This is a genomic window from Roseateles sp. P5_E4 (assembly GCF_054049255.1).
Genome location: NZ_JBFUMS010000002.1, coordinates 1 through 114,717, shown reverse-complemented (window position 1 = coordinate 114,717; position 114,717 = coordinate 1). Strand labels below are relative to the sequence as shown.

At 68.9% G+C, this 114,717-nt stretch carries 94 protein-coding genes, 1 pseudogene and 1 riboswitch (1 of these 96 only partly in view); of the genes and pseudogenes, 56 read left to right on the top strand and 39 right to left on the bottom strand.

Going from position 1 to position 114,717, the window contains the following annotated elements; genetic code table 11:
• From ACXJLH_RS03295 to ACXJLH_RS03240, 12 genes are all read left to right on the top strand, one after another.
• A protein-coding gene (locus ACXJLH_RS03295; RefSeq protein ID WP_457442488.1) for an ABC transporter ATP-binding protein crosses the window boundary here: on the top strand, positions 1-1,307 show its 3' portion. The gene continues 226 nt to the left of window position 1, outside the view; the window shows 1,307 of its 1,533 coding nt (coding positions 227-1,533); the start codon falls outside the window, past its left edge; its stop codon occupies positions 1,305-1,307.
• Positions 1,304-1,978 (top strand): cysteine hydrolase family protein, encoded by a 675-nt coding sequence (locus tag ACXJLH_RS03290; protein ID WP_056205655.1) that lies wholly within the window; start codon positions 1,304-1,306, stop codon positions 1,976-1,978. Before ACXJLH_RS03295 ends, ACXJLH_RS03290 begins: the two co-directional genes overlap by 4 nt.
• On the top strand, positions 1,975-3,777 hold the full coding sequence (gene atzF / locus ACXJLH_RS03285; RefSeq protein ID WP_457442487.1) for an allophanate hydrolase: 1,803 nt from the start codon (positions 1,975-1,977) through the stop codon (positions 3,775-3,777). The genes ACXJLH_RS03290 and atzF overlap by 4 nt, the downstream gene beginning before the upstream one ends.
• Positions 3,774-4,214, top strand: coding sequence for an oxalurate catabolism protein HpxZ (gene hpxZ, locus ACXJLH_RS03280; protein WP_457442486.1), 441 nt, complete (start codon positions 3,774-3,776; stop codon positions 4,212-4,214). The genes atzF and hpxZ overlap by 4 nt, the downstream gene beginning before the upstream one ends.
• Positions 4,211-4,903: a GntR family transcriptional regulator gene (locus tag ACXJLH_RS03275; protein WP_056205664.1), complete on the top strand. Its 693-nt coding sequence runs from the start codon at positions 4,211-4,213 to the stop codon at positions 4,901-4,903. Before hpxZ ends, ACXJLH_RS03275 begins: the two co-directional genes overlap by 4 nt.
• Positions 4,904-5,041: 138 nt before the next feature.
• Positions 5,042-5,896, top strand: coding sequence for a hypothetical protein (locus ACXJLH_RS03270; RefSeq protein WP_056205666.1), 855 nt, complete (start codon positions 5,042-5,044; stop codon positions 5,894-5,896).
• 19 nt (positions 5,897-5,915) lie between these two features.
• Positions 5,916-7,439 carry an ABC transporter ATP-binding protein gene (locus ACXJLH_RS03265; protein ID WP_457442485.1) on the top strand — a complete coding sequence of 508 codons (1,524 nt, stop codon included), beginning with the start codon at positions 5,916-5,918 and terminating at the stop codon, positions 7,437-7,439.
• Positions 7,426-8,505 (top strand): ABC transporter permease, encoded by a 1,080-nt coding sequence (locus ACXJLH_RS03260; RefSeq protein WP_457442484.1) that lies wholly within the window; start codon positions 7,426-7,428, stop codon positions 8,503-8,505. The genes ACXJLH_RS03265 and ACXJLH_RS03260 overlap by 14 nt, the downstream gene beginning before the upstream one ends.
• Positions 8,506-8,578: 73 nt before the next feature.
• Positions 8,579-9,499 (top strand): ABC transporter permease, encoded by a 921-nt coding sequence (locus tag ACXJLH_RS03255; RefSeq protein ID WP_457442483.1) that lies wholly within the window; start codon positions 8,579-8,581, stop codon positions 9,497-9,499.
• Between the two features lie 35 nt (positions 9,500-9,534).
• Entirely contained in the window at positions 9,535-10,671 is a 1,137-nt protein-coding gene (locus ACXJLH_RS03250; RefSeq protein WP_457442482.1) for a BMP family ABC transporter substrate-binding protein, read from the top strand.
• A gap of 135 nt (positions 10,672-10,806) precedes the next feature.
• Complete coding sequence (locus ACXJLH_RS03245) at positions 10,807-11,862, top strand: adenosine deaminase (RefSeq protein WP_457389356.1); 1,056 nt, start codon at positions 10,807-10,809, stop codon at positions 11,860-11,862.
• A gap of 87 nt (positions 11,863-11,949) precedes the next feature.
• The gene (locus ACXJLH_RS03240) at positions 11,950-13,539 is read left to right on the top strand and encodes a DUF4139 domain-containing protein (protein ID WP_457442481.1); all 1,590 of its coding nucleotides are present in this window, start codon (positions 11,950-11,952) and stop codon (positions 13,537-13,539) included.
• A 936-nt stretch (positions 13,540-14,475) separates the two neighbouring features.
• Here the strand turns inward: ACXJLH_RS03240 and ACXJLH_RS03235 are convergent.
• From ACXJLH_RS03235 to ACXJLH_RS03210, 6 genes are all read right to left on the bottom strand, one after another.
• On the bottom strand, positions 14,476-15,735 hold the full coding sequence (locus ACXJLH_RS03235) for a glutamate-5-semialdehyde dehydrogenase (protein WP_056199759.1): 1,260 nt from the start codon (positions 15,733-15,735) through the stop codon (positions 14,476-14,478).
• 20 nt (positions 15,736-15,755) lie between these two features.
• The gene (locus tag ACXJLH_RS03230) at positions 15,756-17,561 is read right to left on the bottom strand and encodes a hypothetical protein (RefSeq protein WP_457442480.1); all 1,806 of its coding nucleotides are present in this window, start codon (positions 17,559-17,561) and stop codon (positions 15,756-15,758) included.
• A gap of 73 nt (positions 17,562-17,634) precedes the next feature.
• Positions 17,635-20,472, bottom strand: a complete 2,838-nt coding sequence (locus ACXJLH_RS03225) for a M16 family metallopeptidase (protein WP_457442479.1) — start codon at positions 20,470-20,472, stop codon at positions 17,635-17,637.
• A gap of 80 nt (positions 20,473-20,552) precedes the next feature.
• Positions 20,553-21,536, bottom strand: coding sequence for an AEC family transporter (locus tag ACXJLH_RS03220; RefSeq protein ID WP_457389350.1), 984 nt, complete (start codon positions 21,534-21,536; stop codon positions 20,553-20,555).
• Between the two features lie 158 nt (positions 21,537-21,694).
• On the bottom strand, positions 21,695-23,557 hold the full coding sequence (locus tag ACXJLH_RS03215) for an ATP-binding protein (RefSeq protein ID WP_457442478.1): 1,863 nt from the start codon (positions 23,555-23,557) through the stop codon (positions 21,695-21,697).
• 76 nt (positions 23,558-23,633) lie between these two features.
• A complete protein-coding gene (locus ACXJLH_RS03210; RefSeq protein ID WP_457442477.1) occupies positions 23,634-26,225 on the bottom strand; it encodes a DNA topoisomerase III in 2,592 nt (863 codons plus the stop codon).
• Between the two features lie 233 nt (positions 26,226-26,458).
• On the opposite strand from ACXJLH_RS03210, the gene ACXJLH_RS03205 reads away from it, so the two are divergent.
• Genes ACXJLH_RS03205 through ACXJLH_RS03195 form a run of 3 tightly spaced genes read left to right on the top strand, consistent with a single transcriptional unit; the run spans position 26,459 to position 28,354 of the window.
• Positions 26,459-26,947 carry an SET domain-containing protein gene (locus ACXJLH_RS03205; protein ID WP_056199773.1) on the top strand — a complete coding sequence of 163 codons (489 nt, stop codon included), beginning with the start codon at positions 26,459-26,461 and terminating at the stop codon, positions 26,945-26,947.
• A 4-nt stretch (positions 26,948-26,951) separates the two neighbouring features.
• The gene (locus ACXJLH_RS03200; protein ID WP_457442476.1) at positions 26,952-27,683 is read left to right on the top strand and encodes a biotin--[acetyl-CoA-carboxylase] ligase; all 732 of its coding nucleotides are present in this window, start codon (positions 26,952-26,954) and stop codon (positions 27,681-27,683) included.
• A complete protein-coding gene (locus ACXJLH_RS03195) occupies positions 27,683-28,354 on the top strand; it encodes a hypothetical protein (protein WP_056199777.1) in 672 nt (223 codons plus the stop codon). Before ACXJLH_RS03200 ends, ACXJLH_RS03195 begins: the two co-directional genes overlap by 1 nt.
• Here ACXJLH_RS03195 and ACXJLH_RS03190 read toward each other — a convergent pair.
• From ACXJLH_RS03190 to tkt, 5 genes are all read right to left on the bottom strand, one after another.
• The gene (locus tag ACXJLH_RS03190) at positions 28,337-30,382 is read right to left on the bottom strand and encodes a S8 family peptidase (RefSeq protein ID WP_457442475.1); all 2,046 of its coding nucleotides are present in this window, start codon (positions 30,380-30,382) and stop codon (positions 28,337-28,339) included. The two genes, ACXJLH_RS03195 and ACXJLH_RS03190, sit on opposite strands and share 18 nt — an antisense overlap.
• 170 nt (positions 30,383-30,552) lie before the next feature.
• The gene (gap, locus tag ACXJLH_RS03185; protein ID WP_457442474.1) at positions 30,553-31,551 is read right to left on the bottom strand and encodes a type I glyceraldehyde-3-phosphate dehydrogenase; all 999 of its coding nucleotides are present in this window, start codon (positions 31,549-31,551) and stop codon (positions 30,553-30,555) included.
• A 70-nt stretch (positions 31,552-31,621) separates the two neighbouring features.
• Positions 31,622-32,632, bottom strand: coding sequence for a hypothetical protein (locus tag ACXJLH_RS03180; protein ID WP_457442473.1), 1,011 nt, complete (start codon positions 32,630-32,632; stop codon positions 31,622-31,624).
• Positions 32,633-32,933: 301 nt separating this feature from the next.
• Positions 32,934-37,457: a response regulator gene (locus ACXJLH_RS03175; protein WP_457442472.1), complete on the bottom strand. Its 4,524-nt coding sequence runs from the start codon at positions 37,455-37,457 to the stop codon at positions 32,934-32,936.
• A gap of 243 nt (positions 37,458-37,700) precedes the next feature.
• The gene (gene tkt, locus ACXJLH_RS03170; protein WP_457442471.1) at positions 37,701-39,728 is read right to left on the bottom strand and encodes a transketolase; all 2,028 of its coding nucleotides are present in this window, start codon (positions 39,726-39,728) and stop codon (positions 37,701-37,703) included.
• Between the two features lie 112 nt (positions 39,729-39,840).
• On the opposite strand from tkt, the gene ACXJLH_RS03165 reads away from it, so the two are divergent.
• Entirely contained in the window at positions 39,841-40,458 is a 618-nt protein-coding gene (locus tag ACXJLH_RS03165; RefSeq protein ID WP_457442470.1) for a hemerythrin domain-containing protein, read from the top strand.
• On the opposite strand, the gene ACXJLH_RS03160 is transcribed toward ACXJLH_RS03165, so the two are convergent.
• The 3 genes from ACXJLH_RS03160 to ACXJLH_RS03150 form a co-directional block, all read right to left on the bottom strand.
• Positions 40,443-43,493: a P-loop NTPase fold protein gene (locus ACXJLH_RS03160; protein WP_457442469.1), complete on the bottom strand. Its 3,051-nt coding sequence runs from the start codon at positions 43,491-43,493 to the stop codon at positions 40,443-40,445. The genes ACXJLH_RS03165 and ACXJLH_RS03160 overlap by 16 nt on opposite strands.
• Positions 43,494-43,524: 31 nt before the next feature.
• Positions 43,525-46,665: a diguanylate cyclase gene (locus ACXJLH_RS03155; RefSeq protein WP_457442468.1), complete on the bottom strand. Its 3,141-nt coding sequence runs from the start codon at positions 46,663-46,665 to the stop codon at positions 43,525-43,527.
• Between the two features lie 65 nt (positions 46,666-46,730).
• Entirely contained in the window at positions 46,731-47,711 is a 981-nt protein-coding gene (locus tag ACXJLH_RS03150) for a potassium channel beta subunit family protein (protein ID WP_457442467.1), read from the bottom strand.
• A 159-nt stretch (positions 47,712-47,870) separates the two neighbouring features.
• On the opposite strand from ACXJLH_RS03150, the gene ACXJLH_RS03145 reads away from it, so the two are divergent.
• From ACXJLH_RS03145 to ACXJLH_RS03130, 4 genes are all read left to right on the top strand, one after another.
• Entirely contained in the window at positions 47,871-49,052 is a 1,182-nt protein-coding gene (locus tag ACXJLH_RS03145) for an FAD-dependent monooxygenase (protein WP_457442466.1), read from the top strand.
• Positions 49,053-49,131: 79 nt separating this feature from the next.
• On the top strand, positions 49,132-49,449 hold the full coding sequence (locus tag ACXJLH_RS03140; protein WP_327082887.1) for a GNAT family N-acetyltransferase: 318 nt from the start codon (positions 49,132-49,134) through the stop codon (positions 49,447-49,449).
• Positions 49,450-49,457: 8 nt separating this feature from the next.
• On the top strand, positions 49,458-50,072 hold the full coding sequence (locus ACXJLH_RS03135; RefSeq protein ID WP_056199805.1) for a hypothetical protein: 615 nt from the start codon (positions 49,458-49,460) through the stop codon (positions 50,070-50,072).
• 140 nt (positions 50,073-50,212) lie between these two features.
• Positions 50,213-50,767, top strand: a complete 555-nt coding sequence (locus tag ACXJLH_RS03130) for a hypothetical protein (RefSeq protein WP_056199808.1) — start codon at positions 50,213-50,215, stop codon at positions 50,765-50,767.
• Here the strand turns inward: ACXJLH_RS03130 and ACXJLH_RS03125 are convergent.
• The 5 genes from ACXJLH_RS03125 to ACXJLH_RS03105 all read right to left on the bottom strand — a co-directional run bounded on the left by ACXJLH_RS03125 (position 50,751) and on the right by ACXJLH_RS03105 (position 55,408).
• On the bottom strand, positions 50,751-52,004 hold the full coding sequence (locus tag ACXJLH_RS03125) for an MFS transporter (RefSeq protein ID WP_457350721.1): 1,254 nt from the start codon (positions 52,002-52,004) through the stop codon (positions 50,751-50,753). The two genes, ACXJLH_RS03130 and ACXJLH_RS03125, sit on opposite strands and share 17 nt — an antisense overlap.
• A 69-nt stretch (positions 52,005-52,073) precedes the next feature.
• Positions 52,074-52,868: a carbon-nitrogen hydrolase family protein gene (locus ACXJLH_RS03120; RefSeq protein ID WP_457442465.1), complete on the bottom strand. Its 795-nt coding sequence runs from the start codon at positions 52,866-52,868 to the stop codon at positions 52,074-52,076.
• Positions 52,869-52,944: 76 nt separating this feature from the next.
• On the bottom strand, positions 52,945-54,024 hold the full coding sequence (locus tag ACXJLH_RS03115; protein ID WP_457442464.1) for an aminotransferase class V-fold PLP-dependent enzyme: 1,080 nt from the start codon (positions 54,022-54,024) through the stop codon (positions 52,945-52,947).
• A complete protein-coding gene (locus ACXJLH_RS03110) occupies positions 54,021-54,461 on the bottom strand; it encodes a RidA family protein (protein ID WP_056199819.1) in 441 nt (146 codons plus the stop codon). The genes ACXJLH_RS03115 and ACXJLH_RS03110 overlap by 4 nt, the downstream gene beginning before the upstream one ends.
• The gene (locus ACXJLH_RS03105; protein ID WP_457442463.1) at positions 54,458-55,408 is read right to left on the bottom strand and encodes a quinone oxidoreductase family protein; all 951 of its coding nucleotides are present in this window, start codon (positions 55,406-55,408) and stop codon (positions 54,458-54,460) included. The genes ACXJLH_RS03110 and ACXJLH_RS03105 overlap by 4 nt, the downstream gene beginning before the upstream one ends.
• Here ACXJLH_RS03105 and ACXJLH_RS03100 point away from each other — a divergent pair.
• The 3 genes from ACXJLH_RS03100 to ACXJLH_RS03090 are packed head-to-tail and all read left to right on the top strand — an operon-like array spanning position 55,407 to position 57,893.
• Entirely contained in the window at positions 55,407-56,399 is a 993-nt protein-coding gene (locus ACXJLH_RS03100) for a LysR family transcriptional regulator (RefSeq protein ID WP_457442462.1), read from the top strand. The two genes, ACXJLH_RS03105 and ACXJLH_RS03100, sit on opposite strands and share 2 nt — an antisense overlap.
• A 10-nt stretch (positions 56,400-56,409) precedes the next feature.
• Entirely contained in the window at positions 56,410-57,015 is a 606-nt protein-coding gene (locus tag ACXJLH_RS03095) for an alpha-ketoglutarate-dependent dioxygenase AlkB (RefSeq protein ID WP_056199829.1), read from the top strand.
• Between the two features lie 35 nt (positions 57,016-57,050).
• The gene (locus tag ACXJLH_RS03090; protein WP_056199831.1) at positions 57,051-57,893 is read left to right on the top strand and encodes a substrate-binding periplasmic protein; all 843 of its coding nucleotides are present in this window, start codon (positions 57,051-57,053) and stop codon (positions 57,891-57,893) included.
• Here the strand turns inward: ACXJLH_RS03090 and ACXJLH_RS03085 are convergent.
• A complete protein-coding gene (locus ACXJLH_RS03085) occupies positions 57,890-61,957 on the bottom strand; it encodes a YhdP family protein (protein WP_457442461.1) in 4,068 nt (1,355 codons plus the stop codon). The two genes, ACXJLH_RS03090 and ACXJLH_RS03085, sit on opposite strands and share 4 nt — an antisense overlap.
• 55 nt (positions 61,958-62,012) lie before the next feature.
• On the opposite strand from ACXJLH_RS03085, the gene glnE reads away from it, so the two are divergent.
• The 3 genes from glnE to ACXJLH_RS03070 are packed head-to-tail and all read left to right on the top strand — an operon-like array spanning position 62,013 to position 65,933.
• Entirely contained in the window at positions 62,013-64,733 is a 2,721-nt protein-coding gene (gene glnE / locus ACXJLH_RS03080) for a bifunctional [glutamate--ammonia ligase]-adenylyl-L-tyrosine phosphorylase/[glutamate--ammonia-ligase] adenylyltransferase (RefSeq protein ID WP_457442460.1), read from the top strand.
• On the top strand, positions 64,712-65,275 hold the full coding sequence (rrtA, locus tag ACXJLH_RS03075) for a rhombosortase (protein WP_457442459.1): 564 nt from the start codon (positions 64,712-64,714) through the stop codon (positions 65,273-65,275). The genes glnE and rrtA overlap by 22 nt, the downstream gene beginning before the upstream one ends.
• Before the next feature lie 16 nt (positions 65,276-65,291).
• Complete coding sequence (locus ACXJLH_RS03070) at positions 65,292-65,933, top strand: hypothetical protein (protein WP_457442458.1); 642 nt, start codon at positions 65,292-65,294, stop codon at positions 65,931-65,933.
• A gap of 7 nt (positions 65,934-65,940) precedes the next feature.
• On the opposite strand, the gene ACXJLH_RS03065 is transcribed toward ACXJLH_RS03070, so the two are convergent.
• Positions 65,941-67,098, bottom strand: coding sequence for an NAD(P)/FAD-dependent oxidoreductase (locus ACXJLH_RS03065; protein ID WP_056199846.1), 1,158 nt, complete (start codon positions 67,096-67,098; stop codon positions 65,941-65,943).
• A gap of 18 nt (positions 67,099-67,116) precedes the next feature.
• Here ACXJLH_RS03065 and ACXJLH_RS03060 point away from each other — a divergent pair, with 18 nt between their 5' ends.
• The 5 genes from ACXJLH_RS03060 to ACXJLH_RS03040 all read left to right on the top strand — a co-directional run bounded on the left by ACXJLH_RS03060 (position 67,117) and on the right by ACXJLH_RS03040 (position 70,874).
• Positions 67,117-68,013 carry a DMT family transporter gene (locus ACXJLH_RS03060; protein WP_056199848.1) on the top strand — a complete coding sequence of 299 codons (897 nt, stop codon included), beginning with the start codon at positions 67,117-67,119 and terminating at the stop codon, positions 68,011-68,013.
• A gap of 232 nt (positions 68,014-68,245) precedes the next feature.
• Complete coding sequence (locus tag ACXJLH_RS03055; protein ID WP_457442457.1) at positions 68,246-68,908, top strand: glutathione S-transferase; 663 nt, start codon at positions 68,246-68,248, stop codon at positions 68,906-68,908.
• 13 nt (positions 68,909-68,921) lie between these two features.
• On the top strand, positions 68,922-70,400 hold the full coding sequence (locus ACXJLH_RS03050) for a CYTH and CHAD domain-containing protein (protein ID WP_457442456.1): 1,479 nt from the start codon (positions 68,922-68,924) through the stop codon (positions 70,398-70,400).
• Positions 70,401-70,503: 103 nt separating this feature from the next.
• On the top strand, positions 70,504-70,653 hold the full coding sequence (locus tag ACXJLH_RS03045) for a hypothetical protein (protein WP_157256336.1): 150 nt from the start codon (positions 70,504-70,506) through the stop codon (positions 70,651-70,653).
• 14 nt (positions 70,654-70,667) lie between these two features.
• Positions 70,668-70,874, top strand: a complete 207-nt coding sequence (locus ACXJLH_RS03040) for a hypothetical protein (RefSeq protein WP_056199857.1) — start codon at positions 70,668-70,670, stop codon at positions 70,872-70,874.
• A 263-nt stretch (positions 70,875-71,137) separates the two neighbouring features.
• Here ACXJLH_RS03040 and metH read toward each other — a convergent pair whose 3' ends face one another.
• A complete protein-coding gene (gene metH, locus ACXJLH_RS03035; protein WP_457442455.1) occupies positions 71,138-73,840 on the bottom strand; it encodes a methionine synthase in 2,703 nt (900 codons plus the stop codon).
• A gap of 19 nt (positions 73,841-73,859) precedes the next feature.
• Positions 73,860-73,931: riboswitch (S-adenosyl-L-homocysteine riboswitch) on the bottom strand.
• Between the two features lie 83 nt (positions 73,932-74,014).
• Here metH and ACXJLH_RS03030 point away from each other — a divergent pair.
• The 6 genes from ACXJLH_RS03030 (at position 74,015) to ACXJLH_RS03005 (ending at position 80,312) form a co-directional block, all read left to right on the top strand.
• Positions 74,015-75,217: an HD-GYP domain-containing protein gene (locus ACXJLH_RS03030; RefSeq protein ID WP_457320153.1), complete on the top strand. Its 1,203-nt coding sequence runs from the start codon at positions 74,015-74,017 to the stop codon at positions 75,215-75,217.
• Between the two features lie 100 nt (positions 75,218-75,317).
• Positions 75,318-75,704, top strand: a complete 387-nt coding sequence (locus ACXJLH_RS03025) for a GntR family transcriptional regulator (RefSeq protein ID WP_457320152.1) — start codon at positions 75,318-75,320, stop codon at positions 75,702-75,704.
• A complete protein-coding gene (locus ACXJLH_RS03020; protein WP_457442454.1) occupies positions 75,701-76,597 on the top strand; it encodes an ABC transporter ATP-binding protein in 897 nt (298 codons plus the stop codon). The genes ACXJLH_RS03025 and ACXJLH_RS03020 overlap by 4 nt, the downstream gene beginning before the upstream one ends.
• Positions 76,594-77,262, top strand: coding sequence for a hypothetical protein (locus ACXJLH_RS03015; protein ID WP_457442453.1), 669 nt, complete (start codon positions 76,594-76,596; stop codon positions 77,260-77,262). The genes ACXJLH_RS03020 and ACXJLH_RS03015 overlap by 4 nt, the downstream gene beginning before the upstream one ends.
• A 171-nt stretch (positions 77,263-77,433) precedes the next feature.
• The gene (locus ACXJLH_RS03010) at positions 77,434-79,527 is read left to right on the top strand and encodes an ATP-binding cassette domain-containing protein (RefSeq protein WP_457442452.1); all 2,094 of its coding nucleotides are present in this window, start codon (positions 77,434-77,436) and stop codon (positions 79,525-79,527) included.
• Positions 79,524-80,312 (top strand): ABC transporter permease, encoded by a 789-nt coding sequence (locus tag ACXJLH_RS03005; protein WP_457442451.1) that lies wholly within the window; start codon positions 79,524-79,526, stop codon positions 80,310-80,312. The genes ACXJLH_RS03010 and ACXJLH_RS03005 overlap by 4 nt, the downstream gene beginning before the upstream one ends.
• Before the next feature lie 52 nt (positions 80,313-80,364).
• Here ACXJLH_RS03005 and ACXJLH_RS03000 read toward each other — a convergent pair whose 3' ends face one another.
• Both ACXJLH_RS03000 and ACXJLH_RS02995 read right to left on the bottom strand, forming a co-directional pair.
• Positions 80,365-81,162 (bottom strand): hypothetical protein, encoded by a 798-nt coding sequence (locus tag ACXJLH_RS03000; RefSeq protein WP_457442450.1) that lies wholly within the window; start codon positions 81,160-81,162, stop codon positions 80,365-80,367.
• 109 nt (positions 81,163-81,271) lie between these two features.
• A complete protein-coding gene (locus ACXJLH_RS02995) occupies positions 81,272-82,564 on the bottom strand; it encodes a S8 family serine peptidase (protein ID WP_457442449.1) in 1,293 nt (430 codons plus the stop codon).
• 78 nt (positions 82,565-82,642) lie between these two features.
• On the opposite strand from ACXJLH_RS02995, the gene ACXJLH_RS02990 reads away from it, so the two are divergent.
• The 3 genes from ACXJLH_RS02990 (at position 82,643) to ACXJLH_RS02980 (ending at position 85,670) form a co-directional block, all read left to right on the top strand.
• The gene (locus ACXJLH_RS02990; RefSeq protein WP_457320476.1) at positions 82,643-83,140 is read left to right on the top strand and encodes an RNA polymerase sigma factor; all 498 of its coding nucleotides are present in this window, start codon (positions 82,643-82,645) and stop codon (positions 83,138-83,140) included.
• On the top strand, positions 83,137-83,736 hold the full coding sequence (locus ACXJLH_RS02985) for a hypothetical protein (RefSeq protein WP_457442448.1): 600 nt from the start codon (positions 83,137-83,139) through the stop codon (positions 83,734-83,736). Before ACXJLH_RS02990 ends, ACXJLH_RS02985 begins: the two co-directional genes overlap by 4 nt.
• A 74-nt stretch (positions 83,737-83,810) precedes the next feature.
• Positions 83,811-85,670, top strand: coding sequence for a diguanylate cyclase domain-containing protein (locus ACXJLH_RS02980; protein ID WP_457442447.1), 1,860 nt, complete (start codon positions 83,811-83,813; stop codon positions 85,668-85,670).
• Positions 85,671-85,711: 41 nt separating this feature from the next.
• Here ACXJLH_RS02980 and ACXJLH_RS02975 read toward each other — a convergent pair whose 3' ends face one another.
• Both ACXJLH_RS02975 and ACXJLH_RS02970 read right to left on the bottom strand, forming a co-directional pair.
• The gene (locus tag ACXJLH_RS02975) at positions 85,712-86,152 is read right to left on the bottom strand and encodes a nuclear transport factor 2 family protein (protein WP_457442446.1); all 441 of its coding nucleotides are present in this window, start codon (positions 86,150-86,152) and stop codon (positions 85,712-85,714) included.
• Positions 86,149-86,784 (bottom strand): TetR family transcriptional regulator C-terminal domain-containing protein, encoded by a 636-nt coding sequence (locus ACXJLH_RS02970; RefSeq protein ID WP_457442445.1) that lies wholly within the window; start codon positions 86,782-86,784, stop codon positions 86,149-86,151. Before ACXJLH_RS02970 ends, ACXJLH_RS02975 begins: the two co-directional genes overlap by 4 nt.
• Positions 86,785-86,889: 105 nt before the next feature.
• Here ACXJLH_RS02970 and ACXJLH_RS02965 point away from each other — a divergent pair, with 105 nt between their 5' ends.
• The 9 genes and pseudogenes from ACXJLH_RS02965 to ACXJLH_RS02925 form a co-directional block, all read left to right on the top strand.
• Positions 86,890-88,263 (top strand): NAD(P)-dependent oxidoreductase, encoded by a 1,374-nt coding sequence (locus ACXJLH_RS02965; RefSeq protein ID WP_457320466.1) that lies wholly within the window; start codon positions 86,890-86,892, stop codon positions 88,261-88,263.
• The gene (gene preA / locus ACXJLH_RS02960; RefSeq protein WP_457320464.1) at positions 88,256-89,563 is read left to right on the top strand and encodes an NAD-dependent dihydropyrimidine dehydrogenase subunit PreA; all 1,308 of its coding nucleotides are present in this window, start codon (positions 88,256-88,258) and stop codon (positions 89,561-89,563) included. Before ACXJLH_RS02965 ends, preA begins: the two co-directional genes overlap by 8 nt.
• Positions 89,564-89,573: 10 nt before the next feature.
• Positions 89,574-91,073: a CoA-acylating methylmalonate-semialdehyde dehydrogenase gene (locus ACXJLH_RS02955; protein ID WP_457350964.1), complete on the top strand. Its 1,500-nt coding sequence runs from the start codon at positions 89,574-89,576 to the stop codon at positions 91,071-91,073.
• An 18-nt stretch (positions 91,074-91,091) separates the two neighbouring features.
• Positions 91,092-92,561 carry an NCS1 family nucleobase:cation symporter-1 gene (locus tag ACXJLH_RS02950; RefSeq protein WP_457442444.1) on the top strand — a complete coding sequence of 490 codons (1,470 nt, stop codon included), beginning with the start codon at positions 91,092-91,094 and terminating at the stop codon, positions 92,559-92,561.
• Positions 92,558-94,009: a dihydropyrimidinase gene (hydA, locus tag ACXJLH_RS02945; RefSeq protein WP_457442443.1), complete on the top strand. Its 1,452-nt coding sequence runs from the start codon at positions 92,558-92,560 to the stop codon at positions 94,007-94,009. Before ACXJLH_RS02950 ends, hydA begins: the two co-directional genes overlap by 4 nt.
• Positions 94,006-94,365, top strand: a complete 360-nt coding sequence (locus tag ACXJLH_RS02940; protein WP_457320458.1) for a bleomycin resistance protein — start codon at positions 94,006-94,008, stop codon at positions 94,363-94,365. Before hydA ends, ACXJLH_RS02940 begins: the two co-directional genes overlap by 4 nt.
• A 9-nt stretch (positions 94,366-94,374) precedes the next feature.
• The gene (locus ACXJLH_RS02935) at positions 94,375-95,631 is read left to right on the top strand and encodes a Zn-dependent hydrolase (protein ID WP_457442442.1); all 1,257 of its coding nucleotides are present in this window, start codon (positions 94,375-94,377) and stop codon (positions 95,629-95,631) included.
• Between the two features lie 5 nt (positions 95,632-95,636).
• On the top strand, positions 95,637-96,722 hold the full coding sequence (locus ACXJLH_RS02930; protein WP_457442441.1) for a hypothetical protein: 1,086 nt from the start codon (positions 95,637-95,639) through the stop codon (positions 96,720-96,722).
• Positions 96,723-96,874 (top strand): annotated as a pseudogene (locus ACXJLH_RS02925) (Zn-dependent hydrolase); the annotation flags it as partial.
• Between the two features lie 264 nt (positions 96,875-97,138).
• Here the strand turns inward: ACXJLH_RS02925 and ACXJLH_RS02920 are convergent.
• From ACXJLH_RS02920 to ACXJLH_RS02910, 3 genes are read right to left on the bottom strand one after another with little or no spacing between them, the layout of a single operon-like run.
• The gene (locus ACXJLH_RS02920) at positions 97,139-97,525 is read right to left on the bottom strand and encodes a type II toxin-antitoxin system VapC family toxin (RefSeq protein ID WP_457442440.1); all 387 of its coding nucleotides are present in this window, start codon (positions 97,523-97,525) and stop codon (positions 97,139-97,141) included.
• The gene (locus ACXJLH_RS02915) at positions 97,522-97,764 is read right to left on the bottom strand and encodes a type II toxin-antitoxin system Phd/YefM family antitoxin (protein ID WP_457442439.1); all 243 of its coding nucleotides are present in this window, start codon (positions 97,762-97,764) and stop codon (positions 97,522-97,524) included. Before ACXJLH_RS02915 ends, ACXJLH_RS02920 begins: the two co-directional genes overlap by 4 nt.
• A 35-nt stretch (positions 97,765-97,799) precedes the next feature.
• Positions 97,800-98,237 carry a hypothetical protein gene (locus ACXJLH_RS02910; RefSeq protein WP_457442438.1) on the bottom strand — a complete coding sequence of 146 codons (438 nt, stop codon included), beginning with the start codon at positions 98,235-98,237 and terminating at the stop codon, positions 97,800-97,802.
• 76 nt (positions 98,238-98,313) lie between these two features.
• On the opposite strand from ACXJLH_RS02910, the gene ACXJLH_RS02905 reads away from it, so the two are divergent.
• Complete coding sequence (locus tag ACXJLH_RS02905) at positions 98,314-98,688, top strand: MerR family transcriptional regulator (RefSeq protein ID WP_457442437.1); 375 nt, start codon at positions 98,314-98,316, stop codon at positions 98,686-98,688.
• Positions 98,689-98,692: 4 nt separating this feature from the next.
• Here ACXJLH_RS02905 and ACXJLH_RS02900 read toward each other — a convergent pair whose 3' ends face one another.
• The 4 genes from ACXJLH_RS02900 to ACXJLH_RS02885 form a co-directional block, all read right to left on the bottom strand.
• The gene (locus ACXJLH_RS02900) at positions 98,693-99,376 is read right to left on the bottom strand and encodes a methyl-accepting chemotaxis protein (RefSeq protein WP_457350982.1); all 684 of its coding nucleotides are present in this window, start codon (positions 99,374-99,376) and stop codon (positions 98,693-98,695) included.
• Positions 99,377-99,483: 107 nt separating this feature from the next.
• Positions 99,484-100,635 (bottom strand): methionine aminotransferase, encoded by a 1,152-nt coding sequence (locus ACXJLH_RS02895; RefSeq protein WP_457442436.1) that lies wholly within the window; start codon positions 100,633-100,635, stop codon positions 99,484-99,486.
• Between the two features lie 26 nt (positions 100,636-100,661).
• Positions 100,662-101,123: a hypothetical protein gene (locus ACXJLH_RS02890; RefSeq protein WP_162247730.1), complete on the bottom strand. Its 462-nt coding sequence runs from the start codon at positions 101,121-101,123 to the stop codon at positions 100,662-100,664.
• Positions 101,120-101,533, bottom strand: coding sequence for a VOC family protein (locus tag ACXJLH_RS02885; protein WP_457442435.1), 414 nt, complete (start codon positions 101,531-101,533; stop codon positions 101,120-101,122). Before ACXJLH_RS02885 ends, ACXJLH_RS02890 begins: the two co-directional genes overlap by 4 nt.
• A gap of 139 nt (positions 101,534-101,672) precedes the next feature.
• Between ACXJLH_RS02885 and ACXJLH_RS02880 the strand changes: the two genes are divergently transcribed.
• Genes ACXJLH_RS02880 through ACXJLH_RS02870 form a run of 3 tightly spaced genes read left to right on the top strand, consistent with a single transcriptional unit; the run spans position 101,673 to position 103,958 of the window.
• Complete coding sequence (locus ACXJLH_RS02880; RefSeq protein ID WP_082532377.1) at positions 101,673-102,284, top strand: RNA polymerase sigma factor; 612 nt, start codon at positions 101,673-101,675, stop codon at positions 102,282-102,284.
• Positions 102,281-102,790, top strand: coding sequence for a hypothetical protein (locus ACXJLH_RS02875; protein WP_056192094.1), 510 nt, complete (start codon positions 102,281-102,283; stop codon positions 102,788-102,790). Before ACXJLH_RS02880 ends, ACXJLH_RS02875 begins: the two co-directional genes overlap by 4 nt.
• 19 nt (positions 102,791-102,809) lie before the next feature.
• Positions 102,810-103,958, top strand: a complete 1,149-nt coding sequence (locus tag ACXJLH_RS02870) for a hypothetical protein (protein WP_457442434.1) — start codon at positions 102,810-102,812, stop codon at positions 103,956-103,958.
• A 3-nt stretch (positions 103,959-103,961) separates the two neighbouring features.
• Here the strand turns inward: ACXJLH_RS02870 and ACXJLH_RS02865 are convergent, their stop codons facing one another.
• From ACXJLH_RS02865 to ACXJLH_RS02855, 3 genes are all read right to left on the bottom strand, one after another.
• A complete protein-coding gene (locus ACXJLH_RS02865) occupies positions 103,962-105,026 on the bottom strand; it encodes a homocysteine S-methyltransferase family protein (protein WP_457350996.1) in 1,065 nt (354 codons plus the stop codon).
• A gap of 130 nt (positions 105,027-105,156) precedes the next feature.
• On the bottom strand, positions 105,157-106,044 hold the full coding sequence (locus ACXJLH_RS02860; protein ID WP_457442433.1) for an alpha/beta fold hydrolase: 888 nt from the start codon (positions 106,042-106,044) through the stop codon (positions 105,157-105,159).
• Positions 106,045-106,342: 298 nt separating this feature from the next.
• Positions 106,343-109,336, bottom strand: a complete 2,994-nt coding sequence (locus ACXJLH_RS02855; RefSeq protein WP_457442432.1) for a hypothetical protein — start codon at positions 109,334-109,336, stop codon at positions 106,343-106,345.
• Between the two features lie 491 nt (positions 109,337-109,827).
• Between ACXJLH_RS02855 and ACXJLH_RS02850 the strand changes: the two genes are divergently transcribed.
• From ACXJLH_RS02850 to ACXJLH_RS02840, 3 genes are read left to right on the top strand one after another with little or no spacing between them, the layout of a single operon-like run.
• Complete coding sequence (locus ACXJLH_RS02850) at positions 109,828-111,411, top strand: ABC transporter substrate-binding protein (protein WP_457442431.1); 1,584 nt, start codon at positions 109,828-109,830, stop codon at positions 111,409-111,411.
• On the top strand, positions 111,408-112,307 hold the full coding sequence (locus tag ACXJLH_RS02845) for a LysR family transcriptional regulator (protein ID WP_056192080.1): 900 nt from the start codon (positions 111,408-111,410) through the stop codon (positions 112,305-112,307). Before ACXJLH_RS02850 ends, ACXJLH_RS02845 begins: the two co-directional genes overlap by 4 nt.
• On the top strand, positions 112,304-112,909 hold the full coding sequence (locus ACXJLH_RS02840) for a M15 family metallopeptidase (protein WP_457442430.1): 606 nt from the start codon (positions 112,304-112,306) through the stop codon (positions 112,907-112,909). The genes ACXJLH_RS02845 and ACXJLH_RS02840 overlap by 4 nt, the downstream gene beginning before the upstream one ends.
• Here the strand turns inward: ACXJLH_RS02840 and ACXJLH_RS02835 are convergent.
• The 3 genes from ACXJLH_RS02835 to ACXJLH_RS02825 form a co-directional block, all read right to left on the bottom strand.
• Positions 112,881-113,363: a GNAT family N-acetyltransferase gene (locus tag ACXJLH_RS02835; protein ID WP_457351008.1), complete on the bottom strand. Its 483-nt coding sequence runs from the start codon at positions 113,361-113,363 to the stop codon at positions 112,881-112,883. The genes ACXJLH_RS02840 and ACXJLH_RS02835 overlap by 29 nt on opposite strands.
• Before the next feature lie 76 nt (positions 113,364-113,439).
• Positions 113,440-113,724 (bottom strand): hypothetical protein, encoded by a 285-nt coding sequence (locus tag ACXJLH_RS02830; RefSeq protein ID WP_457442429.1) that lies wholly within the window; start codon positions 113,722-113,724, stop codon positions 113,440-113,442.
• Between the two features lie 106 nt (positions 113,725-113,830).
• A complete protein-coding gene (locus ACXJLH_RS02825; RefSeq protein ID WP_457442428.1) occupies positions 113,831-114,448 on the bottom strand; it encodes a hypothetical protein in 618 nt (205 codons plus the stop codon).
• Positions 114,449-114,717: the final 269 nt, after the last annotated feature.

Here is a 114,717-nt window from a genome sequence, read left to right as displayed (position 1 = left end):
CGCCCGTCGTGGCCCGCGACCTCGGCCTGGGCATGGTCTACCAGCACTTCACCGTCGTGCCCGGCATGAGCGTCGCCGAGAACCTGCTGCTGGCGCGCGGCCACCTGCCCATGGTCGTGGACTGGAAGGCTGCCCGCGCCGAGCTGCAGGCCTTCATGGACACGGCACCTTTTCGCCTGCCGCTGGACGCCTGGCCCGGCGAGCTGTCGGCCGGCGAGAGGCAGAAGCTCGAGATCCTCAAGCAGCTGTTCCTCAAGCCGCGCCTGCTCATCCTCGACGAGCCCACCTCGGTGCTGACGCCGCAGGAGGCCGACGAGGTGCTGGGCGCGCTGCGCGAGCAGGCGCACGCCATGGCCTGCTCGGTGCTGATGATCACGCACAAGTTCCGCGAGGTGATGGCCTATGCCGACGACGTGAGCGTGCTGCGCAAGGGCGCGCTGGCGGCCACCGGCGCCGTGGCCGACTGCACGCCCGACAGCCTGGCCACTGCGATGGTGGGCGAGGGCCGCAGCGCGGTCATGCGCCCGACGTGGGTGCGCGAAACGCGTCCGCCCGGTGAAGTCAAGCTCGCCATCGAGGCCCTGGACGTGATGGGCGACCGCGGCGAGCCCGCCGTGCGTGCCCTGAGCCTGGACGTGCGGCGCGGCGAGATCGTCGGCATTGCCGGCGTCAGCGGCAACGGCCAGCGCGAGCTGATGCAGGCCCTGGTGGGCCAGCGCGCCCGCCTCGCCGGCCGGGTGATGGTGGACGACCAGCCCTTCCTGGCGCGGCGCGCCGAGAACCGCGCCCGCAAGGTGCGCAGCCTGCCCGAGGAGCCGCTGGCCAATGCCTGCGTCGGCCCCTTGAGCGTGGCGCAGAACATGGCGCTGCGCAGCTTCGACGAGGCACCCTGGGCGCGCGGCGGCCTGGTGCGCTGGGGCGCGCTGCGCCAGCGTGCGCGCGAATGGATCGCCGAGTACGGCGTCAAGACCCAGGGCGAGCGCGCCGCCATCCGCACGCTGTCGGGCGGCAACGTGCAGCGCGCCGTGCTGGCCCGCGAACTGGCCGGCGAGTCCGAGCTGCTGCTGGTCAGCAACCCCGTCTTCGGGCTGGACTTCGCCGCCGTCGCCGAGATCCACGGCCGCCTGACGGCCGCACGCAACCGGGGTGCGGCCGTGCTGCTCGTCAGCGAGGACCTGGACGAGCTGCTGGCGCTGGCCGACCGCATCGTCGTCATGAGCGAAGGCCGCATCGTGCATGACGTGCCCGCTGCGGAAGCCACGCGCCAGTCGCTCGGCGAATTCATGGGCGGAAAGGGGCACGCATGAACACGCTGCTCACGCTGGCAACCGCGCAACCCTTTCCCTACACCTTCAACCCGGCGCACACGGCGCTGGTCGTCATCGACATGCAGCGCGACTTCATCGAGCCCGGCGGCTTCGGCGCCAGCCTCGGCAACGACGTGACGCGGCTGCAGGCCATCGTGCCGGCCGTGCGCCGCATGCTCGACGCCTGGCGTGCCATCGAAGCTGTGGTGCTGCACACCCGCGAGGCCCACCGCCCCGACCTCAGCGACTGCCCGCCGGCCAAGCGGCTGCGCGGCCAGCCGTCGCTGCGCATCGGCGACGTCGGGCCCATGGGCCGCGTCCTGATTGCCGGCGAGCCCGGCGCCGAGATCATTCCCGAGCTGGCGCCGCTGCCGGGCGAACTGGTGGTGGACAAGCCCGGCAAGGGCATGTTCTACGCCACGCCGGTGGACGCGCTGCTGAAGGAGCGCGGCATCACCCACCTGCTGTTCATGGGCGTGACCACCGAGGTCTGCGTGCAGACGTCGATGCGCGAAGCCAACGATCGCGGCTACGAGTGCCTGCTGATCGAAGACGGCTCCGCCAGCTACTTCCCCGAATTCAAGGCCGCCGCGCTGGCCATGCTGACGGCCCAGGGCGCCATCGTCGGCTGGGCAGCGCCGTCGAGCGCAGTCATCGAAGCGATCACATGACCGAAACCCTGCACACCGTCGCCGACTGGCAGGCCGCCTACGCCGCTGGCGCAGGCCCCTACATCCTGCTGACCGACCTGCTGGCCCGGCTGCAACCCACCGACCCTGCGTGGATCCACGTCTGCACGCCCGAGCAGCTCGTCGCCCAGCTCGCCGCGCTGCCACCGCGCGGCCCCGCCACGCCGCTGTGGGGCGTGCCGCTGGCCGTGAAGGACAACATCGACGTCGCCGGCATGCCCACCACGGCCGCCTGCCCGGCCTTCGCCCACCAGCCCGAGCACTCGGCCACCTGCGTGCAGCGCCTGCAAGCGGCCGGCGCCATCGTCGTCGGCAAGACCAACCTCGACCAGTTCGCCACCGGCCTCGTCGGCACCCGCTCGCCGTACGGCGAAGTGCCCAACAGCTTCGCGCCGGAATACGTGAGCGGCGGCTCCAGCTCGGGCTCGGCCTCGGTGGTGGCGCGGGGCCTGGTACCGCTGGCCCTGGGCACCGACACCGCCGGCTCGGGCCGCGTGCCGGCCGGCTTCAACCACCTCGTCGGCCTCAAGCCCACGCCGGGCAGCGTGCCCATGCGCGGCGTGCTGCCGGCCTGCCGCACGCTGGACGTGGTGAGCGTGTTCGCGCTGACCGTGGCCGACGCGGCGCTGGCGTTCTCGTTGTTCGAGGGCGCCGAAGGCGACGAGGCGCGCTTCCACGTCGCCGCGCCGCGCCCGCCCTGGCTGGGTGGCGCCCGCGCGGCGCTGCGCCTGGGTGTGCCGCTGGAGCCTGGCTGCGACGCCGCCCTGGGCTGGCCGGCCGCCTTCGAGGCCGCGCAGGCCCGTGCCCGCGCGCTGGGCGCCGAGCTGGTGGTGCTGGACTTCGAGCCGCTTTTCGAAGTCGCCAAGCTGCTGTACGAAGGCCCCTGGGTGGCCGAGCGGCTGAGCGTTGTCGACACCCTGCTCGCCGCCGAACCCGAGGCCTTCGACCCCACCGTGGCCCACGTCATCACGCAAGGCCGCAACCACGACGCAGTGGCCGCCTTCCGTGGCCGCTACGAACTGGAGACTCTGCGCGCCGAGCTGCAAAGCCTGTGGCAGCAGGTCGATGCGCTGCTCGTGCCCACCGCACCCACCTGCCCCACGCGCGCCGCCGTGGCCGCCGAGCCGGTGCTGCGCAACAGCGAGCTGGGCCGCTACACCAACTTCGTCAACCTGCTGGGCTGGTCGGCGCTGGCCCTGCCTTGCCAGCTGCCCGATGACAAATCCCCGCTGCCCTTCGGCATCACGCTGATCGCCCCGGGCGGCGCCGACGCGGCGCTGGTCGACTTCGGGCTGCGCTGGGAGGCAGCCGGCCCCGCGTCGCTGGGCGCGCGCCTGCGCGAGGCCCGCCCGGCCGACCGCCGCGTGCAAGCCCGGCCGCTGAGCGAGCCGACGCTGCTGCTGGCTGTCGTCGGTGCCCATCTGCAGGGCCTGCCGCTGCATGGCCAGCTGCAGGAGCGCGGCGCGCGGCTGCAGGCCCGCACGCAAACGGCGCCGCGCTACCGCCTGCACGCACTGCCAGGCACCGTACCGCCCAAGCCCGGCCTGGCCCGTGTGCCTGAAGGCGAGGCCGGCCACGCCATCGAGGTGGAGGTCTACGAACTGCCGGTGGCCAGCGTCGGCTCGCTGCTGGCGCTGATCCCGCCGCCGCTGGGTCTCGGCAATCTGGAGCTGGCCGACGGCCGCTGGGTCAAGGGCTTCATCTGCGAAGGCGCCGCGCTGCTGGGTGCACCCGACATCAGCCATCACGGCGGCTGGCGCGCCTTCCTGGCTTCGTCATGATGGACGCCGCTCGCTTCGACGACCCCGCCGTGCTGGCCGAGCTCGGCGCCGTGTTCGACGCCTACGAGCAGGCGCTGATGGGCAATGACGTGGCCGCGCTCAACGCCTTCTTCTGGCAGGACGCGCGCGTCACGCGCTACGGCATCGCCGACCGGCAATGGGGCATCGCCGAGCTGGAGGCCTACCGCGCCGCCACGCCCGCGCCGGCCTTCACGCGGCGGCTGGAGCACCTGCGCCTGCACGCCTTCGGGCCCGACATGGCGGTGGCGCAGGTCGAGTTCGTGCGCAGCGACACGCCGCTGCGCGGCTTCCAGACGCAGACCTGGGTGCGGCTGCCCGAGGGCTGGCGCATCGTGGCGGCCCACGTCAGCATGATTCCCTTCGCCTGCGGCACGCCAACAATCGTGGAGCCCGAGACTCCCGCGACCTTGCCGTGACCCAGCCCGCCCCCACCCCGCCCGCCGAAGCCCCGAGCCTGGCCGACCAGGCCTACGTGCGGCTCAAGCAGATGATCTTTGACTTTGCGCTGATGCCCGGAGACCGCGTCTCCGAGACCGAGTTGGCGCAGCGCGTCGTCGTCAGCCGCACGCCGCTGCGCGCCGCCCTGCAGCGGCTGGAGCGCGAGGGCTTCCTGCAACTGCTGCCGCGCCTGGGCTGGCAGGTGGCGCCGCTGGACTTCGACGTGATGGACGAGCTCTACGACCTGCGCACCCTCATCGAGTGCGAGGCCGCACGCCACCTCTGCGAGCACGAGCAACGGCCCGAGCTGCAGCAACTGGCCGACATCTGGATGGTGCCGCCTGCCGAGCGCCTGGCCGACGCGGCAGAGGTAGGGGCGCTGGACGAGCGCTTCCATGCGCTGCTGGTGCAGGGCAGTGGCAATCGCGAGATGGTCCGCGTGCACAGGGAAATCACCGAACGCATCCGCATCATCCGGCGGCTGGACTTCACCAAACCCGCGCGCGTGGATGCAACCTACGACGAGCATGCCCGCATCCTGCGCACCATCACGCGGCGGCGCACCGACGAAGCCCAGCGCCTGCTGCGCGCCCACATCCAGCAGAGCAAGCTCGAAGTGCGGCACATCACGCTCGACATGCTTTACCGCGCCAGGCGGAGCAGCTGATGCCGTGCGGCTCCTGGGCATGCGAATGGCACATGAATTGCATGAGCCCACGATGCCGGTTCGTGCGAGCGGCCATGGCGATGCCGGCCGCCAAGAGTCAATTCACGCGTTCTTCATCCACCCCCTAGGAGCTTTGCCTTGAAACCCACCGCACGCCTGCTTTGCACCGCCCTCGCCGCCTTCGCCGCCGGCGCCACCCAGGCCGCCGACTGGGCCGACACCTCCATCGGCTACCGCTACGGCACCAAGTTCGCCGAGCCCTTCGGCACGAACGACATCCACAAGAACATCCTCGACCTCAACCATGCCAGCGGCTACGCCTACGGCACCAACTTCTTCAACGTCGACCTGCTGCTGTCCGACAAGAAGGACCCGTCCAGCCCCAACTCCGGCAGCGGCGCCAGCGAGGTTTACATCGTCTATCGCCACACGCTGGACTTCGGCAAGATCACCGGCAGCCCCATCGCCTTCGGCCCCGTCCGTGGCGTGGGCCTCACCGCCGGTTTCGATGCCAATGTGAAGGTGGATGCCGGCTACAACTCGCGCAAGCAGATGCTCGTGCTCGGCCCCACGTTGATGATGGATGTGCCTGGCTTCCTCAACGTCAGCCTGCTGCTGCTGAAGGAAAGCAACGCGCCGTACAACAAGTTCAGCGGCACGGCGACGCCGCGCTACGACTACAAGAGCCATGTGATGCTGACGGCGGCCTGGAGCATCCCGCTGGGTAAGCTGCCCCTGGCCTTCGAAGGCTTTGCCAACTACATCGCCAGCAAGGGCACGGACGAGTTCGGCGGCGCAACAGGCCCCGAGACCAACTTCGACGGCCAGATCATGTACGACGTGGGCGCCGCCACCGGCGCGACGCCGAACAAGTTCAAGGTGGGGCTGGAGTACCAGTACTGGCGCAACAAGTTCGGCAACCCGTACAAGGGTCCGGCCGGCAGCGGCGCATTCGCAAAGACGCCGATGATCCGCGCGGAATACCACTTCTGAAGTTCCCGCGACGTCCGGCATGTCTCGCCTTGAATTGATCGGCATCACGAAACAGTACCCAGGAGTGCGCGCCAACGATGGCGTGCACCTCAAGGTCGCGCCGGGCCAGATCCACGCCGTGCTCGGCGAGAACGGTGCCGGCAAGTCGACGCTGATGAAGATCATCTACGGCGCCACGAAGCCGGACGCCGGGCAGATCGCCTGGAACGGCCGCGAGGTCGAAGTGGCCAGCCCGGCGCAGGCCCGCGCGCTGGGCATCAGCATGGTCTACCAGCACTTCTCGCTGTTCGACACGCTGACCGCCGCCGAGAACATCTGGCTGGGGCTGGACAAGTCGGGCTCGCTGGCCGAGGTGGCCGAGCAGACGCGGGTGGTGTCGGCGCAGTACGGCCTGCATGTGGACCCGGCCCGCCCGGTGCACACGCTCAGCGTCGGCGAGCGCCAGCGCGTCGAGATCGTGCGTGCGCTGCTGACGCGGCCGCAGCTGCTGATCCTGGACGAGCCCACCTCGGTGCTGACGCCGCAGGCCGTCGAAAGCCTGTTCGTGACGCTACGCAAGCTGAGCGGCGAGGGCTGCTCCATCCTCTACATCAGCCACAAGCTGCATGAGATCCGCTCGCTGTGCGACCACTGCACGGTGCTGCGCGGCGGCCGCGTGGTGGGCGAGGTCGACCCGCGCCAGGAAACCAACGCCAGCCTGTCGCGGCTGATGATCGGCGCCGATGCGCCGGTGCTCACCGCCCGCGAAGGCCAGCGCGGCGCACACGTGCTGCGCGTGGCTGAACTTGGCCTTGAGCAGCTCGACCCTTTCGGCGTCACGCTCAAGGACATCGCCTTCGACGTCTGCGCCGGCGAGATCGTCGGCGTGGCGGGCGTGTCGGGCAACGGCCAGCAGGAGCTGCTCGCGGCGCTGTCGGGCGAGGACCCGCGCGCGGCGGCAGGGACCATCCAGCTCTTCGATCAGGACATCGCCCGCGCCACGCCGGGCCGGCGCCGCGCCGCCGGGCTGCACTTCGTGCCCGAGGAGCGCCTGGGCCGCGGCGCGGTACCGACGCTGTCGCTGGCCATGAACACGCTGCTGACGCGCACCGAGGCGGTGGGCCGGGGTGGCTGGATACGCATCGCCCAGGCGCGCCGGCTGGCGGCCAGGCTGATCGACAACTTCCGCGTCAAGGCCTCGGGCCCCGACGCGACGGCCCGCACGCTGTCGGGCGGCAACCTGCAGAAGTTCATCGTCGGCCGCGAGATCGACGCGCAGCCGAAGCTGCTGATCATTGCCCAGCCGACCTGGGGCGTGGACGTGGGCGCCGCCGCGCAGATCCGCGGCGAGCTGCTGCGGCTGCGCAACCAGGGCTGCGCGCTGCTGGTGTTCAGCGAGGAGCTGGACGAGTTGTTCGAGATCTGCGACCGGCTGCACGTCATCGCCGACGGCCGGCTGTCGCCGTCGGTGCCCACGCCCCAGGCCACGCGCGAGCAGGTCGGCGAATGGATGTCGGGGCTGTGGCCCGCGACTGCGGAGGAGCCGGTCCATGCTCAGGCTTGAGCCGCGCACGCAAACCTCCATGCTGCTGGCCGTGGCCGCGCCGCTGCTGGCGCTGGCGCTCACCGTGGCCATCGGCGTGCTGCTGTTCACGGCCCTGGGCAAGGACCCGCTGCAGGCGTTGCGGCTGTTCTTCGTCGAGCCGCTGAAGAATGGCCGGGCACTCTCGGAACTCAGCGTCAAGGCCGTGCCGCTGGCACTGATCGCGCTGGGCCTGGCGGTGTGCTTTCGCGCCAACATCTGGAACATCGGCGCCGAGGGCCAGTTCGTGCTTGGCGCTCTGGGCGCCGGCTGGGTGGCCATGCAGGCCGGGCCCGGCACCTCCGCCTGGTTCGTCGTGCCGGTGCTGCTCGGCGGTGTCGCGGGCGGCATGTTGTGGGCCGGGGTCGTGGCGCTGCTGCGCGACCGCTTCAACACCAACGAGATCCTGGTCAGCCTGATGCTGGTCTATGTGGCCACGCTGCTGCTGAACTACCTGGTCTACGGGCCCTGGAAGGACCCGGATGGCTACAACTTCCCGCAGACCGTGCTGTTCGCGGCCTCGACGCGGCTGCCGCGCCTGGTGAACGGGTTGCGCATGAACGTGGGCGTGATCATCGCGCTGCTGGCCGTGGCGGCCTTCGCGGTGTTCCAGTTCCGCACCTACCGCGGCTATGCGTTGACGGTCGGCGGCATCGCCCCGGCCGCCGCGCGCTATGCCGGCTTCTCGTCGCGCAGCGCGCTGTGGACGGCACTGCTGCTGTCGGGCGGCATGGCGGGGCTGGCAGGCGCCTTCGAGGTGGCCGGGCCGCTGGGGCAGCTGACGCCCTATGTGCCGGTGGGCTATGGCTTCGCGGCCATCATCGTGGCCTTCGTCGGCCGGCTGCATCCGGTGGGCATCGTCTTCTCGTCGGTGCTGATGAGCATGTTCTACATCGGCGGCGAGCTGGCCCAAAGCCGCATGGGCCTGCCCAAGGCGTTGACCAGCGTCTTCCAGGGCGTATTGCTATTCACGCTGCTGGCCTGCGACCACGGACTGCAATACCGCATGCGCTGGGTGGCGGCGGTCAAGGCGAGGGCGGCGGCATGAGCGCCGCGCCGGGCCGCCCCAAGCAAGCTCGCTCCCGCTTGGCGGGACAGGCCGAAGGCCGAAGGGTGCATCAATGAACGAGATTGCCTTGCTCATTGCCGCCACGCTGAGCGCCGGCACCGTGCTGGCCATCGCCGGCCTGGGCCTGCTGATCAATGAGCGGGCCGGCATCGTCAACCTGGGCACCGAGGGGCTGATGCTGGTGGCGGCCATCGCCGGCTTTGCCACCGCGGTACACAGCGGCTCCGACCTGCTGGGCTTCATCGCCGGCATGGCGGCGGGCGTCGTGCTGTCGCTGTTCTTCGGGCTGCTGGTGATCTGGCTCAACACCAACCCATACGCCACCGGGCTGGCGCTGAGCCTGTTCGGCGCCGGCTTCTCGGCCTTCGTGGGCATCGAGTACACGCAGCAACGGCTGGCCGAGCGGGCGCACTGGGCCCTACCCGGCCTGGCCGATTTGCCGGTGCTGGGCAAGGCGCTGTTCGAGCACCACCCGGTCGTCTACCTGGCCATGGCGCTGGCGGTGGCGCTGCACTTCTTCCTGTACCGCACGCGGGCGGGGCTGGTGCTGCGCGCGGTGGGCGAGTCGCCTGAGTCGGCCCATGCGCTGGGCTACCCGGTGCGGCGCATCCGCCTCGCCGCCGTGGCCGCCGGCGGCGCGCTGTGCGGCCTGGCCGGCGCCTACCTGTCCCTCATCTACACGCCGCTGTGGGTGGAGGGCATGGTGGCCGGCAAGGGCTGGATCGCACTGGCGCTGACCACCTTCGCCACCTGGCGGCCGGCCCGCGTGCTGCTCGGGGCCTACCTGTTCGGCGGCGTGACGATGCTGCAGTTCCACCTGCAAAGCGAAGGCATCGCCATCTCCAGCCACTGGCTGAGCATGCTGCCCTACCTCGCCACCATCGCCGTGCTGGTGCTGATCTCGCGCAACCCGGCCTGGATCAAGGCCAACATGCCGGCGTCGCTTGGCAAGCCTTTCAAACCCGGCCATTGAATTCCTTGTCTCAACCGCTCACCCAGGAGAAACGCATGACATCCCTTGCCACCCGCCGGACCTTCGCGCTTGCCGCACTGGCCGCCGCCGCACTCGCGGGCTGCTCCAAGAAGGAAGAGCCCCCCGCCGCCGCGCTGCCCGCGTCCGCCGCCGTCGCCAAACCCGAGCCGCTGAAGATCGCCTTCGCCTACGTCGGCCCGGTGGGTGACGGCGGCTGGACGTTTGCGCACGACAACGCCCGCAAGGCGTTGGAGAAGGAGTTCGGCGACAAGATCGCCACCAGCTTCGTCGAGAAAGTGCCCGAGGCCGCCGACGCCGAACGCGTCTTCAACGACCTGGTGGGCCAGGGCAACAAGCTGGTGTTCGGCACCACCTTCGGCTACATGGAGCCCATGCTCAAGGTCGCGGCCGAGCACAAGGACGTGAAGTTCGAGCATGCCACCGGCTACAAGACGGCCGAGAACCTGCGCACCTACGACAGCCGCACCTACGAGGGCGCCTACCTGGCCGGCGTCATCGCCGGGTCCATGACCAAGACCAACACCCTCGGCGTGGTCGGCTCCATCCCCATCCCCGAGGTCATCCGCAACATCAACAGCTTCACGCTGGGCGCGCAGAGCGTGAACCCCAAGGTCAAGACCAAGGTGGTCTGGGTCAACGAGTGGTTCGACCCGCCGAAGGAAACCGAGGCCGCCACCGCGCTGATCAACGGCGGCGCCGACGTGCTGATGCAGAACACCGACTCCGCCGCGGTGCTCAAGACCGCCGAGGAAAAGGGCAAGCGCGCCTTCGGCTGGGACTCCGACATGAAGGCCTACGGCCCCAAGGCCCACCTGGCTTCGGCCGTCATCAACTGGGCACCGTACTACATCAAGGCCACGCGTGACGCGCTGGACGGCAAGTGGGCCACCGGCAAGGCCTGGTGGGGCGTGAAGGAAGGCGCCATCGACATCGTCTCCCTCGCCGACGACGTGCCGGCCGAGGCCAAGGCCAAGGTCGAGCAGGTCAAGGCCGGCCTCAAGGACGGCAGCTTCTCGATCTGGAAGGGCCCGCTGGTCGACAACACCGGCAAGGAAGTGCTGGCCAAGGATGCCGTGGCGGACGATGCCTTCCTGGGCGGCATCAAGTTCTTCGTCAAAGGTGTCGAGGGCAAAGTCCCTGGCGCGAAATGAAGCCCCTCGGCCAAGGAGTACCTTGGCCGGTCCCCCGAGGGGACGGCGATGCTTGCGGCATTGAGCCGCAAGCACATCGCCAGACGGGCCGGCTTGGGAACGGCCCGGCGCTCGGCCCACAAAGACACTACGGCCATGAGTACTGAAATCGACTTCGACCGCATCCCGCGCTCAGCCCTTTCCGGCCTGCTGGCACGCAGCCCCAAGGCCGAGCTGCACATCCACATCGAGGGCTCGCTGGAGCCCGAGCTGATCTTTGCGCTGGCGGCACGCAATGGCGTGGCCCTGCCCTATGCCAGCGTGGAGGCGCTGCGCGCGGCCTATGCCTTCACCGACCTGCAGAGCTTCCTGGACATCTACTACGCCGGGGCCAGCGTGCTGCTGCACGAGCAGGACTTCTACGACATGGCCTGGGCCTACTTCGAGAAGGCCGCACGCGACCACGTCGTCCATGCCGAGCTGTTCTTCGACCCGCAGACGCACACGGCGCGCGGTGTGCCCATGGGCACGATCATCCAGGGCCTGTCGCGCGCCTGCACCGATGCGCGCGAAAAGCTGGGGGTCAGCGCCGCGCTCATCCTGTGCTTCCTGCGCCATCTGAGCGAGGCTGACGCCTTCGCCACGCTGGAACAAGCCCTGCCCTACCGCGCGCATTTCATCGGCGTCGGGCTGGACAGCTCGGAGCGCGGCAACCCGCCAAGCAAGTTCACGCGCGTGTTCGTGCGCTGCGCCGAGCTGGGCCTGCACCGCGTTGCCCATGCCGGCGAGGAGGGGCCACCGACCTACATCGAAGAGGCCCTCGACCTGCTGCGCGTGGAGCGCATCGACCACGGCGTGCGGGCCATAGAGAGCCCGGCGCTGATGCACCGCCTTGCGCTTGAGCGCATGCCGCTGACGGTCTGCCCGCTGTCCAACGTCAAGCTCTGCGTCGTGCCCGACCTGGCCATGCACCCGCTGCCACAGCTGCTGGCCGCCGGCCTGGCCGTGACCATCAACTCCGACGATCCGGCCTACTTCGGCGGCTACCTCAACAAGAACCTGTCGGCGCTGTTCGACGCTCTGCCTCAATGGGGCGCGCGCGAGGCTTATCAGCTGCTGCGCAACAGCCTCGAAGCGAGCTTCCTGCCACCGCCGGCCCGCGCCCCCTGGGTGGCGGCGCTGAACGCCGAGTTCGCGCGGGCGGTGGTCTAGGAGCCGCCCACTGCGGTTCGCCGCGGCCCGCCTCACCAGGTGGTAACTTCCGCGCCGCGTGGGCGCCTTCGCCTGGGGAGCAACAACATGAAATCGACCGTTTTCAGCCTGGCCACCGCCCTGGGAGCTGGCAGCGTACTGGCAGCCGCACCGGCATCACACATCGACGAAGTCCTCGTCTACCCGGGCGGCGCCCAGGTCACGCGGCTGGCCACCGTCGCGGCCGGCGCGCGCGAGCTGGTGCTGAACTGCCTGTCGGCCCGCTTCGACCCTGACTCGCTGCAGATCGAGGCGCCCGCCAGCGTCAACCTCGGGCCGGTGCAACTGGAAACGCTGCCGCGCGAACGCGTGCCCGAGTGCGCGAACAGCCCGCTGGATGAGCAGGTCCGCAAGCTGGAGGGCCAGCGCGACACGCTGACCGCCGAGTCAAGCGCACTGGACACCGGCCTCGGCTACCTCAAGGCCCTGGGCGCTGGCGAGGCACGGGCCACACCGGCCACAGGCATCGGCGCGACGGCAGACACGATCCGCAAGACCGCGTTGGAGGGCCTGCTGCGCCAAGCCGCCATCCGCCGCCAGCTGGAAGACCTGGACAAGCAGCTCGCCCCGCTCAAGGCCGAGCGCGACCACGTGGCCGCAGCCAACCCGCAATGGCGCAGCCTGCGCCTGCGGCTGTCGACCGCTCGCGAGGCCGAGCTGAAGCTGAACTACCGGGTGACGCAGGCCGGCTGGGCGCCGAGCTACCGCGCACTGCTGGACACCACCTCGGGCGCGCTGAACCTGGAGCGCCTGGCCCAGGTGTCGCAGCAAAGCGGCGAGGACTGGAAGAACGTGAAGCTGCGGCTGACAACGGCGCAGGTGGCTCAGAAGGTCGGGCCCGGCTCTCCCCGGCCCTGGCAGCTCGACCTGGCGACCGCCCGCGTGCCGGCACCCGCGATGTCAGTTGCCGATTCGGTGGTCGTGACAGGCCAACGGGCCAACCTCGTCAGCCGGACCGCCGCCGAAGAGGCGGCAGGCAAGCTGGAGCGCTTCGACCTCGGGGTGTTCGAGGGCAGTTACGCGACCGAGTTCGTGCTGCCGCTGCGCGTCACCGTCGACAGCGGCACCCAGCGCGCCAGCCTGACGCTCGGCAGCGAGAAGCTGCAGGCCAAGGTGCTGGCACGCGTGCAGCCGCAAAGCGAGACTGCCGCCTATCTCGTGGCCGACGCCGCCAAACCCGCCGGCGCCTGGCCACGCGGCGCCGTGCAACTGGTGCGCGACGGCGCGMTGGTGGGCAGCACCCTGTTCAATATCGCCAGCGGCGACGAGCGCCTGGAGCTGCCCTTCGGCCGCGACGACGCGCTGCGCGTGCTGGTTGAGCCCGAGCAGCGCAATGCCGGCAACACCGGCTTCATCAGCACGCGAGCAGAGCACCGCTATGGCCGCGCCTACGTCGTCGAGAACCGCCACACGGCGGGCACGGTGACCCTGCAGCTCATCGAGGCCGCGCCCGTGTCGCAACACGAGGACATCAAGGTGCAGTCTCAGTTCAGCCCGGTGCCGACGACTCAGGCGTGGCGCAAGCAGGCAGGGCTGGTGATGTGGGAACTGCCGCTGGCGGCGGGAGCCAGCCAGCGGTTCATGGCGGACTATGTGATCAGTGCGCCGAAGGAGGCGCAGGTGACGGGGTTGCGTTGAGCGGTTCGGGGTAGGCAAAAAGCTCTCCCCTGCAGCCGCAACAGTCAAACCCGAAAGCAGGCCGCCACCGGGCTGTTCAATCACCCCCCCTTTGAGCCCGCCGAGCAGCGCAGGGCCTTGAGGGCGTGCGCGCAGCGCACTTCAAGAACTGACTCCGCGCAACTGTTTGAGCAGAGCGTAGCGGCGCGAGTTTTGCGCGGGCCCTCAAGGGCTGAGCAGCGCAGGGAACCCCTCAGCGCAGCGGWGGGGCGGGCGGATCGGGGGCGACTTTTTGCCTTCTTTTTGGTCGCTCAAAAAGAAGGTCGCCCGCCGGGGCGAACTCCCGGCATGGGCCTCTCGCAGAAGCCAACCGTCGGAAAGTCAGAGCGATGGCGGGCCTGGACCCGCCAGGCTACCGAGCTATCGACCCTCAACAGACGATGTCTTGCAGACTGTCCCACCACCAGACTTGCTCCGGCAACTATGTCCGGCGGCGCAATCCGAGTCCCCATGGCAAGCCATGTTCAATGCCGGCGAAGCGTTTCTATCAATCTTGTTCGCCTGGATAGCACATAGCGCTGCAGAACTAGTGAGTAGTTGGTCTCGCACCTCAGGTCGATTTCGCGAGGGGAAGGAATCGACTGCGGCTGCTGCCAAGAGCAACTCCGCGTCATCTGGAGTCTGTCTGCCCCACTCGTTCGTTTTTCTCACTTTGTCGAGAGTGGACCTCAGAAGGCGGTCACGCAACTCTTTGTTATCTGAAAAGGCTTCGTCCGCCTTCACCACCATCCGGACTGCTTGTCCGCATCGTGCCGCTGCATCTAGTTCCGATTGAAGACGAGAAACTGGCTCAGTCGCTGGCTGCGCCGCCACGGCCGCAGCAAGCAACAAAGAACCTAAAGAAAGAAGACTTTTCATTCACGCCCTCAACTGAAATGGCGCCACATGCGCCGACCCTCAGCCCCTCACCTCACCCTGCCCCAACACCACCCACTTCATCGACGTCAGCCCCTCCAGCCCCACCGGCCCGCGGGCGTGGAACTTGTCGGTGGAGATGCCGATCTCGGCACCCAGCCCATACTCAAAGCCATCCGCAAAGCGCGTGCTGGCATTGACCATCACGCTGGCCGAATCCACCTCGCGCAGGAATCGCATCGCGTTGGGATGATTCGTCGTCAGGATCGCATCCGTGTGATGCGATCCATAGCGATTGATGTGGGCAATGGCTTCGTCAAGTGAATCGACCACCTTGATGCTGATGATGGGGGCGAGGTATTCGGTGGACCAGTCTTCCTCCGTCGCCGGCACCGCACCAGGCACCAAAGCCAAAGTCCGCAGGCAGCCGCGCATCTCCACGCCCTTGGCCTTGAAGATGGCCGCGATGCGCGGCAGGAAGGCCGGCGCCTGGGCCGCGTGGACCAGCAGCGACTCGGTCGCGTTGCAGGGGCTGTACTTCTGCGTCTTGGCGTTGTCGACGACCTTGAGGGCCTGCTCCAGGTCCACCTCGGCATCGACATAGCTGTGGCAGTTGCCGTCCAGATGCTTGATGACGGGCACCTTGGCCTCGGCAGAGATTCGCTCGATCAGCCCCTTGCCGCCGCGCGGAATGATGACGTCCACCCATTGCGGCGAGCTGATCAACAGCCCCACGGCGGCGCGGTCCGTCGTGTTGACGAGCTGCACGGCGGCGCGCGGCAGGCCGGCTTCTTCCAGTGATGCGGCCACCAGCTCGGCCAGGGCAAGGTTGGAGTGAATCGCCTCCGACCCGCCGCGCAGAATGCAGGCGTTGCCGCTCTTGATGGCCAGCGAGGCGGCCTCGATCGTCACGTTGGGTCGGCTCTCGTAGATCATGCCGAACACCCCCAGCGGCACGCGCATGTGGCCGACGCTGATGCCGGTCGGGCGGCGCTTCACGCCGGTGATCTCGCCGATGGGGTCGGGCATGGCGGCGATCTGCTCGCAGCCTTCGGCGACCGTCGCCAGCGTCTTGGCGTCGAGTTTCAGGCGGTCGCGCAACGGGCCGCTGAGCTCGGCGGCGCCAGCCAGGTCGCGGGCATTGGCGTCGGCGAGCGCCGGGCCGGCCTCGCGAAGGCGGCGGGCCAGGGCCAGCAGTGCGGCGTTCTTGGCGGCCGTCGGGGCGGCGGCCATTGCGGTGGCGGCGGCGCGGGCGGCGCGGCCGAGGTCGTCCATGTAGGCAGGCAGGCTCATGGCCGCCATTTTCGTCGACGACCCTCGACCTACAGCTTCGTAAGGTCTGGGCCGCCCTCCGCGCCGAACCAAGCCTTGCTCAACGCCTGGCGAGCGCTGTTCTCGGCGGCCGTGTCGCCGCGCTTCCTGTAGACCTCGGCCAGGGCCGCCAGCGCCCAGCCGTTGTTGCGCACGCGGGCGAGCGAATCCCGCAGGGCTTTCTCGGCCTCGTCCAGCCGGCCCTGGCGCAGGCGCACGGCGCCCAGGGACTGGCGCACGGGGTAGTACCAATAGGCCGGCTCGGTGTAGGCCAGGCCCTCCTCGATGGCGACGGCCTGCTCCAGCGCGGCAGCGGCACCGGCCAGGTCGCCCTGGGCATCGGCCAGGCGAGCGCTGGCGACGAGGCGGGCCGTCTGCGCGATGGCCTGGGCCGGGATGCCCCAGGCATCGAAGGGCTTGAAGTCGGCGCCCTTCTCCAGCGCCGTGATGGCGTCGATCTCGAGCCGGGCCGCCGCCGCGTCGTGGCGGGCCGCCTGGGCCAGCGCGCGGGCGTAGTGGTACATGACGCGCACCAGCACCAGGTCGTCGGGTGGCGCGGCCAGCTTCAGGATGACATCGGGCGGGCTGAACTGGGCGTGCGTCGTGTAGGGCGCGGCCTTGACGGGCTGCATGATGGGGAAGGCCTTGACGACGTCGACGGGCATGGACGCGTCGAGCTTGGCCGCCGCGTCGATGGCTGTCTTGGCCGCACCACCCATCTGGGCCGACACCATCAGGAAATGGATGTTGTGCGGGTAGTAGGCCGAGCGGTAGAGCGGGTCGGACGGCGAGCTCTTGAAATAGGCCTCGTCGACGGCGATGGCCTGGCGGTTGGCATCCAGTGACTCGCGGTACAGGCCGACGCGGTAGTAGATGTGGGCCGGCATGTGCACGATGTGGCCGGCGCCGGGCATCTGCGCGGCCAGGCGGCGCGCGGACTCCAGCGCGCGCTCGGGCCGTGTCGAGGCCTCGACGGCATGGATGTAGAGGTGGATGGCGGCGGCATGGTTGGGGCGGCGCTTGAGCACGGTCTCCAGCGCGGCCACGATGTCGGCCGTGCGGCCCTTGGGCTTTGCGCCGGCGGCCTCCCAGTAGTCCCAGGGCTGGGTGTCCATGGCGGCCTCGGCGTAGAGCACCTGCATCAGGTCCTCGCCGGGGAACTGGGCGGCGACGCGCTTCATCGCGTCGGCATAGGCGGCGTCCAGGGCACTGCGATCGGCCGGTGGCTCTGCGGCATAGCGCTGCTGCAGGGCTTCGATGAGGACGCGTTCACGCGGCGGCAGCTTGTCCTTGAGCGCGATGGCGCGCTGCAGTGCAGCCCAGGCAGGCGCGTTGGCCTCGACCTGCATGGGCACATTGATGTTGGGCCCCAGCACCAGGGACTCGCCCCAGAAGCACAGGGCGCAGCCGGGGTCGAGCTTCTGCGCGGCCTGGAAGGCACGCTGCGCCTCGGCATGGTTGAAGGCGAAGGACAGGCGCAGGCCCTGGTCGAAATAGGCCTGCACCTTGGGCGACGCATGCTCGAGCTTGAAGCTCATGCGCCCCAAGTCCTTGTAGAGCGGCACGTCGCCCGGCGCCGCCTTCATGGGCGCGGGCTGGAAGGGCGCGGTCTCCGTCCTGGGTGCGGAGGCGGCCGAGGCCAGCAGGGCCTGCAGCAGCACGGGCCGACCGGCCACTGACGGGGCGCAGACGCCACCGGGGCTACTCAGCAGCGGGTCAAAGGCGGCGGCCGTATCGGCACTGCCGGTCAGGGCAACGAGGCCCAGCGCGGCAAGGGCCTGCAGCAGGCGGGTGGCGGGGTGATGGCGTGATGGCATGCGACCTCCAGGCCCGGCAGGGGCCAGGAGGGCATGCTCGCACCAGCGCCGCGCGGCCGCAATCAGGGCCGGATCAGGGCAGTGGTTTGCCCTCGGCGTCGCGAACCTCGGGCTTGCGGCCAATCGCTTCCAGCTGCGGCACGATCTTGGCCTTGTCGCCCACCGCCACGACGATGAGCTGGGCCGGGTCGAGGTGCTGTTGGGCGGCCTTCAGCGCGGTGGCAGCGGTGACGGCACCGACCTTCTTCGGCAGCTCGGTGATCGCGTCCAGCGGCCGGCCCGCGGACCAATTGCCCGAGTAGCCGGCCACGACCGCGAGGTTGGTGTCGAACAGGCCCGGCAGCGACAGCAGCTGGGCGTTGCGCACGCGGCCCAGTTCGGCCGCGCCCATGGGCTTGGCGCGCATGCCCTCGATCTCCTTCCACATGTCGACCAGGGCCGGGCCGGTCACGTCGGTGCGCACGCTGCCGCGGATGCCGAACTGGCCGCGCTCGCGGCCCATGGTGTAGCCGGAATGGATGCCATAGGTGTAGCCCTTGACCTCGCGCAGCTGGTTGTTGATGCGCGACGTGAAGAGGCCACCCAGGGCCGCATTCATGACATTGATGGCGGCTGCATCGGGCGCGGCGGCGAAGGGGCCGGGCGAGACGACGGCCAGGGCCGTCTGCGGCGCGCCGGGCTTGTCGACGACGACGGTGCGCGCGGCGATAGGCCTGGACGCGGGCAGCGGCGCGGCGGCTGCAGCGGCGCCCTCGCCCTTCCAGGCGCCGAACAGCGGTTCGATCAGCGCCCGCAGCTCGGCCTCTGTCAGGTCACCGGCAACCACCAGGGCCGCGCGCTCGGGGCGGTAATGGGCCTGCCAGAAGGCACGCAGCGCAGCGCCATCCACGGCCTTGATGCTGGCCTCGGTGCCCAGCGCATTGGCGCTGAGCGGGTGGCCCTCGCCATAGGTCACGCGGTTGCCGACGGCATTGGCCAGCAGCGGCGCCTGCTCGCGCATCTGGGCCAGGGCGGCCAGGCGCTGCGCCTTCAGGCGCTCGATCTCGGGCGCGGCAAAGGCCGGATTGAGCGCCAGGTCGGCCAGCAGGCCCAGGCCTTCCTTGGCACTGGCCTTGAGGCCGGAGAAGTCGATGCGCGCCTCCTCGCTGCCGGCCTGGGCGTTCAGCGTGGCGCCCAGGACCGCGGCAGCTTCGGCAATCTGCTGGGCGCTGCGCGTCTTGGTGCCCTCGGGCAGCATGGCGGCGGTGAAGCCGGCCAGGCCAGGCTTGTCCGCCGGGTTGGCGCCCTGGCCGGCACGCACCACCAGGGCGGCGCTCACCAGCGGCAGGCCGGGCTTGGGCGAGTAGATGACGGTCAGTCCATTGGCCAGCGTGAAGCTCTGCGCGGCGGGCAGCGTCAGCGCCTTGGCCTTGGCGGCACCGGGCGGCTTGGCGCGCCAGGCCTCGGCCGCGTTCAGCGACTCGCGCTCACCCTTGGCGGCCTTGGTGGGCGCCGGCGGCGTGGCCACCTCGGGCGGCAGCACCTGCTCGCCAGGCTTCGCTTGCACGACGACGCGGTGGTCCTTCTTGAGCCATTGCGTGACGGTGGCACTGACGTTGGCCGGGCCCAGCTGCCCATAACGCGCCAGGTCCTTGCCGACAAAGCCGGGGTCGCCGGCCATCTGGTTGTAGTGGTTGATGAGGTCGGCCAGCGACGTCACCTTCTCCATGCGCTGCAGCAGCTGGGTCTGGATGGTGGCGCGGGCCTGGCCCAGCTCGGCCTCCGTGGGCGGCGTGGCGGCCAGTTTGGCGATCTCGGCGTCAACCAGCTTCTCGATCTCGTCCAGCGACGCGCCAGGGCGGGCGACGATCTCGATGTTGAAGATCGAGCTCAGCGACTGCGAGTCCTGCCCCACCTGCACGCTCTGGGCGAGCTGCTTGTCGCGCACCAGCAGGCCGTACAGGCGGCTGGCCTTGCCACCACCCAGCACATGAGCGGCGACGTCCAGCTCGGCGTCACCGGCTGCGAACATGGGCGGCGTGTGCCAGGCGAGGTTCAGGCGCGACAGCTCGATGCGGTCGGTCACGACGAGGCGACGCTCCTTCGTGATCTCGGGCATGGCGACCTTGACCTCCGGCACCTTGGCGCCGGCCTTCAGCGAGCCGAAATACTTCTGCACCAGGGCCTTGGCCTGCTTGGGGTCGAAGTCGCCGGCCAGCACCAGGGTGGCGTTGTTGGGCCGGTAGTAGGTGCGGGCAAAGTCCTTCACGTCCTTGAGCTGGATGCCCTGGATGTCGGCATGCGAGCCGATGACGGCGGCGCGGTAGGGGTGGCCTTCGGGGTAGAGGGCCTGGTACATCGCCTCCTCGACGATGCCGTAGGGCCGGTTCTCGAAGCTCTGGCGGCGCTCGTTGCGCACCACGTCCTGCTGGTTGGCCAGGGACACCGAATCGACCTCGTCGATCATGTAGCCCAGCATGTCGGCCTTCAGCCACAGGCCGAGTTCGAGCTGGTTGGACGGCAGCGTGAAGAAGTAGTTGGTGCGGTCGAAGTTGGTCGAGCCATTGCTGTCGGTGCCGCCGGCGGCGTCGACGAATTTGTCGAATTCGCCGCGCGGGATGTGCTTGCTGCCGGCGAACATCAGGTGCTCGAACAGGTGGGCAAAGCCGGTCTGGCCCTTGGCCTCGTTGCGCGGGCCGGCATGCACCCACAGGTTGAAGGCCACCAGCGGCAGGCGGTGGTCCTCGACGAGGATGACCTCGAAGCCATTGGCCAGGGTGAGCTTCTCCTGGCGCACGGCGAGCTGGCCGGCCTCGGTGTTGACCGCACCCTTCATCGCGGATTCAGGGGCGGCGCCCGCGGGCAGGGCGGCCGAGAGGGCGCCGGCCAGGGCCAGCAGCGCGACGAGACGGCGGGGGGCGGGAGCTTTCATTCGTATCGGTCCTCGAAGGGCAATGCGGGATTGGGCGACGTGTTCAACACGGTGCGGAAGTGCCGGGAGTCACCATGAGCCTACCAAGGCGACAGCCAGGCGAGCAGTGCCAGCCAAAGTGGCGCCGTGGCGACGTAAAGGATGGTGGAGACGACGGTGGCGGCCGTGACCTCGGCCTCCAGCGCGCGGTAGCGCTGGGCAAAGATCAGCGCGTTGGAGCCGGTCGGCAGCGCCGCAATCATGACGATGACGGCCAGCGGCATGCCATTCAGCCCCAGGCCCCAATGCGCGACGCCAAGCACCACGGCCGGCATCAGCAGCAGCTTGGCCAGCACCAGCCCGGCCAGGCCGCGCCAGGTGCGTGGCCAGCCGTAATAGGCCAGGGACATGCCGATCAGCGTCAGGCACAGCGGCACGACGGCCGTGCCCAGGCTTTGCAGCGCCTCGTCGGCCACGGCGGGCAGGGTGAGGCCGGTCGCGTTCCAGGCCAGGCCGGCCAGCACCGGCAGCACGACGGGGTGGATGACGGTGTTGCGCACGGTCTGCAGCAGCGTGCCGGCCAGATTGCCGGTGCTGCGCTCACGCGCCAGGTCGAGCTCGACGATGGCGGTCAGCAGCGTGAGTATCGACAGCGCATGCAGGCTCACCACGGCGATGTGGATGGCCAGGCCTTTCTCGCCGAACACGCCGGCCGCAACCGGCAGGCCCACCTGCAGCGTGTTGCCAAAGCCTGCCGTGATGGCCCTGACGCTGGGCGCGACGACGTTCTCACCCGGCTTGCGCAGCCCGCGGTACAGCACGTAGAGCAGCGCGATCAGCACCAGCACCGGCACGAAGAAGGCGAACAGGAAGGCCCAGGGCAGCGCCGCCGTATCCAGCCGCGCCGTGGTACGGAACAGCAGGGCCGGCACGAAGATGTAGAAGGCCGCATTGGCCAGCACGCGGGCCGGGTCGCTGTCACTGCCCGCCTCGCCACCGCCCAGCCAGCGCATGCGGCCGACGGCCCAGCCGATGGCCACCGCAACCAATATCGCCAGCAGCTTCGCCGCAATTGCCCAGGTCATTCAGGCCCCTCGCCTGGTCTCGCCGCGCTGAACGCCGGCGCGCCCAATCGGTCCCCCGAGGGGACGGCGATGCTTGCCGGATCGACCGGCAAGCACATCGCCAAGGCGGGCCGGCTCGGGAGCGGCCCAGCGCTCGGCCCGAAATGCGTCAAAGAAGCTCACGCCAGAGGAAGACGAAGTTCGAACACAAAGCTGCTGCCCTGCCCCGCCGTGCTCTGCACCAGGATCTGGCTGCCCATCAGCCGCACGAGCTGCTGGCTGATGGACAGCCCGAGGCCCGTGCCGCCGAGGTGGCGCGAGGCATCGGACACCTGCTCGAAGGCCTGGAAGAGCCGCGCCTGCTGGGCCGGTGTCATGCCGATGCCGGTGTCGCTGACCTCGAAGCGCAGCCGCGTGTGCCTGGCATCGAGCTCGACGACGCGCGCGTCGAGCTGCACGCTGCCGCTGTCGGTGAACTTGACGGCGTTGGACAGCAGGTTGAGCAGCACCTGGCGCAGGCGCTGGCCGTCGGCGATGACCTGGGTCGGCAGGCGGGCGTCGATGTCCAGCCAGAAGGCCAGGCCCTTCTGCTCGGCGCGCAGGCGCACGCTGTCGCAGGCCATGTCGATGAGGGCGCGCAGGTCCACGGACCCGGCTTTCAGCGAGACCTTGCCGGCCTCGATGCTGGCCATGTCCAGCACGTCGTTGATGAGCTCCAGCAGATGCAGGCCGGAGTCACGCATCAACTGCAGCTTGGCCTGCTGGCCGGCGGGAATGGCGGCATCCATCTGCATCAGCTGCGTGAAGCCCAGGATGGCATTCAGCGGCGTGCGGAACTCGTGGCTCATGGTCGCCAGGAAACGGCCCTTGGCCTGGTTGGCGCTTTCGGCGCGCAGCTTGGCCTCGCTGAGTTCGGCGGTGCGCTCGTTGACGAGTTCTTCGAGGTGGTCGCGGTGGCGGGTCAACTCGGCCTCGGCCTGGCGGCGCAGCGAGATGTCGCTGACCATGCCCTCGATGCGACGCTGGCCGCTCTCGCCCTCAACCCAGTGCGCGTTCAGCTCGACCCACAACGGCCGGCCACCCGCGCCGCGGAGCTGCAGTTGGCATTGCTGGATCTTGCCCTGCTCGTTCATGACGGCGGCGACGCGCTGCATCTCATGCCGGTCAATGCCGGACAGCTCGCGCAGCCGCCGCCCCACGGGGCTTTGCGAACCCAGGCCCAGCATCTGCGTGAAGGCGCGGTTCATGCTGAGCACGCGGCCATCGGCGTCGGCCTGGAAGACGCCCTCGGTCGCGTTCTCGAACAGGCTGCGGTAGCGCGCCTCGCTGGCGCGCAGGCCTTCGGAGCTGAGCTGCACCTGGTCAGCCGCGCTGCGCAGCTTCAGGCTCATGGCGTTGAAGCGCATCGTCAGCTCGCCGATCTCGTCGCCGCGCTCCACGGTCTCCTGCGCACCGAGGTCGCCCTTGGCAACGCGCTGGGCCAGGGCGCCCAGCTTCAGCACCGGCCGGCGCACCAGCCATTGCACGAGCAGGGAGCTGGCGATGACGATGCCGATGACGACGACGGCCAGCAGCTCGACGACGAAGAGGCGGGTGCGGCTGATCTGCTCGTCGATGAGATCACGCGTAACGGTGAGAACGGCCGAGGCGACCTGGGTGCCGGCCGTGTCAGCCGCGGGCTGGTAGGTGATGGCGAACTCGCGTCGCAGCGGCCCCACGGCCGGGGTGTCGCGGCCGCGCCGCGCCTGGCCGCCGCGCAGGCCCAGGCCCTTGAGCTCGATGGCATGCACCTCGGGGTCGGCCATGACGGCGTCGAGCAGGTTCTCGATGGCGACATGGTCTAGGTTCCAGATCGGGCCCGCGAAACCGCGCTCGATGAGGCCAGCCATGCGCGCCTCGCGCTGGCGCAGGCCGGCCATCAGCTCGGCCTCTTCGTGTGTCGTCCAGTACCAGCCCACCGCCAGCACCAGCAGGCTCGCAACCAGCGCAATGCCGGCCGTCAGGCGCGTCTGTATGCCGATGCTGATCGGTGCCAACGCCATCCCTTCTCCCCCGGTGCAGCCTTGTCAGGCCATGCGGCGAGCATAAATGCTGTGGCGCCGCGAATTTGCTGCCCGCTCAGCTCTTGGCCGCCGCCTTCTTGGCTGCCACCTTCTTGGCAGCAGGCGCCTTGGCAGCGCGCGGCTCGAACTCGAAGATGACCTTGCCTTCCTTCTTGTCATAGGCCAGGAAGGCCTTGAACTTGCGGCGCGTCTTGTTGGAGACGAAGTTTTCCAGCAGGTCGGTCTTGCCGTTGGCCAGCAGCTTGTGCACCTGGGCCGGCTCGATGGGCTGGGTCAGGATGACCTTGCCGGTCTTGAAGTCGCAGGTGACGGTGGCACCGACCGAATGCTCACAGACGTAGTTGGCGCCGTGCTCGTAGACGTGGCCCTTGCACTTGGGGCAGGCCCCGAGCGAGTTCTGGCCGGAGAAGTCCACCGGTTCGCCATCGCCCTCGGCCTTCTTGGCGTCCTCGCCGAAGTCGAATTCCAGCTTCCAGTTCTGGATCTCGTCGTCATACACCAGCGCCAGCTCGGCCGTGAAGGGCCAGCCCGCCTTGGAGCGGAAGCCTTCCAGCGGGCCGATCTTCTTGTTCGCCAGGAAGGTCTCGACCTCGTTCAACTCGAAGCTGCGCCCACCCGGGATTTTGCCGATGGAGAAGCCGCAGGCGTCCTCACCCGTGCCGCTCTTGCCGGTGCAGGTGAAGCGGCGATAGTTCTCTTTCACGATGCCGCCGCACTTGGGGCAGGGCGTCTTCAGCGTCGCATAGTCGCCGGGGATGGTGTCGCGGTCATAGCCCTTGGCCTTGGCGACCATCTTCTCGGTCATGGTCGCGATCTCGGCCATGAAGACCTCGCGCTTGAGGCGCCCCTTCTCCATCTCGGCCAGCTTGTATTCCCAGTCGCCGGTCAGTTCGGGCTTGGTCAGGTCCTCCACGTCCAGGCCGCGCAGCAGCGTCATCAGCTGGAAGGCCTTGGCGGTCGGGATCAGCTCGCGGCCCTCGCGCAGCATGTACTTCTCGCTGATCAGGCCTTCGATGGTGGCCGCGCGCGTGGCTGGCGTGCCCAGGCCCTTCTCGGCCATGGCCTCGCGCAGCTCGTCGTCGTCGATGAGCTTGCCAGCGCCTTCCATGGCGGACAGCAGCGTCGCTTCGGTGTAGCGCGCCGGCGGCTTGGTCTGCAGCGCCTTCACGTCCACGCTCTCGGTGCGCACGACTTCGTTCGGCTGCACCGGCACGAGGTTGGCGTCTTCATCGTCCACGTCCTTGCCGTAGACGGCCAGCCAGCCCGGCTTGACCAGCACCTTGCCGTTGGTCTGGAAATGGTGCTTGTTGTCGATTTTCGAGATACGCGTCGTGACCAGGAACTCGGCCGGCGGGAAGAACACCGCCAGGAAGCGCTTGACGACCATGTCGTAGAGCTTGGCCTCGATCTCGGTCAAGGCCTTGGGGGCCTGCAGCGTCGGGATGATGGCGAAGTGATCCGACACCTTGGCGTTGTCGAAGACCTTCTTGGTGGGCTTGATATAGCCCTCCTTCAGCGACGTGGCGGCATGCTGGGACAGCGCGGCCAGCGGGCCGGGCAGGTCCTCGGTGGCCAGCATCTTGGCCGTGTCCTTGGCCACGGCCACGTAGTCCTCGGGCAGGAAGCGCGAGTCCGTCCGCGGGTAGGTCAGCACCTTGTGCTTCTCGTACAGCGCCTGGGCGATGGACAGCGTCGTCTTGGCCGAGAAGCCGAAGCGCGAATTGGCCTCGCGCTGCAGCGTCGTCAGGTCGTAGAGGCCGCCGCAGCTCGTGGTGCTGGGCTTGCTTTCCTCGGTGACGACGGCGGGCTTGCCGAGCATCGCCTTGGCGATCTCGTCGGCCTCTCCTTGAGTCCAGAGCCGGTCGGCCCGGCGCTCCAGGTCGTCGTTCTTCTTCCACGCGGGGTCGAACCACTTGCCTTCGTACTGGCCGGCCTGGGCGTCGAAGTTGGCGCGCAGCTCCCAGTAGTCGCGGGCGACGTGCTTGCGGATCTTTTCCTCGCGCTCGACGACGACCGACAGCGTCGGCGTCTGCACGCGGCCCACCGTGGTCAGGAAGAAGCCGCCGTCGCGCGAGTTGAAGGCCGTCATGGCCCGCGTGCCGTTGATGCCCACCAGCCAGTCGGCCTCGGAGCGGCAGCGCGCGGCGTCGGCCAGCGGCAGCATCTGCGCGTCGCTGCGCAGCTTCTCGAAGCCCTCGCGGATGGCGGCGGGCGTCATGGACTGCAGCCACAGCCGCTCGATGGGCTTGTTGAGCTTGCCCTTGGCCGGCTGGGCGTACTGCTCGATGAGGCGGAAGATCAGCTCACCCTCGCGGCCCGCGTCGCAGGCGTTGATCAGCGCCGTCACGTCCTTGCGGCGGATCAGCTTGGCCAGCGCGTTGAGCCGGCCCTTGTTCTTGTCGATCGGGTTGAGGTCGAAATGCGGCGGGATGACGGGGAGGTTGTTGAAGCTCCACTTGCCGCGCTTGACGTCGAACTCCTCGGGCGCCGCGATCTCCACCAGGTGGCCGACGGCCGAGCTGACGACGTACCGCTCGTTCTCGAAGTGGTCGTCGTGCTTGTCGAACTTGCCAGCCACGGGTGTCAGCGCGCGGACGATGTCCTGCGCGACGGAGGGCTTCTCGGCAATGATCAGAGTCTTGCTCATCGGTCTTTCAATCAGTTGTCAGTTCGTCTTCCCGGGCCGAGCGCCGGGCCGTTCCCAAGCCGGCCCGCCGGGCGATGTGCACGCGGCTCGAAGCCGCGTGTATCGCCGTCCCCTCGGGGGATCGGCCAAGGTAGTCCTTGGACGAGGGGTCTCATTCTTGCTGCCTACAATCCGGGCCTCGCGCGCACGCCTACGCACACGCGCACCCATGAAATCACCGTACCACAGCGCCGATGACCGCCAAATCCCCGCGTCCTGCCCCGCGCCGCAAGATCGAAGTCCGTGATTCCGGCGTGCATGGCCGGGGGGTTTATGCAGCAGCTCCCATCGCCGCCGGTGCGCGCATCATCGAGTACACCGGCGAGCGCATCACCTGGGAGCAGGCGGTTGACCGCCATCCGCACGACCCGGCCCAGCCCAACCACACCTTCTACTTCCACCTCGACGGCGGCCTCGTCATCGATGCGCTGTATGGCGGCAATGACGCGCGCTGGATCAACCACGCCTGCGAGCCCAACTGCGAAGCCGACGAGGTCGATGGCCGCGTCTTCATCCAGGCGCTGCGCGATCTGGAGCCCGGCGAGGAGCTGTTCTATGACTACGGCCTGGTGCTGGACGACCGCCACACGGCCAAAGTCAAGAAACAGTTCGCCTGCTGGTGCGGCGCGCTGACCTGCCGCGGCACCATGCTCGCCCCCAAAACCCGCAAGTCGGGGCGCTGACCTGATGGAACGGCGCCACCTCGCCGAATGCGGCTCGACCAACACCGAGGCGCTGGCGCATCTGCGTGAGGGCGGCAAGGCGCTGCTGGTTTCGGCCTCGCGCCAGACCGCGGGTCGTGGGCGCCTGGGCCGGGCCTGGCTGACTGAACAGGGGGGGGATGACGCCGCGCTGACTTTCTCCATCGCCTTGCCACTGCCGGCCGCGCTTGACCTGAGCGGCCTGTCCCTCGCCGTGGGTTGCACGGTGGCCGATGCGCTGGACCCGGCGGGCCGGCACATCCAGCTCAAATGGCCCAACGACCTCTTCCTGGATGGCGCCAAGCTCGGCGGCATCCTCATCGAGACCGTGCCGTTGCCGGTGGACCAGCGCGGCGTCGTCATCGGCATCGGCCTCAACCTGCGGCCCTTGCCCGAAGGCGCCGACCGCACCGCCTTTGCCAGCGGCCACGCGGCGCTGCAGACGCTGGACCCGGCCGCCACCACGCATGCCACGCTGGACCGCCTGGCTCCTGCGCTGCGTGGCATGCTGGCTGATTTTGAAACTCTGGGCTTTGCGCCCTGGCAGGCGGCATTCGCGCGCCGCGACCTCGCCGGCGGCCAGCGTGTGCGCGTCGGCGAGCAGGCCGGCACCGCACGCGGCGTCAGCGAGCGTGGTGAACTGCTGCTGGAAACCGCCGCTGGCCTGCTGCCGATCAGCGGAGGCGAACTGAGTCTCAGATTGGAGAAATCGCTGTGATGCGCGTGGTCGTGCTGGTACTGCTGGCGGTGAACGCCCTCTTCCTTATCTGGTCGCGAGGCTGGCTGGACACCGTCACGGGCCTGCCGGCCGAGGGCGGCCGCGAGCCGCAGCGCGTCAAGGCCCAGCAGCATCCCGAACGCATCCAGCCCCTGGCCGCCAGTGCGGCCGCCGTCGCCGCCCAGCGCAGCTGCCTGGAACTGGGCCCGCTCGACGGCGATGCGGCCCTCGCCGCCGCCCAGGCCGCCTTGAAGGCTGCCGGTGCTGAGGCCCAGGTGCGCAGCAGCGAGCAGCCGGGCGTGTGGGTGGTGGCGACCATCAAGCTCGCCGACCCCGAGTTCCGCGCCCGCAAGGAAGCCACCTACAAGCAGCTGCGCATCAACTTCGAACCGCTGGACGGCCTGCCCGCCGAGCAACCGGCCTTCGTGCTCAGCAAGCACCCCAGCCAGGCCGAAGCGAACGCCCAGGCCGAGAACTTCGACAAACGCGGCCTCAAGGGCCTGCGCGTGCTGACGCTGAAGGCGCCGCTGGCTCGCCACAGCCTGGTCATCAATCAGGCCGACGGCCTGCTCGCGGCCCGGCTCAAGGCGTCCAAGGACGCGGCCCTGGCCGTCGGTTTCAAGGCCTGCAGTGCGGCGCCCGCCGCAGCCGCATCAGCGGCCAGCAGCTGAGCGTCGCAGCGCCGACGCCGCCAGCAACAGACCAGCCAGCCAGGCCGCGCTAGCTGCGCCGCCGCCGCCACCACCCGACGAGCCGCTCGACGAAGACGCTGCCGCGACGCTGATCGTCGCCGACTGGCTGTAGACGACACCGGCGTTGTCGGTCAGGTCGGCGCGCACCGTGAAGCTGCCGGCCGCCGTCGGCGTGATCGTCGCCGCGGCCGTGCTGGCGCCGGAGGCAAAGGCCGTCACGATGCCGCCGCCATCGACCAGCACCCAGGCCGTGGAGGCGACCGAGCGGTCCCCGGGCAGGCCGGTGGCCGTGACGGTCAGTGTCAGCGTCTGGCCAGCGGTCAGGCCGCTCGCCGGGCTTGGCGTGATGGTCACCGTCGTGCCGTTCAGCGCCTGGGTCGCGGCCACGGCCGCAGCGGCGTCCACCATGCCGGCGCCGCAGGTGCTGGTCGTGCAGTAGCACTCGTCCTGCGCCGTGGCACTGGGTGCCTTGCATTGCGGCGGGTTGCCATCCGCGGCGCTGCCGCCCCCGCTTGTCGGGAAGGGGCGCGCCGTGCTCTTGAGGATCTGCGTTGCCTCGGCCGAGGTCAGACCCGGACGCACGGAGGCCATCAGCCCGACGATGCCACTGACGATGGGTGCCGAGAAGCTCGTGCCCACCGAGGCGCCGCTGCCGGTGTAGGTGTCTGCGCCCGCCACTGGCGTCGTCGTGCCCGAGTTGGTCGTGCTGACCATGGGATAGAGGCAGGCTTGGTTGGTCAGCGTGTTGATGCAGTTGCCGCCCGGCGCGGCGATGGTCACCTCCGTACCGAGGCTGGAGAAGCCGACCTTGGTGCCGACATGACGCAGCGCCGCCACCGTGATGACGCCGGGGCAGTTGCCCGGCAGGCCGACGGCCTGGCCTTCGGAATTGCCGGCCGCGACGACGATGGTGGCACCGGCCGCGTTGACCTGGCTGATGACGTCACGGTAGAGAGCGCCCGTGCCCGTGGTGCCACAGGTCCCGCTGCCGCCCAGGCTCATATTGAGCACCTTGGCCTTGTTCGCATTGGCCGGCAAGCCCGGCACGGCAATGCCGGCAGCCCACTTCATGCCAGCCATGATGTCGCTGTCATAACCGCCGCATTTGCCCAGCACACGCACGGGCAGGATCTTCAGGCCCCAGCCGACGCCGGCCATGCCCAAGCCATTGTTGCTGCTGGCGGCGATCAGGCCGGAAACACGGGTGCCGTGCCAGGAGCTGTTGCCGATGTCGCTGCTGTCGCAGCCACTGCCCAGGGCGCCGCCGTTGATATCGGTCTGGCTGACCCAGTCGCCCGGGTCGGACGGGTCGTTGTCAGCACCGCCACCGTCATTGGCGATGGCAATCGACGTCGCTTGCTGGCTGTTGCCGGCGCTGCCGAAGCCGATCATGTCGTAGCCGCTAACGAATTGACCCGACAGGTCGGGGTGATCCAGGCGCACGCCGGTGTCCAGCACGGCGACTATCGTTGTGGCGGTGCCGGTCGTGGTGTCCCACGCTGCCGGCGCATTGATGCTGGAGACAACCTGGCCCGGCGTGGCGCTGGGCTTCTTCAAATACCACTGGTCGATGGTGCGGGCCTGCACACCACCGACGGTCGATTCAGGGTTCACGTCCGCGCCACCGAACAGCGGGTCGTTGGGGAGGCGGGCATGCTTGCGGCGTTGGTCGACGACCACCAGTTCGACCTCGGCATCGGTGGCCAGCTTCTTTGCCAGCGCGGCACCGGTCATGCCCTTGGCGATGACCACATGGGTGCGCTCGTCCAGGCTGATGCCGGCCGCCAGCCGCTGGCCGCTGCGCAGGCCCAGGGCCGTCGCGCGCGTCTGCGCCACCTCGCGCGCCTCGGCCCGGGTGGCCCGCAAGGCCAGGGCCTTCGCGCGCACGCTGTCGGCCTGAGGCTTGAAGCGCACGATGACGCGGGCTTCGGTGTCTGCCGTCTGAGCCAGCACGGGCGCGGCCATCACGGTCAGGGCAGCGATCAGCAGCGGACGCAAGGACTTCATGACGGCGAGCTCGAACGGGCGGGGCGGCCAGTTTAGGCGCGCCCTTGTGAAGCAATCGCAAACAAGTGTGGGGCGCAAGAAAGCAGAAAGGCCAGCCGATCGCGAGATCGACTGGCCTTCATCAAAGCCCCGGCCCGCGTTCAGCGCGGCCAGACTGTGCGAGCGGCTCGTCAGCCGGCGACAACGCGGGCCATTTCGAGGACCTTGTTCGAATAGCCCCACTCGTTGTCGTACCAGGACACCAGCTTGACGAAGGTGCTGTCCAGCGCGATGCCGGCGTCGGCGTCGAAGATGGAGGTGCGGGCGTCACCGCGGAAGTCGGTCGCAACGACCTTGTCCTCGGTGTAGCCCAGCACGCCCTTGAGCGCGCCTTCGCTTTGCGCCTTGAATTCGGCGCAGATCTCTTCGTAGCTGGCGTCCTTCAGCAGCTCGACGGTCAGGTCGACGACCGACACGTCGCTGGTGGGCACGCGAAAGCTCATGCCGGTCAGCTTCTTGTTCAGCTCGGGGATGACCTTGCCGACGGCCTTGGCGGCGCCAGTGCTGCTCGGGATGATGTTCTCGAGGATGCCGCGGCCGCCGCGCCAGTCCTTGTTGCTCGGGCCGTCGACGGTCTTCTGCGTCGCGGTGGTGGCGTGCACGGTGGTCATCAGGCCGCGCTTGATGCCCCACTTGTCGTTCAGCACCTTGGCCAGCGGGGCCAGGCAGTTGGTGGTGCACGACGCGTTGGAGATGATGGCTTCGCCGGCGTACTTGGTGTGGTTGACACCGAAGACGAACATCGGCGTCTCGTCCTTGGAGGGGGCCGAGAAGATGACCTTCTTGGCGCCAGCGGCCAGGTGCTTCTCGCCGCCGGCCTTGTCCAGGAAGATGCCGGTGGCTTCAATGACGATGTCGGCACCGGCCTCGGCCCACTTCAGCTCGGACGGGTCCTTGACCGCGGTCAGGCGGATGCGCTTGCCGTTGACGATCAGGGTGTTGCCGTCCACGGCCACTTCACCGTCGAACTTGCCGTGCACGCTGTCGTACTTGAGCATGTAGGCCAGGTAGTCGGGCTCGAGCAGGTCGTTGATCGCGACGACCTCGATGTCCTTGAAATTCGCCACGGCGGCACGGAACACCATGCGCCCGATGCGGCCGAAGCCATTGATGCCGATCTTGATGGTCATGGAACTGTCTCCAGAGGATGAAAAATTCGGTGCGGGCGCGATTCTCGGCGATTCGCGGTACGGGGTGGTTTCAGGGCGATTTCAGCCCGCCGGCGCTTGGCGCATCGCCGCGCAGATTCAGCGTGCCGCAGGGCACGTCGATCTGCAGCTGGCTACCGAACAAGTCCCGGGCCTGCTGTTCATTCTTGAACGCGAGGTGCAAGCCGGCCAGCCAGGTGAGGAAAGGTAGCTTGTTGGGGTCCGCCGGCTTGCCGACGGTGGCCTCGTTGGGCACGGCGCCACCGTAGATCGTGTAGTCCACCTTGAACGGGCAACCCATTGTCTTGAAGTCGTAGAACGCGCTGAGCTTGGTCGGCTCGCGGGTCATGCCGAGAAACTCGGCCAGCCCGAAGGCTTCGCGCTTGAATCCGTAGCGGGACTGATCGGTGGGGAACATCGTGAACTGTTGCTGGAAGGATTGCGGCCCCTCGCTACCGCTGCGGCAAGGCATGCGGTAGTCGGCCAGGCGCTTTCGTACCGCAGCCTCGAACCGGCTGGACCCGGTGGAATGCAAGATCTTGACTTCGGGCGGCTGGCGACCATCGCCGGTAAAGGTGGCCGCAATGACGACATGCTCGACCTCCAGCCGGCCCAGGCCCCTGAAACCGTCCATGTCATGGCGTGGCATCACGAGGCAGAACGGCGGTTCGCCGGCGGCTCGATCTGGCGGCAGCGGCGTGGCGTCGCGGTCGGTATTGGCAAAGCTGAACTCCTGCACCGCACTGACGACGCCATCCGTCGGCGTCAGGCAAGGCAGGCGCAAGCGCTCGAGATAACGGTGCGCCTCGTCCTGCATGTCCTGCCGAGCCGAGTTGAACAGCACCTCGACCTCGGGAGCCGCATCCGGCTTGTTGAACTTGAGCAGCACCCGCATGGCGCCAAAACCGCGGTCCAGCTTGTCCTGCTGGGGAAAGCGCGGAGGTTTGACGGGCTTGACGAGGCAGGCCAGCGATTGCGCTGGCGACGGCGTACGCACCTCCGTCTGCGCTTGTGCAGCGCAGGCGGCCCAGCCGGTGACGAGGGCGACGAAAAATGGGCGCATCAGATCCTCCCTGATCTTCAGGATGCAGGCGGGTTTGTAGCGCAGGCGGTCGACGAGGCACGCGGGCAGTCACCCGCTTCTGGGACGCCGCCGCAAAGCAACAGGACCGCGAATGCGGCCCTGGCGTCATGCGGCGCGGTAAGCGCATCATTTCTTCTTCAGCACCGCCTTGACGGTCGCGGCCACGTTCTTCGGCGTGCAGCCAAAGTGCTTGAACAGCACACCGGCCGGCGCGGTCTCGTCGAAGGTGTCGATACCAACGACGGCGTCGACACCGTATTACCACCAGAAATCGCTGACTTCAGGTCAAGCCCTTCTCCTGCAAACTGGCCAGCACGGCCGAGAGCTCGCGCTCCACCGCCTGCAGCAGCGGCTCCAGGCCCACCGCTTCGACGCCCTGGCTGCAGGCTTCCTCCAGCGTGGTGGCGGCACGCTGGAGGGCGGGCATGCCCAGGCTGCCCGCGACGCTCTTCAGGTCGTGCGCGCAGCGCAGGGCGGCCTTGCCATCACCGCGCTCACGGGCGGCCCGCAAGCGCACGACGATGTCGCTCTCACGCTCGCGGAACAGCGCCAGCAAGCGCCGATACAGCGCCTCGTCACCCATCAGCGCGGCCAGGCCGGCGCCCATGTCCAGGGCCGCGGGCGGCGCCTGCGGCGCGGGCGCGGGCAGCGCCGGACGCACCCAGCGCGCCAGCGTGGCGAACAGCTCGTCAACGCGGATGGGCTTGGGCACATGGTCGTTCATGCCCGCCTCCAGCGCCTTCTGGCGGTCGCCGGCCATCGCGTTGGCCGTCATCGCGATCACCGGCAGGTCCTGCAGTTCGGGGCGGCGGCGCAGTTCGCGCGTCGCCTCGTAGCCGTCCATCACCGGCATCTGGCAGTCCATCAGCACGGCCTCGAAGCGCTCGCGCGCGAGGATCGCCAGCGCCTCCTGGCCGTCGCCGGCGATGTGCACGACGATGCCGGCGCGATTCAGCAGGTCACGCGCGAGTTCCTGGTTGATGGGGTTGTCCTCGACCAACAGGACGCGCGCGCCGGCCAGCCCGGCCTGGCGCGCCTGCAGCAGTTCGTGGCGCTGCACGTTGCGGCTGAGCCCGGCACGCGGACGGCCCAGCGCATTGGCGCAGGCGTCCAGCAGGCCCGAGGGCGTGACCGGCTTGGCCAGCAGCCCTGCCACCAGCAGCCCGCGTGCGGTGAGCTGGCGTTCGGCCTCGTCGCGGTTGAAGGCAGTCACCATCAGCACCGTCGGCGGAGCGTGCCTGCCGGCGGCCTGCCCCAGCCGTTCCAGGCAGCCGATGCCGTCCAGGACCGGCATGTGCCAGTCCAGCAGCAACAGCCTGAACGGCCGGTCCTCGGCGTCGGCCTGCGCCACGGCCTGCAGTGCCGCAACGCCATCGGCCGCCGTCTCGGCCTCCAGGCCGAAGGCCGTCGCCAGCGTGTGCAGCAGCTCGCGCGCCGCCGGGTGGTCGTCGACGACCAGCATGCGCATGCCGTGCAGTTCGTTGTCCTGCGGCGCTGGCGCCGCCCCGGGCTGCAGGCCCAGGGGCAGGCTGAAGTGGAAGCAGCTGCCGCGCCCGGGCTCGCTGTCCAACCCGATCTCGCCGCCCATGCGCTCCACCAGATGGCGGCAGATCGCCAGGCCGAGCCCCGTGCCGCCGTAGCGCCGGCTGGTCGATGCATCGGCCTGCGTGAAGGGCTGGAACAGGCGCGCGACGGCCTCGGGCGCGAGGCCGATGCCGCTGTCGCGCACCTCGAAGCGCAGCGTCACGCGCTGGCCTTCGCGCGCCGTCTCGGCCACCGCCACCGTGACCTCGCCCTGCTCGGTGAACTTGACCGCGTTGTTGCTCAGGTTCAGCAGGATCTGGCCCAGCCGCGAGGGGTCGCCGACGAGCGCGGTTGGCAGCGTGGGCGACAGCGCGAACAGCAGCTCCAGCCCCTTTTCCTCGGCGCGCATGCCCACCAGCGTGGCGAGCTGGTCCAGCACGTCGCCGAGCTGGAAGGGGATCTCCTCGATCTCCAGCCGGCCGGCTTCGATCTTCGAGAAGTCGAGGATGTCGTTGATGATCCCGAGCAGCGACTCGGCGGCACGGTGCACCTTGTCGACGTAGTTGCGCTGGCGCGCGTCCAGGCCGGTCTGCAGCGCCAGGTAGGACATGCCGAGGATGGCGTTCATCGGCGTGCGGATCTCGTGGCTCATGTTGGCCAGGAACTCGCTCTTGGCCCGCGTGGAGGCCTCGGCGGCGTGCTGGGCGCTGGCCAGCTCTTCGGTGCGCTCGCGCACGCGCTGCTCCAGCCCTTCGGCCACCTCGCGCGCGACGCGGGTGCGCTCGTCGAGCCGCGCCTGGAGCGCGATCTCGAAATGGCGGTGCAACTGGCGCATGCGCAGGCGGTAGGCCAACCACAGCGCCGTCAGCAGCAGCACGGCGACCGCGGCGCGGAAGTACCAGGTGGCATACCACGGCGGCGGAACATGGATCTTGAGCGGCACCGCGCTCTCGCTCCAGTCTCCGCGGGTGCCGCGCGCCTGGACGAGGAAGGTGTAGTCGCCCGGCGGCAGCATCGTGTACGTCGCGTTGCGCCGCGCGCTGTCCGTGTCGTTCCACTTCGTCTCGAACCCTTCGAGCCGGTACCGGTAGCGGGTGTGCGCCGGGTCGACATAGTTCAAGGCGGCGAAGTCGAAGGACGCGATGCTGCGCGGTTCCAGAGCCAGCGCAGAAGCAGACCAGATCGGCTGCTGCAGCGGCGTGCTGCCTGGCAGCACCGACTCGCCGAACAGGCGGAAGTCGGTCAGGAACACCGGCAGCGTGCGCTTGCGGTCGACGACCTGGCCGGGGATGAACGCCACCAGCCCCTTCTGCGAGCCGAAGAACAGCTCCCCGCTCGAACTCCTCGCGGCCACCACGGGGTTCGCGAACCGGTCGGTCAGCAGGCCGTCGGACGCGCGGTAGTTCGTGAAGGTCCCGGTGCGTGGGTCAAAGCGCGACAGCCCGTTTGGCGTGCTGACCCACAGCTGTCCATCGTCGTCTTCCAGGATGCCGAACACGCTGTCCGCGGGAAGGCCGGCGCGCGAGTCGTACGAGGTGAACGTGCCGTCGCGGGGATCGAGCTTGACCAGCCCGCGGAAGGTCCCGGCCCACACCGTCCCGGCGCGGTCGACGTGGACCGCATTGACGCGTTGATGGCCCGGCGGACGCGCGGCGCGGAGTTCCGCATCGAAGACCTTGAAGGTGCTCGTGCGGGGGTCAAAACGGTGCACGCCGTGAGATGACGTCGCCAGCCACAGCACGCCGCTGGCGTCCTCCGCGATCGAGCGGTACTGGACCAGGGTGCCAGGCTGCGGGCTGAAGGTCGAGAACTTTTCAGTCGCCGGCTCCCAGCGGCTCAGGCCGAAGTCCGTGGCGACCCACAAGGTGTTGCCGCGATCAACCCACAGTGCCGTGATGCGGTCGTGGTTCAGCGAGCGCGGGTCCGATGCGACGTGGGTGTACGCCGTGTAGCGCTGCGTGCGGCGATCAAAGCGGATCAGGCCGTTGCCATACGTGCCCAACCAGAGGTCGCCCGCGTGATCCGCAATCGCCCGGACGCCCCGCGCGAACACCGGCAGGTCGATCTGCGTCGCCTGATCGGTCGCGCGGTCGACGCGGTTCAGGCCGCGGTCCGTGCCGATCCACAGCGTCTGGTCGTTCTCGGCGTAGGCGGCGGTCACCGGGCCCTTGCCGAGGCTGCGCGGGTCCGCCTGCTGGTGGCGGTAGGACCGGAAACGCGGACGCTCGGTGTCGAAGCGGTAGACGGCCCCCGCCCTCGTCGTCGACCAGAAGCTCCCGTCGCGGTCCCGGAACAGGCCAACGACGAGGTCGCCGCGCAAGCCGTCGGGGTCGTCGGGGTCGCTCTGGTACCAGAGCGCCTGAGTGCGGTCCGGCGTCAGCTTCACGAGGCCCAGCTTGCTGGTGCCGAGCCAGAGTGCGTGGTCGTCGTCCTCCTGGATCGACAGGACGCCGGAAGAGGCGTTCGGCGCCAGCCCGCCGCCCCGGAACACATAGACGGTGACTTCGCCGCTGGCCACATCGACCGAGGCAAGATCCCCGCCGGAAGACAGGCCAAACCACAGCATGCCCCGGCTATCCAGGAACGGCTTGGATGGGTAGCCCGTGGCGACCAACTTGCGCCCGGAGCCGTTCTGCAGCCTGATGTGTCGCCTGACCTCGCCCGAGCGCCGGTCCAGCACGTAGAGCCCCTCGGAGCTCGTGACCCAGAGCGTGCCGTCGCGCAGCGCCAGCGTGGCGATGACGCGCGTCTCGCCGAGCCCGGGCGTGTGGCGCGGCCGATGGCAGGTCGTCTTCGACGTGACCGGGTCCAGGGCCGTCACGCCGTCGTCCGTCGCGAGCCAGATCAGGCCGTCCGGGTCCTCGCTGATGTCGTGGGTGATCGCCACGGTGCCGCAGGCTTCGTTGGGTGACCGGTACTGTTTGAAGCTGCCGGTCGCAGGGTCGTAGCGGCTGAGCGAATCGTCGGCCCCGATCCACAGCCGGCCCGCGTGGTCCTTGAACAGCGACTGGCCAATGATGAAGCCGACGCTGCTCGCGCGCTGGTCCGCCGGGACCTTCATGAAGTCGTAGCCGTCGTAGCGCCGCAACCCGTCCTCGGCGCTCAGCCACAGGAAGCCGAACTCGTCCTGCACCATCCGCTGGACCGCCACGGACGCAAGGGGCGACGGCAGCGGGTAGAACGGCATTGGCGCGCCGGCGACGAGCGGTACGTCGACGACGCGGATGTCCTGAGCGCAGGCGGCCCTGCAGGTGGCGAGCGCAGCAAGCGCGGTGAACAACGCGACGAAATTGCATAGCCGTGCGCTGATGGCGCGCCAGCCCCTCGAACGCGCACGAAACAAATCGCCAGTCGCCAACGCCAGCCCTCCAGAGCCCCCGGAATCAAGGGCCATTGGATGTCTGTCCGGGAACCCCGGCTATCGGCATTCACCCGCTGCGCCGGGCAGGCCCGCGGCGGCGCCCCCGAGCCCCTGATGTCCATCGCCACCCCCTGACCGCACATGGCCCGGGGCGCGACGGCATCACTTCTTCTTCAGCACCGCCTTGACGGTCGCCGCGACGTTCTCGGGCGTGAAGCCGAAGTGCTTGAACAGCACGCCGGCCGGGGCGGACTCGCCGAAGGTGTCAATGCCGACAACCGCGTCGACACCGTACTTCCACCAGAAGTCGCTGACGCCCATCTCGACGGCCACGCGCGGCAGGCCCTTGGGCAGCACGCTCTTCTTGTAGTCCTTGTCCTGGCGGTCGAAAACGCTGGTCGACGGCATGGAAACCACGCGCACCTTGATGCCCTCGTCGGCCAGCAGCGCCTTGGCGGCCATGGCCAGCTGCACCTCGGAGCCCGTGGCGATGATGACGGCCTCGGCCTTGCTGTTGCCCTTGGCGCTCACGGGGTCGAACAGCACATAGGCGCCCTTGGCGATCTCGTCGACATTGGTCTTGGGCGAGTAGGCCAGGTTCTGGCGCGACAGGGCCAGCAGGCTCGGGCGCTGGGCGTTGCCGATGGCCATGGTCCAGGCGACGACGGTCTCGGTCGTGTCGGCCGGGCGCCAGACGTCCAGGCCCGGGATCAGGCGCAGCGAGGCGACATGCTCGATGGACTGGTGGGTCGGGCCGTCTTCGCCCAGGCCGATGGAGTCGTGCGTCATCACGTGGATGACGCGGGCCTTCATCAGTGCGGCCATGCGGATGGCGTTGCGGCTGTAGTCGCTGAAGGTCAGGAAGGTGCCGCCGTAAGGGATGAAGCCGCCGTGCAGCGCGACGCCGTTCATGATGGCGGCCATGCCGAACTCGCGCACGCCGTAGTTGATGTGGCGGCCGTTGTTGGGCGTGCCGTCGGCGGCGATGCGCAGGGCCGGCGTGCTGCTGGTGTTGGTCAGGTTGGAGCCGGTCAGGTCGGCGCTGCCGCCGAGCAGCTCGGGCAGCGCGAGCGTGAAGGCTTCCAGCGCCAATTGGCTGGCCTTGCGGCTGGCGACGGTCTGCGCTTCGGCATGGGCCTTGACGACGGCGTCGACGGCGATCTGCGCGAAGTTGGCGGGCAGCACGCCGGCCATGCGGCGCTGGAACTCGGCGGCCAGTTCGGGGTGGGCTTCGGCATAGGCGTCGAAGCGGCTGTCCCACTCGGCCTCAACCTTGTCGCCGCGTTCCTTGGCATCCCAGGCGGCATAGACCTCGGCCGGCACGGCGAAGGGCTCGTGCTCCCAGGCGAGGGCCGCGCGGGTCAGCTTGATCTCTTCGGCGCCGAGCGGTTCGCCGTGGGCCTTGCTGGTGTTGGCACGGTTGGGCGAGCCCTTGCCGATGGCCGTCTTGGCGATGATCAGCGTGGGCTTGTCCTGGCTCTCCTTGGCCTTGCCGATGGCGTCGTCCAGGGCGTCGACGTCATGGCCGTCCACCGGGCCGATGACGTGCCAGCCATAGGCCTGGAAGCGCTTGGCGGTGTCGTCGGCGAACCAGGGCGCAACCTGGCCGTCGATGGAGATGCCGTTGTCGTCGTAGATGGCGATCAGCTTGTTCAGCTTCCAGGCGCCGGCCAGCGACGCGGCCTCGTGGCTGATGCCTTCCATCAGGCAGCCGTCGCCCAGGAAGGCGTAGGTGTGGTGGTCGACGATCTCGTGACCTTCGCGGTTGAAATCGCGCGCCAGCAGCTTCTCGGCCAGGGCCAGGCCCACGGCGTTGGTCACGCCCTGGCCGAGCGGGCCGGTGGTCGTCTCGATGCCCGGGGTGATGCCCACTTCGGGGTGGCCCGGCGTCTTGCTGTGCATCTGGCGGAAGTTGCGCAGCTCGTCGATGGGCAGGTCATAGCCCGTCAGGTGCAGCAGCGCGTAGATCAGCATCGAGCCGTGGCCGTTGGACAGCACGAAGCGGTCGCGGTTGGCCCAGTGCGGATTGGCCGGGTTGTGCTGCAGATGGTGGCCCCACAGCGCGACGGCGATGTCGGCCATGCCCATGGGTGCGCCCGGGTGGCCGGAGTTGGCCGCCTGCACCGCGTCCATCGCGAGGGCGCGGATCGCGTTGGCCATGAGGGTGGGGGAAGCGGTCGATGCAGTCATGGCCGGGGCTTTCTTGGGCTGGAAGAGGCAAAACCAGGGATTTTACGGGGGTCCCTCGCCGGACTTGATCCAGCGCAATGCCCGGCAAGTGGCAAAGCGCGACGCTTGGCGCATGACCACGCCCATGCCCCTGGCCGTGCGCATCATCCGCGCCGAGCACGACGCCCTGGCCGCGATGCTGCGCACCTTGCCCCTGCTGCTCGAAGCCCAGCAGCGCGCCGGCACGCCCTGCGACTTCGGTGCGCTGCGGGCGATGCTGTTCTATGTCGACGAATTTCCAGAACGCTTGCATCACCAAAAAGAAAGCGAGCTGCTGTTCCCCAAGCTGCGCGCGCTGGCGCCCGAACTGCGCGAGACGCTGGACGAACTCGACGCCGACCATGCCCAGGGCGAACGCGCGGTGCGCGAGCTGCAGCACAGCCTGCTCGCCTGGGAGCACATGGGCGAGCCGCGGCGCATGAAGTTCGAGCAGCAGCTCAAGGTCTACACCGCCCGGTACCTGCGCCACATGCGGCGCGAGGAGACCGAGATCCTGCCGCGCGCGGCACGGCTCCTGAGCGCAGCGGACTGGGCCGACCTGGACGAAGCCTTCAGCAGCCACCAGGACCCGCTGGCCCCGCGCCCGGGCCAGCCGGTGGACGAGGCTTACGCGCCGCTGCGCCAGCGCATCCTGGCCGCGCTGCCGGCGCCCCTGGGCTGGGGACCGGCGCTGGGTCAGGCAGGTGGCTGATCCGCGGCGGCCTGGGCCCGCAGGATGAAGCGAAAGCCCACGTCGTCGCGGCGCTGATCGCGGGCGATACGGTCGACGGCGGCCGAGCGGGTCTGCTCGACGCGGCTGCGGAAAGACCCGCCGCGCAGCGCGTGCCAGCCGGTTTCGGCGCCCGGCCGCCCTTCGGGATCGACCCAGGCGGCTTCGGCGCTGCGCTGTTCCGGCGCCAGCAGGTCGCGGCAAAGCTCCGCGACGTTGCCGTGCATCTGGCGCAGTCCCCAGAAATTGGCGGCGCCCGCGGCGACCGGGAGTGGCGCGTCGGCCTCGGCATGCACCCTCTGCTGGCCCGGCTGGTCGCTGAAGGCATAGGCCGTGCGCGTGCCGGCGCGGCAGGCCGCCTCCCACTCGGCCTCGCTGGGCAACTGGATCTCGCAATCAGGCAGGCCACGGGCCAGGCGCGCCAGCACCTCCTCCACCTCGGCCGCAGTAACGCCGACGACGGGGAAGCTGCCGTCATCGCTGCGTACGCTGCGCCCGCCCAAACGCCGCCAGAACGCCCAGGAACAAGTGGTGTCGGCAATCCAGAAGCCGCGGCTGAGGGTCACCGTGCGCAGCTCACCCTCCTCCTCCGGGCCGTTGGGCGAACCCATGGCGAACTTGCCGGCCGGCACCCACCGCAGATGCTGCAGCGCCTTGTCATACCCCTCCAGCGGCGCCATGCGCAGCCGGGCATAAACACCGTGAGCTGCATCCGACCCCAGCACGACGCGGGCCTCACGCGCCTGGCTGGCACCGTACTGCTCCGGGCAGACCCACCCTCTCGGAATCGCCCAGGTCGCCGCCGCATCGGGCGGCCCGGTCGGCAGCCAGATCGCCTCACCGCGGCGCAGCGGCGGTGTCAGCAGCGTCGCGGTGCCGTCCTCCGCGCGCACCTCGGCGGCCCAGTCCGGGCGCTTCAGCACCTTGAGTACCGGCGTCCCGAACTGCCGGAGCAGGTCCAGGGCTGCCGCCTGCGACAGATGGGGCCGCAGCTCCTGCAGCAGGAACTGCGTGGCATCCGCGGGCGCACCGCGGTCGACCCAGGCGCGCAGCTGATCCATCAGCCGGCCGCTGCTCAGCAGGCTCCACAGCGACGCCGGCAGCACGCGGTCCCGCAGTGCCGCGCCCTCGCGCGACAACGCCACGCGCACCAGCTCCAGCTCGCCCGAGTTGACCGCCTCCACCAGAGCGCGCTCGTTCTCCAGGCGCGCCTCCTGGGGCGCGTTCGCCAACGCGACCGGCTCGTCGCTCTCGGTGCCGCCGGCCTGCGGCTCGACCGGCTCCGGCATCGCGACCGCCACGGCCGGTGGAGCGACCGGCGCGGTAGCGGCCGGCATCTCCACCATCACCGCCGGCACCGCGGCGTCCGGCGGCTTGGGCGTCGTGGCATCCGGCGCGACCGGCATCACGGCGGGCGCGCCGGCCGCGGTCTCCGTGCCTTCCACCTCCGTGAACACCATCAGCGCGCCCAGCTGCGCCCCGGTCAACGCCGCCTTCTCGTGCAGCTCGCCGACACGCGCCAGCAACTCCAGCAGGTCAAAGCCCGAGCGGTTGTGCATGGCCGCTTCGCACAGGTCGGGCAGGCGCAGCAGTACGAGGCGGTATTGCAGCTGGGCCGGTGAATCGACACCCAGCACCTGCAACTGCAAGGCCTTGCGCAGGCCCGTCACATCGCGGAACAGCGCATCAGTGCGCCAATCGGCCAGCGTGATCAGCAGCCTGGCGCCGTGCAGGCGCAGATAGCGGTACAAGGCCGGCGCAAACAACTGCAGCGCGCAGATGATGGCCAGCCATTCCCGCTTGCGCGGCGTCTTCGCGTCGCCGGCACCCAGAGACTCGGCCAGGGCCAGCAGCGAGGTCATGCGGTGCAGCTTGCGTGGCACGCCGGGCGTGATGGCAGCCACCAGCGTGGCGAGGTCGTTGGCCTGCGCGGACGCGTCGGCGAACCAGGCCGGCCACTTGTCGGCCAGGAAGTCGCGCGCCGCCGCGCCGGTGGGCCGCGGCAGCCGCACCGGCAGGTGCACGAGCTTCTCCAGGTACTCCGCACCGGTGATGGGCGTCATGCCCTCCTTGCCCTGCAGCGCGTAGTCGCGGTAGCGGTGCGCAATGCCGCGCTCGATGACCTCCTCGTCCAGCGCCAGCACGAAGGCGCAGCCCTCCACCTCCAGGAAGAGCTTGATCGCCTCCAGGACCTCGACGGCCTTGTCGGGCAGGCAGCGGTCGAGGTCGTCGACGAGGAAGACGAGGTTGAGCCGGAAGTCCGCCTCTTGCGGCGGTGACTCGCCGGTCATCAGCCAAGCCCACTTCGTGCTGAACCAATATTGCGTGCGAGGCCACCAGCCGACGCCACCGTATTTCAGACGTTCACGGTGCAGGGCCAAGGCACTCGGATTGCGACCGGTCACCGCCTTGAGGTGCTCGAGAAAGTCGTAGTAGAGGCTGTGCAGTTGATCGCCCGGCAACTCCAGGCGGCGGGCGCGCTTCAGCGCCTTGCCGTGCTCTGACCACCGCCGCCACACAGAAGGCTTGGCCTGGCCTGCTTCGGTCTTCAGTTCCGGCAGCTTGAGTGCCACGCCCTGAGTGGTCAGCGCCGTCTGCAGCAGTTCACGGCCGCCGTGCTGATAGACGGTTTGCGCCAGCTCGCCGAGCAGCAACACCCGGTCGGACAGCTTCTCATTGCGGCGAATGCGTTCGTCGACGCTTTCGTCCAAGGCCTTGCGCAGGCATTGCTGAGCCACGCGCAGCAAGGGCACCAGCAAGTGCTCCTCCCGCTCATAGCGCCAGGCGTTGAAGGACACGACGACATTGAGGACTTGCTTGCCATCGCCAGGATCGAGCGCGGCAGCCACCGTCTGCAGCAGCCGGCTCTTGCCCGCACCCCATTCGCCGAAGACACCGATGACCAGCGCCGGCTCGGTGCTGCTGCCAGCGCCGGGCCTGAGGCTGGCCTCCAGCTCGCTCACGAGGCGCCGGGCCAGAGCTGCGTGCCCGAAAGAAAGCGGGGCGGCGGGCTGCATGGCGTCGTTTCGCAAGCCGCCGCCGCGGGCCTCAGCTGCGACCTGAACGCTGCAGCGTCAGTCGGCCACTGCTGGCCCAGCTGTCCAGCGGCCGGCGCATGTCCTGGCGCAGCTCGTCCTCGCCATCGGCTTTGGCGTCCAACAGGCCGACCCAGGCGTTGCGGCCCGTGTCCTTGGCGTCGTACAGCGCCGCATCGGCCAGGTCGATGGCGGCATGCCAGTCCAGCGCGCGCGGCAGCCTCGGGCACAGCGGGAAGGCCGAGAAGCCGACCGAGCAGGTCAGGGTCAGGCGCAGCCCGCCGTCGAGCTCGAAGGGCTGGGCCATGATGGCCTGGCGGGCGCGTTCGGCCAGCTCGGCCGCGCGGCGGCGCGGCGTGCCGCGGGCGACGATGAGGAACTCTTCGCCGCCCCAGCGCACCAGGTAGTCCGTGGCGCGAAAGACCTGCTCCAGCCGGCCGCGCATCTGCATCAGCACGGCGTCGCCGGCCATGTGGCCATGAGCATCGTTGATGCGCTTGAAGTGGTCGATGTCGATGAGGAAGAACAGCAGGTCCTGGTCGCTGTCGGGGTTGGCAACGAGAGCGCCCGAGGTCGGCTCGTAGTGGCGCAGAACCATGGCGACGTCGGCCGGCATCTGGCGGTCCAGGAAGCGGCGGTTGCGCAGGCCGGTCAGCGGGTCGGTGAGGCTGGCCTCTTCCAGCTCGACGGACTTGGCCGTCAGCGCGGCAGTGGCGGCCTCCAGCGCTTCGGTGCGCTCCTGCACGCGCAGCTCCAGCACGCGGCGGTGGCGCAGCAGCAGCCGCGTGCGCATGCTGACGATGGCCGCCACCAGCCCCACGGCCGCGATGACGGCCAGGGCCAGGGCCCAGCGCGTCTGCCACCAGGCGGCGCGCACGTTGACACCGATCTTGATCTCGGTGGGGCTCCAGGCGCCGTCACGATTGCTGCCCTGCACCTGCAGCTGGTAGTGGCCGGGTGACAGGTTGGTATAGGCCGCCGTACGGCCCAGCATGCCGGCGTCGATCCAGCCGGCGTCCAGGCCCTGCAGCCGGTAACGGTAGCGGTTGCGGCTGGGCTGGCTGTAGTCCAGCGAGGCGAAGGCCAGGCTCAGGCCCCGCTCGCCGGGCGCGAGGACGATGTCGCTGCCGTTGGCCGGCAGCGCGCGCTCCTCGCCATCGACGCGCAGCTCCGAAACGACCAGCGGCGGCTTGTACGTCCAGGGCGAGAAACGGTCAGGGTCGATGACGAGCAGGCCGCGTGCGCCGCCGAACAGCATGCGGCCGTCGTCGAGCTTGGCGTAGGCGCGGAACCAGCCGGTGCCCAGATCAGCGCCGTCGGCCGCGCCGAGTTCGCGGCGCTCGCCGCTGCGCGGGTCGTACATATTGCGCTGCGACCAGATGCGGCCCTGCTTGTCGAACAGCAGGTTGGCGCCGAACGCCCCACCGATGTCGGAGGCGCCGACGACTTCGAAGCGCGCCTTCTTGCCGTCGCTGTCGATGAGGCGGTGCAGGCCGGTGCCGGTGTCCACCCAGAGGCGCCCGGCCAGGTCGACGGCCATGCCCAGTACGGTCTGGCCGGTCAGGCCCACGGGCTCGACCCATTCGGCCACGGGCTCGTCCGACCCCGGCTTGGCGACGCGGAACAGGCCGGCCGCGCCGCCCGCCCACAGGCTGCCGTCGGGCAGGCTGGCGAAGGCATTGACCTCGCCGGTGCCGCCCACCAGGCCGGCGGTCGGGATGGCGCGCATCTGCGGGTGCTCGGGCGTCCAGCGCATCACGCCGTCCAGCGTCGCGATCCATAGCGAGCCGTCGTCCAGCGCGTGGAAGCGCCGCGGCACGGCATTGCCGCTGCGCAGGGTTTCCTTCCAGCGGCCCTGGGTGTCGAAACGAAGCAGCTGGGTGTCGATGGCGACCCAGACGGAGCCGTCCTTGCTCTGCCCCAGTGCATTGACCCGCCCTGACGGCAGGCCGCCACTGCCCTGGGCGACCACACCCAGCGGCATCAGCTGGCGGTCGCGGCGTTCGATGCCGCCGGCCAGCGTGCCCAGCCAGATCTCGCCGTTGTCCAGCTGCAGGATGCTGCGCACGTCCAGGCCGCCCGAGACCGAGCCGATGGCCTCGCGCACCATGGACAGGCCAGGCAGCGACGGCACATGGCGCATCAGGCCGCCACCATAGCTGCCGGCCCAGACCGTGCCGGACGGATCGCGCATCAGCGCGCGCACATCGCTGCGCGGCGCGGTGCCGGCACCGGTGGCGGGCAGGCGCTCGATCAGCGCGCCGTCAACCGCGCGACGGCGCGACACGCCCGAGGCGTCGCCGAACCACAGCTCGTCGGCATCGGGCTGGGCCATGGCCATGACGGGCCAGACGCCCGAGGTGGCGCCTGGCTGGGCGCCGGGGCTGAAGGGCAGCGGCTGGCCATTGGGCGACAGCGCGCGCAGCCGCCCCTGGGCCGTGCCGACGATGATGCGGCCGTCCTGGGCCTCGCTGATCAGCGTGACCAGCTGGTCGCCGATGCCGACGTCCAGCGCTTCGATGGGGCCGTCGGGCGCCTTGCGCGCCAGGCCCCGCCAGGTGCCGATCCACAGCGTGCCCTGGCGGTCGACGAGCAGGGTCTGCACGCGCGGGTCGGGCAGGCCGTCCTCCTTGCCGCGGTGGTGGGTGAAGCGCTGGCTCTTGACGTCGAAGCGGTCCAGGCCGCCGCTGCCGCCTATCCACAGCGTGCCGTCCTTTTCCAGCGCGAAGGTGCGCACGGTATTGGCGGCGGGCGCGGTCTCGTCGGCCGACTTGCCGTCGCGCGCCCAGCGATCCCAGCGACCGGTGGCCACGTCCAGGCGCACCAGGCCGCTGTTGCCGGCGGCCACCCACATCCAGCCGCGCGGGTCGGGCAGCATGGCGCGCACGAACTGCTCGGGCAGCAGCTGGCCGTCGGGGCCGCTCAAGGGGTAGCGGCGGAAGGCATAGCCGTCAAAGCGCAGCAGCCCCTCGGGCGAGCCGGCCCACAACACGCCGCGGGCATCCAGCGCCAGTGCGGAGACAACGTTGTCCCTTACCGCGCCCGCTTCCCCGATGGGCTCGAAGCGCGGCACCACCGCCTGTGCCGCGGTGGCCAGCAGCGCCGCGACGATCAGCAGCGCTGCAGCGCACCCTTTTGTTGTCAAGACCCTCATAACGGCATTCTCAGGCACCCAAAGGGCCTGCTTTGCCGGGTCTTGCCCTCAGAGAACGTGAATGATCACTGCGCAAGAGGCTTGGCGATGCTGTCGATGCGTTCGATGACTTCCGGGGTCAGCTTGGGCGTCACGGCCAGGGCGCCGAGGTTGTCGCGCAGCTGCTCGATGCGGCTGGCGCCCAGGATGACGGTGGACACGCGCGGGTTGCGATTGATCCAGGCGATGGCGAGCTGGGCCATGCTGCAGCCCAGCTCGGCGGCGATCTCGGACAGCTTGCCGACAGCGTCGTTCCTGGCCTTGTCCTGCAGTTGCTCGCGCATCCAGCTCATGTTCTCCAGCGCGCCGCGGCTGCCGGCGGGAATGCCGCTGCGGTATTTGCCGGTCAGCAGGCCCGAGGCCAGCGGGCTCCAGGTCGTCAGGCCCAGGCCGATGTCCTCGTACAGGCGGGCGTAGTCCTGCTCGACACGGCGGCGGTGGAAGAGGTGGTACTGCGGCTGCTCGACGACGGGCTTGTGCAGGTGATGGCGCTCGGCAATTTCCCAGGCGGCGCGGATGTCGGCGGCGCTCCATTCGCTGGTGCCCCAGTACAGCGCCTTGCCCTGGCGGATGATGTCGCTCATCGCCCAGACGGTTTCCTCGATGGGCGTGTTCGGGTCGGGGCGGTGGCAGTAGATCAGGTCCAGATGCTCGAGCTGGAAGCGCTTGAGTGACGCGTCGACCGCCTGCATCAGGTATTTGCGGTTCAGCGTGTCCTTGCGGTTGACCGTCACACCGTCGCGCGCCAGGCCCCAGAAGAACTTGCTGGAGACGATGTAGTCCAGCCGGTTCCAGCCCAGCGCCTTGAAGGCCTGGCCCATGACGACCTCGCTCTCGCCCTGCGCATAGACCTCGGCGTTGTCGAAGAAGTTGACGCCGGCGTCGAAGGCGGCGGCCAGCATCTCGGTGGCGGCCTTCGTGCCGACCTGGTTGTGATACGTGACCCAGGAGCCGAGGGAGAGTTCGGAAACCTGGAGGCCGGCGCGGCCGAGACGGCGGTATTGCATGGAGCGTTCCTGTGCGGGAGAGGCGGAAAAGCCACAGCTTATCGGGGCCGCCCGGCCCGGCCGGTGCATGGCCACAATGGCCCCGAGCACGCCGGGGGCGAGGCGCCCGACACCCCGGGTCGCCGCGCAGCTGCATCGCCGGCAGTTATCGTTGAGCCCATGAAGCTCGCCGTCATCGGCGCCGGTCCTGCCGGCCTCGCCCTCGCCCTGCTCGCCGCCGAGCGCCTGGCAGGCGCTGAAATCCATCTTTTCGACACCCGGCCGCTGGACCGCGACATCAGCGGCGACGCCCGCACGCTGGCGCTCAACCTCGGCAGCATCCGGCTGCTGCAGCGCCTGCACGCCTGGCAGCCCCAAAGCGCCCAGGCCATCCAGACCGTGCATGTCAGCCAGGCACCGCCCGCGCCGATTGCCGGTGAGGTGCGCATCAGCGCCGCCGAGCAGGGCCTGCCCCAGCTTGGCGCCGTGCTGCCCTATGGCGCCCTGGTCGCGCCGCTGCAGCAGCGTTGGCTGGAGTTGGCCACCGCCCAGCGCGAGCGCCTGTTCACCCGCTTCGGGACCGCCGTGCATGCGATTCGCTCGAACCTGGCTGGCGTGGAGCTGGACTGCGGCGAAGGTCCGATCGTCGACAGCTTTGACCTCGCCGTCGTCGCCGAGGGCGGCGTGTTTGCCGAGCAGGATAGAAAGTCCATCACCAGCGACTATCACCAGAACGCCTGGGTCGGCACGATGCGCCTGGCGCCGCCCGGCCTGCAGGGCCTGGCCATCGAGCGCTTCACACGCAACGGGCCCCTGGCCCTGCTGCCCCTGCCCGACGACGCGCAAGGCCCGCGCGCGGCCATCGTCTGGTGCCTGCCCCAGGCCGAGGACGACATCGCTACCTTGAACGACGCCCAGCGCCTGGTCGTCATCCAACAGCAACTGCCCGCCGTGGCCGGCCGGCTGACCGGCATCTCGGCGCTGAAGTGCTTTCCGCTCGGGCTGAACGCCGAGACCCGGCTGCTGCAAGGCCGGGCGCTGCGCATCGGCAATGCGGCCCAGACCCTGCACCCGGTCGCTGGCCAGGGGCTGAACCTGGGCCTGCGCGACGCCCAGGCGCTGATCGATGCATTGCGCGATGCGACGGAAACCGGCCTGGGCCTGGACGCCGTGCTGGCCCGCGTCGACTGGCAGCGCGCCCCCGACCGCTGGCCCATGATTGCCGCGACCGATTTCCTCGCCCGCAGCTTTGCCTGGCGGCTGCCGGGGCTGCCGGCGCTGCGTGGCCTGGCCCTGGCCGGCCTGGAGCTGGCCACGCCGCTGAAAAAAGCGCTGGCCCATCGCATGATGTTCGGAGGCTGATCTGGAGATCCGACCCATCCAGCCTGCCGAGGTCGAAGCCGCGCGCGAGCTGCTGATCGCCAACCACTGGGGACCGCGCGTGGCCGATGCCGACGTCTTTGCGGAACTGGTCCGGCGCTCCCAGGTGGCCCTGGCTGCCGTGGACGACGACGGCGAGGTCATCGGCTTCCTGCGCGCCATCACCGACGGCCTCTTCAACGGCTATATCTCCATGGTCGTCGTGGCGGACTCCCACCGCGGCCGCGGCGTCGGCAGCGCCCTCGTCAAGGCGGCCATCGGCGACAACGACGAGATGACCTGGGTGCTGCGCGCCGGCCGCGACGGCGTGGCCACCTTTTACGAAAAACTCGGCTTTCAGGTCTCCCAGGTGGCCATGGAACGCAAGCGCAAATCCTGAAAGCATCGATGCGACACGCTCTCCTTCTGACCCTGCTGCTGGCCACGACCGTGCCGACCCAGGCCCAGGCCCAGCTCATCCCGCCGGGCAAGGCTATCGCTGGCGCCACGCAGGAGGAATGGTCCAAGCGCTGGTGGCACTGGGCCTTGTCCTTCGACGAAGAGGACAGCCCCGTGGCGGACACCGACGGCAGCCTGTGCGCCAGCGGCCAGTCCGGGCCGGTCTGGTTCCTGGCCGGCACCTATGGCACAAAGCGCACGGTGCGCCGCTGCAGCATCCCGGTGGGCAAGACGCTGTTCTTCCCGCTGATCAACTTCATCGCCTTCCCGCCCGACGATGAGCGCGAGGCCTGTGCCTCGCTGATGCTGCGCGCCGAGTCCCTGACCGAGGCGCCCGCGGCCCTGGTGCTGGATCTCAACGGCAAACGCTTCGCGGGGCTGGAAGCGCACCGCCAGGCCACCAAGGGCTGCTTCCTCGTCGCGCCTGACGACGACGCGCCGGCTGCCGGCAATGGCTACTACGTGGCCCTCGGGCCGCTCAAGCGCGGCCGCTACACGCTGAACTTCGGCGCCATCCTGCCCAGCATGTCGCAGGCCGTGACCTATACGCTTGACGTGAAGTGACCCCGTCATGCCGCGGGTGAAAACTCCCGCCAGCGGCACGGTCATGACGCACCGGCTGTTTTCCGAGGCCTGAAAAGCCGGGCAGAGCGGCCGCTTTTGTTGCCCTGCCCAGCCGCGCCTGGGCCTAGCATGGGACACCCATGTCGCGCCCTGCCCTGCTTCCCGCCGCCCTGCTGGCCCTGTTGCTGGCCGGCTGCGGCACGCCCAGCCAGCCCCTGCCCATGGCGATCAGCCCGGCCGAGGCGCTGCAGATCCGCGGCTGGGTGCCGGATGCGCTCAAGGCCCAGGTCGGCGTCGCTGCCGTCAAGGGCGGCCAGGAGACCGGCCGCTGGTGGGGCTCCAAGGTCAGTGCCCTGGCACTGCAGCAGGCGCTGGAAGAGTCTCTGCATGCCGTCGGCATGAAGCCGCTGTCGCCCGAGCCGGCGCCGCGCTTCGAGTTGCAGGCCGAGCTGCTGCAGCTGGACCAGCCCCTGGTGCCCGCCGTCGGCGTGACCGTCGGCGTGGCGGTGAGCTACACCCTGGTCGACAAGGCCAGTGGCAAGCCGGTCTACCAGCGGCGCGTCGCCAACACCGACGAGGCCCGCTTCAGCGAGGCCATCGTGTCGCCCAACGAGCGGCTGCGCATCGCCAACGAGCGCGCGCTGCGGGCCAACATCGACCTGCTGCTGCGCGACCTGGTCACGCTGCGGCCGTGACCTCGTGCCGGCGCCGACCGGCCGTCAGCCACAGCGCCAGCGCACACAGTAAGCCCAGCGCGCTCGCGGTGCCGAAGAAGGCCATCATCGGCCCGTAGCCCGCCGGGTTGGCCGCACCGGCGCCGGCCTGGTCGTTCAACCAGCCGGCCATCAGGTTGGCACCGCTGACACCCGCGTTCTGCGCCACCCACATGAGGCCGATGGCCGTGCCGAAGCGCGCCGGGGCAACGAGGCGACTGGTCAGCGGCCACATGACGGCGGGCACCAGCGAGAAGCTGACGCCGATCAGCGCAGTCGACACCCACAGGGACCAGTCCGTCAGTGCCATGACGGCCAGCGCCAGCGGCAACAGCAGCGCCCCCAGGGCCAGGAAAGGCGCATAGCGGCCAAGCCGGTCGCACAGCCAGCCGAAGGCCGGCGTGGCGAACACCGCGGCCAGGAAGACATAGCTGTTCATTTCGCCTGCCGTGGCCAGGTCCAGACCATGCGTGTGCTGGAAATACTTGATCGAGAAGGTGCTGCGAAAGGCCAGGATGACCGAGTACCACAGCACGCACAGCGCCAGCAGATACCAATAGGCCTTGCCGAAGTGCAGCAGGTCGCGCAGCACGAAGCGTTCGGCCGCCGGTGCGGCTGACACCCCACGCTGAGCGCCACGGTCCACCCACCAGTAGGCCAGCGACGCCACGAACGACGTCGCAGCGAGGGTGGCGGCGATGACCAGCGGCGGCTGCCAGCCCTGGGCGTAGGCGCTGGCGAACCAGGTCGGCGACATGTCGGCGCCAAAGGAGCCCAGGCGCCCGATCGCCAGCGCCAGCCCCATCGCGAAGGCGACGGTGCCGCCGGCGAAATACTGCGCGATGGCCGCCAGCGTGGCGATGCCGAAGGTCTCGGCGCCGATGCCGAACAGCAGCCGGCCGGTCGCCATGCCGGCGAAATTGGGGCTGAAGGCGGTCAAGGCCGCGCCAGCCAGGCAGATGGCCGCCGTCCACAGCGTCATGCGCGCGGCGCCGAAGCGGTCCACCAGCACCCCGCCGACAAGGATGAGCACGATATTGGGCAGGCTGTAGATCGCGTTCAGCAGGCCGATCTGGCTGTCGCTGAAGGCGCGCTGCTGCTGCAGCAGGTCGGCCACCGGGCCGATGGAGTCGTAGACGTAGTAGTTGCCGAACAGCGCCAGCGCCACCAGCGCACCCACCAGCCAGGCCGTGGAGCGGCTGGCCATCTTGTCAGTCATGGGGAATCCTTTGCAGACGCCGCTCGCAGGCCCGGAGCGGCGGAGTGCGCCGATTCTCGACGCGCCTGCTCAGAGCTTGCGGTGGGCCAGGGCCGGCAGCTGCTGGCGCACCTGAGTCAGACGCGCCGGGTCCACGTCGGCGACGACGACGCCCTCGCCTTCGGCCAGCACGCTGAGCACCTGGCCCCAGGGGTCGATGACCATGCTGTGGCCCCAGGTGCGGCGGCCGTTGGCATGCTGGCCGCCCTGGGCGGGGGCGACGACGTAGCACTGGTTCTCGACGGCGCGGGCGCGCAGCAGCAGCTCCCAGTGCGCCTGGCCGGTCGTGTAGGTGAAGGCGGCCGGCACGGCGAGCAGGTCACAACCGGCATAGGCGCGGTAGAGCTCAGGGAAACGCAGGTCATAGCAGACCGACAGGCCGACCTTGATGCTGCCGGTGTCGAAGCTGGTGGGCTGGTTGCCAGGCTCCAGCACGCGGCCCTCGTCATAGCTCTCGCGGCCGTTGTCGAAGGCGAAGAGGTGGATCTTGTCGTAGCGCGCGACGCGCTCGCCGTCGGGCGAGAACACCAGTGTCGAGTTGCGCACGCGCTCAGGCGTTGTCGACCTGATCGGCAGCGTGCCGCCGATGAGCCACAGGCCCAGGTCGCGCGCGGCGCTCGCCAGCATGGCCTGGATGGGGCCTTCGCCCTCGGTCTCGGCCAGTGCCAGCTTGTCGCTGTCGTGCATGCCCATCAGGCAGAAATACTCCGGCAAGGCCGCGAGCTGGGCGCCGCGGCGGGCGGCGTCCTCCAGCAGGCGGCGCGCCGCGCCGAGGTTGGCGGCCACGTCGGGGCCGGAGACCATCTGGACTGCTGCGATCTTCATGTCAGCGTCGCCCGGCCGCCCGTAGGCGCTGACGCGCCCCCTCGGGGGGCAGCGAATGAAATGAGCGTGGGGGCATTCATAGCGCTGATGCTAGCCGCTCGATGTCCGCTGGGTTGTTAAGCCAGGAAAATGAAGCGCGCACGATGCCGTCCAGGCCACGGGCCTGCATGTCCAGCGGCGTGTAGGGCACGCCGTTGGCGCCGACATGGATGCCTTGCTGAGCCAGGCGCGCGCGGGTCGCCGGGGCTGCCTCGCCTTCGACGGTGAAGCTGACCAGGCCCGAGCGCGTGCCGTTGCCGAGGTCGTGCACGCGGACGTGGGGCAGCTCGGCCAGGCGTTGGCGCAGCCGGGCAGCCAGGCCCTGCACATGCACGGCGATGGCTTCGATGCCGATTTCCAGTGCTTCGGTAATGGCCACCTGCAAGGCCAGTCGCAGCGCCACCGGTTGCTCCGCCGTTTCGAAATACCCTCCCGAGACGTCCACCCAAGGCGGTTCCAGCTGATTCAGGAAGCCTTTGCGCACATACAGCAACGCCGTGCCGCGTGGCCCGCGCAGATGCTTGCGGCCGGCGCTCTTCAGCACATCGCAGCCCAAGGCCTGCACATCCACCGGCAACTGCCCCACGGCTTGGCCGGCATCGATGAAATACGGCACGCCGGCCGCGCGCGCCACCTGGCCCAGGGCGGCAGCGCCGTTGATGAGGCCGCCATTGGCGGGCAGCCAGGTCAACGAGATCCAGCGCACGCGCTCGTCAATCAGCGCCGCGCTGGCCTCGACGTCGACGCTGCCGTCTTCACGGCAGGGCAGCACCTCGACGCTGGCACCGCTGCGCTGGTAGGTCGCCAGATTGCCGCCCCATTCCTGGCGACCGACCAGGATGCGGTCGCCGGGGCGCAGCGGCGTCTTGTGCGTGAAGGCCGACCAGGCCGCGCCAAAGGCGGCCGAACCGCTGCTGAGAAAGGCCACCTCGTCCGTGCCAGCGTTCAACAGCCGTGCGGCGTCCTCGCGCAGGCGCTGCAGTTGGGGCGCGACCGCGTCCCCGGCCTCCATCGGCCCGAGGCGAGATTCCAGCGCCAGATGTGCCTGCAGGGCCGCGAGTGCCGCCGCCGACATCGGCGAGGCGCCGGCATGGTTGAGCAGCAGGTGCCCGGTCACGACACCAGCTCCACCAGCGCCTCGACCTCCACCGCCGCACCCGCCGGCAGGCTGGCCACACCGATGGCCGCGCGCGCATGCCGGCCGCGCTCGCCCAGGGCGGCCACGACAAGGTCGGACGCACCGTCGGCCACGGTGCTGTGTTCGGTGAAGCCCGGCGACGAAGCGATGAACACGCCCAGGCGCAGCACCTGGCGCACGCGGCCCAGGTCGCCACCGACAGCCGCGTCCAGCACGGCCAGCAGCTTCAGCGCGGCGACCTCGGCCTCGGCGCGGCCGGCTGATGCGTCCAGCGCGCCGCGACCGGGCGTACCGATCTGGCCGGCGATGACGAGCAGGCCTTTGCCTTCGCGGTGGTGCAGATAGTTCGCAGCAGGTTCGCCGAGGTCGGGCAGGGTGTGGCCGAGGCTGGCCAGGCGGTCTTGCAAGGTGGTCATGGCTTGAGCAGCAATTTGCCCTGCGTCGCACGCGACGCGAGCAGTTCATGGGCGCTGGCCGCGTCGGCCAGCGGGAATTCGGCATGGATGCGCAGCTGCACGGCGCCGCTGAGCAGCGCATCGAACACGGTTGCCGCACGCGCGCGGCGCTTGGCCGCATCGGGCAGGAAGTGGGGCAGCACGGGCCGCGTCAGCGTCAGGCTCTTCTTCTGCAGCGCCAGCACGTCGACCGGCTCGGGCTGGCCGCTGGCCGCGCCGAAAAGCACGAGATGGCCGCCCATGCGCAGCACATCCAGGCTGCCGGCGAAGGTCGAGCGGCCGACCGAATCAAAGACGACGGCGACGCCGCGGGCGGCGGACACCCAGTCGCTGTCCGCCAGCAGCGGCGCGGCGCCCAGGCCGCGCAGCCAGTCGGCCTTGGCAGCGTTGGACACCGTGCCGAAGACCGGATGGCCGCGTGCAATCAGCCACTGCACCAGCCAGCCGCCCACGCCACCGGCCGCGGCATGCACGAGGACGGGCTCGCGCGCCGGCAGCCGCGCGACGTCGTCGAGCAGCATCGCCGCCGTCAGGCCATGCTCCAGCGCCGCAGCGGCGTCACGCAACGACAGCGCATCGGGCACACGCACCAGATGCTCCAGCGGCACGGCGAGATGGCTGGCATAGGCACCTTGCACGCCGGTCGTGAAGGCGACGCGATCACCGAGCTGGAACTCGGCGCCTGGCGTGACGTCGACGATCTCGCCCGCCCCCTCCAGGCCGAGGCGCCAGGGCAGGCTGATGTTGGGATAGCGGCCTTCGCGCTGGTAGAGGTCGACAAAGTTGATGCCGGCGTAGTCGATGCGCACGACCGCCTGGCCGGGCATGGCCTCCGGCATCGGCAGCTGCTGCAATTCCAGCACCTCGGAGCCACCGAACCGGTGGACAAGAATGGCTTGTGCGGGCATGGCTTTGATCTCCAGCGTTAACGTCGCGCCACTGTCGGCCCCACCCGCCCGCCACACCAGCGAGGCTTTGGCACACCGGCTGTGCCGATTTCTCAACACCATGCGCGAACGCCTGCCACCCCTGTTTTCCCTGCAAGCCTTCGAGGCCGCCGCCCGCCTGGGCAATTTCAGCCGCGCCGCCGCCGAGCTGCATCTGACGCCCGGCGCCATCAGCCGCCAGGTGCGCCAGCTGGAAGACTGGTGCGGCCAGACCCTGTTCGAGCGCGTGGGCAACCAGATGCGGCTGACGGCCGAAGGCCGCGAGCTGCTGGCGCGCCTGGGTGGGCCGCTCGCGGCCCTGCACGAGGCGGTCTACCCCGAGCCAGACGAGGCACGCACGACGCTGCAGATCGCCACGCTCGGCTCGCTGGCGCGTGCCTGGCTGCTGCCGCGGTTGCACGGCTTCATCGCGGCCGCGCCGACGGTGCGCCTCATCGTGCAGACCGACTACGCGCTGGTGCGCCCGGCGCCACGTGTGGCCCTGGTGGCGCTGCGCCATGGCCGGCCCGAGGACGGCGGCGAGCTGCTGTTCGAGGACAGCCTGCTGGCGGTCGCCGCGCCAGCGGTGGCCCACGCGCTCGGGCCGGATGCCATGCGCTGGCCTGCAGCGCAGATGCTCAGCCATGTGACCGGCGACGCGCCGCTGTGGCAGGCCGCGGCCGGTGCCACCGCTCAAGCCGAAGGGCCGGCCTTCAACGATGCCGGCGTCACGCTGGACGCGGCCGAGGCCGGCCTGGGTGTGGCGGTCACGCGCCTGTCGCTGGCGCTGCCGCGGCTGCGCGTGGGCACGCTGGTGCAGGCGCACGCGCTGCTGCTGCCGTCGCCGCGCGCCAACCTGCTCGTTGTGCGCGAGGACGCCGCCGCCCTGCCCGTCGTGAAGCGCTTCGCGGCCTGGTTGCGCCAGGAGGCTGCACAAACGGCCGCCGACTTGAAAGCCTACGCACCGGCCTGAACTGACCTCGATGAGCCAGGCCGGACTGTTCGACGATCTTGCGCCGTCGCCGGGCGCACTGCCCGCCGGCTTGCGCTACGACGCAGGCTTTCTGTCCGCCAGCGAAGAAGCGACCCTCATCGCCATCGTGCAGGCGCTGCCGCTGCAGGAAGCGAAGTACAAGAGCTATACCGCACGCCGCCGCGTCGTCAGCTTCGGCGGCCAGTTCGATTACGACAGCAACGAACTGCGGCCGTCGTCACCCCTTATCGCCGAGCTGCACCCGCTGCGCGAGCGGGTCGCCCGCTGGGCTGGTGTCGACGCACAAGCCCTCGTGCATGTCCTCGTGGCCGAGTACGCGCCCGGCGCGCCACTGGGCTGGCATCGCGACGTGCCGGATTTCGAGGACGTCTTTGGCGTGTCGCTGGGCAGTGAGGCGCTGCTGCGTTTCAGGCCCTATCCGCCACACAACCCGAAGCGCGAGGACATCATCAAGCTGAACGTCGAACCGCGCTCCGTCTACGCACTGCAGGGCGCGGCGCGCTGGGGCCGGCAGCACAGCGTGGCGCCGGTGGACGCCCTGCGCTGGTCGATCACGTTCAGGACTGCGCGGCAGAAGTCACGCCCGCCGGCATGACGCCCCAGGGGCTGCGGCATGAGAATCGAGCGGACATGCAGCTTCCCTCCCGCCTGCGGCGCCAACTGCTGGCGCTTCCCCTCGCCGCCGCGCTACCCGCCGCGCTGTCGCCAGCCCATGGTGCCGGCACGCCGCTGACGCTGCGACTGCCCGACCCCAATGCCTACAGCGCCCACGGTGACTTCTTCATCGAGGCGTTGAAGCTGGCCCTGAGCAAGACGGGCGACGGCGAGCCGGCGCCCGTCCTGGTTCACGCGGCACCTGACCTGCCACGGCCGCGCATGCGCCAGATGCTGCAGGACGGCCTGCTGGACCTGATGTGGAGCACGACGACACCCGAGCGCGAGGCGCAGGCGCTGCCGGTGCGCTTCAACCTGCTCAAGGGCATCAACGAGCTGCGCTTCCTGCTCGTGCGGGCCGCCGACCTCTCCCCCCTGCGATCGGTGCGCACGCTGGAGGCGCTGCGCCGCTTTCGCGCCGGCGCGGGCACCTACTGGAGCGACGCGCAGATCCTGCGGGCCAATGGCTTCATCGTCGAGACGGCGACCAAATCCGAGCTGCTGTTCCGCATGCTCAAGGCCGGCCGCTTCGACTTCATCCCGCGCACCCGCGAAGAAATCGACGCCGAGCTGCTGCAATTCACCGACCAGGGCTTCGCCGAGCTGCCGGGCGTGGCGCTGCAATACAAACAGCCGCTCTACTTCTTCGTGGCGCGCGACAAGCCGCAGCTGGCCGAGCGGCTGATGCGCGGGTTGAGCCTGGCGGCGGCCGATGGCAGCTTCGACACCCTCTTCATGGCCGAACCCGGGCTGAAGACCGCGCTGATGCAGCTGCGCGGCTACACGGGGCTGCGGCTGCAGCTGAAGGCGCTGGATTAGGGCGCGCTCGCCGCCTTGGCCGGCAACGCTTCGACCTTCTCCACCTTGGGATCGTCCCAGGTCCCGGTGATGTGGAACTCGCGCGTGTTGGCCGCGGCCACCGGGCGGCTCAGGATGAGCTGGGCCAGGAAGGCACCGAGCGCAATGGCCGGGTTGATGGCCGCATAAGCCAGCGATGCACCGCCGGCCGACACCTCGGGCACCACGACGACGCGCAGCTTCTGCGTCTCGGCCGCCAGGTCGGTGCTGCCGTCCACCAGCACGGCCGCCTGCAGGCCGCGGATGCGGATGTTGTCGCTGCGGGCCACGCCGGCGGTGATCTTGACGTCGCCGGTCACGCCGTCGAATGTGAAGCCCTCGGCAAAGACGTCGCGGAAGTCCAGCAGGAAGCGGCGCGGCAATGATTGCAGGCTCAGCACGCCCAGCAGCCGCCCGACGCCGGGCTCGGCCTTCAGGAAAGTGCCCGTGTCGAGCTGGATGTTCAAGGCGCCCGCCATGCTGGCGTAGTGCGGGGCCAGCGGCGAGCCGTCCCAGCCGACCTGGCCGGCCAGCACGCCCTTGCCGCCGCGCAGCACGGGGGCGTCCTTCTGGCCTTGGCCGAGGCGCTCCAGCAGCTTGCCGGCGTCGGCGATGTCGAGCTTCCAGTCGAGCTGGGTGCGGCGCCGGGCGTTGCCGTCGCCACCCCAGTGGCCGGTGGCCATCAGCGTCGCCTCGGGAGAGTGGATCTGCAGCTTCTCCAGCTTCCAGTCACGCGCGGCGGCCGGCGCGTGGGCCAGCACCTCCAGCCGGCCCAGACGCTTGCCGCGCAGCTCGAAGTCGTCGACCGCGATGTCCAGCGACGGCAGCGGGCCGCTTCCCGCGTCGGTCTTGCCCGGATCGATGAGCTCGCTGACCGACTCGGCTTCCTGGCGCGGCAGCGACAGCCGGGTCAGCCGTGCCTGCACGGCGTCGATCTGCCCGCCCTTGACGCCCTTCAGGTCGATGCGGCCGGAGAGCTGCTCGGCGTCGATGTTGACGCGCCAATTGGCGCCCTCGCGCGCCACCACCGCGGACGCGCGGCCAAGCTGGCGGCCACCGACCTTCAGCGCCTGGCTGCGCAGCGAGATCTGGCTGGGCAGCAGGCCCGCGTCGTCAGCACCCTCGCCGCCGCTGCCACCGCTGCCACCACCCGCCAACCCGCCCAGGCGCTGCTGCCAGGCGTCCAGGTCCAGGGCCGCGACATTGACCTGCAGCAACACGCCGGTGGCCGGCAAGGCCGGCAACTTGTCCTGCACGGCCAGGGCGCCACGCAGCACCTGGGAGCTGGGGCCGGAGATATCGCGCTGCAGCTGGGCCTGCAACAGCGGCGCTGCGGGGGTGCCGACTTCGAGGCGCAGCTCGTCGCGGCCGGCGGCGGTTGGCGTCATCAACAGACGCAGCGGCAGCACCGCATCGGCCTCCTTGTGGCCGGGCGCGGGCAGGTCCAGGGCCAGGCCCTGCAGATTGCTGGTGACGCTGAGCTCGCTCTGGCCATCCTTCGGGATGGCGAGCTGGAAGCGGTAGGCGGCCTGGCCGCTGGCCGCCTGCGCCAGGCGGGTGACGGCGCCCAGCTCCGTGGCGCGGCGCAGGCCCTCGGCCGTGGCCTGGCCCTGCACGGCGAAGCGCATGCCGCCGTCGCGCTGGGTACCGCCCTCGATGCCAGCGTCGCCGCCGAGCAGGCGGGCCGTCATGCCGGTCAGCTGCAGGCCCTTGCGGTCGAAGTCGACCCGGCCACGTGCGCCGCTGAGCGCCGGCAGTTCGGGGCGCAGCTTGAGGTCGACGCCACCAAGCTGGAGCTGGCCTTTGACCGCCGTCTGGTGGGTGTCGTCCAGCGGGATGGTGATGCCAAGCTTGAGCCCGACCGGGCCCTGGGCTGTCGTGGTGCTCAGCGCATGGCCCAGCCACTCGTCCAGCGGCGAAGCGCGCACGAAGCGCAGCAGGTCGGCGCCGGCGCCGCGGCCGTTGCCATCGAGCTGCAGCACGCGGCCATGGTGCAGGTCCTTGATGCCACCGTTGACGCCGCTGAGTTCATAGCCGAGCACCTTGGCATGGCCCTCCTTGATGAACATGCCGGCGCGCTCGAAGACGAGTTCGGCGTCCACGCCCTCCATGGCCGGCCAGTTGCCGCCGTTGTCGCTCGGCGGCACATAGGCCAGCGTAACGCCCTGGGCTTGCGTGGCGACGCGGAAGATGCCGGGGGACTTGGGCGCCGCGAAGGGGAAGTCGCTCAACTCGCCCTTGAGCCTCACACTGGTGTTGCGGGCCTCGCCGCCGAGGATGGCGCGCGCCACATAGCTGCGCGTGGCCGGCAGGCCCTGCGGGATGTAGCGGGCCACGCGCGTGGCCTCCACGCGCTGCACGCGGCCGCTGAGGTCCAGGAAGCCCGGCGTGGTCGCACCGGCCGCGCGCCGCCAGGTGACATCGAACTCGCCGCTCAGATCGGGCGTCTGCAGTTGCAGCTCGCGCAGCTTCAGCTCGACCTCGCCGGGCGTCTTGCCCTTGGCTTGGCTGTCGGGCTGGGGCAGCTTCCAGGTCAGCTGTGTGGACAGCCGCGTGATCGGCAGGTGCGGGTCCTCGAACAGGCCCGGCAGCTCGACCTCGCCCTGGTGCACGGCCAGCTTGGCGGTGCCGCCACGCTCGTTGGCGTCGAGTTCCAGGCTGGCGCCGTGCAGGCCGGGGCGGCCGAGGTGGTCCTCCTGCGCGCCGGCCTTGGCGGCCACGGCCAGGCCGTCGATCTGCGCCTTGACACGGTAGCTGCGCGGCGCGTCCAGTGCGCCCTGCCATTGGCCGCTGAGGGCCGTCAGCACGCCGCGCGGCTCCAGCTCGTCGAGCAGCTGGTGCGCGCGCTCGCCCAGAGGCAGGCGCTGAGCAATCTGGGCCATCAGCGCGAAGTCCAGGCGCTGGGCGTTGACCTCGCCACCCAGCACCTCGTCGGCCTTGCCGAGCTGCAGGGCCACGCCCCAGTCCGAACGCGGCCAGACCACGACGCTGCCGTCGTTGTCCCGGCTGACAAAGCCGAGCTGACGGGCCTGGACGCTCAACGCGCCCTTGGCGCGGGCCAGGTCCAGCCGGCCCTCGATGTGGTCCAGGTCCAGCTCGGGCGCCGATTCCAGCAGCCTCAGACGCACCGAGCGCAGCGCCAGGTCCAGCGTCGCCGCCACCGGCTGGCCGTCCTTGATCTGGCCCCAGGCGCGCACGGCACCGTCGCCCTCGCTGAGCTGGAAGGGCAGGTCGACATGGCGCTTGAGCTGGCTCAGGTCGGCGCGCGGCAGCTCGGCATAGAGCTGGCCACTCCAATGCTGGAACTCGCCGGGGCGCTTGAGCAGGCTCTGCGTGAACTGGCCACGGAGCGTGAAGCGCCGACCCCAGTCGGCGGGCGGCGTGGCGTCCAGGCGCAGGTCATGGCGGCGCAGGCCGTTGCGCATGACGAAGTTCAGCGCCGACAGCTCCAGCGGCCGGGTGTCGGCGCGCTTCTCGTCCACCCAGCGCACCCGGCCGTTGACGATGGCCAGCTCGGGCTGGCTGAACAGCCAGTCCATGCCGGCCTCGGTGGTGCCGGCGTCAGTCTTCTCGGCCTCGTCCAGGCCCAGCCCGGCGATGAAGATGCGGCCCTGGGCGTCGCGGCGGATGATCAGTTCGGGCGCGTCGACGAGCAGTTGCGAGAAACGCGGCTCCAGCGCGAGCAGGGACTGGGCCGACAGCACGGCCGCGACGCGCGGCAGGCGCAAGGCCGGCCGGCCGGCGGCGTCCAGCACCTGCACATCACCCAATTCCATGCGCGGCAGCCAGCCACTGGATTCGACGCTGATGCGGCCGATGCGCAGTTCTACCCCCAAAGCCTTTGAGGCTTCCTTTTCCAGCCAGGGGCGCCAGTCATTGGCGTGCGGGAGAATGGCCCAGTGCAATACCGCCCAGGCCATCACCCCCAAAGCCCACAACAGGGCCAGCAGCAGCACTACCCAGCGCAGGCTGTGCCAGCACAGGCGCAAGGGCCAGCGCGAAGCGCGGGTGCAGCGGTGGAGGGCGGCCGAGAGGAAGTCAGACACGTTGTCTTGGGGCACGTGAAGAAGAACCGGCCGGCAGGCAATCTAGCACAGGGTCATGAGCGCACTGTTTCCCGTTTTTGCTGAGCACAGCCGCTATGTGCAGCGGGTTCGCCGCCGCTATGCGGCCGAGCTGGCGCTGCTGCAACCGGGCCTGCCCGACCGGGCCGTCATTGCCGCACTGATCGAGACATTGGCCGCGGATCGGTCGTTGGGAAGCGCCTTGCGCGTCGCTCGCCACCTGGTGCTGGAGCGCCTGGCGGTGCTGGACATCGAACAGGGCGCCACTGTGGAAGATGTCACGCTGGCCATGACGCATCTGGCCGAGGTGACGCTGGACAAGGCGCTGGCCGACGCGCGCACCGAGCTGGACGCCATCCACGGCGAGCCGCGCACCGCGGAGGGCGGCGACATCGCCTTCTGGGTGCTGGGCATGGGCAAGCTCGGCGCCCGCGAGCTGAATGTCTCGTCCGACATCGACCTCATCTACGTTTACGAAGACGACGGCCAGACGCAAGGTTCACGGCCGGTCAGTGCCCACGAATACTTCTCCAGCGTGGCCAAACGGCTCTACACGCTGATCGGCGACGTGACCGACGACGGCCAGGTCTTTCGCGTCGACCTGGCGCTGCGCCCCAACGGCAAGAGCGGCCCGCCGGTCGTCAGCCTGGGCATGCTGGAGGAGTATTTCCTCGTGCAGGGCCGCGAGTGGGAGCGCTTTGCCTGGCTGAAGAGCCGCGTTGTCGCGCCGCTGTCGGGCATGGGCGCGCCGGGCGACGCCCGCACCCTGCAGTTGCGCAACCTCGTCACGCCCTTTGTCTACCGCCGCTACCTGGACTACGGCGTCTTCGAAGGCCTGCGCCAGCTGCACGGCAAGATCCGCAGCGAGGCCAAGGCCCGCGCGGCCGGCCGGCCCGAGCGTGCCAACGACGTCAAGCTGTCGCGCGGCGGCATCCGCGAGATCGAGTTCATCGTGCAGCTGCTGCAGGTGGTGCGCGGCGGCCAGTTCCCGGAGATCCGCACCCGCTCCACCGTCAAGGCGCTGGCCCAGCTGGCGGCCGGCGGGCTGATGAAGGCCGAGACGGCGCACAAACTCAGCGAGGCCTATGTCTTCCTGCGCCGCGTCGAGCACCGCATCCAGTTCCTGGACGACCAGCAGACGCACTGCCTGCCGCAGGGCGATGCCGACCTGGCATGGATTGCCGCGTCGCTCGGATTGAAATGTTCGCGCGAGGCCTGCGAGCTGTTTGAAATGCTCGGCGAGGTGCGCGAGCTGGTGGCGACCGAGTTCGACGCGCTGCTGCACGAAGGCGGCAAGCCCAAGGGCGGCTGCAAGGGCGGCCAGTGCGGCGGGCCCAAGCCCGCCGTCGATGGCGAGGACTTCCTGGCCGGCCTGCCGCCGGAGCTGGCCACGGCCGTGCGCGCCCTGGCCGACACGCCACGCGTGCAGGGCCTGCGCGAGGAATCGCGCCAGCGCCTGGCCAAGCTCTTCCACCGCGCAGCGCAAGCCGTGGCGGCCGACGAATGCTCGCTGGACGCGGCGCTGCGCTTTGTCGACTGGGTCGGCCCGCTGCTGCGCCGCGAGAGTTACCTGGCCCTGCTCGTCGAGCGCCCGGCCGTGCAGCAACGCCTGCTGCGCCTCTTGGGCCTGGCGCGCTGGCCCATGCGCTACCTGATGCAGCACCCCGGCGTCATCGACGAACTCGCCGACCCGCTGCTGCTGACCGCCCGCTTCGACCGCGAGGCCTTCATCACCGACCTGCTGGAGCGCGAGCAGGGCTGGGAGCGCAGCGGCGAGGCCGACGAAGAGGCCCTGCTGGACACGCTGCGCCGCGCCCACCATGCGGAAGTCTTTCGCACGCTGGTGCGCGACGTCGAGGGCCGCATCACGGTCGAGCAGGTGGCCGACGACCTCAGCCTGCTTGCCGACGCGGTGCTGCAGATCGCCATTACCTGGGCCTGGGCGCGTTTTGGCAAGGCGCATCGCCCGCAGCCGCGCCTGGCCGTCATCGCCTACGGCAAGCTGGGTGGCAAGGAGCTGGGCTATGGCGGCGACCTGGACGTGGTGTTCGTCTTCGACGACGAGGACGAGAACGCGGCCGAGATCTACGGCGCCTTCGTGCGCCGCCTCATCACCTGGCTGACGCTGCGCACCGCTGCCGGCGAGTTGTTCGACATCGACACCGCCCTGCGGCCCAATGGCAATTCGGGGCTGCTGGTCACGTCGCTGGCGCACTTCGAGGCCTACCAGACCGGCCGGGGCAGCAACACGGCGTGGACCTGGGAACACCAGGCCATCACCCGGGCGCGTTTTTGCGCCGGCAATGCTGAGCTGGCCGATCGCTGCGAGAGCGTGCGCCGCCAGGTGCTGACGGCGCCGCGCGACGCCCAGGCGCTGAAGACCGAGGTGCAGGCCATGCGCGAGAAGGTGCGCGCGGCGCGGCCCGTGAAAGACGGTCTCTTCGACGTCAAGCACAGCGAGGGCGGCATGATGGACGCCGAGTTCGCCGTGCAGTTCCTGGTGCTGGCGCATTCGGCGACGCACCCGCAGTTGCAGGATGACCTCGGCAACATCGCGCTGCTGCGCATTGCGGAGTCAGCCGGTCTGCTGCCGGCCGGCGTGGGTGTCGCAGCGGCCAACGCCTACCGCGAGCTGCGTCGCGTGCAGCACAAGGCGAGGCTGGACGAACAGTCCACGGCGCTGGATGCCGAAGCCGCCGCGCCGCTGGCCGCGCACCGGGACGCCGTGCGCGCGCTATGGCAAGCCGTGTTTGGCTGATGCTGTGCGCGGCGCTGGCCGCGCTGTCCCTGCTGGCCTGGCCGCTGCCGCGCGAGGCGCTGGACTGGCAGCCAGCCCTGGCCGCTGCACAGCCCTGGCGCGCCCTCACGGCCGCCTTTGTCCACTGGACGCCCATTCACCTGGCCGCGAACCTCACCGGCTGTGCCGTCCTCGCCCTGCTGGGTTGGCGCGCAGCACTGGGCTCGGGAGAAGCCCTCGCCGGCCTCGCCGCCCTGCCGCTGACCCAGCTCGGCCTGCTGCTGCGCCCCGAGCTGCGGCACTACGCCGGCCTGTCAGGCGAGCTTCATGCGCTGGTAGCCATCGCGGCGATGGCTTTGCTCACGCGCGGGGGTCGCGAACGCTGGGTTGGCGCCGGCATTGCGCTCGGTCTCGTCAGCAAACTCTTCCTTGAACACCCGCTCGGCCCCGTGCTGCGCGACACGCCGGGATTCGACTTTCCCGTGGCGCCATTTGCTCACCTGACGGGCGCTGTCGCCGGCGCGCTGGCCTGGCGGCTGACAATGCGCCGATCTGACAAATAAAACCTGAGGACGCCCCATGGGACGTGAAGCCAGCTGTACCGCCCGCGTGGGCACCGAGACCGAAGAAGTCGCGGCCCTGCTCGAATCCACCACCGTCGTGCTGCGCGGCGCCATCAAGCGCAAATGGGACATCGCCGCGCTGCAGAACCTGCGCGTCGAAGGCGAGGAGCTGCGCTTCGAAGCCGGCGAAAACGGGGAAGAGGCCGTCGCCCTGGTGCTGGGCGAGAAGGAAGCCGGCAAGTGGTTGAAGAAGCTGCAGACGCCGCCGCCCACGCTGGCCGCCAAGCTCGGCGTCAGCGCCGACAACCCCGCCCTGCTGATCGGCCCCACCGTCGGCACGCTGGACCCGGCCCTGGCCGAGGCCCTGGCCGGCGGCATCACGACCAATCTGCGCGAGGCGCGCATGCTGGTGGCCGTGCTGAGCAACCCGTCCGAACTGCCGCGCATGGCGGAGTTCCATGCCGACATGATCTGCAAGACGGTCTGGGTCGTGCACCCCAAGGGCCCGGAAGCCAGCCCGTCGGACACCGAGGTGCGCCTGGCCATGCGCAACTGGGGCTATGTGGACAACAAGACCAGCGCGGTGTCGGACAAGCTGACGGCGACGCGCTATGTGCTGACCCAGCCGCCCGCCAAGAAGCGCGTGCGCAACAGGTAGCCCGGCGCTAGATGACGTTGGCCTCGATCAGAGGCCGTCCGTCCAGCAGCCGCTGCGGCGTCAATGCATCGATCAAAGGCGCATCCAGGCCCGCGATCAGCCGGGCCATCGAATGGCCTACCGCCGGCGACTGCTGCATGCCGTGGCCCGAGAAGCCGCAGGCCGTGAAGGCATTCGCATAACCCGGCAATCGGCCGGCCAGGCCGTTGTGGTCGAAGGCGTTCATCTCGTAGTAGCCGGCCCAGGCCGAGCGCACGCGCAGCGCCTCGAGCGCCGGCACGCGGGCGGCCAGCGTCGGCCACAACAGTTCATCGAAGAGGCCATGGTCGATGTCGTGCAGCGGCGCTTCGTCGGCGTCGTCCCCGCGCGGCGGGCCACCGGCCAGGATCAATGAACCCTCCGTGCGGAACCAGAAGCCGCTGGGGTCGATGACCAAGGGGCAGCCGGGCAAGGTGGCCGGCGTTTCCAGCACGAAGACATCGCGCTTCTTGGCGCTGACCGGCAGCGTGAAGCCGAGGGCCGCGCCCAGCGGCGCACTCCAGGCGCCGGCCGTGATGACAAAGGCTTCGCCACCCACACGCGAGCCGTCTGAGCAGCGCACCGCGGTGACGTGGTCGCCAGTGGCGTCGAAGCCCACCGCCTCCGCTTCGACAAAGCGCACACCGCAGGCCTTGGCCTTGCGCCGGAAGGCACGATGCAGAGCCGGTCCGTCGAACCAGCCCTCGCCGCTCAGGCCCAGCGATCCGAGCACGATGTCGTCGACGGCCAGCCAGGGGAAGCGCGCAGCAAGCTCGGCCGGGCTCAGCAGCGCGACATCCACGTTCTGGGCACGCTGCAGCGCATGCACCTCGCGCAGCGTCGCGGCACCTGCCTCGGTCGCGAGATACAGATAGCCCGGCTCGACCAGGCCGATGGCCGGCCGGTCATCCGCCGTCGCCAGCTCGTCCGCTGCGCGGCGCAGGAAGTCGATGCTCCATCTGGACAGGGCCATGTTGACGGGCTGCGAGAACTGCTGGCGGATGGAACTCAGCGACAGCGAGCTGGAAGCTTGCGCATAGGAGGCATCGCGCTCGACGACGGTCACCGCCGCGCCATGGTCGCGGGCCAGGAAGCAGGCCGTGGCGGCGCCCATGATTCCCCCGCCAATGATGGTCACCTTGAACATGCTGGCAGCATAGGGGCCATGAGCTCTCCGATCAGCCGCCAGACCCATCTCGATCCCCGCGCCGTTTCATTGCTGCTGTTGTGCTGCTTCCTGTGGGGCATCAACCAGGTGGCCGCCAAGGCCGCACTGACCGAGATCTCGCCGCTCTGGCAGGCGGGGCTGCGCTCGGCTGTGGCGGGCCTGCTGGTGTGGCTGTGGTCGATGTCGCGCGGCATCCGCCTGTTCGAGCGTGACGGCAGCTTGGGCGGCGGCCTGCTGGCCGGCCTGCTGTTTGCGGCCGAGTTCGGCTGCATCTTTGTCGGCTTGCAATACACCAGCGCCTCGCGCATGGTGGTCTTCATCTATCTGGCGCCCTTCGTCGTCGCCCTGGGCATGCCGTGGATCGCGCGCGGCGAGGCGCTGTCGGCGCGGCAGTGGCTGGGTCTGGTGCTGGCCTTCGGCGCCATGGCTTTCGCGTTCGCGGAAGGCTTCTCGGCGCCGGGCACGCCGATGCAATGGTGGGGCGACGCCCTCGGCGTGGCCGCCGCCGTGCTGTGGGGCGGCACGACGCTGGCCATCCGTGCCACCAAGCTGAGTTCGGCGCCGGCCGAGAAGACCCTGCTCTACCAGCTCGGCGTTTCAGCCCTGACGCTGTGCGCCGCGGCTCTGGTCGCCGGCGAACCCCTGCCCCTGCACTGGTCACCGCGCCTGTTGGGTCTGTTCGGCTTCCAGGCCATCATCGTCACCTTTGCCAGCTATCTGGTGTGGTTCTGGCTGATCCGCCATTACGCGGCCACCAAGCTGTCCGTCTTCACCTTGAGCACGCCGCTGTTCGGCCTGCTGGCGGGCGCGTTGCTGCTGGGCGAGGGCATCAGCGCCCGCCTCGTCGCGGCCCTGGCGGCGTTGGCGGTGGGCATCGTGCTGGTGAATCGATAGGGAAATGCTGAGCAAGCCCTTCGCGGCGGGCGCATCCTGGTAACGGGCGCATCGCAGCGTTGCAAATCCTCGCCATAGCCCGAGCTATGGCTGCGGTTTCCGCCTTGCGCTGCATCCCGCTACCAGGCGCGCCCACTCGCGAGGGCCTGCCCAGCACTTCCCGCTGTCGCCACCGCGCTAGAGGCTCGCCGCCGCTCTGCATAGACTGCGGCATTCACCAGGAGACCTCCCCATGATCACCCTCTGCGGCATCCCGCTCTCGAACTACTACAACAAGGTCAAGCTGGCCCTGCTGGAAAAGGACATCCCCTTCAGCGAGGAATACATCAAGACGCATTCCCATGCCGAGGACGTGCTGAGCTGCTCGCCACTGGGCAAGGTGCCCTTCATCAAGACGCCGCATGGCCCGCTGTGCGAGAGCCAGGCCATCGTGGAATACCTGGAGGCGGCCTATCCCGAGACGCCCCGGCTGATCCCCGCCCATCCCTACGAGGCGGCCAAGGTGCGCGAGCTCATCACCTATGTCGAGCTGCACCTGGAGCTGGTCGCGCGCGAGCTGTATGCCGAGGCCTTCTTCGGCGGCGAGGTCAGCGACGGCACCAAGAAGCGCGTGGCCCGCGTGCTGCCCGAGAACATCGCCGCCTTCAAGCGCCTGGCCAGGTTCGGCCCCTATCTGGCCGGTGACAGCTTCACGCTGGCCGACTGCGCCGGCTGGGTCAGCCTGCCATTGGTGGGCATGGCGACCAAGATCATCTATGGCGAAGACCTGCTGCAGGCCGGCGGTGTGGACTGGAAGCCCTATGCCAAGCTGATCGGCGAGCGCCCGCACGCCTTGAAGGTCGCGGCCGATCGCAAGGCCGACCAGGACCGCTCACTGGCGGCCAATCGAGCCTGAACACGCCCCTGCCTTGACCGCCGCGCACATCGAGATCGAACTGAAGTTCCTCGTGCCGGCGTCGTCCCGCGCGGCGCTGGCGGACGAGCTTGGCGCACGCGGCGCAGCGCGGCGCGTCTCGCTGATCGACGCCTATTTCGACACGCCCGACCGGCACCTCGCTCGCGCCGGGCTGGCTTGGCGCATGCGCCGTGAAGGCCGGCGCTGGGTGCAAGGGCTGAAGGCCGCGCGCGGTGGTGCGCTGGAGCGCTTCGAGCACGAGGTCACTCGCCCCGACGCCAGCCCCGACCCGCAAGCCCATGCCGCGACGGCGCCTGGCCAGCAATTGATCGAGTTGCTGGCACAGGCCAAGGCCGAGGGCCAGGATGCACTGGAACGCTTCCAGATCCAGCAGCGCCGCCTGATGCGCCGCGTGCGCACACGCGGCGCTGTCGTCGACATCGCGCTGGACGAGGGCCGGCTGACGGCCGGCGCCGCAGTGCAGAAGTTTCGCGAGATCGAGTTCGAACTGGTGTCGGGCTCGCCGGTGGCAATGCTGGGCCTGGTCGAGCGCTGGCGGCGGCGCTTCGGCCTCGTCTACGACCCGCGCAACAAGGCCGAGCGCGGCCATCACCTCGTGGCCGGGTCGCTCCATCCACCGCTGCGCAAGGCCAAGTCGCCGCGCTACGACCAGGACGCGGGCGCACTGGACGCATTCGGTGCGGTGTTCGATGAATGCCTGGCCCACATCAGCCGCAATCTCATCGGCCTGACCGAGGGCGCCCCCGAGCTGCGCGCCGAGCATGTGCACCAGGCCCGCGTAGGCATCCGCCGCCTGCGCAGCGCGCTGCGGGCCTTCCGAGGCTGGGTGACCGAGCCACCGCGCGGGCTGGTGGACGGCCTGCGCCGGCTGTTCGCCGAACTCGGCAAGGCGCGCGACAGCGATGTGCTGGGCAGCGGCGTCGTCGCCGAACTCAAGCAGGCCGGTGCGCCGCCGCTGGCCCTGCCCGTCGACAGCGCCGCGCACGACATCACCGTACTGATCCGCAGCGACGAGACGCAGCACCAGCTGCTGGCCTGGATCTCGTGGCGCGCCGGCCTTCAGCCCCTCGCCGAGCCGCAGGATGCGCTGCAGCGCCTGGCGCGCAAGCGGCTGCGCCGCTGGCACAAGAGGCTGGTGGACGGCTGCCACCGCTTCGACGAGCTCGAGCCCACGGCCCTGCATGCGCTGCGCAAGCACGCCAAGCGCCAGCGCTATGCGCTCGAGTTCTTCGCTCCGCTGCTGCCGCACAAACGCGCCTCCCGTCATCTGCAGGCCCTGGCCGCGGCCCAGCAGGCGCTGGGTGAGATCAACGACCTCGTTGTCGCGCGCGATCGCTACCAGGCCCTGGTGACCGCCGACCCTGCCGCCTGGTTCGCCGTCGGCTGGCTGACCGCGCGCCTGGCCGAGGCCCGCGAGCGGGCGCGCGACGAGCTGGGCCATCTGGCCGCCGTCGAGCCGCTGCCGCGCTGATGCCGCGGCCGCGGGAGCGCTCGGTCAGCACGCTCTCGCGTCGTCCTACACACAAGAGCCGCAACGCGGCGAAAACTGGGCCTTCGCCACCAAGGAGCCGACCATGATTCGCAAGCTCGGCAGCGGCCAGTACCGCCTTTACTCTCGCAAGCCCGATCCACAGACCGGCAAGCGCAGGAACCTGGGCACGTTTGACACACGCGAACAGGCCGAAAAACACGAGCGCGAGGTGCAGTACTTCAAACGGCACTGACTGCAGGAGAAACCATGGAACCCTTGCAAACTGACGCTGGGAACACCGGCTGGGTCACAGGCTGGATGGTGCTGCGGGTGAAGCAGGAGCTTCCCGGCGATTTCGTCAGCATCCATGCGCACGCCGCCGAGGCGCAAGCCGCGGCCCACCAGCGCGGCCCCGGCCATCAGGTCTTTCACGGCAGGTATCACGCGGCGGGCGGCGAGTTCTTCGTTGACTAGGGCCTGTTAACGCTACGGCAACGGGTCGCGTTGTGGCCAGAAAAGCCGCGAGCAAGGCGCAAAGCGGAGCCGGGTTGSACACCCGGCGAGCATTTGCAACGCYGSRCGCGGCTTTTCYGGCCACAACCCGAAGGGAAGGCCCKCCGYCAGGGGCCACTCGGCGTTGCGCCACTGGCYCGCACSCGAGTGCGGGCGGCGTGCCGCGCCTTGATTGGCCCCTGGCGGCGGGCCTTCGCGACCCCTTGCCGTAGCGTTAACAGGCCCTAGCCCAACAGCGGCGCCAGCGCGCGGCGCGCCTCGGTCTCGTCCAAGCCACAGCGCACGGCCCAGTCGGCGAGCTGATCGTCGCCGATGCGGCCGACATTGAAGTACGCCGCGTCAGGGTGCGCCAGGTAGAAGCCGCTGACGCTGGCCGCTGGCGTCATCGCCATGCTGTCGGTCAGGCCCATGCCGATCTCGTCGGGCGCGAGCACGCGAAACAGGTCGCGCTTGGAGAGGTGGTCGGGGCAGGCCGGATAGCCGGGCGCGGGGCGGATGCCTTCGTACTTCTCGGCCACGAGCTCTGCATTGCTCAGCGCCTCGGCCGGCGCATAGCCCCAGAACTCACGCCTCACACGCTCGTGCAGCCACTCTGCGGCGGCCTCGGCCAGGCGGTCGGCCAGGGCCTTGAGCATGATGGCCGAATAGTCGTCATGGGTGGCGAGGAAGTCCGCCTCCTTCTTGTCGACGCCCAGGCCCGCGGTGACGGCGAACATGCCGACGTGGTCGCCCTCTTCCGCAACAAAATCGGACAGGCAGCGGTTGGGGCGCTTCACTCCTTCGACGACAGGCCTCTCTGACTGCATGCGCAGGCCGTGCCAGACCATGGGCGGTTCGCTGCGAATGGCAATGTCGTCCTCGTTGACGCGCGCGGCCGGGTAGAGGCCGAAGACGGCATGCGCCTGCAGCCAGCGGCCGTCGATGATCTTTTTCAGCATCGCCTGCGCATCGGCAAACACCTTGCGCGCCTCGCTGCCAACGACAGCGTCATCAAGGATGGCCGGATACGGGCCAGCCAGGTCCCAGGTCTGGAAATAAGGGCCCCAGTCGATGTAGCGGGCCAGTTCCGCAAGGTCCAGGTTCTTCAGCACACGACGACCGGTGAACTTCGGGGCGGGCGCGACGCGGCTCAGGTTCAGCACGGCCTTGTTGGCCCGTGCGGCAGCCAGCGTCACCAGCGGCGTCTGCTTCTTGTTGGCATGCAGTTCGCGGGTCTTCTCGATGTCGGCTTTCAGCTCTGCGATATAGGCCGCGGCGCGGTCATCGCTGAGCAGCTCGGTGCACACGCCCACGGCGCGCGACGCATCGGGCACGTAGACCACCGGGCCGTCGTAGTGCGGCGAGATCTTGACGGCCGTGTGCACGCGGCTCGTCGTCGCGCCGCCGATCAGCAGCGGCATGTGGCGCGACGAAAAGTAGTCGTCGCGCTGCATCTCGGCCGCGACGTGCTGCATCTCCTCCAGGCTCGGCGTGATCAGCCCGGACAGGCCGATGATGTCGGCGCCCTCTTCCTTGGCTTTGCGCAGAATGTCCTGGGCCGGCACCATGACGCCCATGTTGACGACCTCGTAGTTGTTGCACTGCAGGACCACCGTGACGATGTTCTTGCCGATGTCGTGCACGTCGCCCTTGACGGTGGCGATGACGATCTTGCCCTTGGGCTTGGCATCGCCGCCGCCTTCGATGAGCAGGCGCTTTTCTTCCTCGATGTAGGGCAGCAGGTGGGCCACGGCCTGCTTCATGACGCGGGCGCTCTTGACAACCTGCGGCAAGAACATCTTGCCCTGGCCGAACAGGTCGCCGACGACATTCATGCCGGCCATCAACGGGCCTTCGATGACGTGCAGCGGCCGGCCGCCCTTGGCCAGAATGGCCTGCCAGGCTTCCTCGGTGTCTTCGGTGATGAAGTCGGTGATGCCATGCACCAGCGCGTGCGACAGCCGCTGGTTCACATCGCCGGCGCGCCAGGCCAGACGGGCCGAATCGTCCTTGCCGGCACTCTTGGCGCGGTCGGCGATCTCGATGAGGCGCTCGCCCGCATCCGCGCGGCGGTTCAGCACAACGTCCTCGACGCGCTCGCGCAACTCGGCATCAAGGTCGTCGTACACGCCCACCATGCCGGCATTGACGATACCCATGTCCATGCCCGCCTGGATGGCGTGGTACAGGAAGACGGTGTGGATGGCCTCGCGCACCGGCTCGTTGCCACGGAAGCTGAAAGACACGTTGGACACGCCGCCTGACACCTTGGCGCCGGGCAGGTTCTGCTTGATCCAGCGCGTGGCTTCGATGAAGTCCACGGCGTAGTTGTCGTGCTCCTCGATGCCGGTCGCGATGGCGAAGATGTTGGGGTCGAAGATGATGTCCTCGGCCGGGAAGCCGACCTCGTCGACCAGGATGCGGTAGGCCCGCTCGCAGATTTCGGTCTTGCGGGCGAAGGTGTCGGCCTGGCCCTTCTCGTCGAAGGCCATCACCACGGCCGCGGCACCGTAGCGGCGCACGAGCTTGGCCTGGCGGCGGAACTCATCCTCGCCTTCCTTCATCGAGATGGAGTTGACGATGCCCTTGCCCTGGATGCACTTGAGGCCAGCCTCGATGACGCTCCACTTGGACGAGTCGATCATGATCGGCACGCGCGCGATCTCGGGCTCACCGGCGATCAGGTTCAGGAAGCGCACCATGGCCGCCTGGCTGTCCAGCATGGCCTCGTCCATGTTGATGTCGATGACCTGGGCGCCGTTCTCGACCTGCTGGCGCGCGACGGCCAGCGCCTTCTCGAACTCCCCCGCCAGGATCATGCGCGCGAAGGCCTTGGAGCCGGTGACGTTGGTGCGCTCGCCGATGTTGACGAACAGGCTGCCGGCATCGATGGCGACGGGCTCGAGGCCAGAGAGCTTCAGTGCAGGAGGCGAAGGGGGCGTGGTCATCGATGGGGCTCAGGCAGAGGATCGATGAGCGCCGTTTTCAGAAATCCGAGCCTGGCAGGCAAGAAAACCCGTCGCAGCGCTCCTCGGATGGCCGGGAATTCTACGCAGCCACCCCTTCGTCCTCGCTCAAGATCGGCTTGCCGAAGCCGAAGGCCGTTGAGAATGCCTCAATCCATGGCCTCTGAACTCATCCCTCTACCGACCCGCACGCTGCGCCTGGGCATGACCCTGCCGTACGACCTGTTCGACGCCAACGGCAAGCTGCTGTTCGCGCGCGGCCAGGTGCTGCGCGACTCGCCGCTGGTGCGCAGCCTCGTCGATGGCGGCGCGTGGGTGAACTCCGCAGACACCATGGAGTACCAGCGCGCGCTGGCCCATCGGCTGGACACCATGGTCATGCAGGACGTGCCGCTGTCCGACATCGTCAAAGCCGACGGCAGTTTCCGGCTCGACACTCTGGCCCCGACCAAGGTGGAACTCGGCCCGCGCGAGGCCTGGTCCAACCTGCTGCTGCACACCCACAGCCTGCTGCGCGAGGCCGATCCGGTTGATTTCACCGCCCGACTGGCCGCGCTGCGCGACACCGCGCTGAAGCGCCTGCACGCCCACCCTGACGCAACCCTGATGCTGCTGATCTTCGAGAGCAGCCAGGAATTCGGCGACTACAGCGCCCGTCACGCGCTGTTGACGCTGCTGCTCTGCGACCTGGTCGCCCAGCAGATGCAACTGGCACCGGAACTGCGCAGCGCGCTGCAGGGCGCCGCGCTGACGATGAACTACGGCGCCGGCCCCGCCCACGACCGCTTGGCCAGCCAGCTCGACGCCGCCACGCCCGCCCAGCGCCAGGCCCTGGCCGCTCACGGCGACCGCGCTGCGCAGCGCCTGGCCCAGGTCGGCGTCGCCGACCCCGTCTGGCTGACCGCCGTGCGCCTCCATCACGAGGCCGGGCCCGGCCCGCTCGGCAGCCGCAGCGATGGCGAGAAGCTGGCCCGACTGCTGCGCCGCATCGACCTCTTCGGCGCGCGCTTGTCGCCCCGCCGCAGCCGCCAGGCCATGAGCGGCGCCGCGGCCGCCCGCGCCGTCTTCCTCGACGAACTCGGCCAGCCTGACGAAGCCGGCGCGGCGCTGATCAAGACCGTGGGCCTGTACCCACCCGGCAGCATCGTGCGCTTGGCCAATGGCGAAGTCGGGCTCGTCTTCAAACGCGGCTTCAGCGCCAATGAGCCTCTCGTCGCTGCATTGATCGGCAAGAGCGGCAGCCCGTTGAGCAACCCCGTGCCACGCGATACGCGACTGGCCGCCCAGGCCATCTCGGCCAGCCTGGCACCGGCGGAATTCAAGCTGCGCGTGAATCTGGAAGCCCTGCTGAAGCTCTAGACGGCGGTTGAATCGACCGGCAAGAGCGGCCCGCGGGCCGCTCTTTTCATTCCGCCGCTTGCATTCGCCGGACTGTGCATATATTCTGTGTATACACATTATGCACAGCAGTCTCTTCATCTCGCAGACCGACGCGAGGCCGATGTACCTCCAGATCGTCGAACAGATCCGCCAGCGCGTTGCCGCCGGGGACTGGCCAGCCGGGCAGGAGCTGCCGTCCATCCGCGCGCTGGCGGCGGATCTGCGCGTCAGCGTCATCACCGTCAAGCGCGCCTACCTGGACCTGGAATCCGAAGGCGTCATCGTCACCCGCCACGGCAAGGGTTCGTTCGTGGCCGACGCGCAAGGCCTGGCCAAGGACATGCGCCTGGCCCAGCTCGATACCCACCTCGCCGCGGCTGGCGAGATTGCCAGGTCGCTGGCCATGCCCGAGCCGGATTTGATCGAACGACTGCGCAACGCGCTGAATCAGGAGCCCGACAAATGAGCGCGAAAGCCATTGAGATGAACGGCGTGCGCAAGGCATTCCGCTTCTTCACGCTGGAGAACGTGTCCCTCGACCTTGAGCAGGGCCAGATCATGGGCCTCGTCGGCCCGAACGGCGCCGGCAAGAGCACCACCATCCGGCTGCTGATGGGCCTGCTGACGGCCGACGCCGGCAGCATCCGACTGCTCGGCCATGACATGCCTCAAGACCAGGCCGCCGCCAAAGCCGATGTCGGTTTCGTCAGCGACGACATGAAGCTGCTGCCGCAGGCGACGCTGGCCTGGCACATGGACTTCGTCGCGTCCCTCTACCCCGGCTGGGACGCAACCTACGCCGCCACGCTGTTGAAGCGCTTCGGCCTGCATGGGGGGCAGATGGCCAAGAGCCTGTCCACGGGCGAACAGGCCAAGGCCCTGCTGCTGCTGGCGCTCGCGCGGCGCCCACGCCTGCTGGTGCTGGACGAGCCCACGTCGGGCATGGACCCGGTGGCCCGCCAGGAATTGCTGACCGAGTTCATGGACGTGCTGCGCGACGACAGCCGCTCCATCCTGTTCTCGTCGCACAACACGCTGGACGTGGAGCGCATTTCCGACCGCATCACCTTCATCGATCGTGGCCGCGTCGTGGCGTCCAACAACAAGGAGGACTTCCTCGAACGCTGGCGCACGCTGCGTTTGCGGCTACCGGACGGTGCGCCCGATTGGCGTCTGCCAGAGATCGTCCACCGTGACGTCGACGGCCCCAACGTCACGCTGACCATCGACGGCTTCAGCGACGACTTCCTCGCCCGCCTCGGCGCGCCGGTGCAGGAGGTGCACCGCATGAGCCTGGAAGAAGTCTTCGTCGCCACCGTCATGCACAGCCGGCAAGCGCAGGAGGCACACCCGTCATGAAGCTGCTCACCCGCAAGCTCGTTGCCAAGGAGCTCTACGTCTACCGCTGGCTGCTCGTCGGCGCCACCGCTGCCGGCTTTGCCGGGCTGCTGACCGCGGCCAGCGGCGAGGTGGGCTTCAACATCGGCTTCATCGTCTGGCTGACGGCGATCATTGCGTTGGGCGTCATGCTGGCGCTGTTCGGCGTCGCCTCCGAGCGCAAGGAGCGCTCGCTGCTTTTCGTGCTGAGCCTGCCGCTGTCGCCAGGCGACTATGTGCGCGCCAAGCTGCTGGGCCTGCTCGCCGGCTTCCTGTTGCCGTGGGCTGGCTTAAGCGCCGGCGCGGTGGCGCTGATCCTCGTCATGCCGGGCATTGCCGACGGGCTGCTGCCCTACGCCGTGCTGCTGTGCGTCTTCCTGCTGCTGAACTTCGCGCTGGTGCTGTGCGCCGCGCTGAACATCAGCTCCGAGGCGGGCATGGGCGGCGTCATCATCCTCACGAACATGTCGGTCTCGCTCTTCATGATGGGCGTCGGCCGCATTCCCGAGGTGGGGCAGTACATGCTCGCCGCCACCCCCGTCTGGAACGGCACGTTCTGGCTGCTCCTCGCCGCTGAAGCGGCGCTCACCGTCCTCGCCCTGTCCCTGCCCCTGTTCACCGCCGCGCGTCGGCGCGACTTCCTGTGAGGAGGCATGAACCAACCCCTCACGCCCGCTCATCCCACCGCAACGCCGCCACTCGGCGTTGCAAATGCTCGCCGTAGCACGGGCTACGGCTCCGCTTTGCGCCTTGATTGGCGACGCCGCGACGGCCTGCTCGGCCGCGCGGGGTCGATCCACACCTCCTAGGGAAACACCATGACTTCACAACCCAACGGCGAGAGGCTGCACGCCCTCGACGCAGTGCGGAGCTTTGCCCTTTTGCTGGGCGTGGCCTTCCACGCCAGCATGTCCTTCATCCCCGGCATCCCCAAGGGGCTATGGGCCATGAGCGACAACTCGCCCAGTGCCTTCCTGGGCGACGCGGCCTTCGTCGCGCACAGCTTCCGCATGACGCTGTTCTTCTTCATCGCCGGCTACTTCGCGCGGCTGCAGCACCAGAAGCTGGGCACCGCGGGCTTCTGGCTCAACCGCGGCAAGCGCATCGCCGTGCCGCTGGTCGTCGGCTGGCCACTGCTGTTCGTCGCCATCGTCTTCGTGTGGGGACTGGGCATGCAGAAGGTGTTCAACGGCGCGCCGCCGGCCGCTCCGGAAATGCCCAGGACCTTTGGCGCGCTGCCGCTGTTCCACCTGTGGTTCCTCTACCAGCTGCTGTGGCTGTATGCCGGCGCCTTGCTGGTGCGCAGCATCGTCGCGGCGCTGGACCGAGGCCAGGTGCTGCGCGGCTGGCTGGACGGCGTCACGACCGCTGCGCTACGCTGGCCGGCCGGTGCGCTGCTGCTGGGCCTGCCACTCGCGGGCTGCCTGCTGTCCCTGCAGATGTGGATGCCCGCGGTCGGCATCCCCACACCGGACCAGTCGTTGATCCCGCAACTGCCCGCCACGGTCGGCTTCGGCACGGCCTTCATGTTCGGCTGGCTGGTGCATCGCGCGCCAGATGCGCTGGCGACGCTGAGCGCACGCTGGCTGCCGCATCTGGCGCTGGCCATCGCGTCCTCGGCCGTCTGCCTCTACATCCTGAGAACCCAGCCGCCATTCGGCATGCCCGATACGCCGAAGCTGATCTTCGCGCTGTCCTTCGTTGCATCGACCTGGTCGTGGACCTTCGCCATCGCGGGCCTCGCGCTGCGTTTCCTGTCCGGCCACAGCCCGGCCCTGCGCTACGTGGCCGATGCGTCCTACTGGATCTACCTCGTCCACCTGCCGTTGGTGTGCGCCGTGCAGGTCTGGGTGGGCGACTGGCCGCTGCACTGGGGCGTGAAGTACCCGCTCGTCCTGCTGGGCAGCCTCGCCGTGCTGCTGCTGAGCTACCAGGGGCTGGTGCGCTCGACGGTCATCGGCAAGGTGCTCAACGGCAAGGCTTATCCCCGTCGCGCAGTTGCCGTCTCCATCGAAGAACCGACGACCGATGACGTCGTCGCCTCGCTGCGCGGCGTGTTCAAGCGCTACGGCAAGCTGGAGGCGCTCAGCAGCGTCGACCTGCAGCTCAGGCGCGGCGAGCTGCTCGCACTGCTCGGCCCCAACGGCGCCGGCAAATCCACGGCCATCTCGCTGTGGCTGGGCCTGCACGACGCCGACGCCGGCATCGTGCGCCTGCTCGGCGGCTCGCCGCAGGACATTGCGCGGCGCCAGGGGCTGGGCGTCATGATGCAGGATGTTGAGTTGCCAAAGGATCTCAAGGTGCATGAGCTGGTCGCGCTGTCGGCCAGCTACTACCAGCACCCGCTGAGCGTGAAGGACGCGCTGGACCGCGCCGGCATCACGGCACTGGCCAACCGGCCCTACGGCAAGCTCTCCGGCGGCCAGAAGCGCCAGGTGCAGTTCGCCATCGCCGTCTGCGGGCGCCCTCGGGTGCTGTTCCTGGACGAGCCCACCGTCGGTCTCGACATCCAGGCCCGCGAGCTGATGTGGGCCAACATCCGTGCACTGCTGCGCGAGGGCTGCTCCATCCTGCTGACGACGCACTATCTGGAAGAGGCGGAAGCACTGGCGACCCGCGTGGCCGTGCTCGGCAAGGGCCGCGTCATCGCCTCGGGCAGCGTGGCTGAGATGCGCGCGCTCGTATCTCGCCGCCACATCCGCTGCGAGACCTCGCTGGTGCCGGGCGACGTGCGCCGGTGGCCGGGCGTGGTGGACGTGAGTTGTGACCACGACCAGCTCGCCATCGTCGCGACCGATGCCGAAGCGGTGGTGCGCCGCCTGCTCGCGGCCGACCCGCAGCTCTCGCGCCTGGAAGTGAAGCAGGCCGGGCTCAATGACGCTTTCAACGAACTGACCCGGGAGGCCGCATGACCACCTTGACCCGCCCCACCCCGGCTTTCGCGCCGGCCCACCGCACCACGTCGCCCTACACGGTCGAGATCCGCCTCGAACTCATCCGCCTGCTGCGCGCGCCGGCCTTTGCGCTGCCGATGTTCGTGCTGCCGGTGGCCCTGTACCTGCTGTTCGCCTTCGCGGTGGCCGGCGAGATGACGGCCAAGGACCCGGACGCCGCCCGCTTCATGTTCGCCGGCTTCTCGCTGATGGCCGTGACCATGGCCGCGGTGTTCGCCACCTGCCCGTCCATCGCCATGGAACGAGAGCTGGGCCTGCTGACCCTCAAGCGCGCCCAGCCCGCGCCGCCCGGCGCCTGGCTGACGGCCAAGATCGTCGCTGGCGTCGTGACCGGCGTGATCGCCTACCTGCCCATCCTCGTCGTCACCGCCGTCAGCGGCCAGGCTGGATTGAGCGCCGGTCAACTCGCGGCCATGAGCGTCGTGCTCATCACCGGCGCCATCCCTTTTTGCGCCCTGGGTCTGATGGTCGGCGCGCTGGCCAGCGGTTCGGCCGCGCCGGCCTACGCCCACCTGCTCTACCTGCCGGGGCTCTACCTGTCGGGCGTGTTCTTCCCGCTGCCCAAGTCCATGTACTTCCAGGCGCCGTTCTGGCCGCAGTTCCACCTCAACCAGCTCGTCTTCGCCGCGGGCGGGGTGGAGAAGTTCCGCTGGATCGCACCGGAGATGGCCTTCGCCATGCTGTTCGGGTTCACGGTGCTTTGCTCCGGGATTGCGCTGTACCGCCTGAAGCGGCGCGGCTGACAAACACAAGGGCGGCCCGCAGGCCGCCCTTGCTCTTCAGCCCCGATGTCGATCAGCGCTTGACCGAGCCATTGGCCGCGCCGTCCACGGCCACCGACTTGTCGGTGCGCGAGGCCTTGGCCGAGGCGCCGCCCGCAGCCTGGGTCTGGCGGCCGGTGGCCTGGCCGCTGGCATTGCCGCTGACTTCCTTCTTGCTGGCGCTGCCCGCGGCGGCACCCCCCAGCGTCAGCGGCGAGGTGGCGGCGGGCGCGGTGGAGGCCGTGGGCGTGGCCGGAGTTGCCGGCATGGCGGGTGTCGTGGCCGTCGGCGTGGCCGGGTTGGCGGGCGTCGTCGCGGCCGGCGTATCGCCACGGCTCAGCGTACCGTTCAGCATGCCGCTGCCTTGGCCCGCCAGATTGCCATTGACGCCGTTGGCCGTGCCATTCAACGCGCCGCTGATGCTGCCATCGGCGCTGCCCGAGGCATTGCCCAGCGAGTCCTTGGCGCCTTCGCCGGCGGTCTTCAGCTCACCCACCTTGTCGGTCGCGGTGGACTTCACCTCGCCGACCTTGGCCGTCGCCGTGTCCTTGACGCCGCCGACGGCGCCCTTGGTCTTGTCCAGCGTGCCCTTGACGAGGGAACCGTCCGCCGAGCCGCTGGCATTGCCGTTCGCGCGGCCACCGACATCGAGCTGGCGGGGCGACAGCGCGCCATTCAAACCGCCGGTCAAGCCACCGGTGAGGCCGCCACCGCCACCGCCGAGCAGGCCGGCGTGGGCGTTGGAAGCGAGCAGGCCGGCCGCGACGGCCGAAATGGTCAACACGGTGCTCAGCGTGGTGCGAAGAACTTGGGTGCGACGGGTTGCAAACATGATGGATCTCCGGGTGGTTGTTGCGGAAGAGCCAGCCATTCCGGCCCTTTCACTGAGTACAACGACCGCAGCCGAGACTTCCTTCCCGATCGAGATGCAAGTGTCTGTTTCAGCGTGCCTGGCGCGCTTGCAGCTGCTCGGGCACCACGCGCAGGTCTTCGGCGACGAGGCCACGGCCATAGACCGGATCGCGGCCGGGCGCGCCCAGATCGATGGCGGCAGCGGCCAGGCGCTCCAGCACTGCCGCAGCGGCGACCGGGTCGGGTTCGCGCAGTTCCGCAGCAAGCAGGCCCGCCACCAGCGGTGCCGCAAACGAGGTGCCGCGCGCGATGCCATAGCCGCCTCCACTGCGGGCCACGGCGACATCGGCGCCCGGCGCCGTCAGCAGCACCTGTGGCCCCTGCGCCGCCTCGGGCAGCACGCGGCGCGATGGGTTGACGCCGGTCACACCGACAACGCCGGCATAGGAAGCCGGGAACAGCGGCGGCGCGGCCGGGCCGTCGTTGCCGACCGCCGCGACCAGCAGATGCCCGCGCTTGACCAGGGCCGCGACGCCCTGCTCCAGCAGCCGGTTCGACGGGCCGACCAGGCTCAGGTTGATGACGGCGACGCGCTCGCGCGCCATCCAGGCAAGCGCGCGCACGACCTCCTCGGCCGAGCCGCCGTCGGGCTTGTCGCAGTACACGTCGGCAGCAAACAGCTCGGCCTTGGGTGAAGCGCCCGCAAAGCCGCGGTCGCGGCCGACGAGCAGGGAGGCGATGGCCGTGCCATGTTCGCTCGGTACGAGGCTGCCAGCGCAGCCGAAGCTGCCGCCGGCCGCATGGCGCAGGGCGGCGTGACGGCGGTCCACGCCGCCGTCGATGAGGCCCACGCGCACCGGGCCGCGCGGCTTGGCTGGGGCGACAGCGGCGCCGGGTGCGAGCTCCCCGCTGCGCGAATACAGATGGTTGAAGTCGGCCTGCAGATCGGGCTGGGCGGCGCGCAGCTTGTCCAGCGCCTCGGCTGTGCCCAGGCTCGCGGGCACACTCAGCACGACCTCGCGAAGTTCCAGCTCGGGCCAGGCCTCCTCGCGCAGCTTGATGAGGCCCAGGGCCGCCGCTGCGGCCAAGGCGGCATCGCTGGGCGAGAGCAGCACGAGTTCGCGGCGGCGCATCAGCTCGCCCCGCGGGTCGGCCTCGACGACGTCCGAATGGCGCTGCAGCAGGTCGCGCACCGTCGTCGCGCGCAGGTCGACCAGCTGCGTGGTCGACGACAGCAGCTCGGGCAGGGGTTGCACGACGCGGTCCACGACACGGTCCACCACACCGGGCAGGCGCGACACGCCCGGCAGCTGCGGCAAGCGCAGTTGGGCCTGGGCCGGCACGGCCAGGGCGGCGAGGGTCAGAGCGAGAAGAGGTTTCATGGCGTCGCAACAGCTTTTGTGAGGATAACGAGCGAGGGAGGGAAGAAAATCCATGCCTCGTCCGTTGTCCCTGTATCGATGCCCGAGAACCTTTCCGAACTTCGCCAGGAAATTGCTGCCCTGCTGCCGCGGCTGCGCCGTTTCGGCCGCACGCTGGCCCACTCCCGCGAAGACGCCGACGACCTCGTGCAGGTCGCCATCGAGAAGGCGCTGAACCGCACCGACCAGTGGACGCCTGGAACGCGTCTGGACAGCTGGATGTTTCGCATCATGCAGAACGCGTGGATCGATGAACTGAGGGCCCGTGAACGGCGCGGCCAGACTTTCCTGCCCGAGGAGGAAGGCGAGCACGTCGGCGACGGCGCCATGACGGGCGCGCCGCTGGACGCCATCCTCGTGCGCAAGGCCGTAGCCAAGTTGAGCGACGAGCACCGCACGGTGGTCGGCCTGGTGCTGGTCGAGGGCTTGAGCTATCAGGAAGCCGCCGAGACGCTGGGCGTGCCGGTCGGCACCGTGACGAGCCGCGTCGCCCGCGCCCGCGAGGCGCTGCAGGAACTGCTGGGAGAGTGGCCATGAACATGAACGAGGATCAACTGAAAGCCGAGCGCCGCCGCCTGGCCGCCGCCTTCGACGGCGTGCTGAACGAGCCCGTGCCGGAGCGCCTCAGGGCCTTGCTGGCCGAGCCGGCCGCGCAGGTCGTGGACCTCGGCGCCGTGCGCGCCCAGCGGCGTGCCATGTCCAGTTGGGCCGCCTGGGGCGGCATGGCCGCGACACTGCTGCTGGGCACGCTGATCGGCACCCGCCTGACGCCACCGGGCGCGACCGATGAAAACCGCCTTGTCGCCACCGGCGCCATCGCCCAGGCGCTGGACCGCCAGCTCGCCAGCGCACCAGGCGGCGCAGTGGCCGTGCAGGTCAGCTTCAAGGCCAGGGACGGCCGCTACTGCCGCAGCTTCACGACCACCGCCTCGGCCGGCCTGGCCTGCCGCGACGGCGACGGCGCCTGGGCCCTGCAGCAGGTCGCGGCCGTGGCGCCCACGCCCGGCACCGGCATGCGCCAGGCCGCCACCGCCCTGCCACCCGCCGTGCTGGGTGCGATGGACGGGCTCATCGCCGGCGAAGCCCTCAACGCCGAGCAGGAGCGCACCGCGCGCGACGCCGGCTGGCACTGAAAGCACCGCGGCTGGGCTAGCATGGGGCAGCCGGGGAGGGCAAACCACATACCAACCCCCAACTTTGCCTTCGCATGCCCTGGCGAATCTCTGCAAGCCTGCTGCGCTTCAAGCGCTACCTGATCCTCGGCAACCTCATCATCCTGGCGATGGTTGTCCTGGTCGCGCTGCGGGTCGCCTATGCCAGCCAGCAGACCCATGAGGCGCAGGCGCGCCAGACGGCGGCCAATCTGGCGCACACGCTGGGCCAGAACGTCAGCGCGGGCTTCAGGCTGGTGGACAACAGCCTGCAGTCCTTGCTGAAGCGGCTGGATGAGCTGCCGGCCAAGGGGGCGGACCTTCGCGAGATCGCGCGCATTGCCGAGGAGCAGCGGGCCCTGGTGCCCACCATCGATGCGCTGCGCGTGACCGACGCCAACGGCCTGGTGCTCAACCCCGGCGACAGGCCGGCCGTGTCCATGGCCGACCGCGACTATTTCCGCGAGGCGCAGGCCGACCCGACGCGCACGGCCATTTCCGAGCCCCAGCGCGGGCGCATCATCGGCGGCTGGGGCCTGGTCCTGGCACGCGCCCGCACCGCCGCGGATGGCCGCTTCTTGGGCGTGGTCTACGCCAGCATCAAGACGGAGCGCTTCCGGGACGACTTCAAGCGTGCCAACGTCGGCGCGCAGGGGGCCGTGACGCTGCGCTCCAGCTCGCTGCAGCTGATCGCGCGATATTCACCGCTGGATGCCAACCCCGAGGCCGGCACGGGCACGACGCGGGTGTCCGAACAGCTGCGCGCGGCACTGGCCGCGAACCCGAGGCAGGGTAGCTTCGTCACGCGCACGGCGCTGGATGGTGTGGAACGCGCCACCGCCTACGAGACCGTGCCCGACTACCCGATGCTGATGCTGGCGGGCCTGGCCACCGAGGACTTCTACGCCGGCTGGCGCCGGGAGGTCGGCGTGCTGGCCGCGCTGCTGTTGCTGCTGGAGGCGCTGCTGGTCGCGTTCTCGGTCTTCATCTACCGCGCCCAGGCCCGGCAGGTGCAGGAGCGCAGCCGCGTCGAGCTGCTGGCCGCCGAGCGCGGCGCACTGCTGGACAACGAGCTGGTGGCGATGGTCAGGCTGCGCGGCCGCAGCGAGGTCTGGCACAACGCCGCCCTGGACCGGCTGTTCGGCTACGAGCCTGGCGAGCTGAGCGGCCAGCCCTCACGGTTGCTCTATCTCGACGATGAGTCCTACGCCCAGATCGGCCGCGCCTCCCAGCGCCTGGAGGCACCGCACCGCTACCGCACTCAGCTGCGCATGCGGCGCAAGGATGGCAGCCCGGTCTGGATCGACCTGAGCGGCACGGCCCTGCCGGACGGCGAGTCGTTGTGGCTGATGCTGGACATCACGGCCATCAAGCACAGCGAGGAGCAGGCCCGCCACCTGGCCTTCCACGACATGCTGACCGGCCTGCCCAACCGGCACCTGCTGTTCGAGCGCCTGGCCTTCCTGCTGCGCGACGCCGAACGCAACGACCGCTGGCTGGCGGTCTGCTATCTGGACCTGGACGGCTTCAAGGCCATCAACGACGCCCAGGGCCATGACGCCGGCGACGCGCTGCTGCGCATCACCGCCGAGCGCCTGAGCGCCAGCGTGCGCGGCAACGACGTGGTGGCGCGTATTGGTGGCGATGAGTTCGTGCTGGTGCTCAACCAGCTCAACGGCCTCTACGACGAAAGGCATGCGCTGAACCGGCTGCTGACCGCCTTCGAGGCGCCCATCCCCCTGCCGGGCGGCGGCGAGGCCCGGGTGGGGATCAGCATCGGCGTGGCCATGTACCCGCGGCATGGGCGCGACGTCAACACCCTGATCACCTGCGCCGACCGGGCCATGCTGGCCGGCAAGCGCACCGGCAAGGGCCGCTGGGTCATGCATGAAGACGAGGACGGGCCGACAGCTTGAGCCGCGTGCTCAACTCAACTGCCGCGCCCCTTGGTCAGCAGTCAGGGTTCGGGGATGCGGCTGATCTGCACGCTGACGATCTTCCAGGCGCCGCCACGCTTCACGTAGATGTCGATGTAGCGGTAGTGGCTCTTGAAGGCCTGGCCCTGATAGCGGCCCGTCATGCGCGTGCGGCCGCTGAGCAGGGCCGTGTCGCCATAGACGCGCACCTCGAAGTCTTCGACGGTGTAGGGGTCGATGACAAGGTCGGGCGAGACCAGCCCTTCGACAAAGCTGGCCTTGGTTTCGACATTGCCGCGGCCGTCGATCTGGCGGAAATCATCGGCCATGTTGGCCTCGATGGCGGCGCGGTCCCGGCGGACGATGGCCTGGTCCCAGGCGTCCGACTGGGCCTTGAGCTGCGCGACCAGCTCGGCCGGCGGGGCGGCCTGGGCCAGGCCGGCTGCCAGCATCAACCCCATCAAGAGACCGCGACGCTTCATCGGGCCACTTTCAGACTGCGCCAGATCAGCCCCGTGATCAGCTCGCGGGCACGGTCGAAGTCCTCTTCTTCCAATGCTGGCTTGCCCATGTAGAGAGCGAACTGCGGCCCCAGATCGGCATAGGCCTGGGTGGACGACCAGATCAGGAACATCAGGTGGGTGAAATCGACGCGCCGGATGCGGCCCTCGGCCGCCCAGCCCTCGAAACGCGCCACGTCGGCATGCAGCAGCGGCATGACCTGGGCCTTGAGCACGTCCTGGTAGCGCGGCGCGCCAGCCATGATCTCGCGCGTGAAAACGGCGTTGCCGCTGGGCCGTTCACGGCTGAATCGTAGTTTTGCCGACACATAGGTGTGGATGGCGGCTTCGGGTTCGTCGGCCTCGGTGATGGCGTTCATGTTGGCCATCCACTCGCCCATCACGCTGTCCAGCACGGCGCGGTAAAGCTCCTCCTTGCTGGGCCAGTGATAGAGCAGGTTCTGGCGCGACAGATCGAGCACGGCAGCGATGCTGTCGAGGCTGACACCTTCGAATCCGTATCGGGCGAACTGGCGTTCGGCTTCAGCGAGGATGGCCTCCTGCTTGCGCAGGGTGGCGGCGCGCGGGGTGCGCGCGGCAGCGGTCACGGTCATGCCCGCATTCTGACGGCGCGCACCAAGCTGAAGCTGCGGGTTTTTACGCTTAGGTCAATTTTTACGGAGTAGTAATGTTTGGGTGTTTTCCACCCGGAGATTCCCGTGGACCTTGCCGATCTGAAATCCGGGCGCCTGACGCCCGATGACTACGCGCAGAATTTTGCCGACGCGCATCCGCCGCTGAACCGGACGCAGGCGCTGATCGAGGCGGAGCGCTGCTATTACTGCTATGACGCGCCCTGCCAGACGGCCTGCCCGACCGGCATCGACATCCCCAGCTTCATCCAGCGCGTGGCGCAGGACAACGTGCGCGGCGCGGCCGAGGCCATCCTGACGGCCAACCCGCTGGGCGGCATGTGCGCCCGCGTCTGCCCGACCGAGGTGCTGTGCGAGCAGGCCTGCGTGCGCAACACCAATGAGAGCAAGCCGGTGGAGATCGGCATGCTGCAGCGCTATGCGGTGGAGGGTCACTTCGCCAACCCCGGCGCCAAGCCGCTGTTCGAACGCGGCATGCCGACGGGCCGGCGCATCGCCGTCGTTGGCGCCGGGCCGGCCGGCCTGGCTGCGGCCCACGGCCTGGCGTGGCGCGGTCATGACGTCGTGCTGTTCGACGCCAACCCCAAGCTCGGTGGCCTGAACGAATACGGCCTGGCGACCTACAAGGTGGCCGGCGGCTTCGCGCAGAAGGAGATCGACTGGCTGCTGAGCATTGGCGGCATCACGCCCAAGTTGAACTGTCGACTCGGCCGTGACATCACACTCGACGGCCTGCTGGCTGAATACGACGCGGTCTTCCTCGGGCTGGGCCTGGGTGGCGTCAATGCATTGGGCATTGCCGAACCGCAGGTCACGGGCCTGCGCGACGCCGTCGACTTCATCGCCGAGCTGCGCCAGAGCGCGCCCGAGATCGTCACAGTGGGCCGCAAGGTCGTCGTCATCGGCGGCGGCATGACAGCCGTGGACGCGGCCGTGCAGAGCCGGCTGCTGGGTGCCGAGCAGGTGACCATGGTCTACCGCCGCGGGCCCGACGGCCTGTCGGCTTCCACCCACGAACAGCACTGGGCACAGACGAACGGCGTGACCATCCGCTGCTGGGCTCGGCCGCTCGGCGTGGAAGGCCAGGGCGGCGTGCTGCGAGGCATGCGCTTTGCGGCGACGAAGCTCGAAGGCGGCAAGCTCGTCGACACCGGCGAACAGTTCTTCATCGAGGCCGACATGGTGCTGCGCGCCATCGGCCAGACGTATCAGCCGGAACCGGCTGGCAGCGCCATCGCCCTGGAAGCCGGCCGCATCAAGACCGACGCCGACGGCCAGACCAGCCTGGCCCGCGTCTGGGCCGGCGGCGACTGCCGCGCCGGCGGCCGGGACCTGACCGTAGAAGCCGTGGAGCACGGCAAACGCGCCGCCATCAGCATCGACCGCGCCCTGGGCCTGAGCGCCGTCCGCCATCACGATACGGAGGCCTCCCATGGCTGACCTGAGCACCAACTTCCTCGGCATCCAAAGCCCCAACCCCTTCTGGCTCGCGTCCGCACCGCCGACCGACAAGGAGATCAACGTGCGCCGCGCCTTCGAGGCCGGCTGGGGCGGCGTCGTCTGGAAGACGCTGGGCGAGGACCCGCCGGTCGTCAACGTCAACGGCCCGCGCTACGCCACGCTGTGGAGCCAGGACCGGCGCGTCATCGGCTTCAACAACATCGAGCTGATCTCCGACCGGCCGCTGCAGATCAACCTCGACGAGATCAAGCGCGTGAAGCGCGACTTCCCTGACCGGGCCATGATCGTCTCGCTGATGGTGCCGGTCAACGAGGCGAGCTGGAAGGCCATCCTGGAGCGCGTGGCCGACACCGGCGCCGACGGCGTGGAGCTGAACTTCGGCTGCCCCCACGGCATGAGCGAGCGTGGCATGGGCTCGGCCGTCGGCCAGGTGCCGGAGTACATCCAGCAGGTCACCGAGTGGTGCAAGAAGCACACGAAGATGCCCGTCATCGTGAAGCTGACGCCCAACATCACCGACGTGCGATTCCCGGCGCGCGCAGCCCATGCGGGCGGCGCCGATGCGGTCAGCCTCATCAACACCATCAATTCGGTCATGGGCGTGGACCTGGACCGCATGACCATGAGCCCGGTCACCGACGGCCTGGGCTCGCACGGCGGCTACTGCGGCCAGGCTGTGAAGCCGATCGCGCTGAACATGGTGGCCGAAATCGCCCGCGACGCGGCAACCGCCGGCCTGCCGATCAGCGGCATCGGCGGCATCACCACCTGGCGCGATGCGGCCGAGTTCATCGCCATGGGCTGCGGCACGGTGCAGGTCTGCACCGCCGCCATGGTCTACGGCTTCAAGATCGTGCAGGACATGTGCTCGGGCCTGAACACCTTCATGGACGAGAAGGGCTACAAGAGCATTGCCGACTTCCAGGGCCGCGCGGTGCCGACCGTGAAGAACTGGAACCAGCTCAACCTGAACTACGTCGAGAAAGCCGTCATCGACCAGGACAGCTGCATCAAGTGCGGGCGCTGCCATGTCGTCTGCGAGGACACCTCGCACCAGGCCATCTTTGCGATGAAGGACGGCCAGCGGCATTTCGAGGTCAATGATGCCGAATGCGTCGGTTGCAATCTCTGCGTGTCGATCTGCCCCGTCCCTGGCACCATCTCGATGCGCGCGCTGCAGCCGGGCGAGACCGATGCGCGCACGGGCCGCGTCATCGACGGCAGCTATGCGAACTGGACCACGCACCCGAACAACCCGATGAGTGCCGGATGCACTTGAAGGAATCGAGATGAGTCCCTACGAAGTCGGTCATTGGATCAGCGGCGCCATCACACGCGGCAGCGGCGAGCGCCAGCAGGACATCTACAACCCCGCCAGCGGCGCCGTGCAGGGCAAGCTGCTGCTGGGCAGCGTGGCCGACCTCGATGCGGCCGTGGCCAGCGCCACTAAGGCCGCCAAGGCCTGGGGGCAGACGCCGGCGCTGGCGCGCTCGCGCGTGCTGTTCAAGTTCCTGTCCATCGTGCAGGACAAGCGCGAGGAGCTGGCCGCCGCGCTGGTGCGAGAGCATGGCAAGACCATGCCGGATGCCTTGGGCGAAGTGGCCCGCGGCATCGAGAACATCGAGTTCGCGACGGCCATGCCGCAGCTGCTGAAGGGCGAGTACACCGAGCAGATCGCGCGCGGCTTGGACGCCTGGAGCGTGCGCCAGCCGCTGGGCGTCGTCGCAGGCATCACGCCGTTCAACTTCCCCGCCATGGTGCCCATGTGGATGTACCCGCTGGCCATCGGCTGCGGCAATGCCTTCATCCTGAAGCCCAGCGAGCGCGATCCGTCGGCGTCGCTCTTGATGGCGCAATGGCTCAAGGACGCCGGCCTGCCCGACGGCGTGTTCAGCGTCGTGCAGGGCGACAAAACAATAGTCGACGCCATCCTGGCCCACCCCGGCATCGCTGCAGTCAGCTTCGTCGGCTCCACGCCCGTGGCCGAGCACATCTACAAGGTGGGCTCTGCCCACGGCAAGCGCGTGCAGGCCCTGGGCGGCGCGAAGAACCACATGGTCGTCATGCCCGACGCCGACCTCGAACAGGCCGTCGACGCGCTGATGGGTGCGGCCTATGGCTCGGCCGGCGAGCGCTGCATGGCGATCTCGGTGGCCGTGGCGGTGGGCGATGCGGCCGATGCGCTGGTGGCGGCGCTGGCACCCAAGGTGGCCGCGCTGAAGATCGGTGAAGGCCATGGCAGCGGCATCGAGATGGGGCCGCTGATCACGCGAGCTTCACAGCAGCGCGTGGAGAAGCTGATCGGCGAAGGCGTGGCGGCCGGTGCGAAGGCCGTCGTTGATGGCCGTGGCCACCGTGTAGCCGGCTTCGAGGACGGCTTCTTCGTCGGTGGCACGCTGCTGGACGGCGTGTCGGCCGACATGAGCTGCTACACCGAAGAGATTTTCGGCCCGGTGCTGTGCGTCGTGCGCGTGCCGGACCTGGCCGGCGCCATCGCGCTGATCGAAGCGAACGAGTACGCCAACGGCGTCGCCATCTTCACGCGTGACGGCCACGTGGCGCGCGAGTTCGTGCATCACATCCAGGTCGGCATGGTGGGCGTCAACGTGCCGCTGCCGGTGCCCATGGCCTTCAACAGCTTTGGCGGCTGGAAGCGCAGCCTGTTCGGCGACCACCATGCCTATGGCCCCGAGGCGGTGCGCTTCTATACCAAGCACAAGGCGGTCATGCAGCGCTGGCCGGATTCCCTGCCCAAGGGCCCGCAATTTGCTTTCCCGCAGAACACCTGAACTCGACGGAAGCTGACCATGAACGATCCGACGCTGAGCAATCCTGACCTGGTCCCGACCACGGCCGCCCAGCGGACCTGGCGCTGGTACCACTTTGCAGCGCTGTGGGTGGGCATGGTCATGTGCATCCCGGCGTACACGCTGGCGGCCAGCCTCATCGAGTCGGGCATGAGCTGGAGCCAGGCCGTCGGCACGGTCTTCCTGGGCAACCTCATCGTGCTGGTGCCCATGCTGCTGATCGGCCATGCCGGCGCCAAGTACGGCATCCCATATGCGGTGCTGGCGCGGGCCTCCTTCGGCACGCAGGGCGCGCGGCTGCCGGCGCTGCTGCGGGCGCTGGTCGCCTGCGGCTGGTACGGCATCCAGACCTGGTTTGGCGGCCAGATGATCTACACGCTGGCCGGCGTGCTGATCGGCCACCCGCTCACGGGCGACCCGCTGCCGGGCCTGGGCATCAACGCTGCGCAGCTGGGCTGTTTCCTGCTGTTCTGGGCCCTGCAGTTCTGGTTTGTCGTGCACGGCATCGAAGCCATCCGCAAGCTCGAGACCTACACGGCGCCGATCAAGATCGTCATCTGCTTCGTGCTGCTGTGGTGGGCCTGGGACAAGGCCGGTGGCTTCGGCCCCATCCTGGACCAGCCCTCGGCGTTTGTGGAAGGCGGCAAGAAGGCCGGCCAATTCTCCGCCGTGTTCTGGCCGTCGCTGACCGCCATGGTGGGCTTCTGGGCCACGCTGGCGCTGAACATCCCCGACTTCACGCGCTTCGCCAAGACGCAGCGCGACCAGCTCATCGGCCAGGCCATCGGCCTGCCACTGCCGATGGGCTTGCTCGCGGCGCTCGCCGTGTTCGTCACCTCGGCCACCGTCGTCATCTACGGCAAGGCGCTTTGGGACCCGGTGGACGTGGCCAGCCGCATGACCGGTGCGGCGGTGCTGATCGCGCTCATCGTGCTGCTGATCGACACCGTCAGCGTCAACCTCGCCGCCAACCTGGTCGGCCCGGCCTACGACTTCTCGGCGCTGGCGCCGGGTCGCATCAGCTACAAGACCGGCGGCATGCTGACTGCAGGCATCGCCATCGCCATGATGCCGTGGAAGATCCTTGAGTCCACGCAGGGCTATATCTTCACCTGGCTGATCGGCTACTCGGCGCTGCTGGGGCCGGTGGCGGGCATCCTCATCGTTGACTATTACGTGCTGCGCAAGACCGAGCTGGTGGTGGAAGAGCTCTACCGCGAAGGCGGCCGCTACAGCTACCGCGGCGGCTGGAACATCGCCGCCGTCATCGCCTTCGCCGTCGGCGTCGCGCCCAACATCCCCGGCTTCCTGAATGCCGCTTTCCCGGCGGCCTTTCCCGAGGTCGGCGCCGCGTTCAAGGCCATCTACACCTATGCCTGGTTTGCCGGCCTGGCACTGGCTGCCCTCGTCTATGGCGCGCTGATGGCCGGCAAGACCCAACCTCACTCGCTCACAAGGCGCGCGACATGACTTCTTCTCTCTTGATCCGAGGCGCCGTCGTCGTCAATGCCGACGCCGAGTCCCGCACTGATGTGCTGTGCGTCGACGGCCGCATCGCCGCCATCGGCGAACGCGCCGCGCGCGAAGCACCGGCCGGCACCACGACGCTCGACGGCACCGGCCAGTACCTGCTGCCCGGCGGCATCGACCCGCACACGCATATGCAGCTGCCCTTCATGGGCACGGTCACGCAGGACGACTTTTTCACCGGCACCGCCGCGGGGCTGGCCGGCGGCACGACGTCCATCATCGACTTCGTCATCCCCAACCCGCAGCAGCCGCTGATGGACGCCTACCAGCAGTGGCGAGGCTGGGCCGAGAAGAGCGCGTCCGACTACGCCTTCCACGTGGCCGTGACTTGGTGGAGCGAGCAAGTGCACGCCGACATGGGCACGCTGGTACGCGAGGAAGGCGTGAACAGCTTCAAGCACTTCATGGCCTACAAGAACGCCATCATGTGCGACGACGAGACGCTGGTGAACAGCTTCAAGCGTGCGCTCGAACTCGGCGCCATGCCGACCGTGCACGCCGAGAACGGAGAGCTCGTCTACCTGCTGCAGGCCGAGGTCGCCAAGATGGGCATCACCGGCCCCGAGGGCCACCCGATGTCGCGCCCGCCGATGGTGGAAGGCGAGGCCGCCAACCGCGCCATCGCGATTGCCGATGTGCTGGGTGTGCCCATCTATATCGTGCACGTCAGCTGCATCGAGAGCGCCGAGGCGATTGCGCGTGCGCGTGCGCGTGGCCAACGGGTCTACGGCGAGGTGCTGGCCGGCCATCTGCTGATCGACGACAGCGTCTATCGCGACCCGTCTTTCGAGAAGGCTGCCGCCTATGTGATGAGCCCGCCCTTCCGCCCCAAGATCCACCAGGAGTTCCTGTGGCGCGGCCTGCAATCGGGCCAGCTGCACACGACGGCAACCGACCACTGCACCTTCTGCGCCGAACAGAAGGCCGCCGGCAAGGACAACTTCGCCAAGATCCCCAACGGCTGCGGCGGCGTGGAAGAGCGCATGGCCGTGTTGTGGGATGCCGGCGTCAACTCCGGCCGCCTCACGCCGAGCGAGTTCGTCGCCATCACATCGGCCAACGCGGCCAAGCTCTTCAATATGTACCCGCGCAAGGGCGTCATCGCCGAGGGGGCGGACGCCGACCTCGTGCTGTGGGACCCGGCCGGCATCAAGACGTTGAGCGCCAAGACACAGTTCTCCAGGAACGACTTCAACATCTTCGAGGGCCGCACGGTGCGTGGCATCCCCAGCCACACCATCGCGCAGGGCCGCGTGGTGTTCGCTCGGGGCGAGCTGCGGGCGGAACAAGGCAAGGGCCGCTATCTGAAGCGCCCGCCGTTCGGCCCGCAGTTCGACGCGGCGGCCAAGCGCGCTGCCGACCTGCAGCCCACCGCCGTGGCCCGATGAACACCCAGACCGTCATCCCGCAGCTGCGCATGACGGACGCGGCGCGAGCGCAAGCCTTCTATATCGATCAGCTCGGGTTCAGCATCGACTGGCAGCACCAGTTCGAGCCCGGCCTGCCCCTCTTCCTGCAGATCACGCGCGACGGCCAGACGATCTTCCTGAGCGGCCACGCCGGCGACTGCGCGCCCGGCGGCGCCGTCTACTTCTGGGTGCCCGACGCCGACGCGGTCTATGCCGCCTTCACGGCCAAGGGCGTGAAGCCCGTCAAGGCCATCGAAGACATGCCCTGGGGTGTGCGCGAGTTCCTGCTCGTCGACCCCGACCACAACAAGCTGCGCTTCGGCACGAAGCTCTAAGGATTCGTCATGGATACCGTCGTCACCCGCCCCGACATCACGAAGCTGCGCGTCAACGGCCAACGCCTCTGGGACTCGCTGATGGAACTGGCCCAGATCGGCGCCACCGAGAAAGGCGGCGTCTGCCGCCTGACACTGACCGACCTCGACAAGCAGGGCCGCGACCTCGTCACGCGCTGGGCGCGCGAAGCCGGCATGACGGTCACCATCGACCAGATCGGCAACGGCTTCATGCGACGCGCGGGCCGCAACAACAGCCTGCCGCCCATCATGACCGGCAGCCACATCGACACCCAGCCCACGGGCGGCAAGTTCGACGGCAACTACGGCGTGCTGGCCGGCATCGAGGTCGTGCGCACGCTCAACGACCACGGCATCGAGACCGAGGCGCCCATCGAGGTCGCCTTCTGGACCAACGAAGAAGGCTCGCGCTTCGTGCCCGTCATGATGGGCTCGGGCGTGTTCGCCAAGGCCTTCACGCTGGAGCACGCCTACGCGGCGACCGACACCGAAGGCAAGACGGTCAGGGGTGAGCTGGAGCGCATCGGCTACATCGGCAGCCAGGTGCCCGGCGACCACCCCATCGGTGCCTACTTCGAGACCCACATCGAGCAGGGCCCGGTGCTGGAGGACCATGACAAGACCATCGGCGTCGTCACCGGCGTGCTGGGCATTCGCTGGTATGACTGCGTCGTCACCGGCATGGAGGCCCACGCCGGCCCCACGCCGATGGCGCTGCGCAAGGACGCACTGCAGGTGGCCACCAAGCTGATGCAAGAGGTCGTTGCCTGCGCCCACCGCCACCCGCCGCACGGCCGCGGCACGGTGGGCATGGTGCAGGTGCATCCCAACAGCCGCAACGTCATCCCCGGCCGCGTCAAGTTCAGCATCGACCTGCGCAACGCGACCGATGCGCTGTGCGAAGCGATGGACGCCGACATCCGCGCGGTGGCCGCCAAGCTCAGCGCCGACAGCGGCCTGCCCATCGAGATCACACCCGTCAGCGCCTATCCGGCCCAGCCCTTCCACGCCGACTGCATCGCCGCCGTGCAGAAGGCCGCCGATGCGCTGGGCTACAGCAATATGCGCGCGGTCTCCGGCGCCGGCCACGACGCCGTCTACATGGCCCGCCTGGCCCCGGCCGGCATGATCTTCATCCCCTGCAAGGACGGCATCAGCCACAACGAGATCGAGGACGCCAAGCCGGAGCACATCGAGGCGGGGTGCAATGTGTTGTTGCAGGCGATGCTTGAGCGAGCGGGCTGATTGATGTGAGCGCAGGCGCGGGCCGCATCGCGTTGAGGTTCGCCACGCTGGTGCTGGCCTGCCCGCTAGCTGCTTTCGCCGCACCTCCCAGCTGCCCCGAAGTCACAGGCAGCTTCACCGTCAACGGCGACCCCGCCGTCGTCAATGACGCACTGCGAGCGCTCGGTACCGGTGGCGGCGACGCGGCCGGTGCCAGCCTCACGCTGAGCGGCTCGCCACGGGGCACGCTGCGCCTGAGCGTCATGCCGGCTCGGCCCGATCGATTCAGCCGACCCACCGAGTGGACCTTGAACAACCCCGCAGACTTCCGCTGCGAGGGCGGCTGGCTGGTGCTGAGCCGGCCCGTCACCGCGTCCCGGCGCGTCAAGGACGGCCTGTTCAGCGGTCGCTCCATCGTCCGCCTGGCGCCCGCCGCCGGCGGCGACCTGCAGATCGAGGTGCGCTTCAAGGGCGGGGAGACCACCCGCATCTACAGCTACGACTCGGCCACGATCGACCTCCCACTGCCCTGGTCGCGCGCTGCCGCGACCGACCGGCTGGCGTGGCCCGAGGGCCGGGTGGCCGTGTTCAGACCCGAGCCGGCGGCGGTGGCGGAGCCCGCCCGCGTGGCGGAGGCGCGCCGGCTGCTGGGCAGTACCGGGCTGCGGGTCGGCAACATCGTCGCGGATGAGACGACCGTGCGCGCCAAGGTCTCGGCCACGCCGCGGGACCTGGTGCGCCTTGAAGACAAGTTGCGGGCGGCGGGGGTCGCCTATGAAGTCCCGGCGTCGCCGGTACAGACCGCCAGCGCCTACGTCGTCGACCTCGTGCTGCCTCAGTGGCCCGGTGCCACCAGCCAACCCAGCCGCCAGTGGGTGGAGCAGGAGTTGACGTCTTGGCGGCACCCGTCCGCGGATGTGAACAAGGTCGACTGTCGCGACGGCGCCTGCATCGCACAACTCGGCCTGAGAAGCGGCTTGAGCGCCGAAGACGCCGTGCAGCGGGTGCGCTCCATGAGCCAGGCCTTCAGCGACGTGCGCGTGCTGCCCGGCACCGAGCGCGCCCTCAGTCCCAGCCTGCGGGTCGTCGATGTGCAACTGCGGCCCCGGTAGGCGGCAAGAGCAGGCCCGGCCGGCATGATCTTCATCCCCTGCAAGGACGGCATCAGCCACAACGAGATCGAGGACGCGAAGCCGGAACACATCGAGGCGGGTGCAATGTGTTGTTGCAGGCGATGCTGAGTTCGGACCGAGCAAGGTCCTGAGGACCTTGCGACGCCTAACGAAGGACTCGCCCTGTCTCGCAGGGCGAGGCATGGAGCGTGCGGGCTGAAGCGCCACCCTTCACATGAACTTGCGGCGCTTGAATGCCCGCAGGTCCAGCGCGAACCATTCGCCGTCGGTCTGCTTGGACGCGAAGCGTCTGTGCCAGTACGCCGCGATGCCAGCAGGGTCGTCCGTCTGAATGGCGTGAACCTTGGTTCTTGTCGAGACTTCAGTCCTCAACCCGCGGCGAGTCGCGCCCAGCCTCACCACAACACCCCCACCCCAAACCCCGCAAATGCTCCATCCCGGCTGACCAGCGTAGCCTGCTCCAGCTCGGTCTGAGCGGCCAACATGCGATCAAACGGGTCGCGATGTTCGGCTGGGTGACTGCCGGCGCGCAGCGCATGCGCGGCCTGCATCGGCATGAGCCGAAAGCCGTCCGCCGCCACCAACTCCATGAAGCGGCTGCTGGCCTCAGGCACACCATCGAGCTTGCCCAGGCGCTGCTTGATGGCGATCTCCCAGGCGCTGGCGGCGCTGACCCAGACCTCGTTGGCCGGGTCGGCAATCGCCTCGCGGGCGGCGGGGCTGAGTTGGGGATCGTCCAGCCACCACCAGAGCAGCGCGTGGGTATCCAGCAGCAGCTTCACCGGCCGTTCCATGCATCGAGTTCGGCATCAGGCAGCGCGTCGAAGAAGCTCGCGTCCACCTGTGCGCCGGGTCGCTTGAGCCGGCCGGGTTGGCGCTGCCCGGGCTGCGTAGCCAGCGGCATAAGCCGCGCATAGGGCTTGCCGGCCTTGGACAGGACGATCTCCTCGCCGGCATGGGCTTTCTCCAGCAGGCGTGAGAAATGGGTCTTGGCGTCGTGGACATTGACCGTTTCAGACATGGCGTGCCTCCTTATGCGGCACGATTTTGACTAAGTTACCGGACTAAGTCCATATGAAATGCAGCGCCCCGAGGCCCCTGCCGCACGCGCCAGCCCTGCACCACCGCCCACGCCACCTCCGGCACGATGAACAGCAGCAGCACCGGCGCCCCCGACTGCATCCAGGCCCACCCCATCCAAACGCCGAACAGTACCCGCGCCGCCGCGTCATAGCGGCCGAACTGCTGCGTCGGACCGCGCAGCCGCAGTACCGCCCAGACCATCACGACGCTGCCCATCAGCACCGCGAACAGCGTCTGCATCGGGTCGAAAGGCGGCAGCGGCTGGCCGCCCAGGGCTTGGTTGATGGCGCTCAGCTGCGCCCGGTTCAGCTCGAAGGTCCAGGGCGTCGCAAAGGGCGCGGTGACGATGAGGTCGTAGAGTGCGCTGAACCAGACGACGCGCAGGAAACTGGAGTTGCTGAAAGCAGGCATGGAGAGGCACGAAACAGGGACGTGCGCATGCTCGACCTTGGACCACACTCCAAGGTCAAGCCATTTCGGATGCCCCATGCTCATCGGCACCCTCTCCACACTGACCGGCCTGAGCCGCGACAGCCTGCGCTTCTACGAGAAGCGCGGGCTGCTGCAGGCGCGCCGCGCTGACAACGGCTACCGCGACTACCCCGAGGAGACCGTGCAATGGCTGGGCTATGTGCGCACGGCCCAGCAGCTGGGCTTCACGCTGACCGAGATCGCGGCCGATATGCCCTTGCTCGCCCAGGGTGAAGAGGCCGGCCCGGCGCTGCGGGCAGCGCTGGCGCGCAAGCTGGCAGACATCGACGTGCGCATTGCGGCGTTGCAGGGGCTGAGGGCCGAGCTGTCCATGCGGTTGGCCGAGACTCCCGAGACAGGCGCGAGCTGCCCGCTGCGACCTACCGCCTGACCGATCAAGCCACCGCGCTTCTCACGGCCTCGCGCACCAGGCCGTCGAGCTTGCCGGTGATCTGCGTGAACTCTCCCGACACGACCGCGAACTCGCGGCCCGAGGTGCCCGCCCGCGCCGCGACGACCTGCGCGTTGAAGGACACGATGCGCGCATGCCTGGCGATGAGCTCGATGTCGCCCATGACGGCCGTCAGCTGTTTCTTGGCCGAGGCGGCCTGCTGGCGGGCGAGGTCCTCATAGATCTGGGTCAACCGGTTCAGCGTGGCAAGCAGCGGCGTCGCGGCCTCGACGAGTTCCTCAAGCAGGGCCGGTGCGCTGTGTGCGCTGGCCGAGATGGCCTCGATGGCGCGCCGGGCCAGTTCGATGAAGCCGACGATGCGCTCGTTGGCGCGGTCAGGGCCGAAATAGGCCTGTTTCAGCTCGCCGCCCAGCGCGTCGGGTGACAGCTCGCCCTGGAGCAGCGCCCCATGGGCGTCGCCGAAGGTGGTCAGTGCGTCGCGGGCAATGGTCAGTGCACCGTCGCGGCCCTGCGAGGCGAGTACCGCATAGAGCACGACGCGCTGCGACGTGAAGCGGCGGCGGCCCGACAGGTTGATGGTCTTGCCGAACAGCTCGCCCGCGGTCTGCTTGGGTGCAGCAGACGCCCGCTTTGGTGCATCGGTAAGCGCACGCGTGTGGTGCAACATGAAGGACTCCGTGAACTGGTTCTCGACCGACGCCTCGTACAGCGGGCGTGCCGGTCATGTGACCTCGGGTTTGCACGGAGCGTGCCAGCGCCAGGGACGGGCGCCCTTCAGCGGGGCAAGCCGCGCTGCAAACGCTGCGTCGCCAGTGCCAAGGTCTCGTCCCGCTTCGCAAAGCAGAACCGCACATGCCCTCGCTCCTGCGGCTGCTGGTAGAAGACCGACAACGGGATGGCAGCGACGCCGACCTCGGTGGTCAGCCATTTGGCGAAGTCCAGCTCGGGCCGATCCGACACCGCGCTGTAGTCCACCGTCTGGAAGTAGGTGCCCTCGCAGGGCAGCAGCTTCAGCGGCGTGGCTTCCAACGCGGCGCGGAAGCCATCGCGCTTGGCTTGATAGAAGTCGCTCAGGCCTTGCCAGGGGGCCGGGTTGGCGAGGTAGGCCGCGATGGCGTGCTGCGTCGGCGTGTGGACCGTGAACACCGTGTACTGGTGCAGGCGCCGGAAGGCCGCGCTCAACGCTGGCGGCGCGGCGACGAAGCCGACCTTCCAGCCCGTTACGTGAAAAGTCTTGCCAAAGCTGCTGACGAGGAAGCTGCGCTCGCGCAGACCCGGATAACGCGCCACGCTCTCATGCGGCGCGCCGTCGAAGACCATGTGCTCGTAGACCTCGTCGCTGACGATGAAGAGGTCGTGCGCTTCGGCGATGCGCTCCAGCTCGCGCAGGTCCTCGGCGGTCGCGATGCGGCCGCTGGGGTTGTGCGGTGTGTTGATCACCAGCGCCCGCGTGCGCGGCGTGATGGCGGCGCGTACCGCCGTCCAGTCGATGCGGTAGTCCAGAGTCATCGGCACGCCGACGGGCACCGCGCCGGCCAGGCGGATGGCCGGGTCATAGCTGTCGTAGGCCGGCTCGATGATGATGACTTCGTCGCCCGCGCCGACGCAGCTGTGCAGCGCGGTGATGAGGCCTTGCGTGCCGCCGGCGGTGATCGTGATGTCGCGGTCCGCGTCGTAGGCCGAGCCGTAGAGCGCATTCAGCTTGGCGGCCACGGCCTGGCGCAGCGCCGGCACGCCGGTCATCGGCGGGTACTGGTTGTGGCCGGCGGCCATCGCGTCGGTGACGGCCTGCATGAGCGCCGGGTCGGCATCGAAGTCCGGGAAGCCCTGGCCGAGGTTGACGGCGCCATGCTCGCCGGCCAGGGCCGACATGACGGTGAAGATGGTGGTGCCGGTGTTCGGCAGCTTGGTGGGCAGGACGGGCATGGCGGCAATTCTGCCGGCGCCAGGTTTCAACGCACTGGCGGGCCCAGCAGACAACGCCGCGCCGCCAGCGCGATGGGCAACCCGAAGACGAAGCAATGCGCCGCAATCGCCGCCGCATCCAGCTTGGGTGGCCAGAACGGCGTGTGCAGGGCCGACAGCGGCAGCACCACGTTGTTCATGCCGAAGTAGACGACAAAGCCGTAGGCCAGGCCGGCGGCGGTCGCATTGCGCAGCAGGACGGGCAGGCGCAGCGCCACCACGCAGAAGATGGCGGCCCAGATCCATGCGATGCCGTAGTGCAGCGCCACGCCGAGCGCAAAGGTCTCCGGCCCGCCGCCAAAGGCCGCCTCGCGGCCGATGAGGCCGGCGGCGACGCCCTGGAAAACGCGCAGCTTCATGCCGTAGTAGCTCAGCGCAAAGATCAGGTCGCCGGTGCCGGCCAGCAGGCCGCCCCAGAAGATGGCGCGGGTCAGTGGTTTCATGCTCATGTGATGCTCCCGGGCGGGCCCTTGAGTTCGACGACATTGCCTTCGGGGTCGCTCAGATAGATGGACGGCCCCTCGCCTTCGGCGCCGTAGCGGCTCTCGGTCTTGCCGGCTTCGACACCGTGAGAAGCCAGGTGGGCACGGATGGCTGCCGCGTCGAAGGGTTCGACGCGCAGGCAGAAGTGGTCCATGTTGCGACCCTCGGCGCCGGGCGCTGCGCCACCCATGCGGCCGAGCTTGCCGTCCACCGGCACGAGGTCGATCAGCGAGTGGCCGGCACGCAATTGCACGAGGCCGATCTCGTCCTGGCGGCGCTCGATCGAGCAGCCCAGCGTGTCGACGTAGAAGCGCACCATCGTGTCCAGGTCGATGACACGCAGCACGAGGTGGTCAATGCCTTGCAGCTTCAACATGGCGGCGTTCTCCTTTTTTCGGTGCGCAGCATCATGCCGCGCCGGGCCTGTGCTGAAAGTGACGGCGGGTTTGTCCGGAGTAACGAAAGGGTCTGCCCACGCTCAATAGAGGCATGCAAACCCCGCAGGCCCTCACACCATGCTGCCCGGAATGAGCTGGCTGACCCGCCTCGGCTTTGTCGCGCCGGCCGCTTCGGCGTCAGGGGACGAGGCCGCCCTGATGGCCCGCGTGGCCAATGGCGATGCCGATGCGCTGGCCCTGCTCTACCGGCGCGAGAGCGGCTCGGTCTACCGTTATGCACTGGCCCTGGCCGGCGACGAAGCGACGGCACTGGATGCCGTGCAGGAGGCTTTTGCCCAGTTGCTGCGCGGCCCGCAGGCCTACCAGCCCGGCCGCGGCTCGCTCGGCGCCTACCTCGCCGGCATGGCCAGGCACCAATTGCTGACCCAGTGGCGCGACGCACGCCGCCACGTGCCGCTGGACGACTCGCTCGACACCGACGACACCGCCGAGCTCATGCCGAGCAGCGACACGCGTTTGAATCAAAACCAGCAGCAGGATGGCCTCTGGGCCGCCATCCGCCGGCTGAGCTGGCCGCAGCGCGAGGCCATCGTGCTGGTGGACCTGCAGGAGCGCAGCTACGACGACGCCGCGGCGATTGCCGGCGTCAGCGTCGACGCGCTGCGCACCCGCCTGCACCGCGCCCGCCAGCGGCTGGCCGACCTGCTGGCCGTGGGAGAACGACCATGAGCATCGACAACGACACGCCAGCCTGGCTGCTGCCAGCCCGCGCGGACTTTTCCAAGCTGCAACCCGGCGCGGAACAGGACGCCGCCGTACTTGCCTGCTTGGCCGAGCAGCAGCACCTGCTGCGCGTGCGCCGCATGGCGGCTGAAAGGGCCGAAGCCCATGAGCCGCGCTGGCTGCGCCGTCTCGCCTGGGGCAGCGGCGCGCTCGGCGCCACGGCCGCCGTGCTGTTGAGCGCCATGCTTTTGCTCGACCCGCCGGGCAGCCAGACCGCCCAGGCCGCCACGGCCGGCAGCGGCTTCATCCCGCTGGTGTCCGAGCGCGAGTTCCAGGCCGCGCTGACGGCCGAGCGCAGCGCCGCCGTGTGGCTGCAGCCCACCGAACTGCCGCGCGAGCGCCTGGCGCTGCTGGGCCTGCCCTTTGACGCCGCACGCGCCGACGAAACGGTGCGCGCCGAACTGATGCTGAACCCGAGCGGCCAGGTGCTGGCCGTGCGCATCCTGAATTGACTTGACGACGGAGAACGACATGAAGAAACCCATCACCGGCCTGGCGCTGTTGGCCCTGGCGGCCTCGGCCACCGCGCTGGAGGCCGACCGCCTGATCGAGCGCGATTTCGAACGGGATATCGAGCGCAGCGTGCAGATCGCCCTGTCTGACATGCCCGTGCGCATCGCTTTGGGCGACCAGGCCTTGAGCTTCGCCGGCCGCGAGCTGGAGAGCGAGCGCGTCGTCAGGGGCGCGCCCTACTGCGCCACCGCCGTGCACGAGAACGTACAGACGCTGGGTGACGGCAACCGCATCGTGCGCAAGCAGCAAAGCCAGCTCTGCCGCGACGGCGAGGGCCGCACTCGCCGCGAGGTGCAGCGCGAAGGCGGCCCCAAGGCCATCTACCTGAACGACCCGGTGGCCAAGGAGAGCTGGGTCGTCTACCCCGACCAGAAACGCGTGCAGCGACTGCGCAGCAACGCGGCCTGGGCGCCTGGCGCCGACGCGGCGGCCCATGCCGCCTGGGAAGCTTCGATGCAGGACTGGGGCGAGCGCATGAAGGAACAGGCGGCGCGCTGGAAGGAATGGGGAGGTCGGGTCGCCGAGCGGGCGCGCAGCGTGGATGCGGAGCGCGTGCGCGCCCGGGCGATGGCCGGTGAGCCGGGCATCGTCATCGAGCAGGAGCTGATGACAACACCCGCACCGGGTGCCAGCGCCGTCGAGCGTCGCCGTGAGCTGCGCGTCATCCGCGCCAGCGAAATGCCCGCGCCGCCTGCCATGCCCGCCCCACCCACACCGCTGATGGTGCCCACGCCGCCGGTGCCGCCCATGCCGCTGCTGCTGCCTGGCCCCATGCTGCCGCGCGAAGGCGGCACGACGACGGCACTGGCGCCCAAGGAGATCGACGGTCTCAAGGTCACCGGCGAGCGCACCAGTTGGACCATCGAGGCCGGCAAGATCGGCAACGAGAAGCCCATCGTCAGCACGCGCGAGGTCTGGCGCAGTCCGGAACTGATGCTGACGGTCATGAGCCGCGACGCCGACCCGCGGATGGGCGAACAGAACTACCGGCTGGAGAAGCTCAAGCGGGGTGAGCCCGACCCGGCGCTGATGAAGCCGCCGGCGGAATTCAGCGAGAGCCCGCGGCGCAGCGCCAAGCCAGCAAGCGCGCCGAACCGCGCCTCCTGAGGCTCAGGCCGCCGCCAGCATCTGGCTGAAGAACTTCTCGCCGCTGACGCGCGGCTTGTAGGCCGACACGGCCTTGGCAATCGCCGCGATGTGGTCGGGCGTGGTGCCGCAGCAGCCGCCGGCGATGTTCAGGAAGCCGGCCTTGGCGAACTCGCCCACGAGCCGCGCGGTCACGTCCGGCGTCTCGTCGAAGCCGGTGTCGCTCATCGGGTTGGGCAGGCCGGCGTTGGGGTAGCAGCTCACCGCCACGTCGCCCGCCACCTTGGACAGCTCCTCGATGTAGGGCCGCATCAGCGTCGCACCCAGGGCGCAATTCAGGCCGATGGCGATGGGCCGCGCATGGCGCACCGAATGCCAGAAGGCGGTCACCGTCTGGCCGGACAGGATGCGGCCGGAGGCGTCGGTCACCGTGCCGGAGATGATGACGGGCAGGCGCTCGCCGGTGTCTTCCATCAGCTCGTCCAGCGCAAAGATGGCGGCCTTGGCGTTCAGCGTGTCGAAGATGGTCTCGACCAGGAAGAGGTCGCATCCGCCTTCCAGCAGCCCCTTGGCCTGCTCGTAGTAGGCGGCCCGCAGGGTGTCGAAGTCGACATTGCGCGCGCCCGGGTCGTTGACGTCGGGGCTGATCGAGGCGGTGCGCGGGGTAGGGCCCAGGGCGCCCGCCACATAGCGCGGCTTGTCGGGCGTCGAGTACTTGTCGCAGGCGGCGCGGGCCAGCTTGGCGGCCTCGACGTTCATCTCGTAGGCCAGGCCGGCGAGGTCGTAGTCCTCCTGGGCGACCGAGGTCGCGCCGAAGGTGTTGGTCTCGATCAGGTCGGCGCCGGCAGCGAGGTATTGCTCGTGGATCTCGCTGAGCACGTCGGGCCGCGTGAACATCAGCATCTCGTTGTTGCCCTTCAGGTCCTTGTGATGGTCCTTGAAGCGCTCGCCGCGGTAATCGGCCTCGACCAGCTTGTAGCGCTGGATCATGGTGCCCATCGCACCGTCGAGCACGGCGATGCGTTGCTGGAGCAGGGCGGGCAGGCCCTGGGCGCGACTGTACTTGGGGGTTTGGGCGATGGACTTCATGGCGCTATTTTCGCTGGCTCCTGGCGCGTGAACCGTTGACGCGCAGGAAACCCTGATTTGCGAGCATTCCTACGATAGGAATCAACGCGCCAAGACCATGTCGCAGCTCGGGCAATGGCCTCGAAAGCCCTTAATCCTCGTTGAAAAAGGCTTGCGCCTCGCCCAGCACCACCTCGGGCACTTCCTCGGCGATGTAGTGGCCGCTGTCGACGGCGCGGCCGCTGACGTGCTCGGCCGCCGCCTGCCAGAGCTTGAGCGGATCAAAGCAACGGCCCACCACGCCGTTGGCACCCCACAGCACGCGCAGCGGCGGGGTCACACGCCGGCCCACGGCACGATCGGCACGGTCGTGTTCGAGATCAATGCCGGCGCTGGCACGGTAGTCGGCGCAGACGCCCGCGGCCGAACCCGGTCGCACCATACAGCGCTCGTATTCCGCCCAGGCCCGCTTGTCGAAGAAGCCGCTGCCCCGCCGGCCCATGCCGTCGCGCAGATAGGCGATCGGGTCGGCCTCGATCAGGCGCTCCGGCAGTGGCGCCGGCTGGATCAGGAAGAACCAGTGCCAGTAGGCACGCGCAAAGGCCTCGGTCGTGCCCTCGTACATGGCCAGCGTGGGCGCGATGTCCAGCAGCATCAGTCTTGTCACAGCCTGGGGGTGGTCCAGCGCCAGCCGGTGCGCCACGCGCGCGCCGCGGTCGTGGGCGAGCACGGCAAAGCGCTCGTGTCCCAGGGACTGCATCAGCGCGATGGCATCCCGCGCCATTTCTCGCTTGGCATAGGCCGCGCTGCCCTCACCGGCCGGTGGGCGGTCGCTGTCGCCATAGCCGCGCAGGTCCATCAGCACGATGCGTCGCGTCTTCGCCAAGGTGGGCGCAACCCGGTGCCACATCGCCATGGTCTGCGGGTGGCCGTGCAAAAGCAGCAAGGGCGGTCTGCCGGATGCCGACGGGCCGCCCTGGCGGGCGAACAGCGTGACGCCGTCGCGCTGAACGGTTAGCGGTTGGAAGTCGGCCCACATCGTGGACCGATTCTGCCGCCACCTTCAGTTGTCCGCGGCGCAGTGCCGGTGCCGCAGCCGACGGGGTCAACATCTTGCGGGCCGAGCGCTGGGCCGCTCCCGAGCCGGCCCGCGCTGGCGATGTGCTTGCGGTTCGATGCCGCAAGCATCGCCGCCCCCCGGGGGCTGAGGCCGGACACATGGCGCCCAGTGGGCGCCATGTGCCTGCCGAAGGGCTGCGGCACTGCCGCAGCGCGGTCTGCAAGACCGGTCGGTCGCACCGCGTTCAGCGGTGTGCGGCCGGACGAGGGGCTGCATGTCAGGCCGTGCGCAGGAAGTAGAGGTTGGCGCTGCCACGCGTCAGCAGCACGAAGCCACGCAGAGCCGGCACGTAGCGCATGCGGTTCTGCAGGCCGCTGCCGTTGTCGGGGGTGGGCGCGATCTTCTGGCTGCCGCCGTTGAGCAGGCTCATGTCCCAGACATTGCTGTCATTGGGAGTGACGACATAGACGCGACCCGCCGCTTCGCCCTGGCCGCTGTAGAACAGGAAGCGGTCACTGTCCGGGTCATAGTCCATCGCCGCATAGCTCGGCTTTTCGTTCTGCCATTGCGTCAGCGCGCTGCTGGCGTTGAATGTGACGGCGATCTGCTGGCCGCTGCCCAGCGGAACGCGGCTGGCCACCATGCGTTGCGGGTCGAAGCCCTGGCCGTCGCCCCATTGCAGGCAGAACATCTGGTTGCGTCGCGCATCGAAGGCGATGGGCCAGCGCACCGCGTCACCCACGGGGTTGGTGACGAGGTCCGTCCACTTCTTATCGACGGGCGACCACTTTTTCAGGCCGGTGCTGACAACCTCGCCGGTCGCACGGATCTGCGCAGCACCGTAATAGCCCGAGGGCATGTCGGCCCAGGTGCCGGCCTTGTCCCAGGTGTTGGTGTCGAGGTTGAAGGCGTCGACCTTGGCAAAGTCCCAGGACGCGCCGTAGACACCGCGCGCACCGAACAGCATCAGGCGGTTGATCTGCGGAATGAAATGAGCCGTGCTGTAGATATGGCGCGACGACGGCATGCCATCGGTGTAGTGGGCAACATTCTGCGCGTAGCTCTTGCTGGCCGCCAAGCGCACCTTCCAGGTCGGCGCGTCCGACGCGAGGCTGATGGAGACGACCCGGTTGTCATAGGAATCGGTATGGCCACCGGCCGCCGCGATGATGATTTCGCTGGTGCGGTCGTTGATGGCGATGCCGCTGTAGGCATCGATTGCTGCGCCGCCGGCGCCAGCCGTGCCGGGGATCTCGAACCAGGTGTTCAAGGGCTTGCTGGCCAGCCAGCTTGGAATGACCCGCGCCGGCGCCACCGACCAGACCGGCGCGCTGTTGAAGGCATCTCGCAGCGCCGGATAGTTGCTGGCCGAAATGAGGCGCTGGTAGGCGGTGGCGGCGCCGTCGACGCCATGCCTGACTGCATAGGCCATGGCCGTCGTCAGGTTGCCCCATGCCGCGCGATCACCCGGCATGATCTCGCCCGCCAGCTTACCTTCCACGGTGCCAAACCAGGCCGGCAGGCTGGCATAGCTGGCCAGGTAGACAGCTGCATCGTTGAGATGCCAGGGGCCCTTGCCGGTCTGAAAGTCGGGCACCGCAACAGGCGAAATGCTCATGGTGTAGACGGCCGCGTTCACGTACCAGAAGCCGGTGGCCGGCCCCAGGCGCATGACGGCGCTGCGCGCCTTCCAGCGGAAGAAGGCCGCGTGCTTGGTTTCGACGGCCGCCGGTACCGGCAGACCCATGGACAACGAGTAGCCGAAGGCGGCGGTGACGAAGTCCTGCTGCCAGACCGCACCGAACTGCATGATGTTCTCGTAGCCCTCGCCCGGCTGGATCCAGCCATAGGGGTTGTTGGGCTGGGCGACGTAGACGGCGTGGAAGTTCTCGATGTTGGACTGCACGCAGTTGATGAACTCCTGGCGCAGCGTGGTGTCGTCGTCCGGCGTCACGTTCAGCGCCTGCGTCAGAGCGCGCCACTGCCACGCAGCGGAACGGGTCTGCCAGCCGCCGAAGCAGGACTGCACCAGGCCTTGCGAGCCACGGCGCATATTGGGCTCGTCGGCCTTGCTCAGGTAGTTCAGCGTGGCGGCGAACTGCACCTGCTCCATGAAGTACCAGCGGCCCGTGACCAGATAGGCCATATAACCCACCGACGGGCTGTGGGCGCAGTCCCAGCGCGGCGACTGCGTGCCGGTAGGCTGGGGCGTGAACTGGCTGCGCGTCGAACTGCCGAGGTCGCTGACGCGGCTGTCCTTGTGCAACACCAGGTTGGGGTACTGGGAAAAGCGGATCGGGCGCTGCGTCTTCTCGTCGCGGTAGAACAGCGGATAGCGACCGGCGGCGAAGCCGTTGCGCACCACGGCCGCATAGGTGTTGCTGCTTTCGCAGGTCAGATAGAGCGCGTCATGCATCGGCAGCAGGCCGATGGGTTCCTGGTAGCCGGTGGCCGCCATGGAGTCGCCTGCGTAGGTGAAATTTGCCTTGTCCAGCGGCGTGTAGCTGGTCACCAGCCACTGGGCGACGGCGCCATTCGCGTCCACGCGGGCGCTGTAGGTCGGCACCTGCTCGGTGGCCTGCAGATAGGCCAGGTCATGGCGCGGCGTCACGTCGGGGTCGGTGCCCAGCCAGTAGGACAGGGCCGTGCCGTTGATCAACGCCGTGCGGCAATGGTGGGACAGGTCGATGGTGGCCGAGAAACGCTGCGTGCCATTGATCTTGAAGGTGTAGGTCGCCGCCTTGCTGGTCGGGCCCGCCACCATCAGGTAGCCGTTCTCGATCCAGGGCAGGATCTCGACGGCGCCGCCGGCGAACAGGCGCACCTCCAACCAGGCCACCAGGTGAGCGTCACTGCCCACCGGCTTGCGGAAGACCCAGGACGACATCTGCGCGCCACTGACCCAGGTGGCCTGCGGCGCATCCCAGTCGGCGGCGCCAAAGCTGGCCGTGCCGAGGCTGCCGGCGCCAACCTCGGCGGTGATGCCAGTTTTCTTCAGGTCCGCAACGGTCAGCAGCGCAGCGCTGCCAGCGCTGGCTGCAACGCGACGCAGCCGCACGGTCAGCAAGCTGTTGGCCGTCAGGTCGGCAAAGCCGGCGATCTGGGCGAACTTCAGGGAGCCGTCAGGCCAGGTCGTACGTGGTGTGACCTGCAACACAGACAGGCTAGAGCCCACCGTGCTGCCCGCCGGGATGTCGCCGCGCTTGAAGGCGAAGCCCAGGCTGAAGGGCGCCTTGGCTTGCGTCTTGGTACTGACCAAGCTGAACTGCATCGCGCCAGTAAACAGGCCGAGCGTCGGAGTGGCCACAGGTGCGGGGGCCGGAGCTGGAGCCGGGGGCGGAGCCGGAACGGGTGCGGGGGCAGGAGCGGTCGTGGGCAGCTTGATCACCGAAGCAGTGACGGTCGCTCCGTCCGACGCAGTCGCCTCGGCCATGGCCTCTCCCCCTCCACCACCGCAACCGGCCAAGGGAACAGCTCCGCCAAGAGCGGCTGAATACTGGAGGAATTTACGGCGCTGGGGGTCAGTCATGGAAAAGCAATCCTTAGCAGCGAACGTCGCTGCACTTCGGTACTAGGGGGGTGGCCTAGGGGGGCGGAACGGATTCTGATGGCAGGCCCTGACGGGACCGTGGCTAAACGTTACGAACTAGGGGGCGCGGAGGGTATAAGTTTGGGTTATGCGTCTCGACCTTCGCCGCCCTTGCCGCGACGGGTCGTGCTCCAAACAATTCCCGCCCGTTCTCCCTCTGAAAAGCCACCGTCATGAAGCCCCTGCACTTCGCCCTGCTGACCCTGGTTGCGCTGGCCAGCGCGCCTGCGGTGCAAGCCCAAAACAAGCCGCTGATCTACTGCGCCGACGCCAGTCCGGAAGGTTTTGACCCTGGAATGTGGGACAGCGCTAGCACCAACACGGTCAGCGCACAGATGTTCGACGGGTTGCTTGGCTTCAAACGACCCACGACGGAGCTGATCCCCAAGCTCGCCACAAGCTGGGAAATCTCGCCCGACGCGAAGAGCTTCATTTTCAGATTGCGGGACGGCGTGAAGTTCCACACCACCCCCTGGTTCAGGCCCACCCGCAACCTCAATGCAGATGATGTGCTGTTCACTTTTCAACGCTTCATCGACCCCAACCACCCGTTCAACAGGGCGTTTCCGGCAAATTTCATCTACCCACAGAACCTTGGACTGGCCAAGCTGATCGAGGGCATCGACAAAATCGACGACCGCACAATTCGTTTCCGGCTCCGTCAGCCCAATGTGACATTCGTCGCAAACTTCGCCTTCGCCTGGGCGGGCATCCAGTCCGCCGAGTACGCCGCGCAGCTACTGAAGGAAGGAAAGGCCTCGCAAATCAATGTGCAGCCGGTCGGCGCGGGGCCCTTTCGCTTCAAAAGTTATGCCAAGGACGACGTGCTGCGTATGGAAGCGCACCCAGATTACTGGGGCGGCAAGCAGCCCACGTCGAATCTGGTCTTCAGCATCAGCCGTGAGCCCAATGTGCGCGTGCAGAAGATCGCCGCCGGCGAATGCCATGTAACGGCAGCCCTGCGCGACGTCGACATTGCCCCGCTGGCGAACAACGCCAACATCAGCATCGAGAAGATCCAGGCGCTCAACATCTCCTACCTGAGCTTCAACCTGAAGAAGCCGCCCACCGACAAGCGCGAGGTGCGCGAGGCCCTGGACATTGCCGTCGACCGCGACGCCATCTTCAAGGCCCTGTTCCCGCGCGGCGACGCCATGCAGGCCGTCAGCGCCTTCCCGCCCGCCATCCCCGGCTACAACAAGAAGCTGAAGAACGAGTTCGACCCGGCGAAGGCCAAGGCGCTGCTGGCCAAGGCGGGCTTTCCCAACGGCTTCGAGATCGACCTCTGGGCCCTGCCCGTGCAGCGCCCGACCAACCCGAACGGCCAGTTGATGGCCCAGCTCATCCAGCAGGACTGGGCCAAGATCGGCGTGAAGGCGAACATCAAGACCTTCGAATGGGGCGAGTACCTCAAGCGCGCCAACAACGGCGAGCACAACGTCTACATGAGCGGCTGGAGCGGCGAGACCGGCGACGCCGATGACTTTCTGACGCCCAACCTGAGCTGCGCGGCCAACAAGAGCGGCATCAAGTTCTGCAACGCCGAATTCGAGAAACTCATCGACGAGGCGCGCGCCACCCCCGACCAGAAGAAGCGCATCGCGCTGTACGAGAAGGCCCAGGAGATCTTCAAGCACGAGCGGCCCTGGATCACGATGGCCCACTCCACCGTCTACATCCCCATCCGCAAGGACGTCGTCGGTTTCAAGATGGCGCCCAACGGCTCAGTGAACTTTGAAGGGGTGTATCGCAAGTGAGGCTGCGCCACATCGAAGTCTTCCACGCCATCATGCAGGCCGGCACCATCAGCGGTGCGGCCCAACTGCTGCACATCTCGCAGCCGGCCGTGACCAAGGTGCTGCAGCATTGCGAGCTGCAGCTCGGCATGGCGCTGTTCGACCGCGTACGCGGCAAGCTCTACCCGACGCCCGAGGCGCAGCGCCTGTTCGTCGAGATCGACAAGCTGAACCGCGATCTCGTCGGCATCCGCCGCCTGGCCGCCAACCTGAAGAGCGGCGAGAGCGAACAGGTGCGTCTCGTCGCCACACCGGCCCTGGCCATGGCCATCGTGCCGGCCGCCATGACGCCCTGGTGCAAGGCCTACCCGAACGCGAGCTGCTCGCTGGCCACGCACCACACTCGAGAAATAGTGTCGGCCCTGCTGCTGGGCGAGGCCGACCTGGCCCTGTCGCTGCAGGACCCGCGCCATCCCGGCATCAAGGCCGAGGTCATCGCCAGCGGCGCCATGGTTGCCCTGTGCCCCTTGAACAGCCCCGAGGCCAAGGGCGAGGGGCCGCTGGGCCTGGCCGACATCCGCACCGAGATCGTCGGCCTGCAGAGCGACGACCCGCTCGCCGGCCTGCTGCACCACGCCGGCGAGGCCCTGGGCCAGCCGCTGGCCAGCCGCATCACCGTGCAGACCTACCAGCTCGCACGCGCCCTCGTCGAGGCCGGCGTTGGCATGACGCTGGTGGACCCCTTCACCGCCGCCAGCGCCGACGCCAGCAAGGTCCGCGTGCGGCCACTGTCACCCACCGTGCCGGTGCAGCTCTATCTGCTCAGCGCCGCCAGCGCGCCGCTGGGCCAGGCCTCGCGCCGCCTGGTCAAGTTCATCACGGCCGCTGCGCACGAACACCTTTCTCGACTGCCGTGATTCGCATCGAAGACATTGCTTCGCATTCGGACTTCCGCCCGCTCGCCTCGCTGCAGCACGGCATCGCCGTGGATCTGCGCTACGCGACGGCCGACAACTTCGTCGGCCATTCCGTTTACGCCGGCATCGACTGCGCCTGGCTGCGCCGCGAGGCCGCGGACGCGCTGGAGCAGGCCGCCGCCTGGCTGCATGAGCGCCGCCCCGGCTACCGCCTGCTCGTGCTGGACGCCCTGCGCCCCCAGCGCGTGCAACAGCGCCTGTGGGACGAGCTGCAGGGCACGCCGTTGACGATGTATCTCGCCCACCCCGAGCGCGGCTCCATCCACAGTTTTGGCATGGCCGTGGACCTGACGCTGCTCGACCCGCAAGGCCGCGAGGTCGACATGGGCAGCGGCTTCGACGAGATGACGCTGGCCTCCCACCCCGACCACGAGGCTGAGCATCTGGCCCTTGGCGCGCTGACGCCCGAGCACCTCGTCGAGCGCGGCTGGCTGCGCGCAGCCATGCGCGAGGCGGGCTTTCACGGCATCGCCACCGAGTGGTGGCATTTCGACTTCGGCGACCGCGTCGCGGTCAGGCGGGATCTGCCGCGGGTGCTTTGACGTCGATGCGCTTCTCCATGAAGACGCTCAAGGGATCGTCGGCATAGCCACCGTAGGGCCCGCGGCGGACGTAGCCGCATCGGGCATACAGCGCCAGCGCTTCGAGCTGGTAGGGCCCCGACTCCAGCGTCACCAGCCTGCAACCCCGAGCGGCCGCTTCGGCTTCCAGCTCGGACAGCAGCCGCTGGGCCAGCCCCTGACCACGTGCCGCCGGGCTGATGAACATGCGCTTGAGCTCGCCGAACTCCGGGGTCAGCACGACTGCGCCGCAGCCCACGGCCCGCCCCACCGTATCCCGGGCCACGGCGAAGACGACGTTCGGCTGGGTCAGCGAAGCCAGGTCCAAGGCATACCGGGCTTCGGGCGGATAAAGGGTGTCCTGGTAGGCGTCCAACTCGGCGATGAGGGCGATGACCTCCGGCTGGTTGGCAGATTCAAAGGTGATGCTCGTCAAGCAAATGGCTCCATGGCTTGTAGGGAAGGCATAACTCGCCTGACGCGCTGGTCTGCGTCACGGCCTGCTCACTCAGTTAGGTGGTGGGCCCAGACATCATCCATTCCGATGGCGCGATGTCATAGGAGTCTTGTGCACAGGCAACGGCCTCCTCAAGGGTTTCATGCCAGGTATCGGCGGCATAGCGCCCATCCAACGAATGGCAAACAAGCAAGAAGTTCTTGTTTCCATCGTCTGTGATCTCGAATCGAAACTCGATCTCCAGCGCGTTATCGTCATCAGGATCTGCGGGCGACCACCCACTGTTTGGGTGCCCGAGGATGCGTACCGCTCGGCAAGCGATGGTTGCGTAGGATTTCATTGATGCGCTCTGACGTTTGCCATGAGGGGCGGCCGCAAGTGGGCGAAGCCCGCTTGTGGACGCCCCCTCGATGGAAGGGTTATGCCTCGGCGAGTGCATGGTGCCGCTACAGATCCCCTCGCTTTACTCGTTCCCACTCGTGCTTCAGGATCGCCTGCAAGTGCTTGACGACTGAAGCGTTGGCTTCGTTGAAGTCTTGCGCGATTTGCGCTTCTTCCTCCGGCTTGTACTTCCGATTGAGAACATAGCTCTTGGACACCATGGCGTCGATGAGCTCCAGAAGGTGGTTGTGCTCGGCCTCGTTTGGATTCAGACGCAGTGTGATTCGAGTGCCGAGTTCCTTCGCACGCATTTCGACGGTCAAGCGTTCTTTGAAGTCCTCGGCGAGCTGTGACCTCTCTAGCAATTGCTCCACCCGAGGCCTCTTGAGTTCTTGGATGCGGCCAACGACCGTTAGAAACTCAGCGGCGTCCTTGCGAAGCTCATCTATCCAGCTCTGGCGTTTGGTGGATATGTTGTCTGCAATCTGTCGTGTGGCAATGCGAGACTGAGTTTCGATCTGCAGCTTGGCAATTTCGGCCTGCATTTGCACCTGTCGCCTGGCGATTCGCCACTGCATCCACGGCCCAAGGAACAGAGCGACGAGCGCGACCAGGGCGAGAACGACCTTGTTGAAGTCATCAACGGACAAGTGCGCGAGCCATGACGAGAGTACTTGCAACATCGCGATGTCCGTTTCCGAGGCCTAACGAGGCTGTCCAAAAACCCTGTATCCGCAAGCACTCCTGCCGTGCAGCCCGCATGAATGGCTGTTGAATCGAGTCGGTGACTTCATCGGTGACATGGGCTGAATTTTCGGTTCCATGGCGCCTGCGCGCCTGCCTGACCTCAATTGTGTCGTCTGCTTGTCCGGTTACTGAACCCCGGATTGCCCGAACCCCGCCTTCGATAGCTTTTCGATGTTGTGAACTAGGCAGTACAGGCTCCATTGCG

Coding starts and splice junctions, on each gene's coding strand:
- ACXJLH_RS03290 (WP_056205655.1), top strand. CDS start 1,304: ATGAACACGCTGCTCACGCTGGCAACCGCGCAACCCTTTCCCTACACC.
- atzF (WP_457442487.1), top strand. CDS start 1,975: ATGACCGAAACCCTGCACACCGTCGCCGACTGGCAGGCCGCCTACGCC.
- hpxZ (WP_457442486.1), top strand. CDS start 3,774: ATGATGGACGCCGCTCGCTTCGACGACCCCGCCGTGCTGGCCGAGCTC.
- ACXJLH_RS03265 (WP_457442485.1), top strand. CDS start 5,916: ATGTCTCGCCTTGAATTGATCGGCATCACGAAACAGTACCCAGGAGTG.
- ACXJLH_RS03260 (WP_457442484.1), top strand. CDS start 7,426: ATGCTCAGGCTTGAGCCGCGCACGCAAACCTCCATGCTGCTGGCCGTG.
- ACXJLH_RS03255 (WP_457442483.1), top strand. CDS start 8,579: ATGAACGAGATTGCCTTGCTCATTGCCGCCACGCTGAGCGCCGGCACC.
- ACXJLH_RS03250 (WP_457442482.1), top strand. CDS start 9,535: ATGACATCCCTTGCCACCCGCCGGACCTTCGCGCTTGCCGCACTGGCC.
- ACXJLH_RS03245 (WP_457389356.1), top strand. CDS start 10,807: ATGAGTACTGAAATCGACTTCGACCGCATCCCGCGCTCAGCCCTTTCC.
- ACXJLH_RS03235 (WP_056199759.1), bottom strand. CDS start 15,735: ATGGCGGCCATGAGCCTGCCTGCCTACATGGACGACCTCGGCCGCGCC.
- ACXJLH_RS03230 (WP_457442480.1), bottom strand. CDS start 17,561: ATGCCATCACGCCATCACCCCGCCACCCGCCTGCTGCAGGCCCTTGCC.
- ACXJLH_RS03225 (WP_457442479.1), bottom strand. CDS start 20,472: ATGAAAGCTCCCGCCCCCCGCCGTCTCGTCGCGCTGCTGGCCCTGGCC.
- ACXJLH_RS03220 (WP_457389350.1), bottom strand. CDS start 21,536: ATGACCTGGGCAATTGCGGCGAAGCTGCTGGCGATATTGGTTGCGGTG.
- ACXJLH_RS03215 (WP_457442478.1), bottom strand. CDS start 23,557: ATGGCGTTGGCACCGATCAGCATCGGCATACAGACGCGCCTGACGGCC.
- ACXJLH_RS03210 (WP_457442477.1), bottom strand. CDS start 26,225: ATGAGCAAGACTCTGATCATTGCCGAGAAGCCCTCCGTCGCGCAGGAC.
- ACXJLH_RS03205 (WP_056199773.1), top strand. CDS start 26,459: ATGACCGCCAAATCCCCGCGTCCTGCCCCGCGCCGCAAGATCGAAGTC.
- ACXJLH_RS03200 (WP_457442476.1), top strand. CDS start 26,952: ATGGAACGGCGCCACCTCGCCGAATGCGGCTCGACCAACACCGAGGCG.
- ACXJLH_RS03195 (WP_056199777.1), top strand. CDS start 27,683: ATGCGCGTGGTCGTGCTGGTACTGCTGGCGGTGAACGCCCTCTTCCTT.
- ACXJLH_RS03190 (WP_457442475.1), bottom strand. CDS start 30,382: ATGAAGTCCTTGCGTCCGCTGCTGATCGCTGCCCTGACCGTGATGGCC.
- gap (WP_457442474.1), bottom strand. CDS start 31,551: ATGACCATCAAGATCGGCATCAATGGCTTCGGCCGCATCGGGCGCATG.
- ACXJLH_RS03180 (WP_457442473.1), bottom strand. CDS start 32,632: ATGCGCCCATTTTTCGTCGCCCTCGTCACCGGCTGGGCCGCCTGCGCT.
- tkt (WP_457442471.1), bottom strand. CDS start 39,728: ATGACTGCATCGACCGCTTCCCCCACCCTCATGGCCAACGCGATCCGC.
- ACXJLH_RS03165 (WP_457442470.1), top strand. CDS start 39,841: ATGACCACGCCCATGCCCCTGGCCGTGCGCATCATCCGCGCCGAGCAC.
- ACXJLH_RS03160 (WP_457442469.1), bottom strand. CDS start 43,493: ATGCAGCCCGCCGCCCCGCTTTCTTTCGGGCACGCAGCTCTGGCCCGG.
- ACXJLH_RS03155 (WP_457442468.1), bottom strand. CDS start 46,665: ATGAGGGTCTTGACAACAAAAGGGTGCGCTGCAGCGCTGCTGATCGTC.
- ACXJLH_RS03150 (WP_457442467.1), bottom strand. CDS start 47,711: ATGCAATACCGCCGTCTCGGCCGCGCCGGCCTCCAGGTTTCCGAACTC.
- ACXJLH_RS03145 (WP_457442466.1), top strand. CDS start 47,871: ATGAAGCTCGCCGTCATCGGCGCCGGTCCTGCCGGCCTCGCCCTCGCC.
- ACXJLH_RS03135 (WP_056199805.1), top strand. CDS start 49,458: ATGCGACACGCTCTCCTTCTGACCCTGCTGCTGGCCACGACCGTGCCG.
- ACXJLH_RS03130 (WP_056199808.1), top strand. CDS start 50,213: ATGTCGCGCCCTGCCCTGCTTCCCGCCGCCCTGCTGGCCCTGTTGCTG.
- ACXJLH_RS03125 (WP_457350721.1), bottom strand. CDS start 52,004: ATGACTGACAAGATGGCCAGCCGCTCCACGGCCTGGCTGGTGGGTGCG.
- ACXJLH_RS03120 (WP_457442465.1), bottom strand. CDS start 52,868: ATGAAGATCGCAGCAGTCCAGATGGTCTCCGGCCCCGACGTGGCCGCC.
- ACXJLH_RS03110 (WP_056199819.1), bottom strand. CDS start 54,461: ATGACCACCTTGCAAGACCGCCTGGCCAGCCTCGGCCACACCCTGCCC.
- ACXJLH_RS03100 (WP_457442462.1), top strand. CDS start 55,407: ATGGCTTTGATCTCCAGCGTTAACGTCGCGCCACTGTCGGCCCCACCC.
- ACXJLH_RS03105 (WP_457442463.1), bottom strand. CDS start 55,408: ATGCCCGCACAAGCCATTCTTGTCCACCGGTTCGGTGGCTCCGAGGTG.
- ACXJLH_RS03095 (WP_056199829.1), top strand. CDS start 56,410: ATGAGCCAGGCCGGACTGTTCGACGATCTTGCGCCGTCGCCGGGCGCA.
- ACXJLH_RS03090 (WP_056199831.1), top strand. CDS start 57,051: ATGCAGCTTCCCTCCCGCCTGCGGCGCCAACTGCTGGCGCTTCCCCTC.
- glnE (WP_457442460.1), top strand. CDS start 62,013: ATGAGCGCACTGTTTCCCGTTTTTGCTGAGCACAGCCGCTATGTGCAG.
- rrtA (WP_457442459.1), top strand. CDS start 64,712: ATGGCAAGCCGTGTTTGGCTGATGCTGTGCGCGGCGCTGGCCGCGCTG.
- ACXJLH_RS03070 (WP_457442458.1), top strand. CDS start 65,292: ATGGGACGTGAAGCCAGCTGTACCGCCCGCGTGGGCACCGAGACCGAA.
- ACXJLH_RS03065 (WP_056199846.1), bottom strand. CDS start 67,098: ATGTTCAAGGTGACCATCATTGGCGGGGGAATCATGGGCGCCGCCACG.
- ACXJLH_RS03060 (WP_056199848.1), top strand. CDS start 67,117: ATGAGCTCTCCGATCAGCCGCCAGACCCATCTCGATCCCCGCGCCGTT.
- ACXJLH_RS03055 (WP_457442457.1), top strand. CDS start 68,246: ATGATCACCCTCTGCGGCATCCCGCTCTCGAACTACTACAACAAGGTC.
- ACXJLH_RS03045 (WP_157256336.1), top strand. CDS start 70,504: ATGATTCGCAAGCTCGGCAGCGGCCAGTACCGCCTTTACTCTCGCAAG.
- ACXJLH_RS03040 (WP_056199857.1), top strand. CDS start 70,668: ATGGAACCCTTGCAAACTGACGCTGGGAACACCGGCTGGGTCACAGGC.
- metH (WP_457442455.1), bottom strand. CDS start 73,840: ATGACCACGCCCCCTTCGCCTCCTGCACTGAAGCTCTCTGGCCTCGAG.
- ACXJLH_RS03030 (WP_457320153.1), top strand. CDS start 74,015: ATGGCCTCTGAACTCATCCCTCTACCGACCCGCACGCTGCGCCTGGGC.
- ACXJLH_RS03025 (WP_457320152.1), top strand. CDS start 75,318: ATGCACAGCAGTCTCTTCATCTCGCAGACCGACGCGAGGCCGATGTAC.
- ACXJLH_RS03020 (WP_457442454.1), top strand. CDS start 75,701: ATGAGCGCGAAAGCCATTGAGATGAACGGCGTGCGCAAGGCATTCCGC.
- ACXJLH_RS03015 (WP_457442453.1), top strand. CDS start 76,594: ATGAAGCTGCTCACCCGCAAGCTCGTTGCCAAGGAGCTCTACGTCTAC.
- ACXJLH_RS03010 (WP_457442452.1), top strand. CDS start 77,434: ATGACTTCACAACCCAACGGCGAGAGGCTGCACGCCCTCGACGCAGTG.
- ACXJLH_RS03005 (WP_457442451.1), top strand. CDS start 79,524: ATGACCACCTTGACCCGCCCCACCCCGGCTTTCGCGCCGGCCCACCGC.
- ACXJLH_RS03000 (WP_457442450.1), bottom strand. CDS start 81,162: ATGTTTGCAACCCGTCGCACCCAAGTTCTTCGCACCACGCTGAGCACC.
- ACXJLH_RS02995 (WP_457442449.1), bottom strand. CDS start 82,564: ATGAAACCTCTTCTCGCTCTGACCCTCGCCGCCCTGGCCGTGCCGGCC.
- ACXJLH_RS02990 (WP_457320476.1), top strand. CDS start 82,643: ATGCCCGAGAACCTTTCCGAACTTCGCCAGGAAATTGCTGCCCTGCTG.
- ACXJLH_RS02985 (WP_457442448.1), top strand. CDS start 83,137: ATGAACATGAACGAGGATCAACTGAAAGCCGAGCGCCGCCGCCTGGCC.
- ACXJLH_RS02980 (WP_457442447.1), top strand. CDS start 83,811: ATGCCCTGGCGAATCTCTGCAAGCCTGCTGCGCTTCAAGCGCTACCTG.
- ACXJLH_RS02975 (WP_457442446.1), bottom strand. CDS start 86,152: ATGAAGCGTCGCGGTCTCTTGATGGGGTTGATGCTGGCAGCCGGCCTG.
- ACXJLH_RS02970 (WP_457442445.1), bottom strand. CDS start 86,784: ATGACCGTGACCGCTGCCGCGCGCACCCCGCGCGCCGCCACCCTGCGC.
- preA (WP_457320464.1), top strand. CDS start 88,256: ATGGCTGACCTGAGCACCAACTTCCTCGGCATCCAAAGCCCCAACCCC.
- ACXJLH_RS02955 (WP_457350964.1), top strand. CDS start 89,574: ATGAGTCCCTACGAAGTCGGTCATTGGATCAGCGGCGCCATCACACGC.
- ACXJLH_RS02950 (WP_457442444.1), top strand. CDS start 91,092: ATGAACGATCCGACGCTGAGCAATCCTGACCTGGTCCCGACCACGGCC.
- hydA (WP_457442443.1), top strand. CDS start 92,558: ATGACTTCTTCTCTCTTGATCCGAGGCGCCGTCGTCGTCAATGCCGAC.
- ACXJLH_RS02940 (WP_457320458.1), top strand. CDS start 94,006: ATGAACACCCAGACCGTCATCCCGCAGCTGCGCATGACGGACGCGGCG.
- ACXJLH_RS02935 (WP_457442442.1), top strand. CDS start 94,375: ATGGATACCGTCGTCACCCGCCCCGACATCACGAAGCTGCGCGTCAAC.
- ACXJLH_RS02915 (WP_457442439.1), bottom strand. CDS start 97,764: ATGTCTGAAACGGTCAATGTCCACGACGCCAAGACCCATTTCTCACGC.
- ACXJLH_RS02910 (WP_457442438.1), bottom strand. CDS start 98,237: ATGCCTGCTTTCAGCAACTCCAGTTTCCTGCGCGTCGTCTGGTTCAGC.
- ACXJLH_RS02905 (WP_457442437.1), top strand. CDS start 98,314: ATGCTCATCGGCACCCTCTCCACACTGACCGGCCTGAGCCGCGACAGC.
- ACXJLH_RS02900 (WP_457350982.1), bottom strand. CDS start 99,376: ATGTTGCACCACACGCGTGCGCTTACCGATGCACCAAAGCGGGCGTCT.
- ACXJLH_RS02895 (WP_457442436.1), bottom strand. CDS start 100,635: ATGCCCGTCCTGCCCACCAAGCTGCCGAACACCGGCACCACCATCTTC.
- ACXJLH_RS02890 (WP_162247730.1), bottom strand. CDS start 101,123: ATGAGCATGAAACCACTGACCCGCGCCATCTTCTGGGGCGGCCTGCTG.
- ACXJLH_RS02885 (WP_457442435.1), bottom strand. CDS start 101,533: ATGTTGAAGCTGCAAGGCATTGACCACCTCGTGCTGCGTGTCATCGAC.
- ACXJLH_RS02880 (WP_082532377.1), top strand. CDS start 101,673: ATGCTGCCCGGAATGAGCTGGCTGACCCGCCTCGGCTTTGTCGCGCCG.
- ACXJLH_RS02875 (WP_056192094.1), top strand. CDS start 102,281: ATGAGCATCGACAACGACACGCCAGCCTGGCTGCTGCCAGCCCGCGCG.
- ACXJLH_RS02870 (WP_457442434.1), top strand. CDS start 102,810: ATGAAGAAACCCATCACCGGCCTGGCGCTGTTGGCCCTGGCGGCCTCG.
- ACXJLH_RS02865 (WP_457350996.1), bottom strand. CDS start 105,026: ATGAAGTCCATCGCCCAAACCCCCAAGTACAGTCGCGCCCAGGGCCTG.
- ACXJLH_RS02860 (WP_457442433.1), bottom strand. CDS start 106,044: ATGTGGGCCGACTTCCAACCGCTAACCGTTCAGCGCGACGGCGTCACG.
- ACXJLH_RS02855 (WP_457442432.1), bottom strand. CDS start 109,336: ATGCAGTTCAGCTTGGTCAGTACCAAGACGCAAGCCAAGGCGCCCTTC.
- ACXJLH_RS02850 (WP_457442431.1), top strand. CDS start 109,828: ATGAAGCCCCTGCACTTCGCCCTGCTGACCCTGGTTGCGCTGGCCAGC.
- ACXJLH_RS02830 (WP_457442429.1), bottom strand. CDS start 113,724: ATGAAATCCTACGCAACCATCGCTTGCCGAGCGGTACGCATCCTCGGG.
- ACXJLH_RS02825 (WP_457442428.1), bottom strand. CDS start 114,448: ATGTTGCAAGTACTCTCGTCATGGCTCGCGCACTTGTCCGTTGATGAC.